This window comes from Lacinutrix sp. 5H-3-7-4, assembly GCF_000211855.2.
Classification (GTDB): domain Bacteria; phylum Bacteroidota; class Bacteroidia; order Flavobacteriales; family Flavobacteriaceae; genus Lacinutrix.
In genome coordinates, this window is the sequence record NC_015638.1 from 3,162,590 (window position 1) to 3,277,932 (window position 115,343).

Sequence of the window (115,343 nt, forward strand, 5' to 3'; positions counted from 1 at the left end):
ATTTAAATGTTATATTGAAAGCATAAACTAAAAAACAAACCCTTCTTTTTAAAAAGAAAATATATGAAAGCTGTTTCTGTAGTTACCATTAGAAAAGAGTTAAAACACAAAAGCAATCAAGAACTTGCCGAGTTATGCCTGCGTTTATCTCGTTTTAAAAAAGAAAATAAAGAGTTATTAACCTATTTGCTTTTTGAAGCAGATAGTGAAGCTGGTTACATAGAAACTGTAAAGCAAGAAATAGATGAACAGTTTGATTTAATTAATACTAATAGTTTTTTCTACATAAAGAAAAGTGTGCGTAAAATTCTACGAAACACTAAAAAATATATTAGATACTCTCTTAATAAGGAAACTGAAGTTGAACTACTACTCTATTTTTGCAAAAAGCTTAAAGCTATGAAACCTTCTATATCAAGGAATACAACACTTACAAATCTTTACGATCGTAATATTGAAGCTATCACTAAAAAGGTTTTAAAACTACATGAAGATTTGCAATATGATTATAATCTTGAGTTAGAAAATATGTAATGCAAATATTTAGTACGTTTAAAATTTGTTGATAATAATTCCCAAGCAACTGCAAAAAAAATGAAAAGAATCCACTTTGCGAATTTGAATAAAAAAGGGCGTTGGATTTTACTACCGCTTATTTTAATTGGATTGTTTCTTATAATAAATGGAGTTTTTGATTTTATTGAATTTAAAAATCCAAAAACCCATAAATATTTGAATACTTTAGGATACGTAATTGTTTTTGGGTTTAGTACGCAAATGTTTTGGTATAAAAATTATATTCAATGGAACAACAGAGGTATGTTAATCAAAATCAAATCGTTTTTGGGAAAAAATATAAAATTTAAAGAAATCATATCATCTGAATTGACAAACAAAAAACTAATTTTAAAAACGGTTTACGGAAATAAAATTGAATTTGACTTGAGCGAGATTGTAGAATCTGACTCGAAAAAATTACATGAGATAATTAGAAAAAAAATGCTTGCCAACAATTTATAAAAACGCTTGTTTTAAAGGTTTTTCCACCATTTAGTGTAGATGTTAGCAGAATCTTTCACCAAAATTTCTTGTCCAATAGTTGGTGTTATAACATCTAGATTTAAAGCTTTGGCTTTTTTTGTAACACGTTCTATTGGGTCTGTCCATTCGTGGAGCGCCAATTTAAAACCAGCCCAATGAATTGGCATAATTTTTTTGGCTTTAACATCTACTCCAGCCTGCGCTGTTTCTTCAGGCATCATGTGTATATCTGGCCACATTTTATTGTATTGACCGCATTCCATTAATGCCAAATCAAAAGGACCATATTTTTCTCCAATAGTTTTAAAGTGAGAAGCATAACCGCTATCTCCACTAAAATAAATGTTTTCAGTTTTAGAGCTTATTACCCATGAACTCCAAAGTGTACTTTGACCATTATTAAGTTTTCTTCCAGAAAAATGTTGAGCTGGTGTGCAAACTAATTTCAAGTTATCTAATTGTTTGCTTTGCCACCAATCTAATTCTGAAATTTTATTATTAGGTATTTTCCATGCTTTTAAATGTTCTCCAACACCAAGTGGTACATAAAAATGTTTTGTTTTATCTTTTAAACTTAGTATTGTTTTATAATCTAAATGATCGTAATGATCATGAGAAAAAATAACAGCATCTATTTCTGGTAGTTTTTCAACTTCTAAAGGAAATTCTTTGTTAAAGCGATTTGCTCCTAAAATTTCTAATGGCGCAGCAACTTTACCAAACATTGGATCTAAAAGAATATTTTTATTATCTATTTGCAATAAAAAAGACGAATGCCCAAACCAAAGCATCCTAGCTTCTCCTTTGTAATTTGCGATAGATGCAGAGTCTATTCTAGTTGCAATTAAATCTGCCTTTGGTCTTCCATTAGGTACTTTTTTTGTAAAAAAAGTATAAGTAAGTTTCATGGTTTCTAAAAAACTTAATTCTTTAGGAACAGGATTTGTATTTTTAAACTTTCCGTTTTTATACTGTTTAGATTTTGCATAAACAATTTGCTGCTCTTTACTAATGTCTCCTCCAAAACTAGGATAAAAATTTGTTAATAACAGATATGTTATTACAAGCAGACTAATAATTACAAGTGTTATTACCATTACATATTTAAGTGTTTTTTTAAACATTCTATTTAAATTGGCTCATTATTATTTTATCAAAAATACAATCTTCCAACCATTTTTTAATAAGCATTGTAACACCATATACTTTATTACTTTAGTTGTGTAATATATTAAGTATCTGTCAATATGGAAATCACTCTTGTAAATAATACTATTTTACTCATAATAATCTACATGTTAAAATTTATTACAAAAAAAAGCAACCTAATGGCTGCTTTTTTATTTCGCTCTTTATATCTATTAAGCTACTTGCTCTTCATGTTTACCTTCGTAAACTTCCTCTACTAATTTAGAGTTAAAAGCAGGTAAATCGTTTGGATTTCTACTAGTTACTAAACCGCTATCGCAAACTACTTCTTCGTCATACCATTTAGCACCTGCATTTTCAATATCGGTTTTTATAGAGTTGTAAGATGTTACTTTTCTACCTTCAAGTACTCCAGCTTCGGCTAAAAGCCATGGCGCGTGGCATATTGCTCCTACTGGTTTATGATTTTCGAAAAATGATTTTATAAAATCTATAGCATCATCATTCTGCCTTAAAGTATCTGGGTTTATTACACCTCCAGGCAACATTAATGCATTATAATCTTTTTGCGAAACTTCGCTTAAAGTTTTATCTACTTTATAATTGTTACTCCAATTGCCATTATCCCAAGCTTTAATTTCTCCTTTTTCAAGAGAAACTATATGTACATCTGCTCCTGCATCTTCTAAGGCTTTTTTTGGTTCTCTTAATTCGCTTTCCTCAAATCCATTAGTTGCTAAAATTGCAACGGTCTTTCTATTTAAATTTTCCATTGTTAGTGTTTTAAGATTAATAATTTGTTTACTCGAAGATACTATGATTAAAGGCTTTTATAAGAATTTGAAGCTTGCTTTAACTTCAATTTAGCACGAGATGTTAACGAAATAATCTCAAGTGTTAATTTAAAAATAAAACGTTAATAAAATTAAGATTAGAAACGAGAAAGGTTAATTTAAAATTCTTACCAACAACTCTTTTAATAAATCTTTTTGCGGCACTGCATTGGCATTTACACCTTTGCTTTTAACATCAAACTCACGTAAAGTAGCAACAATACCACTTACTTTACGCATAGGAAAATTACGTGCAGCATCTAAATATTCGCTTACAAAGTATGGGTTTACACGCAATGCAGAAGCTACGCTTCGTGGAGACTTATCATTCATACCATGTAATTGCAATAATTGAGAAAAGAAATTATAAAGTAGCGAAACAGTTACAACCATTGGGTTGTCTTTTGGGTTATCACCAAAATAGGTTATAATTTTAAATGCTTTTGCATCATTGCGGGCACCAATAGCTTTACGTAGTTCGAAATTATTATAATCTTTACTAATACCTATATTTTCTTCTATATGCGATGGTGTAATTTCTGAACCTTCAGGAAGTACTATTTGAAGTTTTTCTAGTTCATTATTAATTTTAGCAAGATTAGTACCTAAAAATTCAACAAGCATTTGCGAAGCCTTTGGAGTAATTTTATAACCTTTTGTAGATAAGGTTCTTCTAATCCAATCTGGTACTTGATTATCGTAAAGCTTCTTACTCTCGAAAACAATACCCGATTTTTTAATTGCTTTATAAACAGCCTTACGTTTATCTACAGATTTATATTTGTAACACAAAACCAAAACAGTTGATGGCTGTGGATTTTTAGCATAATCTGATAGTTTGTCTATAGTTCTAGATAAATCTTGTGCTTCTTTAACAACAACTACTTGCTTATCTGCCATCATAGGAAACCGTTTAGCATTACCAACAATATCTTCGACTGTTACATCACGACCGTATAATACCATTTGGTTAAAACCACGTTCTTCTTCTGCTAAAACATTGCTTTCAATAAATTCTGAAATTTTATCAATATAATATGCTTCTTCACCCATTAATAAATAAATAGGTGCTAGTTTATTGTTTTTTATGTCTGTTACCAGTTGTTTTACTTCGTCCAAAGTTATAGCAATTCCAAATTAAAAAATAAAAATTCCAAAATAGAAACTAATAAAAAGCGTTTGTTATTTGGTATTTAATTGTTGAAGTTTAACTTTGAAAAAACTATAAAACACTGTATGCAAGAGCTTAACTTTCCAAAGTTTTCGTTCCGTTTCAAAAATAGCGAAAATAAAGTATCTATATTCGATGCAATTCGTAAAAAATTTGTGATTTTACAACCTGAAGAATGGGTTAGGCAACATTGTGTACAGTATTTAATTGATGTAAAAGGCTACCCTAAATCGTTAATTAATGTAGAAAAAGAACTAAAAATCAATGATTTAAAAAAAAGGTATGATATTGTTGTTTTTAATACAAACGGAAGCATACATTTAATTGTAGAGTGTAAAGCACCAAAAATAAAAATTAGCCAGTCTACTTTTGATCAAGTTGCCCGTTATAACTTGGCATTAAACGCAACATATTTAATGGTAACAAACGGTTTAAACCATTATTATTGCATGATGGATTTTGAAGCAGAAAAATATAATTTTCTTCAAGATATCCCAGATTTTAAGCATTAAAATTTAATACATAACAATAAAAATTTGAAAATAGCAGTCGTTATATTAAACTGGAATGGTAAAAAACTTCTTGAAACCTTTTTACCTTCTATTATAGCATATTCAAAAGAAGCAACCATTTATGTTGCAGATAACGCATCAAGTGATGATTCTTTAGCATTTGTTGAAAATAATTTTACCACAGTAAAAATTATAAAAAATAAGGAGAATGGTGGTTATGCTAAAGGTTATAATGACGCACTAAAAGATTTAAAAGAAGACATTTTTTGCCTAATAAATAGCGATATAGAAGTTACGGAGCAGTGGCTAACTCCAATTATACAAACTTTTAAAAACGAAGAAAACACAGCAATTATCCAGCCCAAAATATTAGATTATAAAAATAAATCTTATTTTGAATACGCTGGTGCAGCAGGTGGTTTTATAGATAAATTTGGTTATCCATTTTGCCGAGGTCGTATTTTCAATACTATAGAAAAAGATTTAGGGCAATACAATAACAATACAAAGATTTTATGGGCAACTGGTGCTTGCTTTTTTATTAGAAGAAACGTGTTTAACAGCTTAAATGGTTTTGATGAATCGTTTTTTGCTCACATGGAAGAGATAGATTTATGCTGGCGTGCTTATAACCAAGACTTTGAAACTAAATATATTTGGAATTCTACTGTATATCATGTTGGAGGCGCTACTTTAAATGCTGTAAATCCTAAAAAAACATATTTAAACTTTAGAAATAGTTTAGCAACTTTAACAAAAAATGCTTCAGGTAACTTATTTATACTAATATTAGTACGGTTAACTCTAGATGGGTTTGCTGCAATTAAATTTTTATTAGAACTAAAACCTGCTCATATCTTAGCTATTTTAAAAGCACATTTTGCCTTTTACTCTAGACTTCCTAAGCTTTTAAAAGAACGAAAATCACTACAACAAAAAAGACTTTACTTTAAACAAAAATCTATTGTATGGTCTTATTTTATTGATAATAAGAAGTTATTTTCAGATTTATAATTTTTTAGCAAAAGTTTTGTTAATGCTTCTTTTAACATTTTAAAATTAGCTACTTTTGAAGCGTTATAATTTAATTTTATTACAAAACAACTATGAAAAAACTAATGATATTTGGTGCTGCGGCATTATTAACTTTAAGTTCATGTGTGTCTAAAAAAGACTATATGGCACTTGAAGACAAACACAAAGAAACACAAGATTTATTAAATACTGCAACCGTTAAACTTAATAAATGTCTAGCAGACGAAGCTGCATCTGCTGCTCGTTTACAAGAATTAAAAGACCGTTTAGCAGATATGAAATCAAGCAATCAAGCATTGATTGAAACATCTAAAGATTTAACTGTATTAACTACACAAGGTGCTAAAAATGTAGAAAAATCTCTTGAAAGCTTAAAAGAAAAAGATTTAAAAATTTCAAGACTACAAGATGCTTTAACTAAAAAAGATAGTGTAACTCTAGCTTTAGTAACTAGCTTAAAGAAAGAAGTTGGTTTAAACGATGAAGACATTGAAATTAATGTAGAAAAAAGTGTTGTATTTATCTCATTATCTGATAAGTTATTATTTAAAAGCGGAAGCTATAACATTACAAGCAGAGCTAAAGAAATTTTAGCAAAAGTAGCTACAGTAATTAATGGCAAGCCTAACTTTGAAGCAATGGTAGAAGGTCACACAGATAATGTACCTTACAACAGAGGTGGCGTTTTACAAGACAACTGGGATTTAAGTGTAAAAAGAAGTACATCTATTGTAAGAGCTTTACAAGAATTAGGTGTTAAACCAGAACAATTAATTGCAGCTGGACGTGGAGATCATTTACCATTAGTATCTAACGATACTGCTGAAAATAGAGCCATTAATAGAAGAACAAAAATTTACATTCTTCCTAAAATCGATCAATTTTACGAAATGATTGAAACAGAAATGAAAGAACTTTCTAAAGAAGGATAATAAACAAATTATCTATAAAAAAGCCCAGTCGAAAGATTGGGCTTTTCTTTTTTATTAAAATATCTAAAGCTTCAGTATATCCTGAAAAACATTACTTAGTCGAAAAAAAATTAAAAACTTACAAATAATTATTTTTATTTATATATTGAAACGCTAATTAACCAACAATGTGTTTTCATAAAAATAAAAAAAGCTACAAAAAACTAAGTTTTCTACTTCTACTATCTATAATATGTTCTTGTGCAAATGAAACATATTATGAAGATGCATCTAACTTGGATTCAGAATTAATTTCTTTATTGAATATAAATTCCAACAATCAAGGTGCAGATTTTTTTATTTTACCAAATTCTAACGATTATTTGAGCATTCCACAAGATCCTAACAATCCTCTAAATACAAGCAAAGTAGAATTAGGAAAAATGTTAGTTCATGAAACGGCTACCGGAGGAAATCCTAAAATGGAATTGGCAGGAAATTCATATTCTTGCGCTAGTTGTCATCCAGTAGCAGCAGGTTTTTATTCTGGAAACCTTCAAGGTATTGGTGAAGGCGGAAGCGGTTTTGGTTTTAATGGAAATAATCGCATTATGGATGGAAACATGCCAATAGACTCTATAGACATTTTACCTATTAAAGTACCCAGTTTATTAAATGTTGCCTATCAAGACGTTATGCTCTGGAATGGCTCTTTAGGAGGTTCTGGCATTAACGCTCCTTTTGTAGCGCAAAATGCAAATGCAATTCCAGAAAATCTTTTAGGTTACCAAGGTTTAGAAACACAAGGTATGGCAGGACAAACTGCACACAGATTAAAAATTGATGAAGCATTTGCTATTGAATATGGCTACAAAGATATGTTTGATGCTGCTTTTCCTGACTTTGCAGAAAGTGAACGCTATACTAAAGTTACAGCAGGTTTAGCAATTGCTGCTTTTAACAGAACTCTATTAGCAAACCAATCGCCTTGGCAAAATTGGCTAAAAGGTGATTATTACGAAATGAGTAATCAAGAGAAAAAAGGCGCTATTTTATTTTTTGATAAAGCACAATGTGTTAATTGCCACACAGGACCAGCACTAAAATCTAACAATTTTTATGCTCTAGGTATGGGAGACATTAACCACAGCAATGGTACTGTAATAGACCAACAAGATTTTGAGTTTAAGCGTTTAGGCCGTGGCGGATTTACAAACAACAGTAACGATAATTACAAATTTAAAGTACCTAATTTATATAATTTAAAATCTAACCAGTTTTATGGTCATGGTGGTACTTTTAACTCTATACAAGAAGTAATAACTTATATTGTAAGCGGAGAAAAAGAAAATGAATTAGTTCCAAATAGTCAATTAGCGCCAGAGTTCACTAATTTAAATTTAACAAGTCAAGAAATTATAGATTTAACTGCTTTTGTCGAAAATGCGTTATTTGACCCTAATTTAGAACGCTATGTTCCCACAAGTGTGTTTTCTGGCAATTGTATACCTAACAGTGACGAACAATCACAAATAGATTTAGGTTGCAATTAAAAAATCTCTAAACTACCTTTTCCTTCTCTAACAACTTCTGGCTCATCGTTAGATAAGTCAATAATTGTAGAACCTTGATTACCGCCATAACCACCATCAATCACTAAATCTACCAGGTTATCCCATTTTTCTAAAATAAGTTCTGGATCTGTAGTATATTCTAAAACCTCATCTTCATCTCTAATAGATGTTGACACTAATGGATTGCCTAAGGCCTTTACTATTTCTAATGTTATATTATTGTTTGGAATACGAATTCCTACTTCTTTTTTCTTTTTAAAAACAGAAGGTAAAGACTTAGACCCAGGAAGTATAAATGTATAAGGTCCAGGCAAAGCACGCTTTAAAATTTTAAAAGTGGCTGTATCTATTTGCTTTACATAGTCACTTAAATTGCTTAAATCTTCGCATATAAAAGAAAGGTTTGCTTTTTCTAATTTTACACCTTTAATTCTGGCTATACGCTCTAATGCCTTAGTATTATTAATATCGCAACCTAAACCATAAACAGTATCTGTTGGATATATTACCAATCCGCCATTTTTAAGCACTTCAATAACCTTTTTAATTTCCTTAGGATTAGGGTTTTCTTCGTAAATTCTAATAAATTGAGCCATAATAACTATCTTTCTCTATCGTTTACTAAAGTAAATACTATTTTGATTATGAAAAAAATATCACTTCATTTTTTATTCATCTTATTGATTATTACTTGTTCTTTTTCTTGTTCAAGTGATAATAATATTCCTGAGACTGAACAGCAAACTATTATTGAGCCCATAGAAAGTATTGAATTATTTAATATTTCATACGGTAACAACAGTAATCAAATATATGATATTTACTTACCAGAAAACAGAACTTTAGAAACTAAAATATTAATTTTAGTTCACGGTGGCGGTTGGGTTGGCGGAGACAAAATAGACATGAATACATATAAAGATATTGCTAAAAATGAACTTTCTGAATATGCAATTGTTAATATTAATTATCGTTTAGCCTCACAAGGGATATCTCCTTTTCCAATGCAATTAGATGATATTACCAGTGTAATTAACCATTTAAAATTAAAGCAGAATGAATACATTATTTCTCAAGATTATGGTTTTATTGGTGTAAGTGCTGGTGCTCATTTATCTATGCTTTGGAGCTATAATTACGATACAGATGACAATGTAAATATGGTAGCCAGTATTGTTGGACCTACAAATTTTACAGATCCTGAATATTCAGATCTTATTAATCCTGCATTTTTATATTTTGGTGTAGTACCATCTAGTTCTTTTTTAGAACTTTACAGTCCTTTTCATCAAGCAAATAGCACTTCTCCTCCAACAGTAATGTTTTATGGCGGTGTGGATGAATTGGTGCCAATATCTCAAGGTGTTGATATGGCTGCCAAACTTAATCAATTAGGTGTTACACATGAGTTTACTTTATACCCAAACGAAGGTCATGGATGGGTTGGAGAAAACTTATTAGATACTTGGACAAAAACAAAAGCCTTTGTATTAACACATCATTAATACAAAGGCTTTACTTATTTTAAATAATTGTTTAACCAATTATATTAAGTTTAGCGAAGCGTAATAGTAACTTTTTACTTCCGCCAACATCAAATTTAATTTCAGCTTTAATATCGCTTCCTTTTCCTTCTATTTTAATTACTTCTCCTTTTCCAAATCGTAGGTGACTAACAATATTTCCTACCGCTAATTCGCTATCAAATAAGTTAGTATTATCTGCAACCATAGCCTTTTCTACTTTTTTAAGCTTTTTTGGGACACTTAATTTAAAGTTTTCTGGTTCTTTTTTGGCTGTAGTTTTCTTCTTAAATTTTGGCTGTACCGGTTTTTTAAATCTTATTTTATTAGGTTCTACATCTCCAAATATATCTTGAGAAAGCATTGGGTTTATTCGTCTTTCTTCAATTGGAGTGGTTATATCTAAAAATTTATCGTCTATTTCTTCAATAAATCTACTAGGTTCAGAATCTATTAATTTTCCCCAACGGTATCTTGATAGCGCATAGGTTAAATAGGCTTGTTTTTCGGCTCTTGTTAAAGCCACATAAAACAATCTACGTTCTTCTTCAAGTTCGCTACGTGTATTCATACTCATTGCACTTGGAAACAAATCTTCTTCTAAACCAACTATAAACACATGGTTAAATTCTAGTCCTTTTGCTAAGTGAATTGTCATTAAAGCGACATGGTTTGGATCACCTTTATCACCGTCTAAATCTGTTGCAAGTGCAACATCTTCTAAAAATTCGGCTAAATTACCTGTAGAATCTGCTACTTCTATTTGTCCTTCAACAAAATCTTTAATACCGTTTAAGAGTTCTTCAACATTTTCAAGTCTTAAAACACCTTCTGGAGTACCATCTTTATTAAATTCTCTTATTAAACCACTACTTTTTGTAATATGTTCGGCAAGGTCGAAAGCATTTGCCGTTTGATTCATTACTTGATAGCTTTCAATTAGAGTTACGAAATCTTTTAATTTGTTTCGTGTTCCTCCATTTATATTAATTTTTATAGAATCTATTTCTTTTAAAACTTCAAAAATAGTTTTACCGGTTGCATTTGCAGCAACTATTAACCTATCTATTGTTGTTTGTCCAATACCTCTTGCTGGATAATTAATAACACGTTTTAAAGCTTCCTCATCTGATGTATTTAAAACTAAACGCAGGTAAGCCGTAACATCTTTTATCTCTTTACGTTGGTAAAATGAAAGACCACCGTAAATTCTATATGGTATATCTCTTTTACGTAAGGCATCTTCAATTGCACGAGATTGTGCATTGGTTCTATATAAAACTGCAAAATCACTGTTTTGCAATTGGTTATTCATTTTTTCTTCCCAAATAGTACTTGCTACAAATCGACCTTCATCTCCATCTGTTAGTGAGCGATTTACTTTTACTTTTGGTCCATCATCATTTGCGGTCCAAACAACTTTATCTAATTTTGTTTGGTTGTGATCTATTACTGAGTTTGCTGCTCCAACAATATTTTTTGTTGATCTATAATTTTGCTCTAAACGGTATAGTTTTACATTGTCGTAATCTTTCTGGAAATTTAATATGTTATTAATATTTGCTCCACGGAATGCGTATATACTTTGTGCATCATCACCAACTACACATATATTTTGAAAACGATCTGCTAATGCTCTAACTATTAAATATTGTGAATGGTTTGTATCTTGATACTCATCTACCAATATGTAACGAAACTTATCTTGGTATTTTGCTAAAACAGCTGGAAAACGCGTTAACAACTCGTTAGTTCTTAATAATAAATCATCAAAATCCATTGCTCCTGCTTTAAAACAACGGTTTACATATTCTGCATATATTTCTCCCATTTTTGGTCTTCGTGCCATAGCATCTGCCTCCATTAACTCTGGGTTTTTAAAATATGCTTTTACAGTTATTAAACTGTTTTTGTATGAAGAAATTCTACTATAAACTTGCTTTGTTTTATAAACGTCTTTTTCTAGTCCCATTTCTTTTATAATAGAACCTAAAAGCTTTTGAGAGTCTTGTGTGTCGTAAATTGTAAAATTACTTGGAAATCCTAAATGGTGACCTTCGAAACGCAAAATTTTAGCAAAAACAGAGTGAAATGTTCCCATCCATAAATTTTTAGCTTCACCATCACCAACAATTTCGGCAATTCTGCCTTTCATTTCCTTTGCTGCTTTATTAGTAAATGTTAATGCTAAAATATTAAACGAGTCTACACCTTGATTCATTAAATAAGCAATACGATATGTTAATACTCTCGTCTTACCAGAACCTGCTCCTGCAATAACAATCATAGGGCCATCTTTTTGGATGGTTGGCGCTAATTGCGCTTCGTTTAATTGGCTTAAATACTTTTCCAAATCTCTTTCTTTTTTTAAGGGTATAAAAATAAGTATTGTTGTGCGGTTTACTTCTTGGTTTTATTAATAATTATAAACAATTAGCAATTATTTTGGCTAACAAATTTTTAGATATATTTGTAATGCTATTACAAACTTCAAAAAAACCAACTATTGATTTCGCACATAGAAAAACAATTTCTGTTTGCTCTATTTTTTATTACTTCAGTTTTATTTAATGGACTTTCAGCACAAAACATTTCGTATTATAAAGATTTTAACCAAATACAAACTTTTAAAACAATTAACACTGTAAAGTTTACTACTTATACTAAAACCATTAATGATGGCTTAAACTCCTGTTATTATTGGTTTAAAATCGAAACGCCTTCTAATAAAGACAACTACATACAGTTTAAAAATCAACACCTTACAAATATTACTGCGTTTCAAAACAATAAACCTTTAAAACCATTAAAATTAGAGCGATTTTATACTTTTAAAACCAATGCTACTGCTCCTATTTTTGTTAAAGTAGAGTCTAAAAGAGAATCTTTTATTCCTATTAAAATATACAACGACTTTCAATTTCATTTTCACGAAAAAAAACAAATATTGCTAATTGGTCTATACAATGGTTTTGCAATTGTAATACTACTACTTAACTTATTTTATTTTTTAAATTTTAAAGATTATACATTTCTTTATTACTTTTTCTTTTTACTTTCTATAAGTTTTGGATTATTTATTAGCGATGGTATTTTAAACTTATTTACAATACCTAAGCGCATAATAGATGTTATAGAAACCTTAGATCATTTTTTAGTTGCCGTTACAGGTGTAATTTTTGCAAGTTCGTTTTTACAAGTTGAAAGTTATTATCCTAAACTTAAATACCTTTCATTAAGCTTAGTTGGTATTATTGGTATTCTTTCTGTTTGTTACGTTTCTAGTTTTAACTTTTTTTACTATACTATTTTAGAACTCTTAGTATTTATAGTTTGTGCTGTTTATGTTATAAGTGCAGGATTTCTTTTTAAGAAAAATAATTTTTCTAAAATATTTTTACTTGCATATTTTTTTATACTCATCTTAGGTTTTTGCTATTATGTTGCTAAGTTAATTGGTATATATACGTTTGGCATCTCCTCTAACATTGTTAAAATTGGTGGTATAATAGAAATGCTCGTACTCTCTTTTGCAGTTGTATACAGAACTAAAATTCTAAAAAATGAAAATAATGCAATAAGAGCAGATATAGATTTACATATTGAAGAAATAAAAGAACTTACCGCCACGGTACATAAACAAAAGTCTAATAAAAAAGAAATAGAAACAACACAATTATTAAGCTTTAGAGAAACTGAAATTTTACAACTTATAAGTTTAGGAAAAACCAATAAAGAGATTGCTTTAGAATTACATATCTCTGAAAACACCGTTAAATATCATGTTAAAAACATATACACGAAACTAAATATTAAAAGTCGCAAAGAAGTGCCTCTAGTTATTAACAAAAAAGACAAACTGCAGTAAAACGTGGCTGTTTCACAAGCTCACTACCCAAAAACCACCCATATTAGATTGTTTTAAGACTTAAAATTCCACTAGTTTTACAATGCTATTAATCATCTATTATATATAAGAAAGCCGTTTTCAATTTTATTGGAATCGGTTTTCTTTTTTTCATTTAAAATGTTACAGCTTTAATTCTTATTTTTGAGAAAATTCTTTCTTTAAATATGAATACATTTTTAAATTTTATTTCAAACATATCATGGTGGATGTGGATTTTAATTGTTTTAATAATAATTGCTATTCGAGATATTTTTCAAAAAAAACACACCATAAGTCATAACTTTCCAATTGTTGGACATTTACGCTATTGGTTTGAAAGTATTGGTCCAGAAATTAGACAATATTTTGTTGCTAATAATAGAGAAGAATTACCATTTAATCGTATAGAGCGTAGTTGGATATATGCATCTTCTAAAAACGAAAATAATTACGAAGGATTTGGTACAGACCGTGATATTTATGCTCATCAACATATTTTTGTTAATAATGCCATGATACCTTTTAAGGTGAATGATAACCATATTAATGCTACCAATACAGATTTTTTACCTTGCGCTAAAGTTATTGGAGCCCACAACAAAAGAAGACGACCATATAGGCCTGCATCTATAATTAATGTTTCTGCTATGAGTTTTGGTTCTCTATCTGCAAGAGCTGTAGACTCTTTAAATAAAGGTTGTAAAATTGCTGGTGCTTATCACAATACTGGTGAAGGTGGCTTATCTCCTTACCACAGCAATGGAAGCGATGTTGTTTTTCATTTTGGAACTGGTTATTTTGGTGTTCGCGCAGAAGATGGAAATTTTTCTATGGAGAAAATGAAAAAATTAGTTGAAAACAACCCTTTCATTCGTGCCATAGAGTTAAAACTTTCTCAAGGAGCTAAACCAGGAAAAGGTGGTGTTTTACCTGGTGCAAAAATCACTCAAGAAATTGCAGGTATTCGAGGCGTGGTTGTAGGTAAAGATGTTTTATCTCCTCCAACACATAAAGCATTTGATACTTTACCAGAAATGGTAGATTTTATTGAAGCAATAGCCAAAGAAACAGGTTTACCTGTAGGTATTAAAGCTGCCATTGGAAAATTAGAACAATGGGAAGAACTTACAGACATTATGGTAAAAACAGGTAAAGGACCAGATTTTATTACTGTTGATGGTGGCGAAGGTGGCACTGGTGCTGCACCTCCAAGTTTTGCTGATCATGTTAGTTTACCATGGGTATATGGATTTGGAGACCTTTATAAATTATTTCAAAGAAAAGGACTAGAAAAACAAGTCGTATTTATTGGTAGTGGTAAATTAGGATTCCCAGGAAAAGCAGCAATGGCTTTTTCTATGGGTGTAGACGTTATAAATGTTGCCCGAGAAGCCATGATGAGTATTGGTTGCATACAAGCTCAAGTATGCCATACAAACAAATGTCCTAGCGGTGTTGCGACGCAAAACAAATGGTTACAACGTGGTATAGACGTACCTTTAAAATCTGAACGTGCAGGACAGTATTTTAAATCTTTTAGAAAAGAGTTTTTAGAAATTACTCATGCTGCAGGTTATGAGCATCCATGCCAGTTTAAAATGGATGACATTGAAATGAATATTGACGACCATAATCTATCTGCCCAATTAAGTACTACATATCAATATAATAAAACACCTGTACCTTTTAACGGTATGCAGACTTTAAAAGATTGTGAGCATTTAGGTGGTTATAAAAAACCAACACAATAAACTTTTAAATGTAGTTTCAATTTACTTGTACAACATTTTTAAACATATTAAGTTTGTTTAATAACTAAAATACACTTTAATGGAAGACCAATTATTAAACCTTTTAATGTACGCTGTACCTTCACTTATTGTTGGTTCTGTAGCATTTTTATTTTTTAGAGAACATATACAAAATGAAGATGATAGACGTAAGTTTTTAATTCACAAACAATTACAAAAAGAATCTCTACCACAACGTCTACAAGCTTACGAAAGGTTATCTCTATTCTTAGAGCGTATTAATCCTAACCGATTGATTTTACGAGTTCATCCTGTATCTTCAAATAAAAATGATTACGAAATGTTATTGATAAATAATATAGAACAGGAGTTCGATCACAATTTAGCGCAACAAATATATGTTAGCGATAATTGCTGGAGTGTTATTAATGCATCAAAAAGTGCTACAATTCAACTTATTAGAAAAATAAGTATGAGCGATAAAATTGATTCGGCCGAAAAACTTAGAGAGGCAATTATTACAGAAATGATGGATAAAGCTGCACCAAGTAACGCAGGACTTTCTTATATTAAAAAAGAAGTTAGCGAACTTTGGTAAGTTATAATACTTTGTAAAAAAAGCGATATCTAAATTAGATATCGCTTTTTTTTATTCATCTTCTATAGGTTTTATAGGTACTGTAGAACTATTAGGGTTATTATCACCATGTTTTTCTTGAGCGTAAAGAAAACCTTCCATCCACCATTTTTCCATTAATCCTTTATTAAAAATTAACGAGTTCTCTGTCAATTTTGTTGGTGTGTAGTATAAGTTAAGTGTTACATTTTTATGCAATGCTGCTAGTTTTCCAATTGTAATATCTCCTCGCTCTACTTGATCAAGCAAATGGCCAAAAAGATTAATCATAAGTGAAAAGGGATTTTTACCTAATACTTTATTGTATTCTAGGTTTTCACTTTCAAGAATAATAGCGTCAATTTCTGTTGCACCTCTATTAATAGCTTCTCTTATTGGTACAACACAACCCAAACCACCATCAGCATACTCAAAACCATTTTTCTTTACTAGAGACATAAATGGAATGTAGTTGCATGAAATCCAAATCCAATCGCAAAACTCTTCATATTCAAAATCGTTTATAGATTTATATTCTGTTCGGTTTTTAGATAGGTTAGCTACTGTTACAACAACATCTTCTTTAGTTGCTCTAATTTGATTAAACTCTGCTTCGGTAAAGTTTTTTTTAATATTTCGTCTTAGCGCTTTACTTTCACCAAATGTTCTTCGTTTTTTTATAAACTGAAGCATGGTATTAAAATAATTAATAGACACATATTCTCTACCTTTTTTCTTTTTTACAACAAAAGGGTTGATACTAAAAATAGAATGTTGGTTTACGTGTGTAAAAATATCGTAGAGTTTACCAAGATTTTCTGTGGCCAAATAAGGAATAAGTAAGCTTCCCGTAGAGGTTCCTAAAAACATGTCGTACTCTTTTCCTTCCTGTTCTATAAGATATTGAGCTACGCCACCCGCAAATGCGCCTTTACTTCCGCCACCAGAAATTACTAATGCTTTCAATATTAGTTGTTGAGTTAGTTATTGTTTAGTTGCAATATTAGAATAATTACTTTTCTTTTAATTGCTCCTGCAAATTAACAATTATCTCTTTATATTTTTCATCTTCGCTTAATGATTTCAATAAATCTCTAGCAAAACTCTTAAATCGCCAGTTATGATGCGATGTAGCGTCTATTAAATTTAACAACGAATCAACATTAAATATTTGAAGCTTATTTATATAATTAAATGCATTTTCGCGAGTTTGGAATCCATATTCTGGCGAAGTATAACCTGTTAATTCATTAATATATATTGTGTTTAACCTTGGGTTATATTCTTTTGTTACAAGCGCTAAAGTTAACCACAAGCATCTTACATTTTTATTATTGAAACCAATAACATCTTTAGTTGCTTCTAAATATTTAGACCTATCGTAAGGATAGTTGTTCCATAAATTTATTAAAGCAAGCTCTTTTGTAAGGTAAGAAGCGTCTTGTAATAACGATTCATTTTCTTTTTTAAATCCTTCAGGCATTCTATTTGCTAATAGTTGTCTTACTTTTATTTCGTTAGAGTTAAAAGCCTCTTGAATTAACTCTTTATAAGTAGGATAATCTGGCTTCTTTAGCGCTTCATTTAAAACCGCTATTCTTTCAGTATAATACCCTTTTGGTAATTCCATAACTAGACTTGATGGTATGTAACCGTTTTCGTCTGTTCTGTATTTTAAATAATCTGCATCTTCAATAGTTTCTAAAAAAGCAATACTTTCATTCTTTTTTAGAGTTGTTCTCATTTTAGCAATTGGCAAATCTTTAGACAGTAACCACTCTTTTTTAAAAGCATCTAAATTCTGTCCAGAAACTTTTTCAACTTCAGTTAAAAAATTATCTGTGTTTACATTTTTAAACGCATATTTATTTAAATAGTTTTTTACAGCGGTTTTAAATGCCTTCTCTCCTATTTTCTCTTTTAAAATATGCAAAGCCCAAGCGCCTTTTTTATAAAAGGTAACACTACTTGATTTTGGGTCTAATAAAGGTGTGGCTTCATCTTTTACTTGTTGGTTTATTAACTCTTTTGCGTATTCATAAAGTGTATTGTAGTAATAGTCATCACCAAAAATATCTCGTTCTGCTAATAAGGCATAATAAGTAGCAAAACCTTCTTGAAGCCAATGGTGTTTTCCTTCTGTGGCTGTAATATAATCGCCAAACCATTGGTGTGCAAGCTCGTGAGCATTTACGTTTACGTAGTTTTTATCTACAAACGAAGTTTCATCAATCATAAAATCATCGCTAAAAATAGTAAGTGTTGTGTTTTCCATACCAGAATACAAAAAGTCTTTTACTGGTACTTGTTTGTAGTTTTGCCAAGGATAAGCTACACCAATTTCTTCTTCCAAGAAATCGAACATTTGCTTTGTGTAGCGGTATGTTGGCTCAACTTTAGCCGAATCTTCAGGATAATAATACAGCGCAATCGGCACGCCGCTTTTAGAGGTTATTTCCTTTTTATTGTATTTACCAATAGCTAATGCTACAAGATAACTAGGCATAGGTTTTTGCATGTTGTAATGCCAAGTATTAAAACCTTTAGATTTATCAACCTTTAATAATTTTCCATTAGAAATAACTTTATAAGAAGAATCGACTATAATTGTCAAATCAAATTCTATTTTATCGTTAGTATCGTCTAAACTAGGCAGCCAGTTACTTGTATATTTCCCTTGACCTTGCGTCCAAACCTGTATACCTTCATTCTTTTCAATAAAATATAAAGCCTGTTGTGGCTTTACATGATACTTTAATGTAAGGACATTATCCTTTGAAGGTTCAAAATCTCCTCTAATAGTACCATCAAACTTTTCTGCATTTGGTAAATTAATTAAATATTCTAAATCATTATAATAAACTATATCAAAATCTATATTATTAGAATCTAAAAAAATAGAATCTGTTTTTTTTAAAATATCAAAAGTATAAATTATAGTACCAATAACTTCCTTTTTCTCTAAATCTACATACAAAGAAGCCTTAGCAGTCTTGAAATCTACATATTCTGTTTGTTGCGCTTCCGCGGAAAAAAATATTAACGCAATTATTATGTATAGGAACTGTTTCATGGATAGTATTTTATAAGGATGCGACCAAAATACAATTTTTAGCATTTCTACATAAATTGCAAAACACAATAAAAACTTAAATTTTAAAACATGAGCTTAAATACAGCACATAAATAATACTTTCACTTTAAATAGAAATACCTTAATTTCGTTTTCTAATGGCAACTAACCTACAAACTCCTATAGACTACTTAAAAGGTGTTGGACCAAATCGTGCCGATTTGCTTCGCAAAGAACTTGGCATACACACTTACCAAGATTTAATAAATCTATTTCCAAATCGCTATTTAGACCGTACAAAATACTATAAAATTAACCAGTTAAACCCAAGTACGGCCGAAGTACAAATTATAGGAAAAATTACAAGTTTTAAGGAAGTCGCACAAAAAAGAGGCAAACGATTAGTAGCTACTTTTCAAGACGAAACTGGCACCATGGAATTGGTTTGGTTTCGAGGTCAAAAATGGATTCGTGAATCGCTAAAAAAAAATGTGCCTTACGTGATTTTTGGCAAAACAAATTTGTTTGGAGGCAAGTTTAACATGCCACATCCAGACATAGAATTAAAGACAGAACACGAGCAAAATTTACGCTCTACAATGCAACCCATTTATCCTTCGACAGAGAAACTTTCTAACAAAGGAATCACTAACAGAATGATGATGAAAATCATGCAAAATCTGTTTATAGAAACGGGTGGGAAATTTGTTGAAACGCTCTCGAAAAACATCCTCGAAAATCTTAAAATAATTTCTAAATCTGAAGCCCTTTTTAACATCCATTTCCCTAAGAGTCCAGAGCTACTTTTTAAGGCACAATTTAGACTAAAATTTGAAGAATTATTTTACATACAATTACAATTAATTTTAAAAAATTTAATTCATAAATCTAAAATAAAAGGCTTTCCTTTTGAAAACGTTGGAGCACTTTTTAATACCTTTTTTAAACACCATTTACCGTTTGAATTAACTGGTGCACAAAAACGAGTACTTAAAGAAATTAGGGCAGATTTAGGTAGTAATGCACAAATGAACCGACTTTTACAAGGCGATGTTGGTTCTGGAAAAACAATTGTTGCACTAATGTCAATGTTAATGGCGCTTGACAATGGTTTTCAAGCCTGTTTAATGGCGCCAACTGAAATTTTGTCAGTCCAGCACTATAACGGTTTGGTTGACTTGTGTAAAGAATTGAATATCAGTATAAAATTACTTACAGGTTCAAGTAAAACTTTAGAGCGTCGTGAAATACACGACATGCTAGAAAATGGCGAATTAGACATCTTAATTGGCACACATGCTTTACTAGAAGATAAAGTAAAATTTAAAAATTTAGGACTGGCAATTATAGATGAGCAACATCGATTTGGAGTAAAACAACGTTCTAAATTATGGAAAAAAAACACCTTTCCTCCTCACGTTTTGGTGATGACTGCAACTCCAATTCCGCGAACATTAGCCATGTCGGTTTATGGCGATTTAGACATCTCAATTATAGACGAATTACCACCCGGAAGAAAGACCATAAAAACGGTTCATAGATACGACTCAAATAGGCTAAAAGTTTTTCAGTTTTTACGATCTGAAATCAAGAAAAAAAGACAGGTTTATATTGTCTATCCATTGATACAAGAAAGTGCTCAAATGGACTACAAAGATTTAATGGATGGCTACGAAAGTATTGCTCGAGATTTTCCTGCTCCAGAGTTTCAAATTTCTATTGTTCATGGCAAAATGAAACCTGCAGATAAGGAGTTCGAAATGCAAAGATTTATAAAAGGTCAAACACAAATTATGGTAGCAACAACTGTAATTGAAGTTGGCGTAAATGTGCCAAATGCATCGGTAATGATTATTGAAAGCGCAGAGCGTTTTGGGCTTTCACAATTACACCAATTACGTGGTCGTGTTGGTCGTGGTGCAGAGCAAAGTTATTGCATTTTAATGACGAGCCATAAACTCTCAGAAAACAGTAAAAAACGCATTGAAACCATGGTAAGAACTAATGATGGTTTTGAAATTGCCGAAGTAGATTTAAAACTTCGTGGTCCTGGAGATATTATGGGAACACAACAAAGCGGTATATTAAATCTTAGAATTGCAGATATTGTAAAAGACAACGACATTTTACAACACGCTAGATATTACGCAAAAAAGGTTTTAGAAAAAGATCCATCGCTTGGCCACCCAGAAAATGCTGTAATTCTAGAAACATACAGGCAAATGAGTAAGTACAAGAATATTTGGAATTATATTAGCTAATACAATACCTTTGCCAAAAAACAGTACATTATGAGCATGCTTCACTTAAAACTAGAAACCGATCCACGTTGGGTAACCATTGTAGAAAGTAATATTGAAGAAATTTTAACCGATCATGCTTGGTGCGAACAAAAAGCAGCTACAAACGCTATAACAATAATCACCAACAATAGTGAACATGAAGAGTTGGTAACAGAGCTTATAAAATTAGCTCAAGAAGAATTGGAGCATTTCCAGATGGTTCACGATATTATTAAAAAACGCGGCTACACTTTAGGTCGTGAGCGTAAAGACCATTACGTAAACCAATTGTATAAGTTTATGAATAAAGGCGGAAGCAGACAACAAAGCTTTGTCGATCGCTTATTATTTTCTGCAATGATAGAAGCACGTAGTTGCGAACGTTTTAAACTTTTATCGAAACGTATAAAAGACAAAGAACTATCTAAATTTTACCACGATTTAATGATTAGCGAAGCTGGACATTACACTACATTTATAACCTTTGCAAGAAAATATGGCAAAGGCATTGATGTAGATAAACGCTGGAAAGAGCTTGTAGCATTCGAAGGCGAATTAATTAAAAGCTACGGTAAAAGCGAAACCATTCACGGCTAAACCGCTTTAATTCCTACTAAACCTTTTAACTTTTTTTTGAGATAGAAAAACAATCATAACATGTAAATTTGGTAAAAACACGCTATGAAATTATTAGCTACTATTTTAACCTTATTTACAATAATGAGCACTACTCCTATTTTTACATTTTCTAAAAACGCTAACATTTCTAACTGGCGTATTGTGGACGATATTGTAATGGGCGGAAAATCTAACGGAACCTTTTCATTAAACAATGATGGTTACGGTGAGTTTAGCGGTAAAATATCTTTAGAAAATAATGGTGGCTTTTCTTCTGTACGCTATAACATGAAAACCATAGCGATTAAAGCAACTTCTAAAATTATAGTAAAATTAAAAGGTGATGGCAAAACCTACCAACTTAGAATAAAAGCAAATACTAACGATAGGCATTCGTACATAAAACCATTTACTACCACTGGCGAATGGCAAACTATAAGTATCGATTTAAATGCTATGTATCCCACTTTTCGAGGTAAAACGCTAGATATTCCAAATTTTGATAAACCTTCAATAGAAGAACTTGCATTTTTAATTGGCAATAAAAAAGAAGAACATTTTAAACTACTTATAGAAAGTATTAGTTTACAGTAAATCTTTCAGTGTGAAAATTTTAAAAACTAAAAATGAACCAACCCATACAAACCATTGCTATAATTGGATGTGGACCAAGAGGTCTTTCAGCATTAGAAAATTTAATGATTGCTTTAGCAAAAGCCGAGTTTAAATCACTTCCAAAGGTTATAATTTTCGAAAAATCGTCGCAATTAGGCTGTGGTTCAATTTACAATTTAAACCAACCAGATACTAACTGGTTAAATATTTCGGAACGTGCATTAACTATAGACCAAAGACCTGCATTAGATTTTAAGCATTTTAAAATTGAAGGTTTTCAATCTTACCATGATTGGACAGGAAAAAGTAAAGACGACATTATAAATAACAAACATGAAGTCTTCCCAAAACGATCGGAAATAGGAAAATATTTAAAAGCACGCTACAACTCTATTGCAAAAACGCTAGAAGAGCACGATATTTTATCTGTTTTTAATACTGAAGTTATAGAGGTTGAAAACAACAATCCGTGTTTTACAATTACTGCAAAAAATGGCAATACCTATAATGCAGACGACGTTGTGCTAACTATTGGTCACCAAGAAACTAAATGCTCGCAACAGCTTAAAGACTGGTTAAAATATGCCAAAGGAAATAGTGATGTAAACCTCTTTTTAAAATCGTACCCAATAGAAAATTTACTTGCTATAGATTATAAAACCGAAGCGCATAACGTAGGCCTTAGAGGTTTTGGTCTAGCAACTATAGATGTTATTAGAGCTTTAACTAAAGCAAATGGCGGCCATTTTGAAGTGGTTAATACAGAAACTCATAAAATGAAATATCATCGAGGAGAAAGCGAATTAAAACTTATTCCTTTTTCTTTAGATGGTTTACCAATGGCAAGCAAACCTTTAAACTCTAAAATAGACGCATTATTTACACCAAGTGCTTCTAAAATTTTAAGTTTTAAGTCAGAATTACTTCAAATTAGAGATAATGAATCGTACAGTAATGGTAATACATTTTTAATTGAAGCCATTGCAACGGTTGTTGCACACCAGTATATGCTATTAGGGAACCACGCTTACCAACATAATTTTACAGAAAACGCTTTAAAATCAATAATTGAAGCGTATTTAAAAGACGATAGTTATACACATGAGCTGCTACTATCGCATGATAACGCACCAGAAGTAATTATTCAAGCTTATGTAGACATGGCAACCGCCACAAAACCTATAAGTTTAGATTATTGTCTAGGTCAAGTTTGGCGACACTGCGAACCTACTTTATACGCTATGATGTCGCACTCTAAATTAAAAGACCAAGTTATAGACCAAGTTATTGCGCTAGACGAACGCATGAAACGTTACGCCTTTGGACCGCCAATAGAAAGCTTACAACAACTTTTAGCTTTAACCTATCAAGGCACTCTAAATTTAAACTTTGTAAACAATCCAGAAATTGCTTTAAAAGAAAACGGTTGGAAACTGCAAAAACACAACCAAGAGATTATAGTAGACACTATGATTAATGCGGTTTTAGACAGCCCTAAAATTGAAAAAGTAATCGCTCCAATTGTAACAAATTTATTAAGCGACAATTTAATACAAGCTATACATAGTAAATTAGGTGTAGAAACTAAACCTAACGGATTAGTAATTTCTAAAAACAAAAAACAAACTCTTAATCTAGCCGTTTTAGGTAGGCTTGCAAAAGGTAGTGTTGTTGGTGTAGATGCTATTTTAGAATGTTTTGGACCTAGAATTAAAGATTGGGCAAATGGTGTGGTTGAGCGTATTCACGATAAAAATTAAACTAAAAAGTTGCGATAACCTGCCAAAAATAAAATATATACAAACTTTAATAAAAGTTGGTATATACCACCAAATTTGTTTGCTAACCGGTACAAAAATGATTATGTTTGGTATATATAATAGTTCTAATTAATTTAACAAATAATACGGAATCGTTCGTGATTTAGAAGGAATATAGACGGGATGTATACAAGTTAATTTACTTGCAAGTCTTTAACGATTGGCATCGTAGAAATGCATTTCTAAACGTTGTTAACGTATTAAAGACTTAAGTTAAGATAGCAAAAAAAAATGAGAAAGTCAAATGCTATCTTATATACAGAGCTCTTATGCCTTATAAATCATCACGTGTGCAACTACCCTTATACAAGGTATAAAGGTAATAACACACGATCTCACGAGTGCTTCTATAGCATATCTGGTACTGGATTTGTTAAACTACGTTTTTTTGGTTACAGCTTAAAAGCTGAATGTGCTGTAAAAAACTTATCAGAACGCCGTATACAAGTCATACCTTACATGTCTTTTTATTTTAGATAGTCTAATTTATTTATTTAAACTATCTTTAGTTTTGGATATGAGTCGGTACGACTCGTATACATAAACGTTGTGCGTAAGTTGCTCACTCAAACCTAAAAAAACGAAAATATAAACCGAAAACAAAATGAAGAAAATTTTACTACTGACAGTTATTCTAATTTCTAACCTTTCATTCGGACAGAATTTCCCAGGAAATGATGTCAATTTATTATTAGATAAAGAAATTAAAGTTAAAGAAAAAGATGAAAGTTTACAGAAATATGGATATGACCATTTTTACAAAAACGACAAAATGAAAAAGAAATATGACTGTTGTGAAAGTTATAATTCAAAGTATGCAGGATTAGTCGGAAAAATATTTAAAGTTTTATCTGCTGAACCATATAAAAACATAATCGGAACTGAAAAATATAAACTCAAAATAGAAAATGCTGAAACTGGAATTATCTATTTTGATTATGACCCAAAATATGAACATTCTTTTCCATTTGAGGTAATTGGAGGTTTGGACTTACCCGAAGATTTTTATTGTAAAACAATTAAAACTAAAACCGACAAGTTTGACGGAAAAACTACAAGTATGACTGATTATTCGGAGGGAATTTCATTTATGAAAGTAACCAAAGATGGTTCTTCTAAAATCTATATGTCTGTAAATGAAATTGGTTCGACATTAAACGTTGCTAAAAAAGGTTTAATCTTACTTTTAGAAAACGGAAAAAAAATTGAACGACCAAATGCAAAATTAGACACTAAAGTAAATAAAAGTGGTAGAGGTTATGTTTATTCAGCATTTATTGAACTAACTCAAGCGGAAATTGATTTAATAATTGAAAACAAAATAACAGATAACAGATTATATATTTATGATGGCGAAATTAAAAATGGACAGAAATTGAGCGAATATTTAAAATGCCTAAATAAATAAAACCTACGCACAACACCGTATAAAATTAATTGCTAGTTATAGCCTATTTACGAAAGTCCTCGCGGACTTTCTATCTGTGATTTATTTGCTAACTTTAGTGCTTAAACCACGCAACTAATCTTATACAAACACGTTAGCCACAAGCTAAAACCAACGATGGGAAAAACGAGAAACTTAAATGGAATACCAGGAAATTTAGCGTTGAGTTACTTGAGTACACTCGGATACTATGATGGTGGATATATGGCTGACTGGTTGAATTTCATAGCTCGTGACAAAAATGTAAAAGAAATTAAAATTGACATTCTGAATAGCGGAATTGAACCTGTAGAAACGGATATCAGACCATTAAAAGCGGATTTGAAAAAATTGCGTGGAATACTTGAAAAGGAACTATCGAATAACGGATTTGAAATGGACTTTATTAAAAAGGCTGTTATGAAATTTGAAATACCAATTGACAATCCGAGATTTAAAAATACAGTTTATTGCTATCCATTTATTGAGGACGAAAATGGGAAAATTTATAAACCAAAAAAGCGAATTATTGAAACCGCTTACGAAGTTGACTTTAATCCGATTAAAAAGTTGAGAATGAAAACAGAACAAACTAAAAAAAATTGGATTGACAGAATTAAAGAAATATGGAACTGAATAAAAGCCAGTGGCTAACAATGTATAACCGCAATTACGGCGGATTCGACTACGTCCGAATCCACTCGGAATTGCTAACGCCAGTTCTTAACCGAAAATTAACGCATATTAACCCGTAACTGACGGTTATACGAGACCGTTCTAATTAATTTAACAAATAATACGGAATCGTTCGTGATTTAGAAGGAATATAGACGGGATGTATACAAGTTAATTTACTTGCAAGTCTTTAACGATTGGCATCGTAGAAATGCATTTCTAAACGTTGTTAACGTATTAAAGACTTAAGTTAAGATAGCAAAAAAAAATGAGAAAGTCAAATGCTATCTTATATACAGAGCTCTTATGCCTTATAAATCATCACGTGTGCAACTACCCTTATACAAGGTATAAAGGTAATAACACACGATCTCACGAGTGCTTCTATAGCATATCTGGTACTGGATTTGTTAAACTACGTTTTTTTGGTTACAGCTTAAAAGCTGAATGTGCTGTAAAAAACTTATCAGAACGCCGTATACAAGTCATACCTTACATGTCTTTTTATTTTAGATAGTCTAATTTATTTATTTAAACTATCTTTAGTTTTGGATATGAGTCGGTACGACTCGTATACATAAACGTTACCTGCAATTTGAAAAAAGCAATCTACATATCAATTTTACTGACTTTAGGAATTTGGAACTTTTCATTTTCTCAAAAAACGGAAGTGGAAAAATATTATGTTCGAGTTGATACAGCTTTCGTAACGGAATTGAAAAAAGCGTATGAAACATCGACAGAGGAATTAATGAAAACTTTGGAAGTCAAAAACGAGAGACGCGAAAATTTAGGCTTTGGCTATCAATTAAAACAAAGTGGAAAAGGTCTTGGGAGTATGACAGTTAATTATCAGATTTTGTATTACAAAAACGAAATTGTTTCTTATCAACTAACAACACGCATTCCGAATAAATCAAAGAGACTAAAAAAGCTTTACAAGGAAAAGCTATCTACTCTTTTCAAAGTTAATGACGATTATAAAGTGGAACCAATCTATTTCGGAATTGACAACTCAACCGAACCGTTAACTGGAATAGAAAAACGGAATAATAACAACCTGAACGAAATAATGAGTCCATTTATTGGAATAACTTTTGGTGATTACTGTGGTTATGGAATGAGCTTAATGAACAACAGAAAAGTGTTTGATGGATTAATAAAAAGTGAAAATTGTGAGTATTTACTATACAGCAAAAATCCAGCAACTCGATTAATGGCAATTGAATTTTATTATTGTAATCTGACTGAATTTGGTGATGCTCAAAAGAAATCGATTGAAACTCGAATTGAGGAATTAAAAACAAAACCAATGCTGACTGAAACTTGTTCTGGCTGTATTGTTGGTGGAAATAGAACTGAAAAAATAATAACGGAATTAAAAAACTGCAGGTAACAATGGCTATAATTTATTGCGGTTGAATTCCTAATCGGAATTCAACGCTTATTTGCTATCTTTCGGCTACGGCGGAAAGAATCCTGCGGATTTTTCCGCAACGAAATCATAGCCGAGACCGTTCTAATTAATTTAACAAATAATACGGAATCGTTCGTGATTTAGAAGGAATATAGACGGGATGTATACAAGTTAATTTACTTGCAAGTCTTTAACGATTGGCATCGTAGAAATGCATTTCTAAACGTTGTTAACGTATTAAAGACTTAAGTTAAGATAGCAAAAAAAAATGAGAAAGTCAAATGCTATCTTATATACAGAGCTCTTATGCCTTATAAATCATCACGTGTGCAACTACCCTTATACAAGGTATAAAGGTAATAACACACGATCTCACGAGTGCTTCTATAGCATATCTGGTACTGGATTTGTTAAACTACGTTTTTTTGGTTACAGCTTAAAAGCTGAATGTGCTGTAAAAAACTTATCAGAACGCCGTATACAAGTCATACCTTACATGTCTTTTTATTTTAGATAGTCTAATTTATTTATTTAAACTATCTTTAGTTTTGGATATGAGTCGGTACGACTCGTATACATAAACGTTTGTATGCCATTTAAAAAAACTCTATCTGAAATATGATAATGCCTTCTGACAAAGACTATAAGTCAACCAAAAAAATAAAACAAAATATCTCGAATATTAAAGAGGAATTCGGGCAACTTGCTAAGTGGATTGACATAAAATATAATGTCAAAACATTAAACCTAATTTTCGATTATATAGATAACGACAAATCTAATCCTCGACTTCAAGTTTGTTTAGAATATGCAAAGGACAAAGGAAAGTTTATGGACAATAAGACCTATAAATTTGACGAAAGAAAACAGAACGAAATTGCGAAAAAGTTTGTAGAAATAACTTCAGATTATGAACTAAAAAACAAACCGAATTGGATTCAAATACTGCTTGGACTGACTTATAAATCGAATAATTTATTTGTCTATTTTTCTGACTTTGAAACAATAGCAAAAGATGAGGCAAATGAAAAAATTCCTGACAAAGACATCAAAAAACTGAAATCGGAAATAAATAATCCAGAAATATGGACGATTGATAGAAGATTTAATTGTGCTACAATTTTTTTTTATACAGATAAGCAATTAACGAAATACCAAGATTCTGAATTACATAAAAAATGGAATGAACAATATTTTGACATACTCAAAAAGTATGACGAATTCGGATATTTTAAGAAAGATTTTTATTCAGTTTTTTTAGATAGTAAAGAGAATTTTGACACTAATTATGAAAGTAATTGGTACTACTACTATAAATAAAAAACGGCATACAACAATGTATTATATTAATTAACTCAATTAATCCTTATAAATAAAGGGTTTTAGAAGATTAATTAAAAAAGGGTACAACATAGGTATAACATTTTAACCAATAATTAAAAGTAATCTAAAGGCATAAAAAAACCGCTTCTAAATTAATAGAAACGGTTTATAAAATGTATTTAAACTTAAAGTTATTAAGCAGCCGTACCAGAGCCTAAATACACACTATTTGATACTTGACTACCATCAGCAGAAACAAACGCCATAAATAGCTCTACTGTGTCTCCTGCATAGGTGTTTGGAATTGTTACCGATTGAGAACCTGCTGTTCTGTCTGCACCATCTAAAATATAAACAGATTCTTTTTTACTTGGATTGTAAACTAACAACATCGCTTTATCAGTTGCATTTGCGTTACCCTCTGCCGAGTTATCACCCCAAGCAAAATCAACTTGTCCTGGTGTTGTTAAGTCAGTAGTTCCATTTAACACTCCAGATAAAGAACCTCTACTCAACAAAGCTAAAGAATAATCGATTGTGAAGTTAGGTGCAATCCCTCCTACTGCATTATTTAATACATAAGACATTGCAGCATTAAATTCAGTTTTCTTTGTCGCAAAAGACTTGTAACCGACTTTTAAAAACTCTTTGTTTGGCTGTAAATATTCCAATGTAACCGTAAATTTATTACGTTGATTTACTTGTCCCTCTGTTCGAGGATTCGCCACACTAGATGGCTTAATTCTGATGTAGTCAATACCTTTCCAACTACCACCGATGACATTACCTACTTTTCCAGATAATCCGCCTAAAATTCCTTGAGAAATCTTTCCCATAATATAAAAACAATTTAAAAATTACACGTTTGGATTTGGTACGGACTTTATATTGCTTTAAAACCTTTATTTCACTATAAATATAACCAAAATAATGCCATTTTGTTACTGTTTTAAGGCGGTACGATGCCTTTGCATCAAGCTTCATTTGTTTGCATTAATTTGAAACAATTACGAATGTATGCAACTTTTAAAACTGCCATTTTATCAATGACATTTTGAAGCTCTTTTTCTTTTTTACTGATAACCTCAACCGCTTTAATATGTTTTTGCATCTGGTCGTTTTGATTTAAAGTAGTTTTTAACCCTTTTTTAAGCGTGTTTCTGCAATCATCCACAGAAATAAACGGAATAACACTACCCCTTAAATAATAAGCGTAAAAACCGCCTATTTGCAACATCATAGACAAGTGAAAAAGCGTGTTTTTATCTGTTTCGGTTTTTGTGATTACTACAAAACAGTTAGGACAAGGATTTGAGAGCGGTTTTCCGCTGTTAAGCCCTTTGTTAAGTATAAAAAAATGAGGGTTCGAGTAAGTTTTTCCGATTTTGTGTGTTTTCATTTCAAAATAAGGCATAGCTATCCAATTAAAAGTTCGCTACGCTCACACATATTTTTTTTGAAAATGAAAAAGAAAAAAATTAAAAAAAGAAAGCCATCCGCTTTGTGGCGTGGGTAAGGCTGTCAAGCTTTTTTTAAAAAAGTTTTTTAGGAATTTTAATGAAATAGAAAAAGCTACAAGCAAAACGAAAAGTTGCTTTGAATTAGTAATTAAAAGTTTTTTAAAAAACCGTAGGCTTGAGCTTTATAGACTTAAAGCGTGGGCTGTAGTAAGCCACATATATTTGCTATCTTTTATTAATTTAATGTTATACCTGCCAATATTACTATTATAACAAGCATAATGATTACGAAAAGTTTAGTACCAAAAGAATCATCACTTTCAGGATTTTCGATTTTATTACCGTTTTCATCAATATCGTGAGGAAAGAATAAATCAAATAAATCTTCAATCATTTGTTTCATACTTTAAATATAACTTTTTTGGGGAATTAACACTTAAAAAAATAGGTTTTAGTACCGTATTGAGCTTTGGATGATGCGTTTGTATGGGTAGCGTTTTAAATAGTTGTTTGATAAAACAGCATTTAAACAAGCTACTTATACAGGACTTTTAGACAATAGCTTATTGCTTTTTTGAGGTACGATAAAATGTAATGTGCTATGGCGTATTACTACATTTTATAAACCTATTTTTTTATAACCGCTGACTTGGGTGGTGGGGAAAAGTGGATTTTATAAAAAACTAAAAACATTGTTTACAACTTTGTTTAGAAATTATATAATTAAAAATACAATTTAATTTAATTTTTATATATTTGCAATATAAAAAATATCTCTGCGCCAACAGAGATACTAAATTTTCGGTCGTACCGATAATAAATATTTTTTTTCTATGGTACAAATGTACAAAAATAATTTGAATTTACGCCAAAACAAAAGGCGCATTGCAACGATAAAGGGTGCAAAATTCGATTTAAAAAGCGAACTTCCTTTAATGTTTAAAGCATTTAAGGAAGCGTATGAACTTTACGAAAGTGAAATCATTAAAACACCTCCAGAAGCGAGAGCAAGAGGTTATGAAGCATCATTGTTGAACTCAAAAATGATACAATGTATTCAGAAGTATTTCCCCAATCATTGGAAATTTGGAAAATACAAAAGATTTACACTGCGAACGAATGGCTATATTATACTATTCAAAAAATTAGATAAATATGATAAGCCTATGAATATTAAAACAAAATCAGTGGAAGCTATTTCCAATCAGCTCTCACTACCTTTGTTTAATGGTACTAATTTTGTTGAAGAACCTATATTATTCTTTGGATATAAAAAGAATAGTATAGGAATTATTTCTGAACCTAAATTAGTTTATGTAGATGAAGAACGAGTGAAGTGGGTTGTAACTGTTGATGATATTAATATTGATAATACAATAGATATGACTACGAAACCACAAAAAGCCGCTACCCCTTTAATAAGAGAAGGGAAAAAAGGCAACAAAAAAATTGGCTAATTATTAATCCTATCGAGTACGACCGATTATTTTTTAAAAGAACCTATAAAATAAAGATATGAAAATCAATCACAAACAGTTAACATTTGCGAGAGAATACAGAGGATATTCACAAACAGATTTATCTTCTATGATTGATGGATTGTCACAACCAAACTTATCAAAGTTTGAAAAAGGATTAAGCACATTATCAGATGAATTATTATTAAAAATAGTTTCCTTTTTAGACTTTCCATTTGAATTTTTAAGCAAAAACATATCTAATGAATCAAATACTGCTCATTATAGAAAAAGAACTACCATAACAAAAAAAGATAGAACAGATATTGAGCATAGTTACAAATTAATAGGCTATATAATAGACGAAATGGCTGATTCGTTAATGTGGCCTGATTTTGCTTTTAAAACTTTAGATATAGAAGATGGCTATACACCTGAATATATAGCGAATTATACTAGGAAATTTTTAGGGCTAAAACCTAACGAACCTGTAAAAGATATTTGTAATCTTTTAGAGGTTAATGGAATTATTATAGCAGAACTTGATGCTTTTGATAAATTTGATGGTGTATCCTTTGAAACAGATAATGGATATCCGGTAATCGTTTTGAATAAAAATTTCAGCAATGACCGAAAAAGATTTACACTTGCACACGAGCTTGGACATTTATTAATGCACTCAATAAACAATCCTGCAATACCAAAACATAGGAAAAAAGAATTAGAAAATGAGGCTAATACTTTTGCTTCTGAATTTTTAATGCCCAAAGCAGCTATAAAAAACTCACTCTATGATTTAAGGTTATCAGATTTAGCAGAGTACAAAAGATTTTGGCTTACATCTATGGCATCAATAATAAGAAGAGCAAAAGACCTCGACTGTATAACAAAAGAAACATACACATACTTAAACATAGAGTTTAGCAGAAAAGGTTGGAAGAAGAAAGAACCTTTTGATATTTATATAGACACTCCTGAATTGTACAGAAAAGGATATGCAATGCACAAAACAGATTTGGCTTATTCTGATTTTGAATTGGCTACTGGTTTCACTTTGCCTATTGATATAATTAAAAGATACTGTGAAACAAATAAACATCAAACTAGGTTAAGAGTATTGCCATAGTTTAATAATAACTATTGGTTAACGAAATGAAACAAACAAAGACTTGAGGTAAGGAATACTTGGACTTAACGATGGTTTTGTGCAGCTTGAATGAGATAACGAATATTATTATCAATTAACGTAACCCTTAAAATGTTCAGATGTTTAATGTTTGTTCAAAATGTGGTTTAATGTTCGGAATTGTGCGTTGGAATAGCGGATATTTTACATAATACCAGTTATAGCTACAATATGCATTAACACTGCGATAGCAAACCTTTAAAAAGTGCCGTTTGCTACTATAACTTGTATTATGTAAATATAGCTTTGGGTAGTTTTTGGTATGCGCGCAGGCAACAGCTTTTTACTTTTTTATTGTACCGATTTATCAAAATATAATAGTGCATATAAAACAAGTAATGTGCTGTGTGAGGGTTGGCAACCAAGAACTACAAGCGCGTTGGCGAGCGGAATAAAATAAAAAACAGAGGATTTTGAGGTACGAAAAAACTGGGTTTTATTTTATGAGGAATTACCTTTGTTTTACTAAATTAGAATCTACCTTAATATCTAGTGAGTTATACTTTTTAGATGATTTAGAAAAACTATCTAAAAAGGCATATAGATTCCTCACTTCAATTGATGCAACTTCTTTTTTAAGTGCTCTATCTACCCTATTTTTTTTTTCTTTTTTATTTGGCATTTGTTATAAAATAAATTCATCAAATAATTGACTTAAATATACTAAATTTCTCTTTAATAAAGCAGTTTTAGGTGCTGATTTATGAATAAGTTCATTCGAATCTAGGCTAATAATATATTTAATTTTCTCTTTATCAAAAACAATTGGGGCTGCACAACAAAATTGTACATCACCAATTCTGTTTTTAAGTTCGGATGTTAATTGGTAAGAGTTATCATCATTTGTTATGTTATAATCAACGAAAAAAGATTTTTCAACATAAGTACGACCTACGACTCCTTGTACTTCATTATTTTTCACCTCAAAAACTAAATCCTTTTTCCCATTTATAATTGTAGTAATATTATCTATATAATAAGAATTTAGCTTTATAGTTTTTGAAAAAAAAGGCTTTGTAACTTTAAATACTCTTAACGAAATAGAATCAGTTCTTACATCTAAATCTCTACATATTTGTTCTAATATTACATTAACTTGATTTTTTAATAAGTTTGTTTGTTTTTTTAACTTCTTTTCAGTGATAAAAAGTTTTACAGGAACAATAAGAGCTGCTGTAAATGTTCCTAACAAAAAGAGCCAAAATTTTACTACTTCTTTGTTTTCTATTGTAATTAAAAAATCTTTATTAATAAGATAATCTAGTACGTAATCACTTTTTGATACAAAAAGTAAAAGAGCTGGTATTAAACCTATTAAAATAAGTTTTAAAATAAATTTTAATATATCTAGCAAAATATATGTGAGTAAATATTTAAAAGAAACAACTAATCAATATCTAAAGTATCATTATAAAGTAGGTTTAAATCAGATGGTCTGATTCGGAAACCTGTACCGTGATCGTGAGTCTTACCTTTATTACGCCCACTTTTATAAGAACCTATACGAATATCTACCATTAATTTACCTTCATCAATTAATTTTAGTAAGTTTTCTAAACTAGGGTTTAAATAAATATCAGCTTGAGTATAATGAAATTCTTCTACTCCATTTACTTTACGAGTTTCAGCATTAACATAGAATAATGCTTGTAATTTTTTATGTAATGCTTTCGATAGATCTTCATATGACCAATATACAGACTTATCTGTTATTTCACCGGTAACTAAATCTTTCACCTCTAAACGAACTACAGAATTTTCTTTATCATTAACTATAATAAAGCCTGTTCTTAATTTATAAGTATTAAATTTATTTGAAAAAATTGATGTATGTAACTTTTTTAAGCCAGGATATTCCTCATATTCTTCACCATATTTATCTCGTAAATAAGTATTAGCTTTATTAGGACCAGTTGGACTTTTAGTAAAAAGAGTTAGATAAGAACTAGTTAAAGCTCGTTGACTTTTAACCTCAAAACCATCAAAATCTGGTAGTTTATCATTATTTTCAGTTACACCTAAATAATCTTCAAATGTTTTACCTATACCTGTATTATGTTTTCTTCTACTTGGAATAAAACCTAAACTTTTAATCCTATTAAACTCTTTTTCAATTTTTGTTTTATCTATCATAAATTTTAATTCTTTCTATTAGTAAATCAATAACCTCTCTTTTATTTTTGCTAGCCTCGAGTTCCGACATAAACAATCTTTCAAAAGGAAATGAAAAAAATTGTGTAGCTTTTTGAAGTTGTTCAATTGTATATTTGTGACTAAATTTTGTCGATTCAATATTACCAATCATACCATAACTAACACCTATAATATCTGCAAAACCCGCTTGAGATAAATCATTATCATTTCTTAATTCTCTAATAATATTAATTACACTTAATTGTATTTCAGATTTCATTTTACCAACAATTTGTGAGCAAAAATATATTTATGTTAAAAATTAAACACCCACATATTGTGAGTAATGTGTATTTTATTATATTTGTAAAATGAAAATTAAAGAATACAAAAGGACATATACAGACGAATGGGATTTTAGAACCAGTGATACTAAAGAGTACACGCATTCTTATCATACATATCCTGCTATGATGATACCTCAAATAGCTAGAAAATTAATACAAGATTATAAACCAAAAGGTAAACTTGAAAATATACTTGACCCTTATATGGGGTCTGGAACCACTTTAGTTGAAGCTAAAATACAAGGGATAAATGCAATTGGAACTGATTTGAATCCATTAGCAAGATTTATTTCTTCTGTCAAAACAACAAACTTTAACGAGGGTCTTATTGAAAAATACTTTTCAAAAACAATAAACGCAATAGAAAATTACAAACGCCCTCAAAATGTAGATTTAGACCATATTACAAATGTAGATTTTTGGTATAGTAAAGAAAAAGCTGAAGAGTTATATTATTTAACTAATATTATAAACACATACCCTGAAACAATTAGAGATTTCTTCTTGTTAGCTCTTTCAGAGTGTGTTAGAGAGGTTTCCTATACAAGGAATGGTGAGTTTAAACGATATAGAATAGCAAAAGAAAAACTACACTTACACAACCCTCAAACCTTTAAGTTATTTATAAATAAAATAGAAAGAAATATAAAAGGATTAGAAGACTTCAATAAAATAAACAATAAAAGTAAAGTAGTAATTGCAGATTTTAATACAGTAAATGAAATACCCAAACATTATATTAAAGAAGGTAGTATTGATTTAGTGGTAACATCACCACCTTATGGTGATTCTAAAACTACTGTTGCTTATGGACAATTTTCAAGATGGGCTAACGAATGGTTCAAATTTGAAAATGCAAAAAAAATAGATAATCTCTTAATGGGGGGAACGAAAATAAAAGATTTTACATTAAAAACAGAATCTATCAAGAATGAGTTAAAAGAAATAAAAGCGATAGACGAAAAAAGATATTATGAAGTCCTTTCTTTTTTGGATGATTATTATAAATCTATAACTAATGTTTCTAAAGCGATAAGAAAAGAAGGTAGAATTTGTTATGTTGTTGGAAACAGAAATGTAAAAGGTGTGCAGATACCTTTAGATTATTTTACTATAGAGGCATTTGAAACCAATGGCTTTAAACATATTGATACTTTTGTAAGAAGCATACCAAATAAAAGAATGCCTAATAAGACAAGCCCTAGCAATAAAAAAGGTGCGAATGTTACAACAATGGTAAATGAATTTATTATAATTATGGAAAAAATTTGAGGGAAGAAAAACTAAACAGCCTCAAAACCCTCAAACCCTCACTTTACTTCTTTTGATGGATTGTAGTAATTACCTTGTGATTCTCTTAATAAAAATTTGGATTTACAAAGATTAGTGATATAACGCTCTGCTGTTTTTTGCGTAATATCTAATTTAGATGCATAGCTTATATAATCTTGTGTAGAAAAACGTAATGGTAAACTATCTATGAACTGCTCTTTTTTGTTTTTGTAGTTTATAGCTGTTTTATCAACCGGTAAACTAGAATACACTTTGCTACTATGTTTTATTAAGGCTTTTACGATAGTTAATGTAGATTGAAAATCTTCATCAGAACAATACAAAGGATTTGTAACATCGCCTGTTTCTAATATCCTTAAAACAGTTAAAATCATACTAATTCTAAACGCAATTATACCCATTCTTTTAATAGAAGAATTGTATTCTAAAGGGTTTACATTTAGATAGTATAAATTAATTTTTGAAAAAAATTGATTAAATACTTCTTGCTGTTCTTCTGTATATGAAAACTGAATTTCAGTATTTGTGATTAGTTGTCTGTATAATTCATAAAATACATTTCCTAAATTGTCAAAATACTCATTTAAGCCTTTTTTAGTATCAATAGCAAAAACGTTTTTCCAATTCGTACTTGTTGGCATTTGATAAAACATAAAGCGACTGAATAAACCATTTTCAGCATTAGGCATTAATGCCAAAACTTGTTTTGGTGTACCTGTTAGTGCACAAGACAAACAAGGCTCTTCAATCTCTACATATTCTCTATCTGTTCTACGAAAATATTTTATTGTTTCGTGATGAAAAGCATTTCTAAAACCATCGGAATAATCGCCATAATCTGTTTTAAAGTTTTTGGCTAATGTATCTGCTTCGGTTTCAAAAATTAGCCCCCTACCTTTACTGTCGTGTAATAATTGAAACATACCCGTTGAACTGTTATTTGCAGGAATAAACAACATTCTAATGGGTGGTTTTTGAGGTTTCTTTAAGTTTTCATCTTTCATCTTGTTCTTGTTGTATTGCGCTAATTCTGCATCATATTCGGCTTCCATTAGTTTTGCTTCTTCACGCATTGTTTTGTGAATTTTATTAACTAATCTTTTACAAAATTTTAATTTTCCTTTTCCAGAAGCAGCTGCAGCTGTTACAAATAAATACAAATTAGAATATACTTTATCGCCATCATAAATACCGTATATTTTAGGTAAACAAGCACTTATAGCTGTTATAGCACCTAATATCATTATATCTCTTTCTTGGTCTGTTTTTGCATACTTAATTACTTGTTGAAGGAATTGCGGAAGTTGAGGAATTAAGGAAGTTGAGAATGTTGGACTATCTGAATAATCTTCTGAATTTGTTACTTCATTTGGTATTAATACTTCTTCTTCAATGGGTTCTTTATATGGTTTGATATTATTTTGGTGAGCCATATAATAAAACGTTGAAATATTGATTCCTGTACCTTTCGCTTTTAAACAATTAGTGTATTGTTTATCGCATTCTTGATAATTATACTTAATATAAAATCGGCTAATTCTGTGATAGTATTCTCTTCCTATTTCTCCATATTCTTCTGAAATTGCAAAACCTAAATTTCTCCACGTTTCATAATTTCCAGTAATATCGGTTGCTGTTTTTTCTATTTCAGATATATAGGCTTCAATATCATTACTTATTGAATTATTGTATTTTATTGAAATTGGTTTTTCTTCTTCTAATTTTATACTGACTTCGAAAATATCTGCATTTAAATTAATAAAACAGTCTTCATCATAAGACATAAAACATAAACGACAAATATCACTCCCAGAGGTATCTATATCTATTTTTAATGCTTGTTCATAATAAGCTACAACTTGGTTGTAGGCTTCTTTGTGATGTTCTTTAGTAGAGCTAACTTTTACAATAATTTTTAATCCTTTACCACTAGGACTAATAAATGATGCATAAGTGTAAGGTGCTAAACGTGTGGTTTGTTTAACCTCTTTTAATTGAGATTCTGAAAGTTTATCTATATCCAAAATTACATATTGGCTATATGTATCTATTTTATCTATACTTCTACCTTTACTAAAAGTACCTGATACTGTAAACGCCTGTAATTGCTTTTTTAATTGGTCTGCTTCCTTTTTATTGTCATTGGATAGCAGGTTTCTTATATCGCTTATTTTGGCTTTATAAGTACCTATTTTAATAGCGTTAAGGATTTTTTCTAAAGGCTTATCCTCAACCTTATAAATGAAGTCGTTAAAGACTGATACGGCTACTTGCATAACTTTAAGATTTAAGGATTAGTAATTATTTCTTTTTGTTGTGAATGCTTTACGATAGTTATTGTCTAATAACTTTTGCACGTCACTCATACGATAATAGATTTTAGAGCCTATTTGAGAAAACGAAATAACACCTTCATCACGCCAAGTTTGCGCTGTTCGTTTACTAATATTCATTAGCTGAAGAAATTCTTGATTGTCTAGAAAAGTGTCTTTAGGGTTTTTCTGTTTCTCTTCTAATTTTTTGTTTAGCTCGTCTAAACGGTTTACTAAATCTGCGTACTGTTGGGTGCTTAAAATGATTGCTTCCATTTGAATAAAATTTTATGATTATGGAAACAAATTTTGGCAGAAATAGAGCCTAAAAACACTTTACAAGTAAGGGTTTAGAGTAAGGTGTAGAGTGTAGAGTATTGACAAAAACAGTTAAGCTAAAAGAGGTTAACTGTAATATTTAAATAAAATATTTTAATACTGCGCTTTAAGTGTAGAGTGTTATTTTAGTGTATTTAATGCAGAATCGATGCTTTTTGAAGTAGTCGGAACTTTTTGAGTTCTCAATTTTGTACGGTTATATTGCTCTCCGTTTTCTTGAATAAAACAATTTATAGTTACTGCCCATTGCTGTTGCTTTAAATCTACAACAAGTTTTAATTCATTATGCAATTGTTTTATGAAATATGAAAGTTCGCTAATCTTACCAGTCCAAACAATAGGCTTTTCAATTTCTTCTCCGCTAAAAATTTTTCTAAAGTCTTTTAAATCGGTTGAATTCTCAATAAAATTTTTACGTTTTAAAGCATTCATTAAGTCGGTTAACTGTGTTTGCCCAGTGAGATTATTTATGTAAGTAAATGAATTGTATTTTGATTTTGATATCGATTTTGGCTTTTCTGTAATTTCTTTTTTACCACTTCCAATTAAGCCATTTTTAAAGTCCTGTAATACGTTTTCTGTAGCTTCTTTGTATTTGTTAAAATGTGATTTATAGTGCTTCCATACGTGCATTGCATATTTTGATATATAGGATTCTTCTTTGTATTCCATATAATTCGGAAACCAATAAGTTTCGTAATACAACTTCTTAAATGCTTCTACTCGTTTTTCTGGTGTATGGGTTTTAAATTGATTTACTGATAATGTGAGGTATTTATTAACTTCAAAGTCATTTAATGGCTTGATTCTTTCATATAAGGATTTTAAAAACTCATTGTATAAGTTACCAGAAATAAAGTTATCAAAATACATAGGGTCAAAAGTGTATTTTTCCCATTCATCATCAAGTTTACGTTTGTATTCTACCGCTTCTATCGCTAAACGTTTTTCTAATTCTTCTACAATAAAAACATCTGTAGGTTCATCGTTTTGGTAGTTGGTGTAATTCATTACTGGATTGGTCAACTTCTCTTTTTCTTGTTGCTTTTTTTCTTTTTCTACGGACTCCAATATACTCTTGAAAGTGGTTAGCCTATCTGCAACAACCATATATTTGATAAAATGCGACATAAACTTATCATCAATACCAAAGTGCCCTTCTTCAATCATTTCTTCCCAGTCTAATTCATCAACTTCCTCTATATCCTCCACTTTTTTAAATCTCATTGTTAAGACCTCTAAAACATCATTAAACTCTTGTGATAGAAAATTTCTGATTATTCTTTCTCTGTACTGGTCATAATTATCACCTGACAAATCAAATTCGCTCGGACTTATGTAACATCTTAAAAACTCTGCTATATCTGGACTACATTTAGCAAGTTTCTTCTGCATTTTCTTTATCTCCTTTTTAGTGAATACATCTTTTTCTTCATCATTAATACAAGACCGATAAATTAGTTTATCCTTATCTGTTTGAGAATAAATAGCTGATTGAATTAAGTTATCAATAGCATCTGTGAATTTGTCTAATAACAACAATTCTATTTTTGAATATTCCCCCATATTAATTTATATATTTATCTACCGCGTTATCTAATTCACTACCTATTATTTTTGCATACACTTGCGTAATACCAATATCGGAATGATCCATTAATTTAGATACGTGTTCTATACGCATACCATTATTTAATGCTCTGGTAGCAAATGTGTGTCGGCTAATATGAAAGGATAAATTAAACGGTAGTTCTAATTCTTTTCCTATTCTGCTTAAATACATATTACTTAATGAAATTGCTCTATTGGTTATTAAACTTCTATGTTCTCTATCTTTAAAATATAACTCATCAACTTTTGCAAATGGAAAAATTATATCGTTTTGCTTTTGGTCTTTGGTTTTGTACTTCTCTAAAATATCAACCGCTTTTTGACCTATTTTAATGCTGTGCTGTCTTTTGGTTTTTCTTATCGTTTTTGTGATTCTGTGATTTTTGCTATCGTAGTTTTTCCATTGCAATTCGATAACATCTCCAAAACGTAACCCACCAGAAAAAACAGAAAAGATAAACATATCTTTGATAACTTGTGCTTTATGTTCTTGTGGTACTTCTAAATTCATAAATGCATCAAACTGTTCTTCGTTTAAATAACGCTTTGTAGTCTTGTTTTTCTTTACTTTAAACTTTGTAAAAGGTGCAAGTTCATTAGAAATTAAATCTTCGCTTTTAGCTTCTCTAAACATTAAATTAAGGATTCTAAACGCATAATTTATAGTTGTGTTATTGTTGCCTAATTTAGAACTGCAATGTGAAGCATAATTTTTTAAGGTTGTCGCTGTAATATCATCAAACATTATTTCACGATGCCCTACAAACCTTTCAAACTTTTCGATGTTGTTTTTATAGCTTCTGTAAGTGGATAGTGTTACAGTATCTTTAAGCTTCTCGCATCTATCGTAAGCAAACTCAAAAAAGTTAATTAAGGGTTTACCCTTAATAGCTTCTTTTATTCTTCTTGCTGATGTAGATTGATTTCTTCTTTCAAGGTCTGCAATTTCCCCTTCTGCATCTGCTATCTTTTTAGAGATGTACGCGTTTAATCTTGTAGAGCTTTTATGATTCTTCTTGACTTTTTGTTTATCTTCATCCCATTCATTCGGTTGTAGTTTTACACTTAATGAAATGAATTTAGTTTTTCTGTTTTTGATTACTCGTAAATAAAGCGGTGCAAGTCCTGCTTTATCTATCTTGTTTTTTCTTAAAACTACTTTAATTGAAGACATAAAACTCTGGTTTTTAGGCTGTGCAATTGGGTGCAACGTGTTACTAAGGTACAACAATAGGTACAACAAACCTAACATTTAGTAGCATTTTATTGCATTAATTTGCATTATCTAAAAACACAAAACCCTTTTAAATAAAGGGTTTAAAAGCAATTTGATAAAAATGAGAGACAATACTATATAACAATGTATAACCGCAATTACGGCGGATTCGACTAACTCCGAATCCACTCGCAATTGCTAAAGTCGGTGTTAAACCGAAAAGTATGTGTATATTAACCCGTAACTGACGGTTATACGATACCGTTACCTGCAAGTATGAAAAAACTGTAGGCTAATTGAAAACGGCAGTTCACTCATTTAGAGTTTCTGAATATTTAAACAAACAATAGATTTGAAAATAAACCTAAACTGAATGAAAAAAATTGGATTACTATTTTTAACTCTATTTCTGAATCTCAACTTGAGTTATTCACAAACCAAATCTGAAATTGACTCATTGCTAACTGGAATTGCGGAAACGGAAAATTCTAAAGGAATAATAAAAACTGAGCAAGCCGAAAAAATAAAAGAATTTGGAGAAAAGTCATTGATAGTTCTTGCAGAATTTTTTACTGATTCAACGTTGACTAAAGTTAAATCAGATTGTCACAATCGGAACTTAACAAAAGGAGAAATTGCAATAATCATTGCCGACAGAATTGAGGGAATACCTTATTTTACTGTATTTCGAATTCAAAATTGCACCTTAACTTTTTGTGAAAACAATCCAAATCGAGTGGAATATTATTTAGGTGTAAATAACGAAATAATTCAAGAAAGATATATGGAATGGTTATATAGCAAAGACAGACTAAAAAATGTTAAAGGAAAAGATAGAAAAAAACGTAAGCGAATAATAAATGAATGGAAAAATACCAGCAGGTAACACCGTGTATAATTAATTGCTTGGTTCTAGCCTACTTGCGAAAATTCCTGCGGAATTTTCACGGGTTCGTTAAAGTTTGCTAACTTAGTTGCTTAACCACGCAACTAACCATACACAAACACGTTACCCAACATTTGAAAAAAACACTACAAATAGAAATCGGAAGTGAATTAAGAATCGTAAACGGAATTGGATTCTTCTTGACAATTATCGGAATTCTGGTTTTCCTGATAACTGGTATTGTTCTTTTAGCTGGAACTTATCTTCCGCCAGATGTAAAAGTCATTTACTTTATTGAAGTAATAAGTCGAAATTTTTATCTGACTTTTCTTTCCTCAATTCTTGCGGTAATAATTGGAAACAAATTAATGACATTCCGAAAATATGAATCAACGGAATTAGAACTTAATGAAGATGGAATCGCATTCAATAAGGGAGATGATAGAATTGAATTACTGAATAAAAAAATTCATAAATTTTTGCCTAAAAAAAGTGGTTGGAATGGAAAAAAGCGTCTGAATATAAAGACAATTGGATTAAAAATGTATGAATCACAAATGAACGAACAAACGTACTCCGAATTGACTGAATTGTATGCCGAAAAAGTATTTGAAAGATAAAAACGTTGGGTAACAACGTGTATAACACATTGTTTACTTCTTGCTTACTTGGAAAATCTTGCGGATTTTCCTCTGGTTCGTTTTCTTTTGCTAAATTAGTTACCAAACCTAAAACAACGTGCCATACACAAACACGTTGGCAACAAGCTGAAAAACGAACTCAACGAGAAAAAATGAACTCAAGAACAATCGAGAAAAATATTGGAAAACCGACAAAAATCGATTGGAAAAAACCGAAAGCAATTGGAAGTTCATCATTTTATCTAAAGTCTTTTAAAGCAAAAAATAATTCGACGGAATTTATAAAAGAAAACTCTAAATGTAGTTTTGAAAAATATTCAGGTGGAATTCTTTTAAGGTCAAACTTGTCTAATAAAACAAGTGCGTTGACAATAAAAGAATCGGAAATCAAAAACATAAAATTAATACGTGGAAAAGAAAGTGTTGAACCTCTGACTTTATCACCAATGTGGATTATGTTGAAATTAGGAGTTTCTAAATTAATTGCAAGATATTCTAGAATTGTGCTCGGAGAATATTCAATCGACGAAATGAAATTAAAAATCGAGACCGAAAATCAAATTATGGAATTCACGCAAAACGGATATATATTTGAGAGACAATTGAGTTTCTTTAAAAACCTGAATTACGGAGAAAAATTAATAATTGAAATGAACGAATAAAATAAAAATCAGAACGAAAAAAAGAAAGCCAGTTGCCAACACCGTGTATAATTCATTGCTAGTTATAGCCTACTTACGAAAGTCCTCGCGGACTTTCTATCTGTGATTTATTTGCTAACTTTAGTGCTGAAACACGCAACGAAATCATACACAAAACCGTTGCAAGTAATTTGAGAAATGAATTATAACATCTATATATTAATAGGATTTATTGTTGTACCTATTGGAATAGCAATAGCATACTATAAAGATTATAAACAAGATAAATCGGAATTTAAAAAATCAATCAGAACAGTAGGAAAAGGATTGTTAAATGGAATAATACTACTACTGATAATTGGTGGATTAAAAATACTATCTGAATTTGTTATTCCTTTAAATAAAAATCACGGAATCGAATTTAACACCGAACGAGAAAAACTAGGAATTCCAAAAATTGGAGAAAACTGGAAAATCAGCGATTATGAATCAGGACAATTTGAAATATATTGGTGGAAACCACAACCGAGAAATGGTCATTTTAAAAAAATAATTGAATATGGATTATTAGATTCTAAAACTGAAACTGATTATTATCAAAACGAAAAAATAAAAGGAACTTTTGCTTGGTCAAGGTTTGATTTTCAAGATAAACAATTTGAATATTTCATCGAAAAACCTAACGAAAATAAAATATCAATATCGGAGAAAGGAAAAATTAAATATGAGAAACCAACAGAGACTTTAAAAGTGAGTAAAACTGAATTTGAAAAGTATATTAACGATTAAAAAAAACTACTTGCAACAACGTGTATAATTAATGGCTAGTTCGAGCCTACTTACGAAAATCCTCGCGGATTTTCTATTCGGTTTGTATTTGCTAAATTAGGTGCTTAAAACACGCAACAAACCATATACAAACACGTTGGCAACAAGCTGAAAAACGAAAAATTCATTACCAATTTGGTAACTTTTTATTATATTTGCGACAAACAAGTATAATGTGAGAGTAATAGCGAAAAGAACTTTACGAGACTTTTGGGAAAAACACGCTGACTGTGAAGAACAATTAAAGTCTTGGTTTAGAGAAACTGAAAAATTCGAATGGACAAATATTAATGAATTAAAAAAAGATTATCCAAGCGCAAGTATTTTAAAAGATAACAGAATAGTTTACAACATTAAAGGAAATAATTACCGATTGATTGTAAAATTCAACTTTGAATACCAAATATGTTGGATAAGATTCATCGGAACTCACGCAGAATACGATAAAATAGACGCAAATAATATCTGATTATGAAAATAACACCGATAAGAAACGAAAAAGACTATCAAAAAGCTCTCGACAGACTTGAGGGTATTTTTGATGCAAAAAAAGGAACTGAACATGGAGATGAATTGGAAATTCTTTCAATCTTAATTGACAGATATGAAAATGAGAACTTTCCAATTGGAATGCCTGACCCAATTGAGGCAATCAAATTTCGAATGGAACAAATGGGAATGAAACAAAAAGATTTAGCCGAAGTTGTCGGATTTAAAAGTAGAGTTAGTGAAATTTTAAGTAAAAAACGTAAACTGACTTTAGGAATGATTAGAAAACTGAACTCAACACTTCATATTCCGACTGAAGTTTTAGTTCAAGATTATTAATAAAAAGCCAGTTGCCAACAATGGCTATAAGTAATTGCTTGTTCTCGCCTACTTCTGAAAATCCTCGTGGATTTTCAGTTTGGTGTGTACTTGCAAAGTTAAGTGCTAACCAACGCAACTACTCATAGCCGAGACCGTTAGCAACAAGGCAAAACAAACATTGAGAACATTTATAAACATATTGATTATTCTTTTGCTTGTGATTTCTTGCAAACCAAATAAGGCGGAATTAAATTCAGCTGAATCTCAAACCTACAAACGAATTAGTGGAAATAAAACTTGGGGATTCGTAAATCAAAACGGAGATACAATTATACCTCTTAACAAATATAAATTTCTGAATCCGATTGATGAGGAAGGAATGATACTTGCAGAAAATAATGGAAAAAGAGGCTACATAAATATTACTCAAGATACCTTAATACCTTTTAAATATGACGATTTGAGTGTGTTTTCAAATGGACTTGCACCAGCGGAATTAAATAGGAAACACGGATTTATTGACAGAAAAGGTAAAGTCGTAATACCATTTGAGTATGAAAACGAGAGTCATTTTTATAAGTGTGGTTTAGCTAGAGTGCGTAAAAACAATAAATATGGATTTATTGACAAAACTGGCAAAGTAATAGTTCCAATAGAGTTTGAGAAAGTAAGAGATAATAAAGCGGACGAACTAGTATGCGCAATGAAAAATGGAAAATGGGCATTTTTCTCTTGTGATGGTAAAAGACTTACTGATTTTGAATATGACAAAATCACAGAAGTTTCATATAACGATAGGACTAATACATATTTTAAAAAGGGATTATGTCGAGTTGAAAAAAACGGTCAACTTGGATATATCAATTCAAATTTTGAAACTATAGTTCCTTTTGGGAAATTTGACATTGCAGAACCTTATCAAAACAATTTAGCGATAGTATCTAAAAATGGAAAATATGGAATTATTGATAGTTTAGGAACTTTAATAATTCCTTTAAAATATGACCTAATCGAACATCCTGCGATATACTCAAATATATTTGCCGAATTTTTAACCAATGATTCGGGAAAGTATGGATTACTTGATTCCAATGGAGATATTCTTCTCGAAAACAAATACAAAGAAATTATTTGGGATAGACTCAAACGAGGAGAAAACCAACAAAAATATTTCATCTATAAAGAAAATGGGAAATTTGGAGCTATAAACACAAAAGGAGAAATAATTATACCTTTTGAATATGAGCAATTATCAAATTTTAAATATCGAGATTTTACTATAGCAAAAAAGAATGACAAATTTGGTGTTATTAACTCATTTGCCGAAACCATTATTCCTTTCGAATATAACTCAATAAATTGTAATGAAAGAAAACAATGGTGCAACCTTTTAATACTTGAAAAAGATGGTAATGTAGGTTTAGCAGACTTAAAAGGGCAATTAAAAATCCCTTCCATTTACCAAGAAATATCACCTTGCTTTTACGATGAAACGAATAGATTTATTGTGAAAAAAAACAACTTTTTTGGTATAATAGATATTGATGAAAATATAATTATTCCAATAGAATATAATGAAATATCTAACTGGGTGGAATATGGTCCAGATGAACATTTTGTAACAAAGAACAAAAAGAAAGGATTAATTAGCAGAGAAGGAAAAATAGTAATTCCACCTATTTATGATGAGATTTTAGTAGATAACTCTAAACTAATAAAAGTTAAAAAAAACAGTTTATTTGGAACAATCAATTGGAAAAACGAAATAGTTAATCCAATAGAATACGAACAAATTTTATGGGAATGGCCATATCTGTCATATAAAGAATTGGACACTATTTATTTAAAAAAGAATGGAAAATATTTTACAACTGACACTAAAGGAAAAGTTTTAGAACAAAAGGTAAGCGCAAAATTGATTGATGAGAAATTTGGTTATTTATTAAACTGATAGAAAAAGCCCAGTTGCTAACAACGTGTATAATTAATTGCTTTGGTCGTTGCTTATTTGGAAAATTCCTTCGGAATTTTCTCGCGTTCGTTTTTGTTTACTAAATTAGTTGCTGAAACACGCAACTAACCATACACAAAACCGTTAGCCACAATATGACCACGAATGCAAAATTTGACTAAAGAAATACAATCATTACTCGAATCAAAAGAAACTCAAGATTTCCTAAAAGTTGCTCGTGGATTTATTGAACTGATTGAAAGTAAAGAAATAAAGGAAAAAGAATTTTATCCTGAAATTCACAAAAAACTGACTGAATTATATAACGTTGGAATTTCTCTGAAATCGGTCGAATTAATTCACTCAAGTGAAAAATCGGAATTTGAAACTGTTATAAGAGAGAAACTAAAAGAACAGAACGTAAATCTGATTTCCTCACTTGGAAAAGATTGTTTTTATTGGGAAGTTTTTGACCCAACCTACGAAAAAGAAAACGAACCGACGCAAGGTTGGTTAGTCGATGATGTTGCAGATATTTATGCGGATTTAAAAGAGGAACTTTATAAAATAGACCAAATCGGAACGGACGAGGCAATCGAAGATGGACTGTGGCAATTGAAATTCGGATTTACATCTCATTGGGGCAATCATTGTGTGAATGCAATAAGAGCTTTGCACTACATATATTACGATGGAAAAACAACAATGTAATAAAATACTGTGGCTAACAATGTATAAAAATAATTGCTCAATTTTGGGCTTAATCAAAGGCAGTTGCAAGTTTACTACGTCTGATTTTCCTGCGGAAAATCCTCGCACGTAAACCCGCAACTATTCTTATACGAGACCGTTACCCAACATTTAATGAAACTAATAGAATTCTTACAAAATACAGAGAAAATTGACGAAGAATCTGTTCTTTACGTAAAAAGAATTGATGGTCAGTTTCTTCCCGAATCAGAAATTACAATCCTGAATTTAACTGAAGAAGAGTTAGAATGGAAAACTTATGAAGTAACCGAAAAAAAATGTCCTGGTTTTGAATATTTTATGGAATCTTTCCTAATTAAAGAATTTATGGAAGATATATCATCACAATATCCTACTATTGAAAAAAAATGTAACCGATTAATACATTACGTGGAATTTGATGCTTAAACAATATTAAATGTTCTGGAAAAGAAAGAAAAACAAAACAGGAGAATTTAAATGTTCTGAATGTGGAAAAGTCCATTCGGAATGGCCTGCTCTGACTTTTAAATCACCTGCGAATTACGACTTTCTGTCTGATAAAGAAAAAACAGAACTTGGGAAATTAGAGTCGGATTTTTGCGAAATTCATTATGAAGACCAAATTGACCGTTTTATAAGAGTTACGCTTTCTCAAAAAGTAAAAGACGCTTGTGAAACTCTGGAATATGGACTTTGGGTTTCATTAAGCGAAAAAAGTTATTTAGACTATAAAGAAAATTACAATAATCCGAATCACGAAACTGGATATTTTGGTTGGTTATGTAGCAACGTTCCTGAATATGGAGATACATCTTCAATTCCTTGTGATGTAATGACTAAAAGTGGAAATGACAGACCTGAAATTTTTCCTCACGAAGATTTTGACCATCCATTTGTTCGAGATTATTACGATGGAATTTTAAAAACAGAAGCAGAAAATAGAATAAACGAAATGATAAAAAACGTTGGGTAACACCGTGTATAATTCATTGCTAGTTATAGCCTACATACGAAAGTCCTCGCGGACTTTCTATCTGTGATTTATTTGCTAAATTAGTTGCTTAAACACGCAACGAAATCATACACAAACACGTTAGCTTTAATGCTAGAGCAAGTTTACGAAACTGAAAAAAAGCCTGTTTGTGTTCCGATTTTTTTTGAGTTTTAGGAAAGTAAAAAACGAAAAATAATGTTGCTGAATTTTTAAAAATACGTTGAATTCTCACTCAAACTCTGAATTGAATTGCGTCTGACTTTTTAGCTCGTTTACGGAATCGAAAACTGAATTGAAAAGCGGAATTTAGCAAGTTGCGGAATTGTTTACTCGAAATCTGAATTAAAAATATTGCGGAATTTGAGCAAGTTTGCGGAATGAAAACCGAGCTGAATAAAACATAAAATGCGGAAATAAAAAGCCGACTAAAAAAATAGTATATTAACGAAAAATTAAACGGACAAAAAAGCACTAAAAGCTAACAATGTATAAAAATAATTGCGGTTTAGTGCTTAAACAAAAGTCCTTGCGTGTTTGCTGCGTCTGATTTTCCTTCGGAAAATCCTCGCACACAAACCCGCAACTATTCTTATACGCCAACGTTATTGTTAATGCTGCGCTACGCTTGCATTAACAATAACCCGACGAGGGCTTCGCCCGAGTTATTGCTCACCGCAGTAGCTTCGCTACGCACTGAACAATAACTCTGGTTATAAGTTATTTTAAACTTACAGATATTTGCAATATCTTACAGTTCAAAACAACTCATAACCCTCGTCGGGTTGCCCACAATAGCGGAACGCACTCAAACGCAAGCAGTTCGGAACAAAAAATGGCTGAATATTGCGGAATAAAACATTGAATGAATTGCGCTGAATTCTCATTCATTCGGAATGAAAATCACAACGGATTTTTGAGCAAGTTTGCGGAATCTGAAACTCAAAACTGAATTGCGTGCGGAATTTAGCAAGTTGCGGAATTGCTCACTCAAACGGAATTGAAAAATATTGCGAAAAAAAACGCTGAACGAAAATACTCAAACGCAAAAAATCGGAAAACGAAATTTGATGAAATAATTAAACTCTGAAAAAAAAAATCTACTGTGGGCAACAATGTATAAAATTAATTGCTAAATTAGTGCTTAACAAACACGCAACTAATCTTATACTAACACGTTAGCATACATTTTGACCCGTCCTGAATAAAGGCTACATAATTTAACACAATTATGTACAAAAATGACAAAGTAATTAGACGGTATTCAGAACCTTTTAAATTAAAAATTTTAGCCGAACTTACAACCGGAAAACACACAAAAAGCGAACTTTGTAAACTCTACTCTATTGCACCTACAACTGTAAACGAGTGGATTAAAAAATACAATCGTAAAGACTTAATGAACACCAGAGTAAAAGTGGAAACTAAAGACGAAATATCTAGAATTAAAGCGCTACAAAAAGAGAATGAAAAACTTAAAAAGCTACTACTTAAAAAGGATCTCGATGCTATGGTAGAAGAATCTTACCTGGAAGTAGCTGCTGAAAAATTAGGATATAAAAATGTTCAGCAACTTAAAAAAAAACTCAATATCTAGCCTTTATTAAAACTAGAAATAGAGCTAAGGGATTTGCTTCTTTATCAACTATAGCTAGTTGTTTTGGACTTAAACGTGATGCGTATTACAAATACAAATCTAGAGCTGATAAACGTTTAAAAATAGAACAACAAATTATAGAAATTGTAAGTAAAAGACGTAAATCCCTTCCTAGAGAAGGCGTGCGTAAACTCGAAAAATCACTAAAAGACGATTTTATCAAAGCTAACTTAAAAGTTGGTAGAGATGCTTTGTTTAACGTGCTTAGAAAACACCAAATGCTGACTCTTAGAAAGAAAACTAGTGCCAAAACAACGAATTCTTATCATCGCTTTTACAAATATAATAACCTGATAAAAGATATCGAAATTACAAGGCCAAATCAAGTGTGGGTAAGTGATATAACATACATAAGAACTATTAAAGGTTTTTGTTATCTCGCTTTAATAACAGATATGCACTCTCGAAAAATTGTTGGCTATGATCTTAGCGATAGCTTAGAACTAAAAGGATGTGTAAGAGCGTTAAACAAAGCTATTTATCAAGCTAAAAACATTAATGGGCTTATTCATCATTCAGATAGAGGAATACAGTATTGTAGCAATCAATACACCCAAATACTTAAAAGTAAAAAGATAGATATTAGTATGACCGAAGAAAATCATTGTTATGAAAATGCCATGGCTGAACGCGTAAACGGCATACTTAAAGATGAATTCTATCTCGACCAAACCTTTGATAACGTGACTCACGCTAAAAGAGCTGCAAAAAATGCAATTAATTTATACAACGAAATAAGATTACATTTATCTTTAGACTATAAAACACCTAATATGGTATATAAATTATCAGCGTAAATTCAATTTTAAACTGTAGCCATATTTCAGGACTAGACATTTGAAATGACTCTTTCCGAAGTATATTTTTATATGATAATTATAATTTACCAACTCTTTAGTTTGGTAATAATAACATTTACGGAAGACCTAAAAGAGGATAAATATTATAAACGATATTTGAAAATCACATTCTTACTCGGATTTCTTGGAATTGTAATGGAATTGTTGAATTGGAATTACTTCTGTCGATTTAATTGCACTCTACTGACCTTCTCACCTTTTCTGACTTTATTAATCTCAAAAGGGGGTATTGAATTTTATAAAAAAGTATTCAAAAGAGAAGCTTTTCAAATGTACTATGGAAAATTGTCGGACGGAATTTGGATAAAGAACAACGGAGATTTAAAACACAAAGGATATTATAGTTTGTATACTGTGAATATTGCGAGTTTTCCGATTTTTATTATAACAGCAATATTTTTACTGATAGAAAAAAACGTATGCTAACATTGTATATAAAAAATTGCTATTTTGTGCTTAACCAATGTGAGTTGCTTTGTTTGCTTGCATCTGATTTTCCTTCGGAAAATCCTCGCACACAAACACGCAACATTTCATATACGTAACCGTTGTACCACATATGACCAAAACATTGCGAATTACAAAAATCATATTGACTTTAATCGGAATCTTGACTTTAAATTCCTGTTGGAATAATCCAGGCGAATCTGAATTAATAATCGGAAATTACTTTGTGGAATGGAACGATTTAGTCGCTAATAGAGCATTAGTAGAAAAAACCGAAAAAGATTCGCCATATTCAAGTGGAATTATTTCTAATTATGTTTTCGCGGTTGGAAATAACTCTGATTTTATAATCGCTAAACAACATCCATATTTGAATGACTTAACCATCACTAAATATTTCATAATTGACTTAAAGAAAAGAGAAAAAACAAATGAAGATGGAATTTATGGACCAATGGACAAACAACAATTTGACAAAAAGTCAAAGGGCTTAAATATATCAGAATTGGATTTTGACCAAGTGTATAATGAAAACCCTAATTGAAAAAATACGTGGTACAACAATGTATAACCGCAATTACGGCGGATTCGACTACGTCCGAATCCACTCGGAATTGCTAAAGCCTGTGATAAGCCGAAAAACATTAACTTTAATCCCGTAACTTCGGTTATACCTACCGTTGTGAGCCATATGAGAAAAACATTCGTCATACTAATTTTACTTTCTTTTTTATTTTCTTGTGCAGAGAAAAAAAAGAAACATAATGAAGAAAAATCAATTTCTGAATTACAGGACGAATATGAAAAATTTGACCCAATCGCTTATGTTTCAAATCCTGCGAAAACTGACACACTTTGTATTTCTGAAATCAACAAAGCAAAGTCTGATATAGAAAACGAAGGAATTGTTTTTACTCAAGCTGTTGGCTTTTTATTCGGTCATAATCGATATGAAAAAGAACTTGAAAAACTGTGCGAAGAAAAAGGACTGAAATATGATATTGACTTAATTGGTTGTGTAGTATTTGAAGGGCAAACTCAAGGTTGTTACGGAGCATATATGGACAAAGTATTATCGGAAAAATACGGTTCTGACTTTAAAAAAAATATGCATAGAAAAGCAGACAGTATTTTTTTGGAAAATGCAATTAAAAATAAAATCGCAATCGAATATTGGGATTGTGATGAAAGACCAAGATTACCAAATGAAAAAGAAAGAACTTCAGATTACATTCCTTATTTAAGTGTTTACAATATTGATATTAAAGAAAATAAAAAAGAAAATGGTGGTTGGCCTTTTTTCGATGTTGGTTTTATTGTAGAAAAAGATAGTACTATTTCTGATTTCCATATCAGAAATTATGTTGCTGAATTAGAATCCAACGAAAAATATAAAACTCAACTTTTCGAATTAGCGAAAGAACATTTAAAAGAAAAATATCCTTTATGGATTCCAGGCACTATTAACGGAGTTCAAGTTAGAACTGATAATAATGTGAGAATCTTTTTAAAAAAAGTAATAAGACAATAAATACGGCTCACAACAACGTGTATAATTCATTGCTAGTACAAGCTTACTTACGAAAATCCTCGCGGATTTTCTATTTGGTTTGTGTTTGCTAAATTAGTTGCTGTAATACGCAACGAAATCATACACAAACACGTAGGTGTCATTTAAATGAAACATTTTGCAAACATCATAATACTACTTCTAATTTTAACTTCTTGCCAAAATAAAGAGAAGAATAACGGAATTGCTAAAACTGAACAAAAAGAACAAATCAGCAAACCATATTCGAATTTAATTCTCTATGACAATTTTGACAATGAATTAATTTTGGACACGATTTCAAACAGAAGAGAAGCTCAGTTTTCACCTGTTTATATTGGAAAAATAAAAGACTCAATTAAATTAAAATACAAAACTTCTAAAATTGGACATAGATTAGAAGATATTGATTGGGGAAAATATAGAAGTCCCAAAATAGCTGACCTGAATGTATTCATTGACACTACCAAAACAATTGGATTCCCAATGTGGATTTGGGAATATTATAAAGCGCCTGAACATCGAGTAAATAAAGAATCCTATCCAATTTTTATTAAAAACCAAAGTTCTGACACTTTAAGCATTGGATTTGGAGATGTTTTACCAATAGTTACAGAAGTTCAAGATTCAATTGGAAATTGGAAGCAAATTGAAAGACCTTTTAATTATGGTTGTGGAACTGGATTGACTGAATTTTATCTTCCACCAAATCAGATTGCGATTTCTGCTTTAAGACAAAATTACGGGAAAAAGAAAACAAAATTTAGAGTTAAATTTCGACTTGGAGAAAATGAAATTTACTCGAATGAAATAAACGGAAAAATTAATAATTGAATAAAAAAACAACACCTAACAACGTATAAAAATAATTGCGGTTTAGTACTTAAACAAAGGTCGTTGCGCGTTTGTAACGTCTGATTTTCCTTCGGAAAATCCTCGCATACAAACCCGCAACTATTCTTATACATAAACGTTATTGTTAATGCTGCGCTACGCTTGCATTAACAATAACCCGACGAGGGCTTCGCCCGAGTTATTTTAAACTTACAGATATTTGCAATATCTTACAGTTCAAAACAACTCATAACCCTCGTCGGGTTAGCAAACATATAAATGAACATCTACAAAATTATATTCCTAATCTTATTTTTACTACTATCGACAATTAATTTTGCGCAAAATACGGCGGAATCTGATTGTGAAAACGGATTTAAAAAAATCGAAACTGAACTGAAATCTCAAAAAACTGTTTCTTATAAGATTATTTATTCCCAAAAATTATACACCGAAGAAAGTTTCGAATATAGTGAAGGAATAATAGTATTAAATGACTTAAATGACCAAATTGAACAGAAAGAAATTATTGAAACAATTGCTCGAATTGGTGTTGAAAATAAGTTGACTAAAATTATCGCATTTAGAAATTGTAATTCAATTGGACTTTACTTAAAAAAAACTGAACTGTCAACTGAACAAAGTAATTTATTGAGTAACGACTTAATTGCGGAAATGAATATTGATTTACAAAAATCCTTATCGAAAAAAGAAAGAAAAAAACAAAAAAGGAAACGTGACTTTATTGAATCAGTTTCGAAAGAATCTTGTGAGAAACTGACTGAATTAGGAACTGACAAATTAACTATGGAAAGTTTTAATCAGATAGTTTCCGGTACATCCGCAAAATACGCCGAAAAAACAATGAAAGTTTATGAAATGTCGTTTGAGAAAAGTGTAGATAAATTTTTAAAAGATTTAATGAATCATTTAATGTCTGATTGTCGAGTTGTAAAAGATTTTGCAAGGAATCAAGAATAAAAATACGTTTGCTAACACCGTATATAATTTATTGCTAGTTTTAGCCTACTTACGAAAATCCTCGCGGATTTTCTATTCGGTTATTATTTGCTAAATTAGGTGCTTAAACCACGCAACAAACCATATACAACAACGGTAGCCAATATAAGAAAACGCCTATGGGAACTTGGGGAACAGGAATTTCTTCAAACGACATTTACGAAGACATTAATTATGAATTCTTTGAATTATACAATCAAGGAATGGAAGTTCCTGCAATTACTGAAAAGTTAATTAAGGAGAATATGGAATTGATTGATTCTCACGAAGACCAAAATAATTTCTGGATAACTATTGCAAAATCTCAATGGGAATGTAAATCACTTGACCCAAAAGTTCTTAATCGGATTAAAGTCATTGTCGAGTCAGGAAAGGATATCGAATTGTGGAAAGAACTTGACTCTTCACAATCTGACTTGACTAAAAGGAAAAAAGTTTTAGACGGTTTTTTAAAGAAAATATCAACCGAGAAAAAGACATCTCGAAAACGAAAAGTAAAAAAATCACGAAATGCGATTTTCGAAAAAGGAGATTGTTTGGTTTTTAAATTAAGTGATGGAGATTATTGTGGAGTTTTCGTGTTGGAATCTGAAAAAGAAACGGAATTCGGACTGAATTTAATTGTTGTAACTGACATTAAACAATCGGAAAAACCAACTGAAGATGATTTTGAGAATGCAAAACTATTATTTAGACTTGAACAACAAATAAACAAAGAGTTTAAACCAAAAGAACAGGTTAGTTGGTATTATGCTCAACATTTCAAAAAATCGGAAACGGAATTTGAAAAGATTGGAAAATTAAAAGTTAGTAAAGATTATTATTCAAATAAAGACCATCAAAGTTTTTCGAATTGGGATAATCTGAAATTATTTCAAGATGAATTCTATTCTGACTTTGAAAATAATAAGTGTAAGAACAAAGTTAAATTGAGTAGTTTAAGAAAAAAATACTGGCTACAACACCGTATATAATTTATTGCTGGTTCTAGCCTACTTACGAAAATCCTCGCGGATTTTCTATTCAGTTTTTATTTGCTAGATTTAGTGCTTAAACCACGCAACAAACCATATACAAACACGTTGGCAAACATTTGATAAAAAAACTGATTAACATATTTATTTTGGTTGTTCTTTTTAGTTGCGAACACAAAACAAACAAAGAATATTTTAATGATTCTAATGTGTTTCACTATAAAATAAGAAATGGAATTAACGAACCTGTTCTAAAAGATATAATTGAATATTTTTCAAATGAGAATGATGTTGAATTAATTAAGAAAAATGACACAATACAAGTTCATGGAGTTCACCATACTGATAAAGATAGATTTGGATACTTTGGAGCTTGGGTTAGTACTAAAGAGTATTTTAGCAAGGAAATTCAGTGTGAACAAAAAATTATTTTCAATCAATTTGAATTCCAATATTCTTTCTGTTATAAAGATGTAATTGAATATTTTGACGAACAGATAAAAAAAAGCCAGAAAGATGTGAAATATCTTGTTTACGCTAAACGTAAAGAAAAATTATTAAAATATAATCAAGAAACTGATAGAAGCCTATCTAAAAACAGTGATGATTATATTATATCTGACTTAATAATGAATATTCCATTTTCCATTTATGACAAACACAAAAAGAAAGAAATTCCTTATGTTAGTTCCACTAATTTTCAAACTGGATTATTAGGCTCGATTGGATATGAGCACTTTTTCTTTGATGAAAAGAAAGATACTATAGCTTCGATGTCATTAGTTTATATAATGCATTAAAAAACGATTTGCCAACAATGTATAAAAATAATGCTTAATTTAGTGTTTAATCAAAAGTCCGTGCTCTTTTATACACTCTGATTTTCCTATCGGAAAATCGCCGCGAATAAAATCGCACTATTCTTATACAAAACCGTTACCTACAATTATGAAAAACATCATATTAACAATTTTCTTAACATTAAGTTCAGTCGTATTTGGACAGAATTTACAAGGAAATTATTCTGGATATTGGGCTTCTACAAATTGGAGTTACATTTTTGATGGAAATGGAAATTTTGAATATGTTACAGCAGGACATTTCGGATTTACAAATACAAAAGGAAAATACGAAATTAAAGAAGATACAGTTTATTTGAATGCAAAGAAAACTGGAAAAGGAACTTTGGATGTTAAAAGAAGAATGCTAATTGATAAAGATTCCTGCATAATTGACTTGCGAATGAGATATGATTATTGCAAGTCAAGAAAAAGTGAATTTCTAAATTCAAATAAACGGAACTTCAAATTTCCTCAAACAAAAACTGACAACCCAAAAATTATATCAGATTTAAAAACTGTTTTAGTTTCTGCATTTACTAATCCAAAAGTGATTGATTATTTGCATTTTAATGAAATGCCTGAAAGGAAACTAATATTTAAACCATATTTTGAATTGAATAAATCTAATTTCCCTAAACTCAAAATTGGAGATAAAACAGTAGAATTTAAACATACTGATTTGCTAAAGTTTTATATTGAGTTTATTGAAATAAATCAAAGCAAAGACTATATAGAACTTGATTTTGAAATAAAAGACGAAGGAGTTTCTTTTACAATGGTTTTTGACTTAATAAATGGCGAATGGAAGTTAGATTACGAAAGACATCACGAAAAATAACTGTAGGTAACACCGTATAAAATTAATTGCTGGTTTTAGCCAGTTTACGAAAGTCCTCGCAGACTTTCTATCTGTGATTTATTTGCTAACTTTAGTGCTTAAAAAACGCAACTAATCTTATACAACAACGTTATTGTTAATGCTGCGCTACGCTTGCATTAACAATAACCCGACGAGGGCTTCGCCCGAGTTATTGCTCACCGCAGTAGCTTCGCTACGCACTGAACAATAACTCTGGTTATAAGTTATTTTAAACTTACAGATATTTGCAATATCTTACAGTTCAAAACAACTCATAACCCTCGTCGGGTTAGCACACATTTGAGAAAAGCATTATACATATCGACTATTTTATTGATTTTAAGTTGTGAAAACGAAACGACTGAAATTCAATACTATCCATCTACACCTGATTTCTCTACCGAAAGAGCTGTATTATTTGGATTGGATACTACTGATTTAAATTTTCGTCAAATCACAAATAAAGTAGCAAGCTATTATGGAAAATGGGAATATCTAACAATTGAATTTAATGATGGTCGAATTAAAAAACGAATTACGCCATTCGTTTATGATGGAGGATTAATAAAATATCGGAATGTACTTCCAATAACATCTGACTCGATTTTAAAAGAAAAAGGTTTTCCAATATCCGAATTGAAACAAATTCTTAAAAAACACTATCTGAATAAAGATGAGAATTTCCGATATGCAAAATCACCTAATAAAGCATTAGTCGAAGTTACAATAGATACAAGTAAAACTGGAAAAGAACTTGAAAAGGTATTAGTGAATTTGACAAGAGTTTTTGATGAAATAAAGGAAGAAGTTAATGATTCCATTGAATTAAAGGTTTTCTTTGACTATTTCAGGCAAATTCCGCCACCACCAATGCCGAAAATGCAATCTAAAAATGAATGAAAAACGTGTGCTAACACCGTGTATAATTAATTGCTTCATTGAGCGTACTTGCGAATATTCCTTCGGAATATTCACAGGTTCGTAAAAGTTTGCTAACTTAGTTGCTAAACCACGCAACTAACCATACACTAGAACGTTGCCAAACATATTGACCCGTCCTGAATAAAGGCTACATAATTTAACACAATTATGTACAAAAATGACAAAGTAATTAGACGGTATTCAGAACCTTTTAAATTAAAAATTTTAGCCGAACTTACAACCGGAAAACACACAAAAAGCGAACTTTGTAAACTCTACTCTATTGCACCTACAACTGTAAACGAGTGGATTAAAAAATACAATCGTAAAGACTTAATGAACACCAGAGTAAAAGTGGAAACTAAAGACGAAATATCTAGAATTAAAGCGCTACAAAAAGAGAATGAAAAACTTAAAAAGCTACTACTTAAAAAGGATCTCGATGCTATGGTAGAAGAATCTTACCTGGAAGTAGCTGCTGAAAAATTAGGATATAAAAATGTTCAGCAACTTAAAAAAAAACTCAATATCTAGCCTTTATTAAAACTAGAAATAGAGCTAAGGGATTTGCTTCTTTATCAACTATAGCTAGTTGTTTTGGACTTAAACGTGATGCGTATTACAAATACAAATCTAGAGCTGATAAACGTTTAAAAATAGAACAACAAATTATAGAAATTGTAAGTAAAAGACGTAAATCCCTTCCTAGAGAAGGCGTGCGTAAACTCGAAAAATCACTAAAAGACGATTTTATCAAAGCTAACTTAAAAGTTGGTAGAGATGCTTTGTTTAACGTGCTTAGAAAACACCAAATGCTGACTCTTAGAAAGAAAACTAGTGCCAAAACAACGAATTCTTATCATCGCTTTTACAAATATAATAACCTGATAAAAGATATCGAAATTACAAGGCCAAATCAAGTGTGGGTAAGTGATATAACATACATAAGAACTATTAAAGGTTTTTGTTATCTCGCTTTAATAACAGATATGCACTCTCGAAAAATTGTTGGCTATGATCTTAGCGATAGCTTAGAACTAAAAGGATGTGTAAGAGCGTTAAACAAAGCTATTTATCAAGCTAAAAACATTAATGGGCTTATTCATCATTCAGATAGAGGAATACAGTATTGTAGCAATCAATACACCCAAATACTTAAAAGTAAAAAGATAGATATTAGTATGACCGAAGAAAATCATTGTTATGAAAATGCCATGGCTGAACGCGTAAACGGCATACTTAAAGATGAATTCTATCTCGACCAAACCTTTGATAACGTGACTCACGCTAAAAGAGCTGCAAAAAATGCAATTAATTTATACAACGAAATAAGATTACATTTATCTTTAGACTATAAAACACCTAATATGGTATATAAATTATCAGCGTAAATTCAATTTTAAACTGTAGCCATATTTCAGGACTAGACATTAAAAACGAAACGTAAACGAGAATCAAAACTGAAAGAAAAACTAAATTGGAAATAGAGAAAAATAGAATTATTTACAATGATATTAAAGGATTCCTTGACAAACATTTCCCTGAAAATTATAATGAATCAAAAGAATATGAAGACTGTTTTCATATTACTGTTTACTCACAAGAAAAAGAAGATTCATCAGTTTGGTTTGAATTTGACATTGGAAACTCTGAATTAATAGTTGGATATGGAATTAGTCATATCCATTACGGAAAACAATACGGAATAAAAATATCAGAAGGACTAAATCGACTTTTAGATTTTTTTACTACAAAAATGAAAAGGACTGATTATTATAAAGACAAAGTGAATTTTAAAAATGTTTATGAAATAAAAAGAGAAAATGGAACTTATGAAAATTTAGGGACAAGTTCTATGTTGTTTCTCTATCCTTTTTGGAAAAAAACTACTAAAAAAGTGACTGAACATTCTGAATTAATAAAAGATGAAAATATTAAAACTGAGCTTGAAAAAATAAGAGAACGAATAAATAACGTATGCTAACACCGTATAAAATTAATTGCTAGTTCTAGCTTACTTACGAAAGTCCTCGCGGACTTTCTATCTGTGATTTATTTGCTAACTTTAGTGCTTAAAACACGCAACGAAATCATACACAAAACCGTTGTGTGCAATTTGGCCATGTTACCAATATTTGGTACATTTGAGTAAAATTGTAGTCAAAATGGGAAAAAACACATCAATATCACTCGGAAATCATTTTGAGGATTTTATCAGAGAAGAAGTAAATTCTGGTAGATATGGTTCGGTTAGCGAAGTAATTCGTTCAGCATTACGCTTGTTAGAGCGCGAAGAAAAAAAGGAAAGAGAACTGATTAAAGCTCTCGAAGTTGGAGAAAATAGTGGATTTGTTGAAAATTTTGACCCAAAACAACATCTGGAAGAATTACATCGTAAACACTTATGAGTAAAAACAAATATCGCATAAGCCAACAAGCGATTGAAGATTTAAATAAAATTTGGATTTATACTTTTCACAAATGGTCTAAAGAACAAGCAGACAGATATTACGATTTAATAATAGCGGAAATTGAATTTATTGCAGAGAACTATCTGATTGGAAAATCAGCTGAACAAACTCGAAAAAATTATCGAGTAACGAAAATCAAATCACATCTGATTTTTTATAGAAAAGTTGAAAATGATATTGTAGAAATCGTTAGAATTTTACATCAGAGAATGGATATTAAAAAACGACTGAAATAAAAAAACTACACACTTAAGGCGTGTAATAATAATGCGTAGTTTAGTGCTTAATCCAGGATTAGTGCATTTTTGCTACGTCTGAATTTCCTTCAGAAATTCCTCGCACACAAAACCGCTACTATTCTTATACATAATCCGTTGCCAGTAATATGAGAAAAACTCTGCTAATATTAATAATTCTGTTTTCATTTAAACTTTATTCACAAGAAATAGTAAAGTTTTCAGATGCTGAATTTGAATTTTGTCTGACAAAAAAATGTGAAGAAACCAACTGTGAAATAACTAAAATTGAGGTTCTGAAAAATGGAATCTTAATGCAAACTATAAAACCAAGCAAAAACTATTTCAGTCAAACTTTTCCAAACGACCAACTTTTTGCAATTGAGGATATGAATTTTGATGGGAAAGCGGATTTTAGGCTAATGGAATTTCTTCCTGCTGGACCGAATGTTCCTTTTCTATTTTGGATTTATAATCCAACAAATGAACTCTTTGAAAAAAATACAGAATACGGAGAAATAACTTCACCTGAATTCGATTGCGAAAAAAAACAAATTAATTCGACTTGGCGAAATGGCTGTTGCGAACACGGACGAGATGTTTATGAATTGACAAACGGAATTCCAAAATTGACCGAACGATTTGTTATTGGACACAATTCAGAAGACAAAGAATATTACGAATATTGGAAAGATGAAAACGGAGAATTAAAACTGATTGAAAAGAAAGTGGAATAAAATACTACTGGGAACAACGTGTAAAATTTATTACTAGTTCTCGCCTACTTACACAAATCCTCGCGGATTTTCTATTCTATTTTTATTTGCTAAATTATTTACATACCTTATTAGTAATTGAATAAAAGGTAAAAACTATAATTTAAAACATAAATACAATGGAAAATAACAATAAAAAGAAATATAGTAAATTTTTAATAATGATTGCTATTTCAATGATAGCAATGTTTTTATTAATGTATACACACTCATATCAAATAATCGATCATTTTTGGTTTAGTGAAACGCGATTATTTATGACGCTTATTATGGGTGGCTCTATGGTAATTATCATGCTATTATTTATGCTTAATATGTATAAAAGTAAAAAAAACAATATAGCATTATTAGCCTTAGGCATAGTAATGATATTTGGTGGTATTAGTCTTGTAAGAAGCCAAATAACAGTTACAGGCACTGACTATATGGAAGGTATGATTCCGCATCACTCTATAGCTATTTTAACAAGCAAGAGAGCAGATATTAAAGATCCCAGAGTTAGAAAACTTGCAGACCAAATTATAAAAACTCAGCGTAAAGAAATAATGGAAATGGAATGGCTAATTAAGGATATTAAAAAAACGGTGTTTTAAAAACAGACGCTAATCAAAATGAAAGAGCTGTTCCAGATTTTAAAGGTGAATTAGATAAAGAAACTAAAAATATTGAAATTAAATAGTTTTTAATTATTCTTCCAGTAATTTATTAACAAACTCATTAAATTCGGTTTTAAACTCTACAAACTTTTCACCAGTTGCCGGACCATTAAAACCTGTGTGTATTTTGCGTACTTTACCTTGCTTATCTACAAACACTGTAGTTGGGTAACTTAGTACATGGTTTAACATTGGTAACTTTTTTTGTGCTTCTTGCTTACTTGTGCTTCCTGTTTGTGCCAATAATATTGGGTAAGTAATACTTATTCTTTCTTGTAAACGCTTAATACCTGCAAAGGCTTTAGCTTCAGTTTTTGCATACTCGAAAGCTAAGGCTACAATTTCTAAACCTTTATCTTTATTTTGCTTGTAAAATTCTGTATAATATTTGCTTTCATCTAAACAATTAGGACACCAAGTTCCCATAATTTGTACTAAAACTACTTTGTTTTTAAAACGTTCATCATTTAAAGACACCATGTTGCCATTAGCATCTGGAAATGTAAATGCTAAGCTATCGTAACCTTCATTTAAATAGGTTAAATTATTAGCATTTGGTAAATTGTAATTTTCGTTTCTTTTTGCTGTAAAAGGTTCTTTCCAGTGGTTTCCAGAGAAAAATGTACCGTTTATGGTAGAATCTGTTACTTTACCTGTAAATAAAAACGCATGCGCACCATCGAAAGTAGATAGTTTTAAATCGTTACCTGTAATAATTCCTTCTAAAAAGCGATAATCTCCAGTTTCGGTTAAAAAAGTACCTGTTACTATATTACCTTCTTGTTTAAAAACACCTTTTGCTATATAACTATCGGCTTCTGTATTTGGACTAAAAACAGTTTCCCAATTTCCAGCAATATTAGCTTCAGCTTTTGTATTAACATTAAATCTTGATTTGCTTTTTTTTGCTGTAAATGGCACTACTCTATTTTTGCCTTCAACTATAAAGTTTCCTTTTAGTCTTTCATCTTCAATTTTAGCCGCTAAAAGTGCTTCAAAAACAGGCATTTTTATAAATACAGAATCGTTGCGGTATTCTATTTCATCAACTTCTATTTCTTCTTCTGCATTAAAAACAGTTAAATTATTTGCGTCTTTTACTTTAAAAGTAAATGGTAGTATATCTGTCTCACTTACTTTTAATTCGGCTCTATAATCTCCAGATAATAAAACTGGCTGAGTTGATTTTTCTTCACAAGAAAATATAAAAAATAAAGTTAAAAGTAATAGTGTATATCGCATGATTAAGGTCTTTAATTATTATTCGAAGTAACAACAAAATCCTAACAAATAAAAGCTACTTTATTTTAGCATAAAATTCTGTTTTAAAATGCAAATATAAAAAAAGCACCACTTTCATGATGCTTCAATATTTTTTTATAGATTAATTTTACTATTCATCTACGCGTTTGCCAATAATTTTTTGGCTACCGTCATCATCATCTTCTAAATCTTCTTCTTCAATAATTTCAACTTCTTTTTTGTTGGTTCCTTCACCATTAACTCTGTTGGGCTGCGATTCTATTTTAGCATCAACTGGTTTCTCTTTAATGGTTTTAACTTCAACCTCTTTTTTAATCTCCATTTCCATGGCATCATCGGCATCCATTTCAATTTCTGTTTCTACTTTTTCAACTTTCTTTTTATCTTCCTGAGCTACAACAAACTGTGTTCCTGCAAATAGTAAACCTATTACAAACAACAATATTATTTTATTTTTTTTCATGACTAATGTGTTTTTAAATTAGTTGTTAATATTTAATTAATTTACGATTTATTTAACGGTTTAGACGTTTTCTCTATATTATTTAACAGTGTTATGCAATTTATACTATAATTTATAGCATAAAAGCCTTTTCTAAAATTTAAAGTACACTTAAGTATTACTATATTTGCGGTTTCTAATTATGTTAAAATGAAGATTTCTTACAACTGGATTAAACAGTTTTTAAAAATAGATTGGCCTACAGAACAAACAAGTGAATTACTTACAGATTTAGGTCTTGAAGTTGAAGGCTTAGATACTTACCAAAGTGTTAAAGGCGGACTTGAAGGCGTTATTGTTGGTGAGGTTTTAACTTGCGAACAACATAGTAATGCAGATAAGTTAAAAGTTACTACTGTTAATATTGGTACTGGCGATACTTTACAAATTGTTTGTGGTGCACCTAATGTTGCTGCCGGACAAAAAGTTCCTGTGGCTACTATTGGCACTACACTTTATACTCCAGAAGGAGAAGCTTGGACTATTAAAAAAGGTAAAATTAGAGGAGAAGAAAGTCATGGTATGATTTGTGCCGAAGACGAATTAGGCTTAGGAAAATCTCATGATGGTATTATGGTTTTACCAGAAGACACGGTTGTTGGTACACCATGTGCAGATCTTTTTAAAATTGAAAACGATCATGTTTTTGAAATTGGTTTAACACCAAACCGCGCAGATGCTATGAGTCATTTTGGTGTTGCCAGAGATTTAAAAGCAGGATTACAACACAAGGATATTAATATTGAATTAATAACACCATCTGTAAGTTCTTTTTACGTAGATAGTAGAACTTTAAAAATAGATGTTGAAGTCGCTAATAAAGAATTAGCACCACGTTATTGCGGTGTAACTATTTCGGGTGTAAAAGTAGCAGAGTCTCCAGATTGGATTAAACACCGTTTAAAAGCAATAGGTTTATCTCCAATAAACAATATTGTAGATATTACTAATTATGTATTACACGAATTAGGGCAGCCACTTCATGCTTTTGATGCTAATAAAATTTCTGGAAACAAAATTGAAGTTAAAACATTAGAAAAAGGTACTAAATTTACAACCTTAGATGGTGTTGAGCGTGAATTACACGAAGATGATTTAATGATTTGTGATACAGAAAAACCATTATGTATTGCTGGCGTTTTTGGAGGTATAGACTCTGGTGTTACAGACGGTACTACAAATATATTTTTAGAGAGTGCATATTTTAATCCTGTAAGTGTTAGAAAAACAGCAAAACGCCATGCTTTAAATACCGATGCATCTTTTAGATTTGAACGTGGTATAGATCCAAACATAACAGAATATGCATTAAAACGTGCTGCTTTATTAATACAAGATATTGCAGGTGGAGAAATTACAAGTGACGCATCTGATGCTTACCCAAATAAAATTGAAGACTTCCAGGTACATTTAACTTTCGATAAGGTTACAAAACTTATTGGACAGGAAATACCAAAAGAAACAATAAAAAGTATTTTATCTTCACTAGAAATTAAAGTTAATAATGTGACTGAAACTGGTTTAGGTTTAACAATTCCAGCTTATAGAAACGATGTTCAACGAGAAGCAGATGTTATAGAAGAAATTTTACGTGTGTACGGTTATAACAACATTATAACTACAACAAAATTAAACGCATCTATCTCTAATGCTTCTAAATTTGAAGACTATAAATTACAAAATGTTGTTGGCAACCAGTTAGTATCTCAAGGTTTTTACGAGATTATGGCTAACTCTTTAACCAATCCAAACTATATTGAGTTAAGTGAACAATTAAAAGAAGAGCATAATATTACTATGCTAAATCCATTAAGTAAAGATTTATCTGTTTTAAGACAATCACTACTATTTTCTGGATTAGAAGCTGTTTCACATAATATAAACCGAAGACAAAACAATATTAAGTTTTTTGAATTTGGAAAAACTTATCACAATTATAATGGCACAAGAGAAGAACCTAAGCATTTAACATTACTAATCACAGGAAATAAAACCGAAGAAAATTGGTCTACTCCAAGTGAGAAAAGTACATTTTTTCACCTAAAAGGTAATGTAGATGCTATTTTAAGTCGCTTAGGTATTTCTAGATATCGTGCAACAAGTGTTAAAAGCGATTTATTTTCTGAAGGCATACAGTACAGTCAAGGTAAAACAGTATTAGTAGATTTTGGAATTGTAAAATCTAAAATCAATAAGCATTTTGATATTTCTCAGGAAGTATTATTCGCTAATTTTAATTGGGATAATATAATTGAAGTTGCAAAACGTAACAAAATAAAATTTACACCAATACCTAAGTATCCAGAGGTTCGTCGTGATTTTGCTTTACTTTTAGATAACAATGTCACTTTTGATGATATAAATACTATTGCCAGACAAACTGAAAAAAAATTACTAAAAAATGTAAATTTATTCGATGTTTATCAAGGTAAAAACTTACCAAACGGTAAAAAAAGTTACGCCGTAAGCTTTACCTTTCTTGACGAGAATAAAACTTTAACAGATAAAGTAATAGACAAAATAATGAATAAATTACAATCTAACTTTGAAAACAAACTTAGTGCTGAGTTAAGATAGATTATTTAAAATTTCCTAACATGACTAATTATTACAAGAGCATAATATGTGTTTTTATTTTATTAATAACAATAAAAACAAATGCTCAATCTAAAGATTTAAATGTTAAAGATAAAGACACAACATCTATAGGTAAATTATTTATTGAAGATGGTAAAAATGCTGTTTTAAGTGCAAAACATGCTTTTTTAAGACCGTTAAGCTGGGATAAAAAAGATTTTACAACTCTAGGCACTGTAGCTGTTAGCGCATTTGCATTAGCAACAGTAGACGATGAAACTAGTGCATATTTTACTAGACAAAAACCACCTAAAATTTTTCAAGAAGTTGGAACACGTTTTGGTAGTCCGCAAGTTTATTTTATAGCTAATGCAGGACTATATGGTTTTGGTCTTTTTACAAAAAACGAAAAAATTAGAAAAACTAGTGTATTAATTATATCATCGTCATTTACAACTGGGGTTATACAAAGCTTAAGTAAAACTGTTTTTGGTAGAGCAAGACCTGGAAACGGTCTTAAAAGTAATGAGTTTCATTTATGGTCTAACGAGCCTGCACACCACTCTTTTCCATCTGGACACACTGTATTGTCCATTACAATGGCACACTCTATAGCAAAACAATTTAATAACACTTGGTCTAAAGTAGGTGTTTATACTCTTGGTTCTATTGCTCCTATTTCTAGGTTATTTGCTGGTGCACACTGGTTAACAGATGTTGGAATTGGTGCTGTTTTAAGTATTGTAGTTGTAGATAGTATTGATAAATTTCTTTACAACTCTAACGCGTATGATTATGGCGACAATTATAAAAAGAAAAACAGAATCTCTTGGAACGTTAGCTTTACGGGAAATCAAATAGGACTTATAGGTACTTTTTAAGTAAAGTTTATAAATACACGCTTGTTTTAATCTGTTAATATTACAGTATCTACAACATGAATAAAACCTTTATCCAATTTCGAAGAATACTCGATTAAACACAATTCGCTTTTTTCAACTTTAACAGTAAGAATACCTTCTTTTATATTAAAAATTATTTTTTTATTCTCTAAAGTTTCAAAATCTATTTTTTTATTAGATTTAAGTATAGATTGTAAAATTAAGTCCTTTGATGCGTGTTTTGGTATTATATGATTTTTAATAATAGATTTAAGTTTACTAGTATTCTCCTCAAGAAACAATGAATCTAGCTTAGACTTTCCTAATTTTTCAAAAGCAGCATCTGTAGGCGCCAATAATGTATATATATCTTCTTTAGTAAATAGTGACTGTATTTCCGTATGCTCTAAAACCCTTAGCAAAGTATAATGTTCTCCAGTATTTTTTAAATAACCTTCTATAGATCCTGAAGTTTTTTGTACTAATACTTTACAATTTGAATTACTAAAATTCACTCTACTATTGTAAAATGTTAAACAGATTACAAAAACTGAAACAACAAATGGTAGTATTATCCTTATCATAATATAAAAATTTAAATGACTTAGGGTTAATATATATAACGTAATTAATTGATTTTAGGATGTTTAATTACAAAAATTTAACATTTAACAGACTTTAACGCTAAGTAAATAACTTATCAGTCTAAAAATTTTGTAACTTATATTAGATTTTAAAACAAAATATTATGGATTCAAACTATGTAAAAATATATACAGGAAATACGATTGTTGTTCAACTTATGAAACAAAGACTAGAAGATGTAGGTATTAATCCTGTTATTAAAGACGAAACAGAATCTGGACGTTTAGCTGGTTTTGGTACTAGCTTACCAGGACAACCCGAAGTTTATGTGCACGAAAGTGAATTAGGAAAAGCTGTACAAATTGTAGAAACCGTAAGAAATGAAATGGAAGCTTAATTAGAGTATAAACTATTAAAACAAAAGCCTCAAAATAAAATTTTGAGGCTTTTGTTTTATTTAATAATTGTAGTGGTATGCTATTTTTTATACATTTTTTCACGTAACTCTTTTACGTTAGCATCCTGCATATACTCATCAAAAGTAGTATATCTATCTATAACACCATTTGGAGTAAGCTCTACTACCCTATTAGCTACAGTTTGTGCAAACTCATGGTCATGAGTTGTAAACAATACTGTGCCTTTAAAGTTTTTTAGCGAATTGTTAAAAGCTGTAATACTTTCTAAATCTAGGTGATTTGTTGGTTCGTCTAATTGTAAAACATTTGCTCTTGTCATCATCATTCTAGATAACATACAACGCACTTTTTCTCCTCCAGATAATACAGAAGATTTTTTAAACGCTTCTTCTCCACTAAAAATCATTTTACCTAAAAAGCCACGAATATTTACTTCCTCACGCTCTTCTTCGGTTTGAGCCCACTGGCGCAACCAATCTATTAAAGTTAAATCGTTGTCAAAAAAATCACTATTATCTAATGGCAAATAAGATTGTGTAGTTGTCACTCCCCAAGCAAATTTACCAGAATCGGCTTTAGCATTTCCATTTATTATTTCGTAAAATGCAGTAGTTGCTCTTGAGTCTCTCGAGAAAACAACAACTTTATCACCTTTAGCAAGATTTAAATCTATGTCTTTAAATAATATTTCGCCATCTAAAGATGCAGATAGTCCTTCAATATTCAAAATTTGATCTCCTGCTTCTCTATCACGTTCAAAAATAATTGCTGGATAACGACGGCTGGTACGTTTAATATCTTCAATATTAAGTTTATCAATCATCTTTTTTCTACTTGTTGCCTGTTTACTTTTGGCTACATTGGCAGAAAAACGACGAATAAATTCTTCAAGTTCCTTTTTCTTCTCTTCGGCTTTCTTATTTTGTTGTGCATGCTGTCTTGCTGCTAGTTGTGAAGATTCATACCAAAATGTATAATTTCCAGAGAAGTGATTAATTTTTCCAAAGTCAATATCACTAATATGCGTACAAACAGCATCTAAAAAGTGTCTATCGTGAGATACTACAATTACACAATTATCGTAATTTGCTAAAAAGTTTTCCAACCAAGCGATTGTTTCATAATCTAAATCGTTGGTAGGCTCATCCATAATAAGTACATCTGGATTTCCAAATAATGCCTGTGCTAATAATACACGTACTTTTTGTTTACCATCTAGATCTCCCATTACGGTATAATGCAGGTCTTCTTTTATACCTAAATTTGAAAGCATAGCTGCCGCATCACTATCTGCATTCCACCCATTCATTTCTTCAAATTGCACTTGAAGTTCTCCTATTTTTTCAGCATTTTCATCTGTATAATCTGCGTATAACGCATCTATTTCTGTTTTAAGCTTATATAATGGCTTATTACCTTGTAAAACGGTATCTAAAACAGTGTCTTCATCGTGCTTATTGTGATCTTGAGTTAGAACAGACATACGTTTTCCAGGTTCTAAATGCACATGGCCAGATGTAGGTTCCTGTTGACCAGAAATAATTTTTAAAAATGTTGATTTCCCGGCACCATTTGCACCAATAATACCATAACAATTTCCGTTATTAAAAACTGTACTTACCTCGTCGAAAAGAACGCGCTTTCCAAATTGTACTGAAAGATTTGAAACTGATAACATGTCTTACTATTTATTAATTTAACCTTATGCAAAGTGCTATAAAGTTTAAGGCTGCAAAAGTAATTAATATCTTTGGTTTCATAAAACAATTGACTTATTAGTATCTAAAATTTACTATTATTGTGAGTTTAACGAAAGTTTGCATCAATTTAACAACGCATTAACACCATTGCAATAATTCAAAACATACTTTTGTTTGATTCGCAATTTTTGGAAAATTTTTAAATGAAAATAAAATTACTCTACATATTATGCTGCTTTACAACAGTTTTCACCTCTTGTAAAAATGATAAGGATACCAATGGTACTTCGGCTTTTTTTGGTGGCAAAATTGTAAACCCTTATTCTAACTACATTGTACTTTCTAAATCCCGAAAAGTTTTAGATACAATTAAACTAGATGAGAAAAACCGTTTTGCTTATAAAATTGACAAAGCCGAGCCTGGTTTATATACTTTTTATGATGGTAAAGAATTACAAACAGTACTTATACAACCTAATGACAGCTTACTTTTAAGGCTAAATACTTACGATTTTGATGAGTCTTTAGTTTACTCTGGAATTGGTGCAAAAGAAAATAATTTTTTAATGGAATTATTTTTACTTAATGAAGAAGATGAAAAAAACACCTTAGCATTAAGCCAGCTTATGCCAGAAGCTTTTGAACAAAGATTAAATGCTTTACGAGATGATAAATTAAAAAAGCTTGCTAAGTTTAAATCTAAATATGAAACCTCTACTTTGTTTGATAAATTAGTTCAAGGCAATATAAATTATAAATATTATTCTTCTAAAGAAGTATATCCAATTGCAAATTATAGCAAGACCGAAAAACACATGCTTGAAATTTTACCAGAAGATTTTTATAGCTACAGAAGTGACATTAATTATAATGATGATGTTTTAAAAGATTATCCTGCATACAGTTCCTTTTTAGGTTTTCACTTTAATACTTTAGCATTACAAGAGCATTTTAAGGAAAGTGATGATAGTATTTATAATGAATTATCTCTAGACTATAATTTGAAGAAGCTTAAAATTATAGACGAAAAAGTTAAAAATAAGTCTATAAAAAACAGATTATTATATGCTGCAACTATGCGTTTTATTAATAATTCTCATAAAACTGAAGAATATTGCAGTATTTTAAATTCGTTTATAGAAAAAAGCTCTAATAAAAAGCAAATTACAAGAGCACAAAATGTTGTAAGATCTTATCAACGCTTAAAACCTGGTAATAAAATACCTAATATTACGCTTTTAAATACTAATAATAAAGAACTTGGTTTAAGTAGTATAATTACAAAACCTACAGTTATTTATTTTTGGACTAAAACAAATAAAAATCATATTACTACGTCTCACAAGCGTATTAAAGAGTTAAATGCAAAATATCCAGAGGTTGAATATATTGCTATAAATATAGATTCTATTTCTTATGCTAACCAAAAGAAAGTTTTAAATCATTTTGATTTAAGAGTGCATAATGAATATAGGCTTAAATCACCTTCTCATGCCGTAGATTCTTTATCTATTAAACCTATAAACAATGTTTTTATAGTTAATAAGAAAAGTGAGATTGTAAATCCTAAAGCAAATATATTTACAATACAGTTTGAACAAGAATTACTTGAAGTAATAAATCATTAATTATTAGATTAAATATAAAGAAAAAGCCTCAACATGCAGTTGAGGCTTTTTTTATAAATGAAAAGAAAATTAATTTCCTTTTTTATAATCTTCTAAAAATTTAGCTAAACCAATATCTGTTAATGGATGCTTTAGTAAACCTTCAATAGAACTTAATGGACCAGTCATGACATCTGCACCTAATTTAGCACAATCAATAACATGCATTGTGTGACGTACAGATGCTGCAAGAATTTGAGTTTCAAAAGCATAATTATCATAAATATGTCTAATTTCTGCAATAAGATTTAAACCATCTGTAGAGATATCATCTAAACGACCAATAAAAGGAGATACATACGTTGCTCCTGCTTTTGCTGCTAATAAAGCTTGACCTGGAGAAAACACTAAAGTTACGTTAGTTTTAATTCCTTTATCACTAAAGTATTTACATGCTTTAATGCCATCTTTAATCATTGGTAATTTAATTACAATTTGCTCATGTAATTCTGCTAAAGCTTCTCCTTCTCTAACCATACCTTCAAAATCTGTAGAGATAACTTCTGCACTTACATCACCAGACACTAAGTTACAAATGTCGACATAATGTTTTAAAATATTATCTGTACCAGTAATACCTTCTTTAGCCATTAATGATGGGTTTGTAGTTACTCCATCTAAAATTCCTAAATCTTCGGCTTCTTTAATTTGAGCAAGATTTGCTGTGTCTATAAAAAATTTCATATTAAATATTTAGTTGTGTTTGTAATAATGGTACGAAGTTACAACTTCTTACTATTTCTAAATAGAAAATAATATGAAATGATATTAACAAAGATATTAATCTAAAATGTGAAGCGTTTTAGTACATTCTAAATTGGTTTGGTAATAATCCATTTTAAAATTATCATGATCCCAACCTAAGCTCCAATCTATAGCATAAAAAAAAATAATGTAAAAAACAGCGAGTAGCAAACAGTTAAAAAAGCAAGAATGTTTTTTGCCAATACAAATTTACCTTTTGTAATTTTAGATATAATAAAAAGAAGCAAATAAAAGAATATAGACCATATTATAATGTTACCAAAAAGACCTTTTAAATAAAGTATTCCAGACATTGAAAATATCCAAGTAGTATCTGTACTTTGAACAAACGGAAAGCCTAAAAAACTAGGCCATTTTTCATCTGTTACACAAGTATATTTAAAATATATAATATCACTAGATATCATTCCTAAAGAAAGGATAATAGATAGTAATATTTTTTTCATTTATAACTTATAATGGTTAATTAGCATCTTTTCGTAAACACTATCTGGAAGAATAAATTTTAAAACAATAGAAAACTTCTGCATAAATGCGCCAACCTTGTAATGTATTTTAGGTTTTTTGGTTTCAATCACCTTTAAAACTTGTTTTGCTACAGCAATAGGATCGCTACTATTATCTACATGTTCATCTATATCATTTAAAACACTACCATACTTTTTATATGGCGATGTATCTTTTAATGGCGCGTGATAACGTCCTGCAGCAATATTAGTTGCAAAATCTCCAGGCGCAATATTTGCCATATTAATATTAAAGTCTTTTAATTCTATTCTAAATGCTTCGGTTAAAAGCTCTAAAGCACCTTTACTAGCACTATAAATCCCTCTGTAAGGCAAGCCCATAAAGCCAGCAATTGATGTTATATTAATTATTAGTCCGCTATTATGTTTTCTCATTTCTGGTAAAACAGCTTTTATTACATTAATAGGACCAAAAAAATTTGTATCAAAATTGTGTTGTATTTCTTCTGCTGGAATTTCTTCAATTGGACCTGTAATACCAACACCTGCATTATTAATTAACACATCTATTTTTCCTTCAGCTAAAACCACTTGAGCTACAGCTTTTTTTATTGAGTCTACATTTTTAACATCTAAAGCAATAATTTTAAAAGGATGATTTACATACTTTTCTGCACTTCGGCTTGTACCATAAACAGTATAACTATTTTGAGTTAAATACTCACCAATAGATTTTCCTATTCCTGAAGATCCTCCTGTTATTAAAACGACTTTAGACATATATAATTTAGTGTTTAAATATTATGAGTTTTATATTGAAAAGAATACAATAAACAAAAAAATCCTGATTCGCAAAAGCTTTCAAGATTTGAGTTTAGTGTACAAAAAAAGGCAAGCTACCTACATCACACCGCTACGACCGCTTACCTTTGCTTCGTTCCCGACCTGGAGGATTCAACAGGAGCTGGTTGTGTAGGACTTGCCGCGGCAAATATACAATGTTTTAATTTTATCACAATGATTTTTTATACTGAATTTTAATAAATATCTTGCTTAAAATTAATTACTAAAAATGAAACTACATAATTACCTTACAATCATAATTTTAGCAATAACTCTTATTAGTTGCGGTGATTCTAAACAAGAAAAAAACTTTAACATCACAACAAATGCAACAAATAATACAATAGCATTAAATGAAACACTAGAATTATCTATTGCTAACCCTAAAAATATTGAAATAGAATCTATTACCTATGAAATAGGTGGTAAAACAGTAGATAAATCTGTACTTTTAAGCGATTTTAAATTAGGATCTCAAACTATTACTGCCACTATTAATTTTGATGGAGAAACAGAAATTGCTACCAGAAACATCGCTATTGTAAATAATGCATCTCCAAAAGTTTATAGTTACGAGATTGTAAACACCTATCCTCATGATATTACATCTTATACTCAAGGATTAGAATTTTTTAACGGCGAATTATATGAAAGTACAGGACAAAAAGGAGAGAGTAAATTACGTAAAGTAAACTATAAAACTGGAGAAGTACTTAAAAACATAAATCTTGCAGATCAATATTTTGGTGAAGGTTTAACCATATTAAATAATAAAATATACCAATTAACCTGGTTAAGCGGCAAAGGCTTTGTATACAATCTTGATACTTTTAAACGCTCTAGTACTTTTAAATTTGGAGAAAGTAAAGAAGGTTGGGGAATTTGTAATGATGGTAAAATGCTTTATAAAAGTGATGGAACCGAAAAAATTTGGCTGTTAAATCCTGAAAATCTTGTTGAAGAAAATAATATTCAAGTCTATACCAATAAAGGAAAAATTGGTAAACTTAACGAACTTGAATGGATTAACGGAAAAATTTACGCCAACATATACCAACGAAATGGTGTTGCGATTATAAACCCAAAAAATGGTGCAACTGAAGCTGTAATAGATTTTTCTCCTTTAAAAAAAGAAGTAAAACAACATAAAGGTTTAGATGTACTTAATGGTATTGCTTACAACCCAGAAACACAAACCATATTTGTTACAGGAAAACGTTGGGATAAGTTATTTGAAGTGAGAATTATTGAAAAATAACATGCAGGTTTATAGCGAAACAATAGTAGTTACAGAAAATGATATAGATGAATTACAGCACGTTAATAATGTACGCTATGTACAATGGGTTAATGATATTGCAAAAGCACATTGGCATAAAAACGCTTCTACTTCTATTTTAAAAAACTATTTTTGGGTACTACTATCACATACTATAGACTATAAAGCATCTGCAGTTTTAAATGAAACACTTTTAATTAAAACGTATGTTACAGAAGCTAAAGGTGTAAAATCAACTAGAATTATAGAAATTTTTAACAAAAAGAGCAATACTTTATTAGCAAAATCTACAACCAATTGGTGTTTTATGAGTACGTCTTCAAAAAAACCAACACGTATAACTCAAGAAATTGCAGATTTATTTACTTAATAAAAGAATATTAATACTAAAATAGTTTTTCAAAAGTTATATTTTAGTCCCTTAAAGTTAATTATCTCATGGCTATAAAACGCATAACATATTTTATTTTTTGTATCGCACTTTTAATTCTATCTAACGCTTGTCGTAAAGATTTTGACTTTGCTCCTAGTACTGGTAATTTAGAGTTTTCTAAAGATACTGTTTACCTTGATACTATTTTTGCCAATATAGGCTCAAGTACTTATAACCTTAAAGTTTACAACCGTAGTGATGATGATATTAGCATTCCAACTGTAAAGCTTAATAGAGGTGAAAACTCTGGTTTCAGGCTAAATGTAGATGGTGTTGCTGGTAAATCTTTTAATAATGTAGAAATTCAAGCAAAAGACAGTTTATTTATATTTATTGAAACTACTTTTAATACAGACAACCCAAATAACGATCCGTTTTTTAATAACGAAATTTTATATACAGACAAAATTGAATTTGATACAGGAAGCAATTACCAAGATGTAGAATTAGTAACTTTAGTTAAAGACGCTGTTTTTATATTTCCAGAACGTGATGATGCAACCGGTATTATAGAAACACTAACTTTTGATGTTAATGGAGAACAATTTGAAACCGAAATTCAAGGTCGAGAACTTATGCCTGACGAATTAACGTTTACAAACGAAAAACCATATGTAATTTACGGTTACGCTGCCGTACCAAACGGAGAAACCTTAACAGTTAATGCTGGAGCGAGAATTCATTTTCATGCAGATTCTGGTTTAATAGTTTCAGAAAATGCGACACTAAATGTAAATGGAGCATTAAGTACAGATCCAGATTTATTAGAAAACGAAGTCATTTTTGAAAGTGATCGTTTAGAGCCAAATTTTGAAAACGTACCTGGACAATGGGGAACCATTTGGCTTTTTGAAAACAGTATAAATAATACTATTAATTACGCTACTATTAAAAACGGAACTGTTGGTTTATTAGTTGATGCAAATCCAGATGCTGTTAATGATAAATTGACAATAACAAATTCGCAATTATACAACTTTGGTAATTATGGTATTTTAGCCATAAATACATCTATAACTGCAGAAAATCTTGTGGTTAATAACTCAGGTCAATCTTCTGTTGCTTTAACTTTTGGAGGAAAATATAATTTTACACATAGTACAATTGCTAATTATTGGAATAATAGTTTTAGGCAATTTCCTGCCTTATTAATTAATAACTTTTTAGAAACGGAAGATGCAGTTACTATAACCAATTTAACCGAAGCTAATTTTAACAACTGTATTATATATGGTAATGATAATCCTGAATTTATATTAGATGAAATTGAAGACGATTCAGTTATATTCAATTTTAAATTCACCAATAGCTTACTGCGTTTTAGTGATAACTTAAATGAATTTACTGGAGATAATTACAATTTTGAAAACACCGTGAATTACGAGAATAATATATTTAATCAAGAACCAGACTTTAAAAACACAAGCCTAAATAAATTAATTATTGGAGACAATTCTAATGCCAATGGTATTGGTGCTTCATCTTTTGCTTCACAAGTACCAAATGATATATTAGGAGTTAACAGAACAAGTGCTCCAGATGCTGGTGCATACCAACATACTGTTTTCGAATAAAAAATTAAAACATCTTATAAAAAAAGCCTGCAAATTGCAGGCTTTTTTTATGTAAATAATATAATAATAAAACTATGCAGAGAATAACGGTAAATCGCTCATCATTGCATTTACTCTAACAGCAATAGCATCTAATTTATCTTCATCTTCATAATTAGTAATAACCTCATCAATTAAATCTACAATAGTAGCCATTTCACTTTCTCTTAAACCACGAGTTGTAATTGCAGCTGTACCTACTCTAATTCCAGATGTTACAAATGGTGATTTATCATCAAAAGGCACCATGTTTTTATTAACTGTAATATCTGCTTTTACAAGTGCTTGTTCTGCATCTTTACCTGTAATGTTTTTATTTCTTAAATCAATAAGCATCATGTGGTTATCTGTACCACCAGAAATAATATTATAATCTTTAGCAACAAAAGCTTCAGCCATAGCTTTAGCATTTCGTTTTACTTGTAACATATAATGCATAAACTCATCTGTTAAAGCTTCTCCAAAAGCAATTGCTTTTGCTGCAATAATATGTTCTAATGGTCCACCTTGATTTCCTGGAAATACACCAGAATCTAATAACGATGACATTTTACGTAAATTTCCATTTTTAAGTTTTATACCAAATGGGTTTTCAAAATCTTTGCCCATTAAAATCATACCACCACGAGGTCCACGTAATGTTTTATGAGTTGTAGTGGTAACAATATGACAATGTGGAATAGGATCGTTTAAAATACCTTTTGCTATTAAACCGGCTGGGTGAGAAACATCGGCTAATAAAATAGCATCAACGCTATCTGCAATTTTACGAAAACGTTCAAAATCTATATCACGAGAATAAGCAGAAGCTCCAGCAATTATTAATTGTGGTTTTTCACGCTTTGCTATTTCTTCAATTTTATCATAATTTAAAACACCAGTTTCTTTATCTACACCATAAAAAACTGGGTTATATAATTTACCAGAAAAGTTTACTGGCGATCCATGAGTTAAATGTCCACCGTGAGATAAATCGAAACCTAAAATTTTATCTCCTATTTTTAAACAGGCATGGTAAACTGCTGTATTTGCCTGGCTACCAGAGTGTGGTTGTACGTTTGCATATTCTGCTCCAAATAATGCTTTTGCACGATCTATTGCTATTTGCTCTACCTCATCTACTACTTCACATCCACCATAATAACGTTTTCCTGGGTAACCTTCGGCATATTTATTGGTTAAAACAGAACCTGCAGCTTCCATAACTTGGTCACTTACAAAGTTTTCTGAGGCGATTAATTCTAAGCCATGTAACTGGCGTTCTTTTTCAGCTTGAATTAACTCAAATATTTGTTCATCACGTTGCATAAATATGTCTTTTTTTAGATTGCCGCTAAAATACTAAAAAGGATGCTTTTTTTTGCTTAAAAACAGTAGATTCTAATAGATTGTTATTATCTTTTACATTATGTTTATAACTCAATATATTTCATGGAATTTTAAGCATTTTTTAATAGCAAAAGTATTTCAAACTAAAAAAAATTATGTAGGTTTGAATAGATTTAAAAACAAAAAACACAAGATATAGTTATGCCAATTACTGCTAACAATCCAGATAGAAAATCGTGGCTACACGTTGATAAAAATTCAGATTTTCCAATTCAAAATATTCCTTTTGGAGTCTTTTTAACCAGAGACGATATTATTACTATTGGAACTCGTATTGGCGATACAGCCATAGATTTAGGTGCTTTACACCAACTAGGTTATTTTGAAGGTATCCCATTAACTGATGATATTTTTCTTCAAGATACATTAAATGATTTTATAGCAGATGGCCGTAAAACCTGGCGTTTAGTAAGAAATCGTATTGCAGAGATTTTTGATGCAGAAAATGATGAGTTAAAAGACAATAAAAAAAATAAAGAAACTGTATTATTTCGTTTAGATGAAATTGAAATGCAATTACCAGTTCAAATTGGTGATTACACAGATTTTTACTCGAGTATAGAACATGCTACTAATGTAGGTACTATGTTTAGAGATCCAGATAATGCTTTATTACCAAACTGGTTACATATTCCTGTTGGATATCATGGTAGAAGTTCATCTATTATTCCTTCTGGAATTCCTGTACATAGACCACAAGGTCAAACTTTACCAGCTGGTGAAACAGAACCTGTTTATGGTCCAAGTAAATTAGTAGATTTCGAATTAGAAATGGCATTTATAACCACAGATGCTAACGATTTAGGTGAGCCTATTCCTATTGAAGAGGCCGAAGAGTATATTTTTGGTTTAGTATTATTTAACGATTGGAGTGCAAGAGATATTCAAAAATGGGAATACGTACCGTTAGGTCCATTTTTAGCAAAAAGCTTTGCTTCTTCTATTTCTCCATGGATTGTAACTTTAGATGCCTTAGAGCCTTACAGAGTTGCAGGACCAAAACCATTAAAAAAACAATTATCTTATTTACAGCAAAAAGGTAAAAAGAGTTTTGATATTAACTTAGAAGTTGCAATACAACCAGAAAAAGCCAAAGAAACAGTTGTAAGCCGTTCTAACTTTAAACATATGTATTGGAGTATGGCACAACAATTAACACACCATACTGTAAATGGTTGCCCGTTAAACTCTGGAGACATGATGGGAAGTGGTACTATTTCTGGACCAACACCAGATTCTTATGGCTCTATGTTAGAGTTATCATGGCGTGGTGAAAAACCGTTAAAAATGGCAGATGGCACAGAACGTAAATTTATTAATGATAACGATACAGTTATTATGCGTGGCTTTTGTGAGAAAGATGGTACACGAATTGGGTTTGGAGAAGTATCAACCAAATTATTACCAATATATAAAGCAAAAAAATAGTTTTTTAAAAATAACAAACTTTTAAAAAGCCTTGAAACCTATAGCGTTTTAAGGCTTTTTTGCGTTTGGCATGGCATTTGATTTTATACTTATAGTATAAACCCGTAAAACGTAAGAAGATGAAAAAAATTACACTATTTTTAGTAGGTCTTCTAATACTAACATCTTGTGTTGGAAGAAAGCAAATTGAAAAACAACTAAACTCTGGAAATTATGACCAGGCAATTAGTAATGCGCTTAAAAAATTAGAACATAACAAAGATAAAAAACGAAAGCAGGATTTTATTGTTATGTTACAAGATGCTTTTTACAAAGTGGTTACCGAAAACCATAACTCTATTTCTCATTTAAAAAAAGATGGAAATCCAGAGCAGTTTGAGACTATTTATAATTTGTATTTAGACCTTGAAGATAGACAACGTGCTATTAAAGCTGTAATGCCACTGTATATTGATGGTAAACTAGTAGAGTTAAAATTTAATGACTATAGTAATGCTATAGTTAACTATAAACAAAAGCTTTCTAATTATAAATACAACGAAGCTTTAACCTTGTTAAACACTAATGATAAGCTTAAAAACAGGATAGCTTACCAATTGTTTAATGAAGTTGAAACTATAAATCCTAATTATAAAGATACAAGACAACTTATAGAGGTTGCAAAACACCAAGGTACAGACTATGTTATTGTTGGTATTGTTAATAATACAAACCAGTTAATACCTAATCGTTTACAAAACGAATTACTAAATTTTGATACGTATGGTTTAAATGATTTTTGGACTGTATATCATGTAAGTCCAGCAAATAACATAGATTATAAATACGAAATGCTATTACAGTTACAACGTATAAATATTTCTCCTGAGCGTATTACAGAAACACAGCTACTAAGAAAAAAGAATATTGTTGATGGTTGGGAATACGTTTTAGACACTAACGGAAATGTTGTAAAAGACAGCCTTGGTAATGATATAAAGCAGGATAAAATAATAACTGCTAAAGCTAGATTTTTTGAATATAATCAATTAAAATCTACACAAATTATAGCTAGAGTTGTATATAATAATTTAAAGCAAAATCAAGTAATAAGAAGTTTCCCTATTAATAGCGAATTTATTTTCGATAATATATATGCCAATGTAAAAGGAGACGAAAGAGCCTTAACAGCAGAAGACATAAATTTACTTAAAAACAGAAGATTAAGATTTCCAAGTAACGAACAAATGGTTTATGACACTGGCGAAGACCTTAAACTTCAACTAAAAAGTATTATACGTAGATATAATTTTAGAAGTTAAATAAAAAAACTCCCAAATAACAGCATCGTTATTTGGGAGTTTTAAGCTTTATATATTTTAAATAAACTTTTCTAATTCTAATTCATTAATTGCACCATGACTTGCATGAGCTACTACTACTCCATTTTTTATAATAAGTAATTGTGGAGATTGATGCATGACCTGAAACTTATAGCCAACTTCGTTTGAGGTTTCCCTATAGTTTAATAAATCTAAATAATATAAATCTACATTTAAATCTAAATTATATGCATCTATAAATTGGTTCATTACCATGCGGCTAATACCACAACGTGTAGAATGCTTAAATATAATTTGTGTTTTAGATTTCGATTTTTCTGCTATAGTTTCCAGTTGGGAAATAGCTGTTAAAGGAATCCATGGTAATACCTTTTCTTCTTTTGGTTGTGATGAGTCACCAAATATTTTATTAAAAATTCCCATATAATTTTTTAGTTTTTAAAATGAAAAAAATATGCCGTTAAGCATATTTTAAATATTATTTTTTTGCAAAAAATTAAATTTTTCCTTCTTGGCGAAGACTACTAATTATTGCTTTTAATTCACCACGTTTAATTGGCTTAATAATATAGTCGGAAATTTCACTAATACCTTTCGCTTTTTGCAAATCCATAGGATCTACAGATGATGACACCATATAAATTGTAATTTTCTTACCTACTCTTGGTTTAATTTTAATGTATTCTTCCATAAACTGGAAGCCATCCATAACAGGCATATTTATATCTAATAAAATAACATCTGGTAATGCTTTTGGTTGATCTATATTATCAAGTAAAAAAGAAAATGCTTCTTCTCCATCTGAAAAGACTTCAATTTTTTTATTAAAATCTATAGATTCTAAAATTTTTACAACGGTAAACTTGTAAATTTCATCATCATCAACAATGCAAATGTTTAAAGAGTTACTCATGGTTATTTATTAAATTTAATGATAAATTTAGAGCCTTTATCTACAACGCTATCAATAGTAATTTCTCCACCCAAAGATTCTATTTGTAACTTGGTCATGAATAAACCAACTCCTTTAGCATCTGGACGCCTATGAAAAACTTTGTTTAAACCAAATAATTTATGCTTGTGTCTGGCTAAATTTATGCCTAACCCATTGTCTTCAATTTCAAAAACTATGGTACCGTCTACTTTTTTGGTGCTTAAATGTATTTTTGGGGCTCTATCTTTTGATTTATACTTTATGGCATTCTCTACTAAATTAAGAAAAATACTTTCAAAATAAATTTTATTGTAATTTATTTTATTTATTTCAGTAAAATCACTAGTAATTTCTGCCTTGGTATCAGTTATTTGAGCTGTAAGTAGCTCTTTAGTTTTATTAAGTGTAACATCAAAATAAACAGTTTCTATACTTACTTTTTCTTTTTTCACTTTTAAAGCATCAACCAATGTGTTTAATGTATCTGTTAAATGAGATATTACTGTTTTAAATTTATCAAAAACTTCTTCTTTTTCTTTTTCATCCTGAGATAAATAATACATATCTATTAGCGAATTTAAATTACTAACTGGAGCTCTTAAATTATGCGATGTTATGTGTGCAAAATCTGCTAATTGTATGTTTTTTGTTTTTAGCTTTTTTGCTAATAGTTCTAAATGCTCTTTAGAATTACGTATGTTTTGTTCTACTTGTTTTTGTTTAGAAATATCTCTAATGGCAGACGATACTAACAAGCCTTCATCTGTTTCTAACGGACTTAAACTTACTTGAACCGGAAATTCTTTACCACTTTTATTTAAACCTATTAGCTCTCTATTCTCGCCCATTGCAATAGATTTTGGATCTGCAAAATAAGCATCTCTATATACTTTGAATTTTTCTATTATACGTTCTGGCAATAAGGTTTCAATTCGCTCTCCTTTTAATTCTGCTGCAGTATAACCAAATAAACTTTCGGCTTGCTTATTTATTAAATGAACCCGCTTTTTATTGTTTAGAATAATCATTGCATCTGGTGCAGATTCTAAAAGACCTCTAAACTTAATTTCGGCTAATCTTTGTTTAGTTATATCTTGACATGTTCCAATTATTTCAATAATTTCACCATTCTCATCTGTAAAAACTTTAGCGAGTACTTGTACTGTTTTTACAACACCTTTTCCTGAAATTATTCTGTGTACTAATCCCTTATCATATTTTTTATTTTCAAAAACTGCATCCATGTGAGATTTTACTTTTTTCAAATCTTCTGGATGTGTTAAACCTAAAATGGTTTTTGATGTAATTTCAACCGAATCTTCATCTAAATCCATTATTAAATATAAATTTGATGACCAGTCTATAGTATCGTCTTTTATATTCCATTGCCAGTGACCTATTGAAGAAATTTCCTCGGCAAAATTTAATAATTCGTTTTTGCGCAATAAGGCTTGTTCTGTGTTTTTTATGTGTGTAATATCTTGAAAAACACCAAAAAGCCTAACACATTTTCCTTCAACAATTTCTGCTTGACCAATATCTCTTATCCAAATAACCTCATCTTCTCCAGTAACAACTTCTAACTCCAAATCAAAAGGCTCTCCTTTGTTTACTAATTTATGAAATGCACTTATAATTTTTACTCTACTTAAACCTTCTTTATAAAGGTGTAAACTATTTTTGCTTAAAACTTTATAGTCTTTAGGAACTTTTAAAATTTCTTTAGAAATGTCACTAAAGGTTAACAAATCTGTTTCTAAATCTAACTCCCAAGTACCAATACGTGCCACGCTACTGGTTCTTTTTAAAATTTCTTCTATACGTTGTTTTGCTAAGGCTTGTTCTTTTATTTTAGTTATATCACCGGTATGCATTAATAAACCTCCTATTGTATTATCTTCTAAATACCAAGGTCTAACATCCCAAAAAATCCATTGTATTGTACCATCGTCTCTAACAAATGGCGCTTCGTCACAGGTATCAATAAAACCATTTAAGCATTTTTGATGTTGTGCTTTCCAGTCGTCTCCAATTTCTGGAAAAACCTCATAATGAGATTTCCCTATAATATCTTGACCTTCTTTTTTGTAGTCTTTTTTCCATTTTTCTGAAACAGCAATATATTTCATATCATTATCCAACATAGCTATTGATGGTGCTGCTTGTTCTATAAAAATTCTATTATAACGTTCTTTACTCTCTATATCCTCTTTTAACTGTTCTAATTCTATTAAATTTTTCCTTATTTCTTCTTTAGATTGCTCTAAAGCTTTATTGCTAGCCTGTAATGATTCGTTTTTTGATATTAAGGATTTTACTGTCGGCACTAAAAGGTAAAAAAAACCAAGCGCTAATAAGAGTAAAGTAATTGTAATTAGTTTATAAAAACTATTTTGTAGTTTTTCTATATTTTGTTCTGCTATTACTTGATACTCCAATACAATAGCATCCATTGTATTTAAAAACCTATCTTCAACTACAATTAGTGATTTAATTTCGTTTTTTAAACTAGCCGTATCTGTATTATTTATTATAGTATTACTTGAGCTTACAATTTTATTTATTTCTATTTCCGCTACAGCGAATAAAGAATCTAAATTACTATATTTTGTAGCTTTATAATTCTTTTTAAGGTAATCATGAGAGGCTTTAAACTCATTTAAAAGTGCTTTAACTAGAGAGTCATTTTTCTTTACATCTAAAAAACTTAAATCATTATTATATGCTAAAACTTGCTTTACTATATTTTGACTTATCATGCGTTGCTTTCCAGATTTATTAATCTTAAAGGCATCATCTTGTTGTACTGCAACATGTCTTTCTACAACAAAAAATAGAAAAGAAAACAATAAAATTGTAGCTGAAGAGAATAAAATGTAACGGTGTTTAATTTTCTTTTTTAGGGTATCCATTAAATATTATAAATAGAAATGTAATTGATTTAGCAATAGATTTATAAATATAATAATTAATACTATTACTTAACTATAGTTCGTTTAAAAACCAAACTAAAACCTTTGCAACCTACTCATTAGCAAGACAAAAAGTCACTTTAAATAGAGTTAAACAAGTCATTTTGTCTTGTTTTTTAGGTGTTTTTATTGTGGTAAGGTAATTGACTATAAACAAGAAAATTAAAGAAATTAATAATTAAAACACATATAGATGAATTTTAATAATTATACAATAAAATCCCAGGAAGCTATCCAGCAAGCACAACAGCTTGTTCAAAGCTTAGGACACCAACAAATAGAAAACGAACATATATTTAAAGCTATTTTTGAAGTAGATGAAAACGTATTACCATTTATTTTAAAAAAGATGAATATTAACGTTCCCATGCTAAAACAAATTCTAGACAAGCAATTAGAAAGTTTCCCTAAAGTTAGCGGTGGCGAATTAGCGCTTTCAAGAGAGACTTCAAAAACACTTAATGAAGCTTCTATAATTGCGAAAAGCATGAATGATGAGTTTGTATCTATAGAACATTTAATATTAGCTATTTTTAAATCTAAAAGTAAAATTGCTCAAGTCTTAAAAGATCAAGGCGTTACCGAAAAAACTATAAAAGCAACAATAAATGAACTTAGACAAGGCGACCGTGTAACATCACAAAGTCAGGAAGATACTTACAACTCACTAAATAAGTTTGCTAAAAACTTAAACCAATTAGCTAAAGACGGAAAATTAGATCCTGTTATTGGGCGTGATGAAGAAATTAGAAGAATACTTCAAATTTTATCTAGACGAACAAAAAACAATCCAATACTTGTTGGTGAACCAGGCACTGGTAAAACAGCAATTGCCGAAGGTTTAGCACATAGAATTGTTGATGGAGATGTACCAGAAAACTTAGTAGATAAGCAAATATACGCACTAGACATGGGCGCTCTTATTGCTGGTGCAAAATTTAAAGGTGAGTTTGAAGAACGCCTTAAAGCTGTAATAAAAGAGGTTACTAACAGCGAAGGCGATATTGTTTTATTTATAGACGAAATTCACACGCTTGTTGGTGCTGGTGGCGGACAAGGCGCAATGGATGCTGCTAATATTTTAAAACCTGCTTTAGCACGAGGAGAACTTAGGTCTATTGGTGCAACTACTTTAGATGAATATCAAAAATATTTTGAAAAAGATAAAGCATTAGAGCGTCGTTTTCAAAAAGTAATGGTTGACGAGCCAGATACAGAAAGTGCTATTTCAATTTTACGAGGCATTAAGGAAAAATACGAAACACACCATAAAGTTCGTATTAAAGACGAAGCTATAATTGGAGCTGTAGAATTATCTACAAGATACATCACCAATCGTTTTTTACCAGATAAAGCTATTGACTTAATGGATGAAGCTGCATCAAAATTACGTATGGAAATAAACTCTAAACCAGAAGAGTTAGATGTCTTAGATCGTAAAATAATGCAATTAGAGATTGAAATTGAAGCAATAAAACGTGAAAAAGACGAAGTAAAATTAAAATCTTTACGTAGTGATTTAGCTAATTTAAAAGAAGAACGCAATGAAATTAACGCCAAATGGAAAAGCGAAAAAGAAGTTGTAGACACAATCCAGAACACAAAACAGGATATTGAAAACTTTAAAATTGAAGCAGAAAAGGCTGAGCGAGAAGGTAATTATGGTAAAGTAGCAGAGCTTCGTTATGGTAAAATAAAAGAAGCACAAGAAGCACTTGAAAAATTACAAACCGAATTAAAATCACAAGCAGAAACATCTTTAATTAAAGAAGAAGTTACTTACGATGATATTGCAGAAGTTGTAGCAAAATGGACAGGTATTCCGGTTACCAAAATGTTACAGAGTGAACGCGAAAAACTTTTAAAATTAGAAGATCAATTACATAAACGCGTTGTTGGCCAAGAAGAAGCTATAGTTGCCGTAAGTGATGCAGTACGCCGCTCTAGAGCAGGTTTACAAAACCCGCAAAAACCAATAGGAACCTTTTTATTTTTAGGAACTACTGGTGTTGGTAAAACAGAACTTGCAAAAGCATTAGCAGAGTATTTGTTTGATGATGAAAGCGCAATGACAAGAATAGACATGAGTGAATATCAAGAACGCCACGCTGTAAGTCGTTTAGTTGGTGCACCTCCAGGATATGTAGGTTACGATGAAGGTGGACAATTAACAGAAGCGGTTAGAAGAAAACCTTACTCGGTAGTACTTTTAGATGAGATTGAAAAAGCACACCCAGATACTTTTAATATCTTATTACAGGTTTTAGATGAAGGTCACTTAACAGATAATAAAGGTCGTACTGCAGATTTTAAAAACACCATAATTATAATGACCTCTAATATGGGAAGTCAAATAATTCAAGAGCGTTTTGAGGCTACTAAAGATATTGAAACTGCTATGGAAACAGCAAAAGTAGATGTCTTAGGTTTATTAAAACAAACAGTAAGACCAGAGTTTTTAAACCGTATAGATGATACTATTTTATTTACACCTTTAACAAAAGAAAATATTACAGAAATTGTAAGCTTACAATTAAAAAGTGTAAATAAAATGATTGCGCAACAAGGCATTACTTTTGACGCTACTCCAGAAGCTATAGATTATTTAGCAAATAAAGGTTATGAGCCAGAATTTGGAGCTAGACCTGTAAAACGAGTAATTCAAAAAGAAGTATTAAATGCTTTAAGTAAAGAAATTTTATCTGGTAAAGTCACTACAGATAGTGTAATTTTATTAGATGCTTTCGATAAAGAATTAGTATTTAGAAATCAAAGTGATTTGGTTACTCAAGACTTATAAAAACATTATATATTTTTAAGATTAATCACAAAAGAATGTTAATTATAAAAACGCATAAAATAAACTAAATTTAAGTGCGTTGTGATGGTAATGGTTAGTTAGTTAGTTTGAAAAAGCGACACAAAACGTTAAGTTGAGTGTCGCTTTTTTATTTATTTTTTTTATCTTTAGTAAACTAACCTATTACAATTAATAGCATAATTATGGGCATGTTCCACTATTACGATTTAAATGATACAGAAGCTTTTGTTTTTGATGATTATTTAATTAGCCAAATGCATGAAGGAGAATGTCTAGATCATGACCATACAGTAATACTTCGCGAAATAATAAAAATTCATTTTGAAAATAAAAGTCTTGTTTACATCTCTAACAGAGTAAAATCTTACACAGTAGATCCTTTAGTTTACAAAGAAGTTGAAAAAATGAAAAATTTATTAGCTATTATTATAGTCACTAATAATCAAACTTTTTTTAAAGAAGCTAAAGAAGAATTAAAATATTTTAATAAGCCTTCTTTAGTTTGTAATAATTTGACAGACGCTATAATTTGGGCCAGTAAACTTGTTAAAGATTCAAAAAAAGAAAAAGCTAATGGGAATGTTTAAATATTACAATCAACCACATGCCGAAATATTTATTTTTGACGACTTTTTAATAAAACAAGTAAAAGAAGGCCAACTCATTTCGTATGAAGAAACCGAAAAACTAAAGGAGCTTTTAGATAAACATTTTAAAAATAAAAAAGTTGCTTACATCGCTAATAGAGTACACTCCTTTTCAATTAACCCAATGGTTTATAAAGAAGCAGAAAAAATACCAAACCTTATTGCTGTTGCCATAATTCCTGGTAGTGAAAGCATGAGAGCTAACGCAGAGTTTGAAAAAAAATTCTATAGCAAACCTTATGGTATTTTCGACTCTTTAACAGATGCTGTTAAATGGGTTAAAGGTATTTTAGACAAAGAAAACAGCAACAATAAATAAATAAGTAATTTAACCTACAATTCTAAAGCTTTTTGTGAATGTTCAACTGTTTTCTTAAATAATTCTGCAGTCACTTCTGCTTTCCAAATTGGAACAATTTCATCTAACTTTTGCTTACCTACTTTAGAGTTTACAATTTCTGGAAATGCAGTTTCAAAAACTTCTAACATTACATAAGTTGCTGTAGAAGCTCCTGGTGAAGCACCTAACAAGCAGGTTATACTACCATCTTTACTTTTTACCACTTCGGTACCAAATTGTAATTTACCACCTTCATATTCATCTTTTTTTATAATTTGAACACGTTGTCCTGCGACCAAAAGTTCCCAATCTTCACTTTTTGCATCTTTAACAAAAGTTCTTAAATCATTCATTCTATCTTCATGAGACATTGAAACTTGCTCAATTAAATATTTAGTTAATGGTAAATTATCCCAAAATGCACCAAGCATAGGTTTTATATTATCTAGCTTAATAGATTTAAACAAATCTAAATTAGAACCTTCTTTTAAAAATTTTGGGCTAAAGCCAGCAAATGGTCCAAATAATAATTCTCGTTTTCCATTAATAAAACGCGTGTCTAAATGCGGTGTAGACATTGGTGGATCATTAGGTCCTGCTTTACTATACACCTTACCCAAGTGTTGCTTGATAATAGCTTCGTTTTTACAAACCAGCCATTCGCCACTTACAGGAAAACCTCCATAACCATCTTTTTCTTTAATTTCTACTTTTTGTAATAATAATAAACTGCCGCCACCAGCACCAATAAATACATGCTTTGCATCTAAATATTGCTTTCTTTTTGTTTTAGTGTTTTTTACAACTACAGACCACTCTATGTCTTTATCTGGGTCTATATCTAAAACCTCTTCGTTACAATGTACCGGAGTATTAAACTCTTTTTCAAGTATATAAAATAGTTTTTTAGTTAAAGCACCAAAATTCATTTCTGCACCGCGCTCAATACGTGTTGCAGCCATAATTTCATTTTCACTCCTACTTGCTGTTATTAAAGGAAACCAAGTTTTCATTTTACTTAAAGCTGTGGTAAACTCCATGCCTTCAAACATAAAATGATTTTTTAAAGCATTAAATCTTTTTTCTAAAAATGCTACATTTTCTTCTCCTGTAACCCAACTATGATGTGGTACTGGATTAATAAAATCTTTAGGATTATTAATTAATTTATTATTAACTAAATAACTCCAAAACTGTTTAGATAATTCAAATTGAGTACAAATATTATAAGCCTTAGAACAATCTACACTATCGCCTTTTTGCGGTGTATAGTTTAATTCACATAAGGCAGAATGTCCTGTTCCTGCATTATTCCAGGCAGCAGTACTTTCTTGTGCAACACCATCTAATCTTTCAAGAATTAAAATATTTAGTTCTGGCTTTACCAGTTTTACCAAAAGCGCTAAAGTGGCACTCATAATTCCTGCTCCTACACAAATTAAATCGTAATCTGTATTGACATCTATATTTTTAGTACTCATTTCGTTAATTTTAGCCTAAATATAAAACAATAAAATAGTATTGTAGACTGAATTTAATATCTTTAGATTTCGCAACTCCATGAATAAATTGGCAATGAAACATTTAATTATAATAGCATTAGTATTTACAACATTTTCTTGCGCAAAAGCACAAAATAAAAAAAACACTAAAAGCACTAAACAAGAAACTACCACCTTCTATTTTGTTAGGCATGCCGAAAAAGATACCAAACCTAAAAACAATCCTAAATTATTACCAAGCGGAAAAGCCCGTGCAAATACACTTGCTAATTTTTTTAAAAACATAAAACTTGATGCTATATATTCTACAGATTTTACCAGAACTTTAAACACAGTTTTACCAACAGCAAAATCTCAAAAATTAAATACAAAAATCTACGATCCAGTAGCTATGAACTACAATACATTTAAGAGTAATAATATTGGTAAAAATGTATTTATCGTTGGACATAGCAATACAATACCTAATTTTGTAAATGCTATAATTGGAGAAAAAATATATCCAGAAATAGATGAAACCAATTACAATAATTTATATATAGTTACAATAACAAACACAGGAATAAAACACGAGCTAAGAACTAAATATTAATACTATTTTTTTAGCTTTGCCATAACATGCAAAAAACGATAAACATACTTAATAAAAAAGCTAAATTTCAATACGAAATATTAGATAAATATACTGCTGGAATTGTTTTAACAGGAACAGAAATTAAATCTATTAGAGACAGTAAAGCCTCAATTGCTGAAGCTTTTTGTGAATTTAATGAACAAAACGAACTGTTTGTTATAAACATGACCATTCAAGAATATGTGTATGGAAACTACTATAACCATGCACCAAAAGCAGAACGTAAATTACTTTTAAACCGGAGAGAGTTAAAAAAACTTGAAAAAGAAGTTAATACTTCTGGTTTAACCATTATTCCTTTACGATTATTTATTAATGATAAAGGTTATGCTAAACTTGTAATAGCACTAGCAAAAGGTAAAAAATTGTACGATAAACGCGAAACAATTAAAGACCGAGATAATAAACGTAATTTAGATAGAATTAAAAAAAACTTTTAGTCATCTAATTTTCAAAAAATTATGATTGCTATAACAATTATAAATTCTTTTTATTTTTAAGTTTGAAAAAACCAAGGCAACCTTTTTGTAAAAAAAAGCGTCTTAGTAATAAAACGTTAATCTTTTTTTATGAAAAAAATTCTACTCTCTCTTTTATTATTTTTTGCTTTCAACTTTACATTTTCTCAAATTTCTGGCACTGTAACTTCTAGTAAAAATGAACCTCTATCTGCTGTTAACGTATATATAGACAATACATACATTGGTACTTCTAGTAATGATGATGGTATATACACTCTAAAATATAATACAAAAGGCAAGCACACAGTAGTATTTAAATATTTAGGTTATAAAACACTAAAAAAAAATGTAAATATTACTAGTTTCCCATTTACAATAAATGTTACGCTAGAACCAGAAGATATTTCTTTAGCAGAAGTTGAAATTAATACAGAAGAAGATCCTGCTATTGAAATAATAAAAAAAGCTATTAAAAACCGAAAAACAACACTTGAAAAATTAAAAACCTATCGCGCTAATTTTTACTCTAAAGGATTATTAAGAATTAAAAACGCTCCAGAAAATTTTATGGGTCAAGATATTGGTGATCTTGGCGGTGGTTTAGATTCTACTAGAAGTGGCATTATTTATTTATCTGAAACCATATCTGAATTAAAATACCAACGTCCAAAACCTTTAAAAGAAACTATAATTGCTTCAAAAATTAGTGGTGATGATAATGGTTTTAGCTTTAATAATGCAGCAAATGTAAACTTTGATTTTTATGAAAACACTGTAGAATTAGCCGATGCCAAAATAGTATCTCCAATTGCAGATTATGCCTTTAATTATTACCAATATAAACTTGAAGGTGTATTTTTTGATGAACGAGGTAATTTAATCAATAAAATTAAAGCCACTGCTAAAAGACCTAATGATAAAGCTTTTTCTGGCTATGTATATATTGTTGAAGACGATTGGCATTTATATGCTGTAGATTTAAACATAACAGGTTTACAAGTAGAAATTCCTCCAGTAGATTTCTTTTTTATCCAACAAAATTATTCCTATTCAGAGAAAGATAATATTTGGGTAAAACTATCACTTACATTCGATTTAGAGTTTGGCATGCTTGGTATAAAAGGAGATGGTAGATTTGTTGCTGGATATAGTGATTGGGATTTCTCTCCACAATTTGATAAAAAAACATTTTCAAGAGAATTACTTTCTTTTAAAGAAAATTCTAATAAAAAAGATTCTACCTATTGGAACCAAAAAAGAGCAGTACCATTAACTAATGCAGAAGCTAAAGATTATATTAAAAAAGACAGTTTACAAATATTACGTGAGTCTAAACCATATTTAGATTCTATAGACAGAAAAAACAACAGTTTTAAACCTCTAAACAGTTTGCTTAGTGGTTACACATACCAAAATTCTTATAAAAAATACAACTTTGATATTACATCTCCACTTACAGGACTTAGCTTTAATACAGTTCAAGGCTGGAATGCTAATATGGATTTAACGTTTACTAAAAACTTTAATGAATTTAGACGCTATCTTTTTATAAAAACCACTTTAAATTATGGCGAAGCAGATGACCGTTTAAGAGCCAATGCCTTAATAAGAATGAGGTTTAACGCTACTAAAAACCAATTTTTAACAATTTCTGGAGGTGTTGAAGCTAAACAGTTTAATAATGCTCAACCTATTTCAAGATTAGAAAATGCAGTTAGCTCTTTATTTTTTGAAGATAACTATGCTAAATTTTACGATCTTACTTTTGCTAAAGTCGCTTACTCCCAAGAAGTTTTTAATGGGTTTAGACTGTTTACAGATATTGCATACGAAAGACGAAAATCACTGTTTAATAGTACCGATTATTCTATTATAAACGAAAGTGATGATATTTACACTAGTAACAATCCTTTAAACGAAACTGCTTTTAATAGCGCACCATTTAACACCCATAATATTATAAAATTTAATGCTGTTGCAAGAATAAATTTTGGACAATATTATTTAAGCTATCCAGATGGAAAGTTTAATATTCCTGGTAACAAATATCCAACATTGGATATTGGATATGAAAAAGGCTTTAGCGCTAACAATTCTAACTATAATTTTGATGAGTATAAAGTTAGACTGTTTCAAAATGTAGACTTAGGAACTTTTGGAGATTTTAAATACAACTTAAAAGGAGGCTTTTTTAATAACGCAAATAATATAGCTTTTGTAGACTACAAACATTTTAATGGTAATCAAATTCATTTTACCAGAAACAGTAATTACACTAACAGTTTTAAAAACCTACCATATTATACTTTAAGTACTAATAATAATTATGGCGAATTTCATTTCGAGCATAATTTTAAAGGCTATATAATGAACAAATTACCATTATTACGAGCCTTAAAAACAAACTTAATTATTGGTAGCAATATTGCTTCAACTAAAAACAACAAACCATATAGCGAATTTTCTGTAGGATTAGAAAATTTAGGATTTGGCAAATTTAGAATACTTAGAGTAGATTACGTACGCTCATACCAAAATGGCTTTTTAAACGATGCAGTAATGTTTGGTATAGGCTTATAAATATATTACATTTAAACAAGCAGCATGTTATGTTTAACGACTATAGACCAAAAATAAAACTTAAAAAAAATCAAACTCAAAAAATGTTAGAGATAATAACATTTTTATGCGTTGCTTTCTGTTTTGTTTATCCAGCAATATATTATTCGGTTTTACCAGAACAAGTACCAATGCATTTTAATTACAAAGGAGAAGTAGATAATTACGGTAGTAAAAACTCTGTATTTGTTTTAGGTATAATAGGAGCAATAACAGCTTTTGGTTTGTATAAGCTTAATCAATATCCTCATATTTTTAATTATCCAGTAAAAATAACTCCAGAAAATATAGAAAAACAGTACAAAGATGCTGTAAAAATGCTTAGCTATGTAAATTTATTAATTGCTATACTATTTGCTATTATTAGTTACCAAGTAGTAAATATTGCTTTAGAAAATGGAAACCAATTTGGAGTATGGAGCGAATATTTAATATATGCTATAATTGCAGTTTTAACTTTTGCACCAATAGTTTTAGTAATAATTAATGTATTTAAAAAACCTTAGTTTTTATCTTCTAAAAGTGGTACAAACCTAAACTCACCAAACTCGGTTTTATCAAAATCCATTGGACCTTTTCTAACAAAAAGTGTCATCGTCTGTACTTTATCACCAACAGGTATTACAAGTCGCCCACCAATTTCTAATTGTGCCAATAATGGTTTTGGCACAAAAGGTGCACCAGCTGTTACAATAATACTTTTAAAAGGTGCTTGCTCTACCAAACCTTTATAACCGTCACCAAAAATTAGTTTTTTAGCTCTATATCCCAATTTTGGTAAAAATTTGCTGGTTTTTTTAAAAAGCTCTTGTTGCCTTTCAATACTATAAACTTTTGCACCTATTTCGCATAATACTGCAGTTTGATAACCACTACCAGTACCAATTTCTAAAATTTTATCACCGCGATTTACTTGCATTAATTCGGTTTGAAAAGCTACTGTGTAAGGTTGAGAAATAGTTTGGTCTGCAGCAATAGGAAACGCTTTATCTTGATAAGCATGTTCTAAAAAACTAGAATCCATAAATAAATGGCGTGGTATTTTACCAATAGCAGCTAATACAGAAGCATCTGTAATACCTTTGTTTTTTAACACATTAACAAGTTGTTGTCTTAAGCCTTGATGTTTAAAAGTATCTCTCAAAATAGGAAGCAGTTAGGAACGATAAAATTAGCAAAACATCTTTCGGTTTAAAAGTAATTTCTTAATTTAATTTTAAACTAAAAAACAGTGAAAAATTCACTCAATTTTGTGAAATTCGTAGCTAAATATCTTATTTTTGAAAAAAACGTAAACAGAATGCTAAACGCTGGAGTTTTAGGTGCTGGACACCTTGGGAAAATTCATTTAAGACTTCTTAATGAGTCTACTAAATACAACCTTGTTGGTTTCTATGATGCTAACGAAGAAAATGGCAAAAAGGTTGAAGCCGAATTTGGTTATAAATTTTTTAATACTATAGATGCATTAATAGATGCTGTAGATATGGTAGATATTGTAACACCTACTTTATCTCACTACGATTGCGCAAGGCAAGCTATTGCTAAAGGCAAACACATATTTATAGAGAAACCAATTACTAATACTGTTGAGGAAGCCGAAACACTAAGAACCTTAGTGGCAGAATATGGCGTAAAAGGTCAAGTTGGTCACGTAGAGCGTTTTAATCCAGCATTTATTGCAATAAAAGACCAACTAGAAAACCCTATGTTTATAGAAACTCATCGCTTGGCAGAATTTAACCCAAGAGGCACAGACGTTCCTGTAGTTTTAGATTTAATGATTCATGATATCGATGTCATTTTAAGTGTAGTAAACTCTAAAGTTAAACATGTATCTGCAAGTGGCGTTTCGGTAATAAGCGACACACCAGATATTGCAAATGCAAGAATTGAATTTGTAAACGGCTGCGTTGCTAATTTAACAGCCAGTAGAATTTCATTAAAAAACATGCGTAAAACACGTTTCTTTCAAAAAGATGCTTACATCTCTGTAGACTTTTTAGAAAAAAAATGCGAAGTTGTAAAAATGAAAGACGCACCAACACAACCTGGAGATTTTGATATGATTCTTCAAAATGCCGAAGGTGTAAAAAAGCAAATCTATTTTGACAACCCTCAAATATCAACCAATAATGCCATTTTAGACGAGTTAGAAACTTTTGCAGATGCTATTAACAACAACACAAAACCAATAGTAACATTACATGATGGTACCGAGGCTTTACGTGTTGCTACTATGATAATCGATCAATTTTAATTAGCACAAAATAAAAATCAAAAATCATTTATACTTAAATGATGTATTATAACAATTTAATAATAACACATTCCTTATCTCTTAGGAATTAAAATAATATTTTTTTATATGAAAAACGTAGCAGTAATTGGAGCAGGAACTATGGGAAATGGTATTGCTCATACCTTTGCACAATCAGGCTTTAAAGTTCAATTAATAGATATAAGTGAAGAATCACTAAAAAGAGGTATTGCAACTATCACCAAAAACTTAGATAGAATGGTTGCTAAAGAAAAAATTTCTGAAGCAGACAAAGCAAATACTTTAGCAAACATAACAACATACACTAACGTAAATGAAGGTGTTGAATATGCAGGATTAGTGGTTGAAGCAGCTACAGAAAATTTAGATTTAAAACTTAAAATTTTTAAGCAATTAGACGAGGCTTGCCCAGAAGACACCATTTTAGCAACAAACACATCGTCTATTTCTATTACACAAATAGCTGCTGTAACATCAAGACCAGAAATGGTAATTGGTATGCATTTTATGAATCCTGTACCTATTATGAAACTGGTAGAAATTATTCGTGGTTACAATACTAGCGACGAAGTTACAAATACCATAATGGAGTTATCTAAAACTTTAGGTAAAACACCAACAGAAGTTAACGATTATCCTGGTTTTGTTGCCAACCGCATATTAATGCCAATGCTTAACGAGTCTATAGAAACATTATATAATGGCGTTGCTGGAGTTGAAGAAATTGATACGGTAATGAAATTAGGTATGGCACACCCAATGGGACCATTACAGTTAGCAGATTTTATTGGCTTAGATGTTTGTTTATCTATATTAAATGTAATGTATGACGGTTTTAAAAACCCTAAATACGCACCATGTCCTTTATTAGTAAATATGGTTCAAGCTGGAAAATTAGGCGTTAAATCTGGTGAAGGTTTTTACGATTATTCAGAAAGTAGAAAAGCAGAAAAAGTATCATCTCAGTTTATTAAGTAAACTGAGGTTTTTACAGTAATTGATAGTTTTTCCGTTTAAAAAATAAAAAGAAGTAATAAAAATTAATGGCAAAAATCCTTCCGTTTAAAGCAGTAAAACCAACACGAGATAAAGTTAGCTTAGTTGCCTCACGCTCGTACCAAAGTTATACACAAGCAGAACGTGAAGCGCGATTAGATTATAACCCATTTTCGTTTTTACACATTGTAAATCCTGGTTATAAATATGCAAAAGAAATTTCTGGAGAAGCACGTTATCAATTAGTAAAAAACCGCTACTTGGAATTTAAAGAAGATGCTGTATTTAAAAAAGATGATGCTTCTAGTTTTTACATTTACAAAGTTGTAGACAGAGATAAACAGGTTTTTAATGGTATTGTTGCCGCCGCAAGTGTTGAAGATTATCAAAACGATATTATTAAAAAACACGAAGACACTATTGTTAGTCGCGAAGTCATTTTTAAAGACTACTTAAAAACAGTAGGTTTTAATGCAGAACCTGTACTACTCACCTATCCAGATAATAAAGCCATTAATACAATTATTAATGAGATACAAGAGCAACGTGCAGAGTTTGAGTTTACCACAACTTACCGCGATACGCATTATTTATGGCAAATAGACAACCAAAAGCACATTAAAACTATTAGTAACGCTTTTGCAAATATGCCTACACTTTATATAGCAGATGGTCACCACCGCTCGGCATCATCACAGTTACTTTGTAAAGAGTTAAAAACCGAAAATAAAAACCATAAAGGCAACGAAGCTTATAATTTTTTTATGAGTTTTTTAATTCCTGAATCTCAATTACGAATTCATGAGTTTAATAGATTGGTAAAAGATTTAAACGGCTATACTAAAGAAGAATTTTTAATACAACTAGACACTATTTATCGTATAGAAAATCGAGGAATAATGCCCTATAAACCATCAAAATCACATCATTTTAGTATGTATTTAGATGGTGAATTTTACTCACTATATTTACGTAAAACACACTATAAATTTAAAACCTCGCTAGAAGAATTAGATGCACAACTTCTTTACCAAACCGTTTTAAAACCTATTCTTGGTATTACCGATTTACGTAATGATAATAGAATAGATTATTTAAGCGGAAAAAAAGATATTGTAAATTTAAAAAGCAAAATAGATAGTGGCGAGTTTAAAGTTGGTTTTGGTATGGTTCCTGCAACAATAGAACAAATGAAACAAATTGCAGACGATGGCCTTAAAATGCCACCAAAAAGCACATATATTGAACCTAAGCTACGTAGCGGTGTAACTATATATGAATTTTAAGAAATTCCTGCGAAGGCAGAAGTCCTTTGAAGATATTATTTAAAAATAATGAAAAATTTATTAACTATTGTTTTATTAGTGCTTTTAAGCTGTTCAAGCAAAAAAACATTTATATCAAAAGATGTAAGTTCCAAAGTAGACTGCTCATCCTATAATGTTAAAAATGAAAATCAAATAAGTTGGTCAAAAAGGTTAGTTGATTTTAAATTTATAAACACCTATAATGAAATTAAGTTTTGCACACATCATCCAACTATAACAGCAAAAATAGTTTATGATGAATTTGGTAAATGGTCAACTATCGCCATGAGTAAAAAAAACAAATCTCATCTTTTAATCTGGAATGATATTAATATTGAAGGTATTGATTATGTTGTAAATTTAGCTGCATCTTCCTATGATGATAAATACTCTTCCCTAATTGCTTTTGATAATCAAGGAAATGATTTATTAATTGATAAATCAATCTCCAATAATAAAATAATTGCATTTATTATAAATAAAATTAATCAGCGTATTACACCAAAAAAAACAAGCTTTTGGAAAAATTACTTAAAAGAAGTAAGACCAGATATTTACAAATTTTATTATAATTAATATGAACATACAAAACAACCTCAACATAATTAAACAATCACTACCAGAACAAGTTACATTAGTAGCTGTTTCTAAAACAAAACCGGTGAGTGATTTAATGGAAGCTTACAATGCTGGACAACGCATTTTTGGAGAAAATAAAATCCAAGAAATGGCAGAAAAGCATGAACAAATGCCTAAAGATATTACTTGGCACATGATTGGACATGTACAACGCAATAAGGTAAAATACATGGCTCCTTTTGTTAGTTTAATTCATGGTGTTGAGAGTTTTAAGCTTTTAAAAGAAATTAATAAACAAGCTATTAAACACGATAGAGTTATAGATTGTTTACTTCAAATTAAAATTGCCGAAGAAGATTCTAAATTTGGTATGTCTACACAAGAAGCTTCAGATATTTTACAATCGGAGGACTTTTCAACATTAAAAAACATAAATATTACAGGTGTTATGGGAATGGCAACATTTACAGACAACCAACTTCAAATAAAAAAAGAATTTAAACTTTTAAAAACGGTTTTTGAAGAATTAAAACTTCTAAATAGTAAAAACTGTAACCTAAAAACTATAAGTATGGGAATGAGTGGCGATTATAAACTAGCAATAGATTGTGGGAGCACAATGGTTAGAATAGGAAGTAGTATATTTGGAGCTAGAAATTATAATTAAAAACTTAGCCTATTTACGCAATTTTAGACATAGAAACTACTGGTGGTAAGTATAATGAAGAAGGCATAACAGAAATTGCAATCTATAAATTTGATGGCCACGAAGTTGTAGATCAATTTATAAGTTTAGTAAATCCAGAACGTGAAATACAACCTTTTGTAGTAAACCTAACAGGTATAAATAGCAATATGTTACGCAATGCTCCAAAATTCTATGAGGTTGCAAAACGTATAGTTGAAATAACCGAAGGCTGTATTATAGTTGCTCACAATGCACAATTTGATAATAGAATTTTACGTACAGAATTTAAGCGTTTAGGTTTTGAGTTTGAACGCGAGACACTTTGTACTGTAGAGTTATCTAAAACGCTTATTCCAGATTTACCATCATATAGCTTAGGTAAATTAGTGCGTTCACTTGGAATACCCGTGACAGATAGACATCGTGCATCTGGAGACGCATTAGCTACAGTTAAACTTTTTAAACTTTTACTTAGTAAAGATATTGAGAAAACTATAATTCAAACATTTTTACGCAAACAGCCAAAGCTTCAACTAGAACCAAAACTTGTAGATATTATAGCACAAATGCCAAGTATTACTGGCGTTTATTATATACATAATAAAGATGGTGATATTATATATATAGGAAAAAGTAAAAATATAAAAAGACGTATAAACCAACATTTTACGGGTACAGATAGTAAGTCTAAAAAAATCCAGTTAAAAGTCACCACAGTAACTTACGAAGCAACAGGAAACGAACTTATTGCTTTATTAAAAGAAAATGAAGAAATTAAGCGTAATAAACCTATTTTAAATAGAGCACTAAAAAAAAGTTTATTCTCTCACGGCCTTTATAAATCTATTGACACCAATGGTTATATAAATTTAAATATAGAACCTGTTGATGGTAGAAAAAAAGCAATAACCACTTTTACAAACAAACAAAGTGGCAAAGCTTTTTTAAATCATGCAGCCGAAAAACATAAGCTATGCTTAAAACTTACAGGTTTAGAAAAAACCTTAAGCAGTTGTTTTAAATACGAAATTAAAGAATGTGAAGGCGCTTGTATAAATGAAGAAAATACAGAAGCTTATAATTCTAAAGTTCAAAAAATTATAAAAAAATATAGCTACAGCAATCAAAACATGATTATAATTGATCGCGGAAGAAATGTAAACGAACGAAGCGCCATTTTAATTGAAAATGGTGTTTATAAAGGCTATAGTTTTTACGATTTAAACTATCAATTAAACAATATAGAAATCTTAAAATCTATATTAACACCAATGGATAATAATAGAGATACGCAACATATTATTCAAACATACATGCGTAAAAAAAAGCGTTTAAAAATTCTTAAATTTAATACTGAAAATTAAACGTAATCTTTTTAGTACTTTTGATTCTATGAGTAAAAAGAAAAACACATATTGGAAAGATAGACTATATGAGATTATCTACGAAGCAGATACTCCTGCAGGAAAGCTTTTTGATGTTGTTTTACTTGTTTTTATTTTAGCAAGTATTATACTTGTTATGCTTGAAAGTGTAAGGTGGATTGATGATAAATATCACAACCTGCTAAATATTGGCGAATGGATAGTTACCATACTCTTTACCGTAGAATATATTGCAAGAATAATAACTGTAAAAAAACCTTTAAAGTATATATTTAGCTTTTATGGTATTATAGATTTCCTATCAACAATACCTAAATATTTATCTATAATTTTTGCAGGAACTCATGCTCTAGTTGCTTTAAGAGCATTACGTCTATTAAGAGTATTTAGAATTCTAAAACTAGCACGGTATCTTGGTGCATCAAACCAATTGGCTTCTGCTATAAAGGCTAGTCGTGCAAAAATCTCTGTATTTTTATTTGCTGTAATAATAGCTTCAATAATTTTTGGAACGTTAATGTACCTCATAGAAGGTGAAGAAAATGGGTTTACCAATATTCCTAAAAGTGTGTATTGGTGTATTGTAACGTTAACTACAGTTGGTTTTGGTGATATTGCACCACAAACTCCATTAGGCCAATTTTTAGCCACATTAATAATGATTATGGGTTATGGTATTATTGCAGTACCAACAGGAATAGTATCTGCAGAATATACTAAAAGTGCAAATAAAACAGGTAATAAAAACAATGGCAATCATGACGATATACAATTAAACTCGCAAAGATGCCAAAACTGTTTATCTACAAAACATAAAGACGATGCAGAGTATTGCTATAGCTGTGGTCACAACCTTCATATTCAATAATTAAATTGAGCTTAAATAACAAATACCTAATTGCCATAGTTGGACCAACCGCTATAGGAAAAACAAGTTTAAGCATTAAACTTGCTAAACATTTTAATACCGAAATACTTTCGGCAGACTCAAGACAGTTTTTTAAAGAAATGCAAATTGGTACTGCAGCTCCAACTCATGAAGAACGCTCTCAAGCTAAACACCATTTTATTCATAATAAATCTATAATTGATGACTATAGTGTTGGCACATTTGAAAAGGAAGCAATTAATACATTAAACACTTTATTTAAAGATAAAAATGTCGTTATAATGGTTGGTGGTTCTGGTCTTTATGTTGATGCTGTAACTAAAGGGTTAGATTATTTTCCAGACGTAGATAAAAGTATTAGAACACAGTTAAACAAGGATTTAGAAACACTTGGTTTAGAGTCGCTTCAGTTAAAACTAAAAACTTTAGATCCTAAATCTTACAATACAATAGCTATAGATAATCCGCAACGTGTAATACGTGCATTAGAAATATGTATTGGAACTAAAAAACCATATTCTTCATTTTTAAATAAAGATAAAAACAACCGTAACTTTAAAACTATAACAATTGGTTTAACTGCAGATCGTGACATTATTTATAACCGCATTAATAAGCGTGTAGATATCATGATTGATAACGGACAAATTGAAGAAGCAAAAGCCTTAATTAGCAAACAACATTTAAATGCATTAAATACTGTTGGATATAAAGAGCTTTTTAAATACTTTAATAACGAATGGAATTTAGAATTTGCTATTGAAGAAATTAAAAAAAATTCTCGCCGTTTTGCAAAAAGACAACTTACTTGGTTTAAGAGAAACAAATCTACTTTCTGGTTTGATTATAATACCAGCGTTACAGAGATTATTGCTTGTATAAAAACTAATATGCAAAGCCACTAAATATTCTATTTACAAACATTATATTAGTAGTTACAACTAATATTATGAAAGATAAAATAAATCAACTTTTTAGAACAATATATAAACTAAAAGACAAAATAGCTTTCTATCCTTCTATAATAGGTCTTGCTGGTTGCCTTTTTGCTTATTTAATGTTTTTTTTAGAAAATCTTGGCATATCTAAATACCTGCTAGATATTGTTCCAGAATTAGTTATAAATAACAGTGAAACTGCAAGAGCTTTACTTACAACCTTTATTGCTGGTTTAATTTCTATAATGGTTTTTAGTTTCTCTATGGTAATGATTTTATTAAATCAAGCCTCAAGTAATTTTTCTCCAAGATTATTACCAGGACTAATATCTAATAGAAGACACCAAACTGTTTTAGGTTTTTATTTAGCAACCATATTGTATTGTATTTTTATTTTAGTTTCTATAGAACCAGACGGAAACAAATATCAACTACCAGGTTTTTCGGTTTTATTTTCAATAATATTTATGGTGAATTGCTTAGCTGCATTTATCTATTTTATACACTCTATTTCTCAAGAAATACAGATAAGTAACATTATGTCTAAAATATTTAAAGTCTCTAAATCTAGATTAGAAAAATTAATTAATCTTGAAAAAGAACTAGAAACTGAAGCTTTTAAAGACACTAGTAACTGGACAACTTACACACCAAAAAACAATGGTTACCTACAAGATATTTCTATAGAGAATATAGGAAGAATAGCCCATGAACTTAAAACTAAAATTGAAGTACTACCTATAAAAGGAACTTTTATTTTAAAAGAAGACAGTTTATTTAAATCTGAAAAAGAACTTGATAACGATAAAGTAGAGCTTCTTTTAAAACATTTTGATTTTGCCAAAAGTGAGCTTATAGAAGATAATTATATACTTGCTTTTAAGCAGTTAACAGAAATTGCTTTAAAAGCCATGTCTCCTGGAATTAATGATCCTGGAACAGCTTTAAATGCTATAGATTACTTAACACAATTATTTGTTTTACGATGTAAAAAAAGTGACACGAGTTTATATAAATATGAAGACATTACTAATGTTGCTTTAGCTACAGTTAGTTTTAAAGATTTATTATATTATGTCATGGCCGCATTGAGAACGTATTGCAAACACGATGTAATTTTAGTTACTAAACTACATAAAATGTTAACCGATTTAAAAAAGGTTTGTACAAATTCTAATTATAACACATGTATAGCTAACGAAATTGACGCTTTAGTAGAAGATGCTAAAAGTGCAGTTGATAATGAAAGAGATGTAAAATTTATTAATGCTTTATAAAACAAAAAAGCACGACAATTAAAACTGTCGTGCTTTTTTTATTGTAAAAATACTTGATTAAGGATTTACAACTAATCTAAATCCTTCGCCATGAATATTTAATATTTCAACTTTCTCATCTACTTTTAAGTACTTACGAAGTTTTGCGATGTAAACATCCATACTTCTAGAGGTAAAGTAGTTATCATCTCTCCATATTTTTGTTAATGCTAATTCTCTTGGCATTAAATCATTTTCATGAAGCGCTAATAAACGTAATAACTCGTTTTCTTTTGGAGATAATTTTGTTGGTTCTCCGCCTTTATAAGTTAAAAAACGAAGTTTTGAGTTTAAATCGAAACCTCCAATTTTAAATTCAAATTGTTTACTATCTGCAACTGTTTCTGTTGCTTTACGTTGCATGATAGCTTTTATTTTCATTAATAAAACTTCACTATCAAAAGGTTTGTTTAAATAGTCGTCTGCTCCTACTTTATAACCTTTTAGCACATCTTCTTTCATTGCCTTAGCAGTAAGGAAAATAATTGGCACATCGGCATTTTTTTCTCTTATTTCTTTTGCTAAGGTAAATCCATCTTTGTAGGGCATCATAACATCTAAAATACAAAGATCAAAATCATCTTTTTTAAATTTCTCGAAACCTTCCATACCATTTTTGGCATGTACTACTTCGTAGTCATTCATCATTAAATAATCTCTTAAAACGGTTCCAAAGTTTGGATCGTCTTCTACTAATAATATTTTTTTTTGCTGTTCATCCATAATGTTATGATATTAATGGAAGTTTTATTGTAAATGTACTTCCTTTGTCTTTTTCACTTTCTACTGATATGTGACCATGATGGTCATCTACTATTCTTTTTACATAGGCCAAGCCTAAGCCATGACCTTTTACGTTATGTACGTTTCCTGTGTGCTCTCTATAAAACTTTTCGAAAACACGTTTTGCAACGGCTTTACTCATACCGCTACCATGATCTTTTATATTTACCAAAACGTTATTACCTACGTTAATGGTTTCTACTTGTATTATTGGTGCTTCTGGAGAATATTTTATTGCATTATCCAGAATATTAACTAACACATTTGTAAAGTGAGTTTCGTTTGCTAAAACAGTAGATGTTGCTGCTTTTAAACTAGTTTCTATGTGCCCGCCACGATCTTCGACTATTAACTCTACATGAGAAATAGCGTCTTCTATTAAATCGTGTAAACGCACTCTATCTTTACTTATGTTTAGTTCGTTTTTTTCTAGTTTAGATATTCGTAAAACATTTTCTACTTGTGCATGCATACGTTTATTTTCTTCACGTATCATGTGTAAATAGCGTTGTACTTTTTCTTTATCATCTATTATTTTTGGATTTTTAATAGAATCTAAAGCTAAGTTTATTGTTGCTATTGGTGTTTTAAACTCATGAGTCATATTATTTATGAAATCTGTTTTGATTTCAGAAATTTGCCTTTGTTTTATTAATTGAAATAAAGCACTTGAGTATGCTACAATAATTATTGTTGTAAAAATTATTGATAGTATAATCATTCCAATTATAGACGACCAAATAAATTCTTTTCTATCTGGAAATTCTACTAGTAATCTATAATTATTTTCATTTTTATTATCAAAAAAAGGCACGCTCATAAAAGCATTTTCATAGTTAAAGTTTTCGGTTTTAACTTTTGTTGCCAAATCGTTATTATATACTGCAAATTCGTAATCTATATCTATATCATCTTGCAGTAACTGTAGTTTAATTAATCTATCGATTTTTTCTACATTAATTCGTTTATGTATTGGTCTTCTGCTAGAATATTTAAGATATAATGGTTCAAAATCTATATCTTCTGTTCTATTGGTTTCTCCACTTTTAAACAAGGTTGTTTCGGTCCCGTCTAATGAGCTTGACTTATAAACTTTGGTCTCGTTTTTACTTATAATTTTTTTAATGCTAACACTATCTAAACCTATGTCAAAGATCGCAGAAGATAACTTATAGTTTTCTTCTAAAATTCCATTTCTATAAATAAGTGTTTCGTCTGTATTAGAGATATCTTGTTTTATATAAAGGTCTATAAATGCTGTAGTATCTACATTTACTGCTACACCTTGTCTTAATAAATCTCGTATTTTAGTAACAACATCTCTGTATTCTTCATCTCCAATTTCTTTAGACACAGAACTTAGTCCTTTTTTAACATTAAAGGTAAATTGGTCTTGTTTATTAGCAACAGAGTTTGATATGTAATAGCCTTGTACAAATATTATTCCTATAAGCGATAGGGTCATTAAAATGACTAATACAAGAAACACTTTCTTCTTCATCAATCAAAATTAACATTTTAACATTTAGATGTCATAGCATTTAACCTAACGTTAACAAAAATGTTAAATTTTACTTTTTTAAAGATTCTCTATTAAGATGTTATGGATTTTTGCTACTTGGGTTTTTGTTGCTTTTAAGTCTATATTTTCTATTACAAAATGAGATTTCTCTATTTTTTTAGCATCTGGCCATTGGTTTTTAATTATAGCTTCTACTTTTTCTTTATTAGAATTATCTCTGTTTATAACCCTTTTTATTCTTACTTCTTTAGGTGCTGTTACTGTTATTATAGCGTCGCAGTTTTTATAGCTTCCGTTTTCAAAAAGAATTGCTACTTCTTTTATTACATAGTGTGCATTTTGCTTTGCTACCCATCGTTTAAAATGTCTTGCAACTTTAGGATGTACAATAGCATTCATTTTTTCTAACAGTGTTTTATCGTTAAAAATAGCATTAGCTAAAAATGCTCTATTTAACTCATTTCCAATGTATGCTTCTTCCCCAAATAATGCTTTTAATTGTCTTATTAAAACTTTAGAGCGCTTCATTAATGCCTTAGCTTCATCATCTGCTATATAAATTGGTACATTTAATGCTTTAAACATTTTTGCTACAGTGGTTTTACCACTTCCTATGCCACCTGTAAGTCCTACTATTTTCATTCTGAAATTATAAATTCTACACTTTGCTGCTGGAGTCTTGCTGATTTTATTGTTGAAGGTTCGCTTACTAATTTTGGTGTTAAGAAATTACTATTTTCATCTATTTTCTTAAAATCACAAATAATTTTAAAATCTTGTGTTTTAACATTTTTAAAAAGACTTAAACTAGTATAATATGAAACTTTAATAGTTTTTGGAAAGTAATTAACCGATGTGTTGTTTGGTACATTTATTAATGTTACCGGAACATCTATTGTACCTTCAGTAAATTTCTCTACATCTGCTTTGATAGTAACAGTTTTAGTTTTTATATTAATTATTGGGTTTATTGAATCTAATTTTAAGGCTACATCTTGTATTACTGGCTTATTTACAGATTCTAATTCTAATTTCTGAGTGTTTATTATATGTAGTTTAGATACTAAAGATTCTGGCCCAATAATTTTAACAGAATCTGGTATAGCTTTAACTTTATCCATAATATCGTAACCCAATTTAAAATTTAATGTTACATCTGGTTTCACTGGCACCAATTTAACTGCGTTAACATCAAAATTAAAGAATAATGAGTCTGGTGAAATATCCTGGATTATTATTTCTTTACCAATTTGTTTATTAATATTTGAAAAAGCCTTTTTTGAAGTCCATAAATAAGTATTATTTTTTTTAATAACATCTTTTTTAAAATCTACTGTAATTTTTGGAGGTCTTAAATAATAACTTAACCAGTTAAAGCCATAAGTTGTTAAGGTTATATTTACTTTTTTTGAAGTATCATTTAATAGTACAACTTCATCTGGTAGGTTTTTTGCTTTAATCTCTAAATTAATAGTATTTGTATAATCTTTAGAGAGTTTTGTGAGTACTAAAATTCCAAAAGCCATACCTAAAAATAATAGAAAACTATTAATTTTTCTGCTTCTTAATACATTTCTAATTTTAGTTTTTAGTGTGGACATTATTTCGATTTAAAGAATAATTCTGGAAATAAGACTTCTGGTTTTTTATTTGATTTTGTAAGATAAAGAGTAGATTTTAAAAAACCGACTCCATAACCAAAAAACTGAATTGTTATCGCAATAATAGATTGTGAAGCTACAATTATACTTTTTGTTGAAATTATTGCAGAAATAAATGCTGTTAAATAGTATATTAAATAAAATATTAAAGCCCAAAATATATTAAAAACACATAGTATTATTGATAATATTAAACCTATTGTAAATATAGTAGGAAACCAATAGGTAAGTTTTTTTGTTTTTGGATGCCAAGTATTTAAAATAGGACGAACTTTACCAAATTTATTAACTTGCTTATAAAATTTACTCCAAGAGATTCGTCTTTTATGGTAAACATAAGCGTTAGTAAATAATTTAGTTTTAAAACCTAATTGCCACAATCTTATTGATAAATCAGGATCTTCTCCAGGATGTATATTTCCAAAGCCTTTTGTGGCTAAAAATGCTTTTTTAGACAAACCCATATTAAAACTTCTAGGCTGAAATTTATTTACACTACTTTTTTTTCCTCTAATACCTCCTGTAGTAATAAAAGCAGTCATACTAAAGTTTATAGCTTTTTGAAGGTTTGTAAAAGAATTATCAGCAGTATCTGGACCGCCAAAGCAATCTACATATTCATTATTTAGTTCTTTTTCAACAGCATCTAAATAATGTGCAGGTAAAATACAGTCACTATCTAAAATAATAAAATAATTGCCTTTAGCTTTTTGCATTCCATAGTTTCTAGAATCTCCTGGACCAGAATTTTCTTTAAAATAATATGAAATATTTAGTTGCCTATTAAACTTATCTACTATTGTTTTTGATGAGATAGTAGAGCCATCTTCAATTATAACTATTTCATATTTAGCTTTAGTAGTAAGCTTAGTAAAGCTTACCAAAAGCTCCTCAATTTCATTTGGTCTATTAAATACAGGAATTATAAAAGAAAATTCATTTTGCATCTCACAAATGTACATACAGAAAACCAATAAAAAAAGCCACTCAAAAATTTGAGTGGCTTTTATATTTATATAAAATGTTTATTACATTTTAAAATTAGTTTTTAATAATCTTAACTGTTTCCACAGCATTACCAACAGTTACTTGTACAAAGTAAGCACCAGATTTTAAACTAGACATATCTAACTCATTAGAAACTGCATTTGGTGTAGTTTTTAAAACTGTTTGACCTAGCATGTTAACCACATTTACACTAGAAATCTCTTTTTGAGCATTTAAAGTTAGCGTGTTTTTAACTGGGTTAGGGTAATAAGAGAATAATGTGTTATTCTCAAATTCATCTACAGATAAAGATGCATTTGTAATATCTAAAGTATAAGTAGTTGCTTGTGGTGATGCCCAAGTAGAAATAACAATATAATATGTTTCTCCAGAGACCGCATCAAAATCAAATGATAAATCTGCAGTTGATGACAAGTTAGTAGCTCCATCTAAACAAGTTGTACCAATATCTGCACAATCTGCGTATACAAATACTCCTGCATAAGTAGAACCAATATTTGTTAAATCTACAGCTATTACTGCATCTTCAGTAGCAGTATAAGAATATACTACATCATCTCCATTAAGATAACCACTAGTACTAGAACAAGATGCTCCTGGGCTTCCTGAATAATCATCAAAATAGTTTGCTGTATCATCTGTAGTAGAAAATGGTAATGTAGAAGCATCTATAGCTGTTTCACATAATTGACCTGCTATTGGTGCTGGTTTAGGGTATACACATAAATCAAATTCTACGTAATTAGTTGTAGAACTACTTCTTACACTTATAAAATAAGTTTGTCCAGCTACAGTAGCAATTGTTAAATCACCAGTATTAAAGCAACTTGTAGAAGATCCTACTTGAACTAAAGCATCACAAGCACCTTCGTAAGCAGAAAAATAAGTACTTGCAAAACCAGATTCAAAGGTCTCAGTAACACTTGCAATATATTCTCCATCCTCAGCAGCTACAAAAGAATACCAAACATCTTTACCGCCAGTACATGCTGGAGATGAACTGGCTGCTGCGCTCTGTGTCGAACCAGAAACTGCGTTTGCACACGTATCATCTGCTGAAGGCGTAATAGCAATTGCACCATCACAATCATCATTTTCTGGTGGAGCTGGAGGAGTACCAACACAGATATCAAAGTTATTATACTGTACAGTGGTTGACCAACCGTAAACTCTTACATAATATGTATTACCAACTATAAGTCCTGATAATTGTAGAGTATTAGGATCACTTTCTCCTACTTCATTAGTAGCTGTCATGTTACATCCGGCTGCGTCATCAAAAACACTCATACCCATATCTGTACTAGTAGATGTTCCTCCACCTTGATTTACAACATTTGATATTTCAATATTATTATTTGTTGCTGTTGCTACAAAAGTAAACCATACGTCTGTATTTGGTGTTCCTGTGGCGTCATCTGGTTGCGGTGATGCTGTCGCATATTGTGTAGTGGCAGATGTTACTGTACCACAAGATGTATCTTCATTAACTGTTAAAGCAATGGCATTTTCACACTCATCGTTTGCTGGAGGTACAAAAGTTGTAAAAGACTGCTCTGTACAACCTGTAGCACTACCGTTATCGTTATAAGGTGTAATGGTAACATAATAAGTAGTACCTGCCATTAAAGCTCCTAAACTATACGACGTTGAATTCATGTTATCAACATTATCTGCTAAATCTGTTCCTCCCATTGTAGAACCTGCAGTTATAAAATAACCTGTAGGCACTCCAGTTCCTACACTCCAAGAGATATCTCCATTTACAGACACATTTGTAGTTTCTGTTAATAGTGCATCACAGTTTGGAGGATTAGCAACAACTTGAGAAGCATCAAAGTTATCTACATAAAAATAATAGTCTCCTGCGTTCCAGGTATTCGCTATTTGTATTTTAACATCAGAGCCAGAAGGTAATGATGCCGCAGGAATAACTGCCATCATAGTAGCACATGTATTAGCAACTACGTGATTAGTATCATCAATTGTTAAAACTGTTGTCCAAGTTGTTCCGTCGTCTAATGAATATTGTAATTCTGCAGTTCCAAAATCTGCTGCAGTTGCAACCGTTGCTGCAGACCAATTTACTACTTTATAATCAAAGGAAACAGTTAAATCTGTTCCGTTTGATTGCCCGACATAATTAGGGCTTGTTAGATTTCCTGAAGCTGAGCCACTATATAAGTTATCTCTTTCTGAAGAACCTGAACATGTTTCTGATCCAGTATTGGCATATGAATCTGTCCAACCTGCAGGAGTTCCAGAGTCAAAATCTTCACTAAATCCAACTTGTGCGAAAGCTAGACTTACTGAAAACATAAGTAAAGTAAATAAAGTAATTTTTTTCATATGTGATTGTTTTAGTTAAAATTTATTATAGGTTCGCCTAAAATATTGATAATAATTCAGCTATTTTAAGTATTCTTTAACAAATCGACCACACGCTATATAATATCGTTTAAAGGTGTTTGAGTTTTTTTAATTCGATATTAATTAACATTATTAGCACCTTATTTATATAAAAAAGCCATATAGTTTAAACTATATGGCTTTAAAATTAATATATCTTATGTTTTTACTTTTGGCCTTCTACAAAAGCATCCATTACTGCATCACTAACTCCCATGTTGCTAAATCCTCCATCGTTATAAAGGTTTTGTAAGGTAACACGTTTTGTTAAATCACTAAATAATGAAACGGTATAATTTGCACAGTCCATTGCTGTTGCGTTTCCTAATGGAGACATTTTTTCTGCATAAGCTATAAAACCATCAAATCCTTTAACTCCACTTCCTGCTGTTGTTGGTGTTGGTGATTGTGAAATGGTATTAACTCTAACTTTTTTATCTTTTCCAAAGAAATATCCAAAGCTACGTGCTATACTTTCTAAATAAGCTTTGTTATCTGCCATATCATTATAGTCTGGAAAAACACGTTGTGCTGCCATATATGTTAGCGCTACTATACTTCCCCACTCGTTCATTGCATCTTGCTTATAAAGTGTTTGCATAGTTTTATGAAAAGACATTGCAGAAACGTCTGTTCCTTTTTGTGTCCATGCATAGTTTTGATTTGTATAGTGATTGCCTTTTCTTACATTAATAGACATGCCTATTGAATGTAATACAAAATCTAATTTACCTCCTAAAATCTCAGTTGCTTGAGATACTAAATTCTCAAGGTCTTCAATAGATGTTGCATCTGCAGGAATTATTTGTGAGCCTGTTTTTTCTGCAAGTTCATTTATTTGACCCATTCTCATTGCTACAGGCGCATTTGTAAGAACAAATGTTCCTCCTTCTTCATGAACACGTTCGGCTGTTTTCCAAGCAATTGAATTAGAATCTAATGCTCCAAATATGATTCCTCTTTTTCCTTTTAGTAAGTTATATGACATTTTTTTAGTTGTTATATAGTTAGTTCTACTATTATGTTTTTATTTTTTAATCAAAGATAATGTTTATAATAGAAATAATTTTAATTCAGTAATTCTTTTGCATGTGCTAATGCAGAATTTGATACTTCTACGCCGCCTAACATTTGAGCTATTTCTATAATACGATCGTCATGATTTAGCTTTACAAGGTTTGTAGTTGTTACCTCATTAACATCTTGTTTATATACTTTAAAATGTGAGTTACCTTTAGCTGCTATTTGAGGTAAATGCGTTATACTAAATACTTGCATTGTTGTACTCATTTGAGACATAATATCTGCCATTTTATTAGATACTTCTC

115 protein-coding genes and 1 other RNA gene (1 of these 116 cut by a window edge) are annotated in these 115,343 nt (G+C 30.2%); 76 read left to right on the forward strand and 40 right to left on the reverse strand.

Features of this window, described 5'->3' with window-relative positions; genetic code table 11:
• The first annotated feature begins 63 nt into the window (after nt 1–63).
• Together LACAL_RS14230 and LACAL_RS14235 are read left to right on the forward strand one after the other, a co-directional pair.
• Nucleotides 64–534: a hypothetical protein gene (locus LACAL_RS14230; protein ID WP_013871461.1), complete on the forward strand. Its 471-nt coding sequence runs from the start codon at nt 64–66 to the stop codon at nt 532–534.
• Nucleotides 535–594: 60 nt separating this feature from the next.
• Entirely contained in the window at nt 595–1,020 is a 426-nt protein-coding gene (locus tag LACAL_RS14235) for a hypothetical protein (RefSeq protein ID WP_013871462.1), read from the forward strand.
• Nucleotides 1,021–1,031: 11 nt separating this feature from the next.
• On the opposite strand, the gene LACAL_RS14240 is transcribed toward LACAL_RS14235, so the two are convergent.
• The 3 genes from LACAL_RS14240 to holA all read right to left on the reverse strand — a co-directional run bounded on the left by LACAL_RS14240 (nt 1,032) and on the right by holA (nt 4,142).
• Nucleotides 1,032–2,165 (reverse strand): MBL fold metallo-hydrolase, encoded by a 1,134-nt coding sequence (locus LACAL_RS14240; RefSeq protein WP_148256145.1) that lies wholly within the window; start codon nt 2,163–2,165, stop codon nt 1,032–1,034.
• A 237-nt stretch (nt 2,166–2,402) separates the two neighbouring features.
• Nucleotides 2,403–2,963 (reverse strand): type 1 glutamine amidotransferase domain-containing protein, encoded by a 561-nt coding sequence (locus LACAL_RS14245; RefSeq protein ID WP_013871464.1) that lies wholly within the window; start codon nt 2,961–2,963, stop codon nt 2,403–2,405.
• 174 nt (nt 2,964–3,137) lie between these two features.
• Entirely contained in the window at nt 3,138–4,142 is a 1,005-nt protein-coding gene (gene holA, locus LACAL_RS14250) for a DNA polymerase III subunit delta (RefSeq protein WP_013871465.1), read from the reverse strand.
• 117 nt (nt 4,143–4,259) lie between these two features.
• Here holA and LACAL_RS14255 point away from each other — a divergent pair, with 117 nt between their 5' ends.
• The 4 genes from LACAL_RS14255 to LACAL_RS14270 all read left to right on the forward strand — a co-directional run bounded on the left by LACAL_RS14255 (nt 4,260) and on the right by LACAL_RS14270 (nt 8,205).
• Nucleotides 4,260–4,706, forward strand: coding sequence for a type I restriction enzyme HsdR N-terminal domain-containing protein (locus tag LACAL_RS14255; RefSeq protein ID WP_013871466.1), 447 nt, complete (start codon nt 4,260–4,262; stop codon nt 4,704–4,706).
• 24 nt (nt 4,707–4,730) lie between these two features.
• Nucleotides 4,731–5,720: a glycosyltransferase family 2 protein gene (locus LACAL_RS14260; RefSeq protein ID WP_013871467.1), complete on the forward strand. Its 990-nt coding sequence runs from the start codon at nt 4,731–4,733 to the stop codon at nt 5,718–5,720.
• Between the two features lie 92 nt (nt 5,721–5,812).
• A complete protein-coding gene (locus LACAL_RS14265; protein ID WP_041301586.1) occupies nt 5,813–6,673 on the forward strand; it encodes an OmpA family protein in 861 nt (286 codons plus the stop codon).
• A gap of 167 nt (nt 6,674–6,840) precedes the next feature.
• Nucleotides 6,841–8,205: a cytochrome-c peroxidase gene (locus LACAL_RS14270; protein ID WP_013871469.1), complete on the forward strand. Its 1,365-nt coding sequence runs from the start codon at nt 6,841–6,843 to the stop codon at nt 8,203–8,205.
• Here the strand turns inward: LACAL_RS14270 and LACAL_RS14275 are convergent.
• Entirely contained in the window at nt 8,202–8,822 is a 621-nt protein-coding gene (locus LACAL_RS14275) for an L-threonylcarbamoyladenylate synthase (RefSeq protein ID WP_013871470.1), read from the reverse strand. The genes LACAL_RS14270 and LACAL_RS14275 overlap by 4 nt on opposite strands.
• 48 nt (nt 8,823–8,870) lie before the next feature.
• Between LACAL_RS14275 and LACAL_RS14280 the strand changes: the two genes are divergently transcribed.
• Nucleotides 8,871–9,731: an alpha/beta hydrolase gene (locus tag LACAL_RS14280; RefSeq protein ID WP_013871471.1), complete on the forward strand. Its 861-nt coding sequence runs from the start codon at nt 8,871–8,873 to the stop codon at nt 9,729–9,731.
• Between the two features lie 31 nt (nt 9,732–9,762).
• On the opposite strand, the gene LACAL_RS14285 is transcribed toward LACAL_RS14280, so the two are convergent.
• Nucleotides 9,763–12,102, reverse strand: a complete 2,340-nt coding sequence (locus LACAL_RS14285; protein WP_013871472.1) for an ATP-dependent helicase — start codon at nt 12,100–12,102, stop codon at nt 9,763–9,765.
• A 153-nt stretch (nt 12,103–12,255) separates the two neighbouring features.
• On the opposite strand from LACAL_RS14285, the gene LACAL_RS14290 reads away from it, so the two are divergent.
• The 3 genes from LACAL_RS14290 to LACAL_RS14300 all read left to right on the forward strand — a co-directional run bounded on the left by LACAL_RS14290 (nt 12,256) and on the right by LACAL_RS14300 (nt 15,987).
• Nucleotides 12,256–13,617, forward strand: a complete 1,362-nt coding sequence (locus LACAL_RS14290) for a LuxR C-terminal-related transcriptional regulator (protein WP_013871473.1) — start codon at nt 12,256–12,258, stop codon at nt 13,615–13,617.
• A 206-nt stretch (nt 13,618–13,823) separates the two neighbouring features.
• A complete protein-coding gene (locus tag LACAL_RS14295) occupies nt 13,824–15,389 on the forward strand; it encodes an FMN-binding glutamate synthase family protein (RefSeq protein ID WP_013871474.1) in 1,566 nt (521 codons plus the stop codon).
• A 79-nt stretch (nt 15,390–15,468) separates the two neighbouring features.
• Complete coding sequence (locus tag LACAL_RS14300) at nt 15,469–15,987, forward strand: hypothetical protein (protein ID WP_013871475.1); 519 nt, start codon at nt 15,469–15,471, stop codon at nt 15,985–15,987.
• 51 nt (nt 15,988–16,038) lie between these two features.
• Here the strand turns inward: LACAL_RS14300 and LACAL_RS14305 are convergent, their stop codons facing one another.
• The gene (locus LACAL_RS14305; protein WP_013871476.1) at nt 16,039–16,971 is read right to left on the reverse strand and encodes a patatin family protein; all 933 of its coding nucleotides are present in this window, start codon (nt 16,969–16,971) and stop codon (nt 16,039–16,041) included.
• Between the two features lie 46 nt (nt 16,972–17,017).
• A complete protein-coding gene (locus LACAL_RS14310; RefSeq protein WP_013871477.1) occupies nt 17,018–19,078 on the reverse strand; it encodes a M1 family metallopeptidase in 2,061 nt (686 codons plus the stop codon).
• Between the two features lie 158 nt (nt 19,079–19,236).
• Here LACAL_RS14310 and recG point away from each other — a divergent pair, with 158 nt between their 5' ends.
• From recG to LACAL_RS14350, 11 genes are all read left to right on the forward strand, one after another.
• The gene (recG, locus tag LACAL_RS14315) at nt 19,237–21,339 is read left to right on the forward strand and encodes an ATP-dependent DNA helicase RecG (RefSeq protein ID WP_013871478.1); all 2,103 of its coding nucleotides are present in this window, start codon (nt 19,237–19,239) and stop codon (nt 21,337–21,339) included.
• A gap of 36 nt (nt 21,340–21,375) precedes the next feature.
• Nucleotides 21,376–21,957: a tRNA-(ms[2]io[6]A)-hydroxylase gene (locus LACAL_RS14320; protein WP_041302059.1), complete on the forward strand. Its 582-nt coding sequence runs from the start codon at nt 21,376–21,378 to the stop codon at nt 21,955–21,957.
• 84 nt (nt 21,958–22,041) lie between these two features.
• Nucleotides 22,042–22,572 (forward strand): CIA30 family protein, encoded by a 531-nt coding sequence (locus LACAL_RS14325; protein WP_013871480.1) that lies wholly within the window; start codon nt 22,042–22,044, stop codon nt 22,570–22,572.
• Between the two features lie 32 nt (nt 22,573–22,604).
• Nucleotides 22,605–24,353, forward strand: a complete 1,749-nt coding sequence (locus tag LACAL_RS14330) for an FAD/NAD(P)-binding protein (protein ID WP_013871481.1) — start codon at nt 22,605–22,607, stop codon at nt 24,351–24,353.
• Nucleotides 24,354–24,644: 291 nt separating this feature from the next.
• On the forward strand, nt 24,645–24,893 hold the full coding sequence (locus LACAL_RS15250) for a hypothetical protein (protein WP_013871438.1): 249 nt from the start codon (nt 24,645–24,647) through the stop codon (nt 24,891–24,893).
• 124 nt (nt 24,894–25,017) lie between these two features.
• Nucleotides 25,018–25,821, forward strand: a complete 804-nt coding sequence (locus LACAL_RS14335) for a hypothetical protein (protein WP_013871482.1) — start codon at nt 25,018–25,020, stop codon at nt 25,819–25,821.
• Nucleotides 25,822–25,977: 156 nt separating this feature from the next.
• Nucleotides 25,978–26,475: a hypothetical protein gene (locus tag LACAL_RS14340; RefSeq protein WP_013871483.1), complete on the forward strand. Its 498-nt coding sequence runs from the start codon at nt 25,978–25,980 to the stop codon at nt 26,473–26,475.
• A 307-nt stretch (nt 26,476–26,782) separates the two neighbouring features.
• Nucleotides 26,783–27,031 carry a hypothetical protein gene (locus LACAL_RS15255; RefSeq protein WP_013871438.1) on the forward strand — a complete coding sequence of 83 codons (249 nt, stop codon included), beginning with the start codon at nt 26,783–26,785 and terminating at the stop codon, nt 27,029–27,031.
• A gap of 78 nt (nt 27,032–27,109) precedes the next feature.
• On the forward strand, nt 27,110–27,910 hold the full coding sequence (locus LACAL_RS14345; protein ID WP_237700994.1) for a hypothetical protein: 801 nt from the start codon (nt 27,110–27,112) through the stop codon (nt 27,908–27,910).
• 289 nt (nt 27,911–28,199) lie between these two features.
• Nucleotides 28,200–28,448 (forward strand): hypothetical protein, encoded by a 249-nt coding sequence (locus LACAL_RS15260; protein ID WP_013871438.1) that lies wholly within the window; start codon nt 28,200–28,202, stop codon nt 28,446–28,448.
• Between the two features lie 101 nt (nt 28,449–28,549).
• Nucleotides 28,550–29,251: a hypothetical protein gene (locus LACAL_RS14350; protein ID WP_013871485.1), complete on the forward strand. Its 702-nt coding sequence runs from the start codon at nt 28,550–28,552 to the stop codon at nt 29,249–29,251.
• Between the two features lie 197 nt (nt 29,252–29,448).
• On the opposite strand, the gene LACAL_RS14355 is transcribed toward LACAL_RS14350, so the two are convergent.
• The 3 genes from LACAL_RS14355 to LACAL_RS15425 form a co-directional block, all read right to left on the reverse strand.
• On the reverse strand, nt 29,449–30,090 hold the full coding sequence (locus LACAL_RS14355; protein ID WP_013871486.1) for a DUF6266 family protein: 642 nt from the start codon (nt 30,088–30,090) through the stop codon (nt 29,449–29,451).
• A 137-nt stretch (nt 30,091–30,227) separates the two neighbouring features.
• Complete coding sequence (locus tag LACAL_RS14360; protein ID WP_237700995.1) at nt 30,228–30,653, reverse strand: hypothetical protein; 426 nt, start codon at nt 30,651–30,653, stop codon at nt 30,228–30,230.
• Nucleotides 30,654–30,949: 296 nt separating this feature from the next.
• The gene (locus tag LACAL_RS15425; RefSeq protein WP_158306399.1) at nt 30,950–31,108 is read right to left on the reverse strand and encodes a hypothetical protein; all 159 of its coding nucleotides are present in this window, start codon (nt 31,106–31,108) and stop codon (nt 30,950–30,952) included.
• Nucleotides 31,109–31,571: 463 nt separating this feature from the next.
• On the opposite strand from LACAL_RS15425, the gene LACAL_RS14365 reads away from it, so the two are divergent.
• Both LACAL_RS14365 and LACAL_RS14370 read left to right on the forward strand, forming a co-directional pair.
• On the forward strand, nt 31,572–32,171 hold the full coding sequence (locus LACAL_RS14365; protein WP_148256146.1) for a hypothetical protein: 600 nt from the start codon (nt 31,572–31,574) through the stop codon (nt 32,169–32,171).
• A 58-nt stretch (nt 32,172–32,229) separates the two neighbouring features.
• Nucleotides 32,230–33,297, forward strand: a complete 1,068-nt coding sequence (locus LACAL_RS14370; RefSeq protein ID WP_013871490.1) for an ImmA/IrrE family metallo-endopeptidase — start codon at nt 32,230–32,232, stop codon at nt 33,295–33,297.
• Between the two features lie 511 nt (nt 33,298–33,808).
• Here the strand turns inward: LACAL_RS14370 and LACAL_RS15430 are convergent.
• The 4 genes from LACAL_RS15430 to LACAL_RS14385 are packed head-to-tail and all read right to left on the reverse strand — an operon-like array spanning nt 33,809 to nt 35,770.
• Nucleotides 33,809–33,979: a hypothetical protein gene (locus LACAL_RS15430; RefSeq protein ID WP_013871491.1), complete on the reverse strand. Its 171-nt coding sequence runs from the start codon at nt 33,977–33,979 to the stop codon at nt 33,809–33,811.
• A 3-nt stretch (nt 33,980–33,982) separates the two neighbouring features.
• Nucleotides 33,983–34,711 (reverse strand): hypothetical protein, encoded by a 729-nt coding sequence (locus LACAL_RS14375; protein WP_013871492.1) that lies wholly within the window; start codon nt 34,709–34,711, stop codon nt 33,983–33,985.
• Between the two features lie 32 nt (nt 34,712–34,743).
• The gene (locus tag LACAL_RS14380; RefSeq protein ID WP_013871493.1) at nt 34,744–35,490 is read right to left on the reverse strand and encodes an MvaI/BcnI restriction endonuclease family protein; all 747 of its coding nucleotides are present in this window, start codon (nt 35,488–35,490) and stop codon (nt 34,744–34,746) included.
• Entirely contained in the window at nt 35,480–35,770 is a 291-nt protein-coding gene (locus tag LACAL_RS14385; RefSeq protein ID WP_013871494.1) for a helix-turn-helix transcriptional regulator, read from the reverse strand. The genes LACAL_RS14380 and LACAL_RS14385 overlap by 11 nt, the downstream gene beginning before the upstream one ends.
• Nucleotides 35,771–35,861: 91 nt before the next feature.
• On the opposite strand from LACAL_RS14385, the gene LACAL_RS14390 reads away from it, so the two are divergent.
• Nucleotides 35,862–37,109: a DNA methyltransferase gene (locus tag LACAL_RS14390; RefSeq protein ID WP_013871495.1), complete on the forward strand. Its 1,248-nt coding sequence runs from the start codon at nt 35,862–35,864 to the stop codon at nt 37,107–37,109.
• A 38-nt stretch (nt 37,110–37,147) separates the two neighbouring features.
• On the opposite strand, the gene LACAL_RS14395 is transcribed toward LACAL_RS14390, so the two are convergent.
• The 4 genes from LACAL_RS14395 to LACAL_RS14410 all read right to left on the reverse strand — a co-directional run bounded on the left by LACAL_RS14395 (nt 37,148) and on the right by LACAL_RS14410 (nt 42,566).
• On the reverse strand, nt 37,148–39,406 hold the full coding sequence (locus LACAL_RS14395; protein ID WP_013871496.1) for a DUF3987 domain-containing protein: 2,259 nt from the start codon (nt 39,404–39,406) through the stop codon (nt 37,148–37,150).
• Nucleotides 39,407–39,424: 18 nt separating this feature from the next.
• Nucleotides 39,425–39,718 carry a helix-turn-helix domain-containing protein gene (locus tag LACAL_RS14400; RefSeq protein ID WP_013871497.1) on the reverse strand — a complete coding sequence of 98 codons (294 nt, stop codon included), beginning with the start codon at nt 39,716–39,718 and terminating at the stop codon, nt 39,425–39,427.
• Nucleotides 39,719–39,901: 183 nt separating this feature from the next.
• On the reverse strand, nt 39,902–41,176 hold the full coding sequence (locus tag LACAL_RS14405; RefSeq protein WP_148256147.1) for a hypothetical protein: 1,275 nt from the start codon (nt 41,174–41,176) through the stop codon (nt 39,902–39,904).
• A 172-nt stretch (nt 41,177–41,348) separates the two neighbouring features.
• Nucleotides 41,349–42,566, reverse strand: a complete 1,218-nt coding sequence (locus LACAL_RS14410) for a site-specific integrase (protein WP_041302074.1) — start codon at nt 42,564–42,566, stop codon at nt 41,349–41,351.
• Nucleotides 42,567–42,981: 415 nt separating this feature from the next.
• On the opposite strand from LACAL_RS14410, the gene LACAL_RS14415 reads away from it, so the two are divergent.
• The 27 genes from LACAL_RS14415 to LACAL_RS14550 all read left to right on the forward strand — a co-directional run bounded on the left by LACAL_RS14415 (nt 42,982) and on the right by LACAL_RS14550 (nt 64,127).
• Nucleotides 42,982–43,494 (forward strand): hypothetical protein, encoded by a 513-nt coding sequence (locus LACAL_RS14415; protein WP_013871500.1) that lies wholly within the window; start codon nt 42,982–42,984, stop codon nt 43,492–43,494.
• A gap of 134 nt (nt 43,495–43,628) precedes the next feature.
• A complete protein-coding gene (locus LACAL_RS14420) occupies nt 43,629–44,114 on the forward strand; it encodes a hypothetical protein (protein WP_041301591.1) in 486 nt (161 codons plus the stop codon).
• A 17-nt stretch (nt 44,115–44,131) separates the two neighbouring features.
• Nucleotides 44,132–44,797, forward strand: coding sequence for a hypothetical protein (locus LACAL_RS14425; protein WP_202796754.1), 666 nt, complete (start codon nt 44,132–44,134; stop codon nt 44,795–44,797).
• A gap of 177 nt (nt 44,798–44,974) precedes the next feature.
• Nucleotides 44,975–45,565, forward strand: coding sequence for a hypothetical protein (locus tag LACAL_RS14430; RefSeq protein WP_013871503.1), 591 nt, complete (start codon nt 44,975–44,977; stop codon nt 45,563–45,565).
• 214 nt (nt 45,566–45,779) lie between these two features.
• Nucleotides 45,780–46,073, forward strand: coding sequence for a type II toxin-antitoxin system HigB family toxin (locus LACAL_RS14435; protein WP_013871504.1), 294 nt, complete (start codon nt 45,780–45,782; stop codon nt 46,071–46,073).
• A gap of 2 nt (nt 46,074–46,075) precedes the next feature.
• On the forward strand, nt 46,076–46,432 hold the full coding sequence (locus LACAL_RS14440) for a type II toxin-antitoxin system HigA family antitoxin (RefSeq protein WP_013871505.1): 357 nt from the start codon (nt 46,076–46,078) through the stop codon (nt 46,430–46,432).
• A gap of 160 nt (nt 46,433–46,592) precedes the next feature.
• Nucleotides 46,593–48,365: a WG repeat-containing protein gene (locus tag LACAL_RS14445; protein ID WP_083817727.1), complete on the forward strand. Its 1,773-nt coding sequence runs from the start codon at nt 46,593–46,595 to the stop codon at nt 48,363–48,365.
• Between the two features lie 165 nt (nt 48,366–48,530).
• A complete protein-coding gene (locus LACAL_RS14450; protein ID WP_013871507.1) occupies nt 48,531–49,076 on the forward strand; it encodes a DUF5063 domain-containing protein in 546 nt (181 codons plus the stop codon).
• Nucleotides 49,077–49,229: 153 nt separating this feature from the next.
• Nucleotides 49,230–49,523, forward strand: coding sequence for a hypothetical protein (locus LACAL_RS14455; protein WP_013871508.1), 294 nt, complete (start codon nt 49,230–49,232; stop codon nt 49,521–49,523).
• Nucleotides 49,524–49,533: 10 nt separating this feature from the next.
• A complete protein-coding gene (locus LACAL_RS14460) occupies nt 49,534–50,070 on the forward strand; it encodes a DUF2199 domain-containing protein (RefSeq protein ID WP_013871509.1) in 537 nt (178 codons plus the stop codon).
• A gap of 1,249 nt (nt 50,071–51,319) precedes the next feature.
• Entirely contained in the window at nt 51,320–51,685 is a 366-nt protein-coding gene (locus LACAL_RS14465) for a transposase (RefSeq protein WP_013869214.1), read from the forward strand.
• A gap of 5 nt (nt 51,686–51,690) precedes the next feature.
• Nucleotides 51,691–52,542 (forward strand): IS3 family transposase, encoded by an 852-nt coding sequence (locus LACAL_RS14470; protein ID WP_013871510.1) that lies wholly within the window; start codon nt 51,691–51,693, stop codon nt 52,540–52,542.
• A gap of 622 nt (nt 52,543–53,164) precedes the next feature.
• On the forward strand, nt 53,165–53,596 hold the full coding sequence (locus tag LACAL_RS14480; RefSeq protein WP_013871512.1) for a DUF3997 domain-containing protein: 432 nt from the start codon (nt 53,165–53,167) through the stop codon (nt 53,594–53,596).
• 147 nt (nt 53,597–53,743) lie between these two features.
• Nucleotides 53,744–54,583: a hypothetical protein gene (locus LACAL_RS14485; protein ID WP_013871513.1), complete on the forward strand. Its 840-nt coding sequence runs from the start codon at nt 53,744–53,746 to the stop codon at nt 54,581–54,583.
• Between the two features lie 147 nt (nt 54,584–54,730).
• Nucleotides 54,731–55,435: a hypothetical protein gene (locus tag LACAL_RS14490; RefSeq protein WP_013871514.1), complete on the forward strand. Its 705-nt coding sequence runs from the start codon at nt 54,731–54,733 to the stop codon at nt 55,433–55,435.
• A gap of 279 nt (nt 55,436–55,714) precedes the next feature.
• On the forward strand, nt 55,715–56,416 hold the full coding sequence (locus LACAL_RS14495) for a hypothetical protein (protein ID WP_013871515.1): 702 nt from the start codon (nt 55,715–55,717) through the stop codon (nt 56,414–56,416).
• A 158-nt stretch (nt 56,417–56,574) separates the two neighbouring features.
• Nucleotides 56,575–57,429, forward strand: coding sequence for a hypothetical protein (locus tag LACAL_RS14500; protein ID WP_013871516.1), 855 nt, complete (start codon nt 56,575–56,577; stop codon nt 57,427–57,429).
• A gap of 119 nt (nt 57,430–57,548) precedes the next feature.
• Nucleotides 57,549–58,229 carry a hypothetical protein gene (locus tag LACAL_RS14505; protein WP_013871517.1) on the forward strand — a complete coding sequence of 227 codons (681 nt, stop codon included), beginning with the start codon at nt 57,549–57,551 and terminating at the stop codon, nt 58,227–58,229.
• A gap of 148 nt (nt 58,230–58,377) precedes the next feature.
• Nucleotides 58,378–59,109: a hypothetical protein gene (locus LACAL_RS14510; protein ID WP_013871518.1), complete on the forward strand. Its 732-nt coding sequence runs from the start codon at nt 58,378–58,380 to the stop codon at nt 59,107–59,109.
• 321 nt (nt 59,110–59,430) lie between these two features.
• On the forward strand, nt 59,431–60,030 hold the full coding sequence (locus LACAL_RS14515) for a hypothetical protein (RefSeq protein WP_148256148.1): 600 nt from the start codon (nt 59,431–59,433) through the stop codon (nt 60,028–60,030).
• A gap of 189 nt (nt 60,031–60,219) precedes the next feature.
• Complete coding sequence (locus tag LACAL_RS14520) at nt 60,220–60,585, forward strand: transposase (RefSeq protein ID WP_013869214.1); 366 nt, start codon at nt 60,220–60,222, stop codon at nt 60,583–60,585.
• Between the two features lie 5 nt (nt 60,586–60,590).
• Nucleotides 60,591–61,442, forward strand: a complete 852-nt coding sequence (locus LACAL_RS14525) for an IS3 family transposase (protein ID WP_013871510.1) — start codon at nt 60,591–60,593, stop codon at nt 61,440–61,442.
• Between the two features lie 86 nt (nt 61,443–61,528).
• Entirely contained in the window at nt 61,529–62,035 is a 507-nt protein-coding gene (locus LACAL_RS14530) for a hypothetical protein (protein WP_013871520.1), read from the forward strand.
• A 181-nt stretch (nt 62,036–62,216) separates the two neighbouring features.
• On the forward strand, nt 62,217–62,459 hold the full coding sequence (locus tag LACAL_RS14535) for a type II toxin-antitoxin system ParD family antitoxin (RefSeq protein WP_013871521.1): 243 nt from the start codon (nt 62,217–62,219) through the stop codon (nt 62,457–62,459).
• Complete coding sequence (locus LACAL_RS14540; protein WP_013871522.1) at nt 62,456–62,758, forward strand: type II toxin-antitoxin system RelE/ParE family toxin; 303 nt, start codon at nt 62,456–62,458, stop codon at nt 62,756–62,758. The genes LACAL_RS14535 and LACAL_RS14540 overlap by 4 nt, the downstream gene beginning before the upstream one ends.
• Nucleotides 62,759–62,907: 149 nt before the next feature.
• Nucleotides 62,908–63,495 (forward strand): hypothetical protein, encoded by a 588-nt coding sequence (locus LACAL_RS14545; RefSeq protein WP_013871523.1) that lies wholly within the window; start codon nt 62,908–62,910, stop codon nt 63,493–63,495.
• A gap of 158 nt (nt 63,496–63,653) precedes the next feature.
• A complete protein-coding gene (locus tag LACAL_RS14550) occupies nt 63,654–64,127 on the forward strand; it encodes a DUF305 domain-containing protein (protein ID WP_013871524.1) in 474 nt (157 codons plus the stop codon).
• A gap of 93 nt (nt 64,128–64,220) precedes the next feature.
• On the opposite strand, the gene LACAL_RS14555 is transcribed toward LACAL_RS14550, so the two are convergent.
• Nucleotides 64,221–65,432, reverse strand: a complete 1,212-nt coding sequence (locus LACAL_RS14555; RefSeq protein WP_013871525.1) for a peroxiredoxin — start codon at nt 65,430–65,432, stop codon at nt 64,221–64,223.
• Nucleotides 65,433–65,583: 151 nt separating this feature from the next.
• Nucleotides 65,584–65,916, reverse strand: a complete 333-nt coding sequence (locus tag LACAL_RS14560; RefSeq protein WP_013871526.1) for a hypothetical protein — start codon at nt 65,914–65,916, stop codon at nt 65,584–65,586.
• 189 nt (nt 65,917–66,105) lie between these two features.
• Between LACAL_RS14560 and pheT the strand changes: the two genes are divergently transcribed.
• On the forward strand, nt 66,106–68,532 hold the full coding sequence (gene pheT / locus LACAL_RS14565; RefSeq protein WP_013871527.1) for a phenylalanine--tRNA ligase subunit beta: 2,427 nt from the start codon (nt 66,106–66,108) through the stop codon (nt 68,530–68,532).
• Between the two features lie 20 nt (nt 68,533–68,552).
• A complete protein-coding gene (locus tag LACAL_RS14570) occupies nt 68,553–69,413 on the forward strand; it encodes a phosphatase PAP2 family protein (protein ID WP_013871528.1) in 861 nt (286 codons plus the stop codon).
• 26 nt (nt 69,414–69,439) lie between these two features.
• Here LACAL_RS14570 and LACAL_RS14575 read toward each other — a convergent pair whose 3' ends face one another.
• The gene (locus tag LACAL_RS14575; protein WP_013871529.1) at nt 69,440–69,997 is read right to left on the reverse strand and encodes a fasciclin domain-containing protein; all 558 of its coding nucleotides are present in this window, start codon (nt 69,995–69,997) and stop codon (nt 69,440–69,442) included.
• 164 nt (nt 69,998–70,161) lie between these two features.
• Between LACAL_RS14575 and LACAL_RS14580 the strand changes: the two genes are divergently transcribed.
• Nucleotides 70,162–70,395: a putative signal transducing protein gene (locus LACAL_RS14580; protein WP_013871530.1), complete on the forward strand. Its 234-nt coding sequence runs from the start codon at nt 70,162–70,164 to the stop codon at nt 70,393–70,395.
• Between the two features lie 80 nt (nt 70,396–70,475).
• On the opposite strand, the gene LACAL_RS14585 is transcribed toward LACAL_RS14580, so the two are convergent.
• On the reverse strand, nt 70,476–72,095 hold the full coding sequence (locus LACAL_RS14585) for an ABC-F family ATP-binding cassette domain-containing protein (protein WP_013871531.1): 1,620 nt from the start codon (nt 72,093–72,095) through the stop codon (nt 70,476–70,478).
• 225 nt (nt 72,096–72,320) lie between these two features.
• Between LACAL_RS14585 and LACAL_RS14590 the strand changes: the two genes are divergently transcribed.
• A complete protein-coding gene (locus LACAL_RS14590) occupies nt 72,321–73,745 on the forward strand; it encodes a redoxin domain-containing protein (protein WP_013871532.1) in 1,425 nt (474 codons plus the stop codon).
• 69 nt (nt 73,746–73,814) lie between these two features.
• Here LACAL_RS14590 and fsa read toward each other — a convergent pair whose 3' ends face one another.
• The 4 genes from fsa to ffs form a co-directional block, all read right to left on the reverse strand.
• Nucleotides 73,815–74,468: a fructose-6-phosphate aldolase gene (fsa, locus tag LACAL_RS14595; RefSeq protein ID WP_013871533.1), complete on the reverse strand. Its 654-nt coding sequence runs from the start codon at nt 74,466–74,468 to the stop codon at nt 73,815–73,817.
• A 188-nt stretch (nt 74,469–74,656) separates the two neighbouring features.
• Nucleotides 74,657–74,995, reverse strand: coding sequence for a hypothetical protein (locus tag LACAL_RS14600; RefSeq protein WP_013871534.1), 339 nt, complete (start codon nt 74,993–74,995; stop codon nt 74,657–74,659).
• The gene (locus tag LACAL_RS14605) at nt 74,996–75,796 is read right to left on the reverse strand and encodes an SDR family oxidoreductase (protein ID WP_013871535.1); all 801 of its coding nucleotides are present in this window, start codon (nt 75,794–75,796) and stop codon (nt 74,996–74,998) included.
• A 106-nt stretch (nt 75,797–75,902) separates the two neighbouring features.
• An RNA gene (gene ffs, locus LACAL_RS15265) (signal recognition particle sRNA small type) lies at nt 75,903–76,001 on the reverse strand.
• A gap of 87 nt (nt 76,002–76,088) precedes the next feature.
• Here ffs and LACAL_RS14610 point away from each other — a divergent pair.
• The 3 genes from LACAL_RS14610 (at nt 76,089) to LACAL_RS14620 (ending at nt 79,145) form a co-directional block, all read left to right on the forward strand.
• Nucleotides 76,089–77,117, forward strand: a complete 1,029-nt coding sequence (locus LACAL_RS14610) for a glutaminyl-peptide cyclotransferase (protein WP_013871536.1) — start codon at nt 76,089–76,091, stop codon at nt 77,115–77,117.
• A 1-nt stretch (nt 77,118) separates the two neighbouring features.
• Nucleotides 77,119–77,508, forward strand: a complete 390-nt coding sequence (locus LACAL_RS14615; protein WP_013871537.1) for a thioesterase family protein — start codon at nt 77,119–77,121, stop codon at nt 77,506–77,508.
• 68 nt (nt 77,509–77,576) lie between these two features.
• A complete protein-coding gene (locus LACAL_RS14620; protein ID WP_013871538.1) occupies nt 77,577–79,145 on the forward strand; it encodes a hypothetical protein in 1,569 nt (522 codons plus the stop codon).
• Between the two features lie 72 nt (nt 79,146–79,217).
• Here LACAL_RS14620 and glyA read toward each other — a convergent pair whose 3' ends face one another.
• Nucleotides 79,218–80,492 (reverse strand): serine hydroxymethyltransferase, encoded by a 1,275-nt coding sequence (glyA, locus tag LACAL_RS14625; protein ID WP_013871539.1) that lies wholly within the window; start codon nt 80,490–80,492, stop codon nt 79,218–79,220.
• 222 nt (nt 80,493–80,714) lie between these two features.
• Here glyA and fahA point away from each other — a divergent pair, with 222 nt between their 5' ends.
• Nucleotides 80,715–82,001: a fumarylacetoacetase gene (fahA, locus tag LACAL_RS14630; protein WP_013871540.1), complete on the forward strand. Its 1,287-nt coding sequence runs from the start codon at nt 80,715–80,717 to the stop codon at nt 81,999–82,001.
• Between the two features lie 119 nt (nt 82,002–82,120).
• A complete protein-coding gene (locus tag LACAL_RS14635; protein WP_013871541.1) occupies nt 82,121–83,302 on the forward strand; it encodes a hypothetical protein in 1,182 nt (393 codons plus the stop codon).
• A gap of 57 nt (nt 83,303–83,359) precedes the next feature.
• Here the strand turns inward: LACAL_RS14635 and ytxJ are convergent, their stop codons facing one another.
• The 3 genes from ytxJ to LACAL_RS15135 all read right to left on the reverse strand — a co-directional run bounded on the left by ytxJ (nt 83,360) and on the right by LACAL_RS15135 (nt 87,169).
• The gene (gene ytxJ / locus LACAL_RS14640) at nt 83,360–83,746 is read right to left on the reverse strand and encodes a bacillithiol system redox-active protein YtxJ (protein ID WP_013871542.1); all 387 of its coding nucleotides are present in this window, start codon (nt 83,744–83,746) and stop codon (nt 83,360–83,362) included.
• A 73-nt stretch (nt 83,747–83,819) separates the two neighbouring features.
• Nucleotides 83,820–84,236: a response regulator gene (locus LACAL_RS14645; protein WP_013871543.1), complete on the reverse strand. Its 417-nt coding sequence runs from the start codon at nt 84,234–84,236 to the stop codon at nt 83,820–83,822.
• Nucleotides 84,237–84,238: 2 nt separating this feature from the next.
• Nucleotides 84,239–87,169 (reverse strand): PAS domain-containing sensor histidine kinase, encoded by a 2,931-nt coding sequence (locus tag LACAL_RS15135; RefSeq protein WP_013871544.1) that lies wholly within the window; start codon nt 87,167–87,169, stop codon nt 84,239–84,241.
• A gap of 253 nt (nt 87,170–87,422) precedes the next feature.
• Between LACAL_RS15135 and clpB the strand changes: the two genes are divergently transcribed.
• The 3 genes from clpB to LACAL_RS14665 all read left to right on the forward strand — a co-directional run bounded on the left by clpB (nt 87,423) and on the right by LACAL_RS14665 (nt 91,016).
• Nucleotides 87,423–90,029, forward strand: coding sequence for an ATP-dependent chaperone ClpB (clpB, locus tag LACAL_RS14655; RefSeq protein ID WP_013871545.1), 2,607 nt, complete (start codon nt 87,423–87,425; stop codon nt 90,027–90,029).
• A gap of 203 nt (nt 90,030–90,232) precedes the next feature.
• On the forward strand, nt 90,233–90,637 hold the full coding sequence (locus LACAL_RS14660; RefSeq protein WP_013871546.1) for a hypothetical protein: 405 nt from the start codon (nt 90,233–90,235) through the stop codon (nt 90,635–90,637).
• Nucleotides 90,624–91,016 (forward strand): hypothetical protein, encoded by a 393-nt coding sequence (locus LACAL_RS14665; protein ID WP_013871547.1) that lies wholly within the window; start codon nt 90,624–90,626, stop codon nt 91,014–91,016. The genes LACAL_RS14660 and LACAL_RS14665 overlap by 14 nt, the downstream gene beginning before the upstream one ends.
• Nucleotides 91,017–91,030: 14 nt before the next feature.
• Here LACAL_RS14665 and mqo read toward each other — a convergent pair whose 3' ends face one another.
• Entirely contained in the window at nt 91,031–92,518 is a 1,488-nt protein-coding gene (mqo, locus tag LACAL_RS14670) for a malate dehydrogenase (quinone) (RefSeq protein ID WP_013871548.1), read from the reverse strand.
• Between the two features lie 94 nt (nt 92,519–92,612).
• On the opposite strand from mqo, the gene LACAL_RS14675 reads away from it, so the two are divergent.
• The 4 genes from LACAL_RS14675 (at nt 92,613) to LACAL_RS14690 (ending at nt 96,759) form a co-directional block, all read left to right on the forward strand.
• Nucleotides 92,613–93,131 carry a histidine phosphatase family protein gene (locus tag LACAL_RS14675; protein WP_013871549.1) on the forward strand — a complete coding sequence of 173 codons (519 nt, stop codon included), beginning with the start codon at nt 92,613–92,615 and terminating at the stop codon, nt 93,129–93,131.
• 26 nt (nt 93,132–93,157) lie between these two features.
• Nucleotides 93,158–93,613, forward strand: coding sequence for an SsrA-binding protein SmpB (smpB, locus tag LACAL_RS14680; RefSeq protein WP_013871550.1), 456 nt, complete (start codon nt 93,158–93,160; stop codon nt 93,611–93,613).
• 129 nt (nt 93,614–93,742) lie between these two features.
• Nucleotides 93,743–96,214, forward strand: a complete 2,472-nt coding sequence (locus tag LACAL_RS14685) for a DUF5686 and carboxypeptidase regulatory-like domain-containing protein (RefSeq protein ID WP_013871551.1) — start codon at nt 93,743–93,745, stop codon at nt 96,212–96,214.
• An 83-nt stretch (nt 96,215–96,297) separates the two neighbouring features.
• Nucleotides 96,298–96,759: a DUF1648 domain-containing protein gene (locus tag LACAL_RS14690; RefSeq protein WP_158306400.1), complete on the forward strand. Its 462-nt coding sequence runs from the start codon at nt 96,298–96,300 to the stop codon at nt 96,757–96,759.
• Here the strand turns inward: LACAL_RS14690 and LACAL_RS14695 are convergent.
• A complete protein-coding gene (locus tag LACAL_RS14695; RefSeq protein ID WP_013871553.1) occupies nt 96,756–97,397 on the reverse strand; it encodes a protein-L-isoaspartate(D-aspartate) O-methyltransferase in 642 nt (213 codons plus the stop codon). The two genes, LACAL_RS14690 and LACAL_RS14695, sit on opposite strands and share 4 nt — an antisense overlap.
• A 156-nt stretch (nt 97,398–97,553) precedes the next feature.
• Between LACAL_RS14695 and LACAL_RS14700 the strand changes: the two genes are divergently transcribed.
• The 9 genes from LACAL_RS14700 to LACAL_RS14740 all read left to right on the forward strand — a co-directional run bounded on the left by LACAL_RS14700 (nt 97,554) and on the right by LACAL_RS14740 (nt 106,593).
• Nucleotides 97,554–98,513 carry a Gfo/Idh/MocA family protein gene (locus LACAL_RS14700; RefSeq protein WP_013871554.1) on the forward strand — a complete coding sequence of 320 codons (960 nt, stop codon included), beginning with the start codon at nt 97,554–97,556 and terminating at the stop codon, nt 98,511–98,513.
• A gap of 108 nt (nt 98,514–98,621) precedes the next feature.
• A complete protein-coding gene (locus LACAL_RS14705) occupies nt 98,622–99,512 on the forward strand; it encodes a 3-hydroxybutyryl-CoA dehydrogenase (RefSeq protein ID WP_013871555.1) in 891 nt (296 codons plus the stop codon).
• 65 nt (nt 99,513–99,577) lie between these two features.
• Nucleotides 99,578–100,816, forward strand: coding sequence for a DUF1015 domain-containing protein (locus LACAL_RS14710; protein WP_013871556.1), 1,239 nt, complete (start codon nt 99,578–99,580; stop codon nt 100,814–100,816).
• Nucleotides 100,817–100,864: 48 nt separating this feature from the next.
• A complete protein-coding gene (locus LACAL_RS14715) occupies nt 100,865–101,413 on the forward strand; it encodes a hypothetical protein (RefSeq protein WP_013871557.1) in 549 nt (182 codons plus the stop codon).
• 1 nt (nt 101,414) lies between these two features.
• A complete protein-coding gene (locus tag LACAL_RS14720) occupies nt 101,415–102,083 on the forward strand; it encodes a YggS family pyridoxal phosphate-dependent enzyme (protein WP_013871558.1) in 669 nt (222 codons plus the stop codon).
• Between the two features lie 11 nt (nt 102,084–102,094).
• Complete coding sequence (locus tag LACAL_RS14725) at nt 102,095–103,468, forward strand: exonuclease domain-containing protein (RefSeq protein ID WP_013871559.1); 1,374 nt, start codon at nt 102,095–102,097, stop codon at nt 103,466–103,468.
• A 28-nt stretch (nt 103,469–103,496) separates the two neighbouring features.
• A complete protein-coding gene (locus LACAL_RS14730) occupies nt 103,497–104,357 on the forward strand; it encodes an ion transporter (RefSeq protein ID WP_013871560.1) in 861 nt (286 codons plus the stop codon).
• A gap of 5 nt (nt 104,358–104,362) precedes the next feature.
• Nucleotides 104,363–105,283 carry a tRNA (adenosine(37)-N6)-dimethylallyltransferase MiaA gene (miaA, locus tag LACAL_RS14735; protein ID WP_013871561.1) on the forward strand — a complete coding sequence of 307 codons (921 nt, stop codon included), beginning with the start codon at nt 104,363–104,365 and terminating at the stop codon, nt 105,281–105,283.
• A 44-nt stretch (nt 105,284–105,327) separates the two neighbouring features.
• Complete coding sequence (locus tag LACAL_RS14740; RefSeq protein ID WP_013871562.1) at nt 105,328–106,593, forward strand: DUF2254 domain-containing protein; 1,266 nt, start codon at nt 105,328–105,330, stop codon at nt 106,591–106,593.
• Nucleotides 106,594–106,650: 57 nt separating this feature from the next.
• On the opposite strand, the gene LACAL_RS14745 is transcribed toward LACAL_RS14740, so the two are convergent.
• The 8 genes from LACAL_RS14745 to recN all read right to left on the reverse strand — a co-directional run.
• Complete coding sequence (locus LACAL_RS14745) at nt 106,651–107,355, reverse strand: response regulator transcription factor (RefSeq protein WP_013871563.1); 705 nt, start codon at nt 107,353–107,355, stop codon at nt 106,651–106,653.
• Nucleotides 107,356–107,359: 4 nt separating this feature from the next.
• Entirely contained in the window at nt 107,360–108,916 is a 1,557-nt protein-coding gene (locus LACAL_RS14750) for a sensor histidine kinase KdpD (RefSeq protein WP_013871564.1), read from the reverse strand.
• A gap of 78 nt (nt 108,917–108,994) precedes the next feature.
• Nucleotides 108,995–109,579, reverse strand: a complete 585-nt coding sequence (gene coaE / locus LACAL_RS14755) for a dephospho-CoA kinase (RefSeq protein WP_013871565.1) — start codon at nt 109,577–109,579, stop codon at nt 108,995–108,997.
• Nucleotides 109,576–110,538 (reverse strand): hypothetical protein, encoded by a 963-nt coding sequence (locus tag LACAL_RS14760; protein ID WP_013871566.1) that lies wholly within the window; start codon nt 110,536–110,538, stop codon nt 109,576–109,578. The genes coaE and LACAL_RS14760 overlap by 4 nt, the downstream gene beginning before the upstream one ends.
• Nucleotides 110,538–111,545: a glycosyltransferase family 2 protein gene (locus tag LACAL_RS14765; protein ID WP_013871567.1), complete on the reverse strand. Its 1,008-nt coding sequence runs from the start codon at nt 111,543–111,545 to the stop codon at nt 110,538–110,540. The genes LACAL_RS14760 and LACAL_RS14765 overlap by 1 nt, the downstream gene beginning before the upstream one ends.
• 94 nt (nt 111,546–111,639) lie before the next feature.
• Nucleotides 111,640–113,955: a T9SS type A sorting domain-containing protein gene (locus tag LACAL_RS14770; RefSeq protein WP_013871568.1), complete on the reverse strand. Its 2,316-nt coding sequence runs from the start codon at nt 113,953–113,955 to the stop codon at nt 111,640–111,642.
• A 226-nt stretch (nt 113,956–114,181) separates the two neighbouring features.
• Nucleotides 114,182–115,003: an enoyl-ACP reductase gene (locus LACAL_RS14775; protein ID WP_013871569.1), complete on the reverse strand. Its 822-nt coding sequence runs from the start codon at nt 115,001–115,003 to the stop codon at nt 114,182–114,184.
• Between the two features lie 80 nt (nt 115,004–115,083).
• On the reverse strand, nt 115,084–115,343 hold the 3' portion of the coding sequence (gene recN, locus LACAL_RS14780; protein WP_013871570.1) for a DNA repair protein RecN. The gene runs 1,393 nt beyond the window's last position; 260 of the gene's 1,653 nt are visible here — the last part of the coding sequence; its start codon lies beyond the right edge, outside the window; it ends in the stop codon at nt 115,084–115,086.

What these genes read in the sequence shown, in the direction of transcription:
- LACAL_RS14690 (WP_158306400.1), top strand. Translation starts at nt 96,298, where the DNA reads ATGTTAGAGATAATAACATTTTTATGCGTTGCTTTCTGTTTTGTTTAT.
- LACAL_RS14745 (WP_013871563.1), bottom strand. Translation starts at nt 107,355, where the DNA reads ATGGATGAACAGCAAAAAAAAATATTATTAGTAGAAGACGATCCAAAC.
- LACAL_RS14500 (WP_013871516.1), top strand. Translation starts at nt 56,575, where the DNA reads ATGGGAACTTGGGGAACAGGAATTTCTTCAAACGACATTTACGAAGAC.
- LACAL_RS14450 (WP_013871507.1), top strand. Translation starts at nt 48,531, where the DNA reads ATGCAAAATTTGACTAAAGAAATACAATCATTACTCGAATCAAAAGAA.
- pheT (WP_013871527.1), top strand. Translation starts at nt 66,106, where the DNA reads ATGAAGATTTCTTACAACTGGATTAAACAGTTTTTAAAAATAGATTGG.
- LACAL_RS14635 (WP_013871541.1), top strand. Translation starts at nt 82,121, where the DNA reads ATGAAAAAAATTACACTATTTTTAGTAGGTCTTCTAATACTAACATCT.
- LACAL_RS14360 (WP_237700995.1), bottom strand. Translation starts at nt 30,653, where the DNA reads ATGAAAACACACAAAATCGGAAAAACTTACTCGAACCCTCATTTTTTT.
- LACAL_RS14430 (WP_013871503.1), top strand. Translation starts at nt 44,975, where the DNA reads ATGAATTATAACATCTATATATTAATAGGATTTATTGTTGTACCTATT.
- LACAL_RS14520 (WP_013869214.1), top strand. Translation starts at nt 60,220, where the DNA reads ATGTACAAAAATGACAAAGTAATTAGACGGTATTCAGAACCTTTTAAA.
- LACAL_RS14510 (WP_013871518.1), top strand. Translation starts at nt 58,378, where the DNA reads ATGAAAAACATCATATTAACAATTTTCTTAACATTAAGTTCAGTCGTA.
- LACAL_RS14460 (WP_013871509.1), top strand. Translation starts at nt 49,534, where the DNA reads ATGTTCTGGAAAAGAAAGAAAAACAAAACAGGAGAATTTAAATGTTCT.
- LACAL_RS14310 (WP_013871477.1), bottom strand. Translation starts at nt 19,078, where the DNA reads ATGAAACAGTTCCTATACATAATAATTGCGTTAATATTTTTTTCCGCG.
- fsa (WP_013871533.1), bottom strand. Translation starts at nt 74,468, where the DNA reads ATGAAATTTTTTATAGACACAGCAAATCTTGCTCAAATTAAAGAAGCC.
- LACAL_RS14715 (WP_013871557.1), top strand. Translation starts at nt 100,865, where the DNA reads ATGAAAAATTTATTAACTATTGTTTTATTAGTGCTTTTAAGCTGTTCA.
- LACAL_RS14600 (WP_013871534.1), bottom strand. Translation starts at nt 74,995, where the DNA reads ATGAAAAAAATATTACTATCTATTATCCTTTCTTTAGGAATGATATCT.
- LACAL_RS14280 (WP_013871471.1), top strand. Translation starts at nt 8,871, where the DNA reads ATGAAAAAAATATCACTTCATTTTTTATTCATCTTATTGATTATTACT.
- LACAL_RS15430 (WP_013871491.1), bottom strand. Translation starts at nt 33,979, where the DNA reads ATGCCAAATAAAAAAGAAAAAAAAAATAGGGTAGATAGAGCACTTAAA.
- LACAL_RS14575 (WP_013871529.1), bottom strand. Translation starts at nt 69,997, where the DNA reads ATGATAAGGATAATACTACCATTTGTTGTTTCAGTTTTTGTAATCTGT.
- LACAL_RS14740 (WP_013871562.1), top strand. Translation starts at nt 105,328, where the DNA reads ATGAAAGATAAAATAAATCAACTTTTTAGAACAATATATAAACTAAAA.
- LACAL_RS14620 (WP_013871538.1), top strand. Translation starts at nt 77,577, where the DNA reads ATGGCTATAAAACGCATAACATATTTTATTTTTTGTATCGCACTTTTA.
- LACAL_RS14440 (WP_013871505.1), top strand. Translation starts at nt 46,076, where the DNA reads ATGAAAATAACACCGATAAGAAACGAAAAAGACTATCAAAAAGCTCTC.
- LACAL_RS14255 (WP_013871466.1), top strand. Translation starts at nt 4,260, where the DNA reads ATGCAAGAGCTTAACTTTCCAAAGTTTTCGTTCCGTTTCAAAAATAGC.
- LACAL_RS14730 (WP_013871560.1), top strand. Translation starts at nt 103,497, where the DNA reads ATGAGTAAAAAGAAAAACACATATTGGAAAGATAGACTATATGAGATT.
- LACAL_RS15255 (WP_013871438.1), top strand. Translation starts at nt 26,783, where the DNA reads ATGAGAAAGTCAAATGCTATCTTATATACAGAGCTCTTATGCCTTATA.
- LACAL_RS15250 (WP_013871438.1), top strand. Translation starts at nt 24,645, where the DNA reads ATGAGAAAGTCAAATGCTATCTTATATACAGAGCTCTTATGCCTTATA.
- LACAL_RS14300 (WP_013871475.1), top strand. Translation starts at nt 15,469, where the DNA reads ATGGAAGACCAATTATTAAACCTTTTAATGTACGCTGTACCTTCACTT.
- LACAL_RS15425 (WP_158306399.1), bottom strand. Translation starts at nt 31,108, where the DNA reads ATGATTGAAGATTTATTTGATTTATTCTTTCCTCACGATATTGATGAA.
- LACAL_RS14385 (WP_013871494.1), bottom strand. Translation starts at nt 35,770, where the DNA reads ATGAAATCTGAAATACAATTAAGTGTAATTAATATTATTAGAGAATTA.
- LACAL_RS15260 (WP_013871438.1), top strand. Translation starts at nt 28,200, where the DNA reads ATGAGAAAGTCAAATGCTATCTTATATACAGAGCTCTTATGCCTTATA.
- LACAL_RS14560 (WP_013871526.1), bottom strand. Translation starts at nt 65,916, where the DNA reads ATGAAAAAAAATAAAATAATATTGTTGTTTGTAATAGGTTTACTATTT.
- LACAL_RS14395 (WP_013871496.1), bottom strand. Translation starts at nt 39,406, where the DNA reads ATGCAAGTAGCCGTATCAGTCTTTAACGACTTCATTTATAAGGTTGAG.
- LACAL_RS14350 (WP_013871485.1), top strand. Translation starts at nt 28,550, where the DNA reads ATGATAATGCCTTCTGACAAAGACTATAAGTCAACCAAAAAAATAAAA.
- LACAL_RS14700 (WP_013871554.1), top strand. Translation starts at nt 97,554, where the DNA reads ATGCTAAACGCTGGAGTTTTAGGTGCTGGACACCTTGGGAAAATTCAT.
- LACAL_RS14490 (WP_013871514.1), top strand. Translation starts at nt 54,731, where the DNA reads ATGAAACATTTTGCAAACATCATAATACTACTTCTAATTTTAACTTCT.
- LACAL_RS14235 (WP_013871462.1), top strand. Translation starts at nt 595, where the DNA reads ATGAAAAGAATCCACTTTGCGAATTTGAATAAAAAAGGGCGTTGGATT.
- LACAL_RS14710 (WP_013871556.1), top strand. Translation starts at nt 99,578, where the DNA reads ATGGCAAAAATCCTTCCGTTTAAAGCAGTAAAACCAACACGAGATAAA.
- LACAL_RS14240 (WP_148256145.1), bottom strand. Translation starts at nt 2,165, where the DNA reads ATGTTTAAAAAAACACTTAAATATGTAATGGTAATAACACTTGTAATT.
- LACAL_RS14705 (WP_013871555.1), top strand. Translation starts at nt 98,622, where the DNA reads ATGAAAAACGTAGCAGTAATTGGAGCAGGAACTATGGGAAATGGTATT.
- LACAL_RS14750 (WP_013871564.1), bottom strand. Translation starts at nt 108,916, where the DNA reads ATGAAGAAGAAAGTGTTTCTTGTATTAGTCATTTTAATGACCCTATCG.
- LACAL_RS14720 (WP_013871558.1), top strand. Translation starts at nt 101,415, where the DNA reads ATGAACATACAAAACAACCTCAACATAATTAAACAATCACTACCAGAA.
- LACAL_RS14485 (WP_013871513.1), top strand. Translation starts at nt 53,744, where the DNA reads ATGAGAAAAACATTCGTCATACTAATTTTACTTTCTTTTTTATTTTCT.
- LACAL_RS14270 (WP_013871469.1), top strand. Translation starts at nt 6,841, where the DNA reads ATGTGTTTTCATAAAAATAAAAAAAGCTACAAAAAACTAAGTTTTCTA.
- LACAL_RS14415 (WP_013871500.1), top strand. Translation starts at nt 42,982, where the DNA reads ATGAAAAAAATTGGATTACTATTTTTAACTCTATTTCTGAATCTCAAC.
- LACAL_RS14590 (WP_013871532.1), top strand. Translation starts at nt 72,321, where the DNA reads ATGAAAATAAAATTACTCTACATATTATGCTGCTTTACAACAGTTTTC.
- clpB (WP_013871545.1), top strand. Translation starts at nt 87,423, where the DNA reads ATGAATTTTAATAATTATACAATAAAATCCCAGGAAGCTATCCAGCAA.
- LACAL_RS14390 (WP_013871495.1), top strand. Translation starts at nt 35,862, where the DNA reads ATGAAAATTAAAGAATACAAAAGGACATATACAGACGAATGGGATTTT.
- LACAL_RS14665 (WP_013871547.1), top strand. Translation starts at nt 90,624, where the DNA reads ATGGGAATGTTTAAATATTACAATCAACCACATGCCGAAATATTTATT.
- LACAL_RS14295 (WP_013871474.1), top strand. Translation starts at nt 13,824, where the DNA reads ATGAATACATTTTTAAATTTTATTTCAAACATATCATGGTGGATGTGG.
- LACAL_RS14555 (WP_013871525.1), bottom strand. Translation starts at nt 65,432, where the DNA reads ATGCGATATACACTATTACTTTTAACTTTATTTTTTATATTTTCTTGT.
- LACAL_RS14685 (WP_013871551.1), top strand. Translation starts at nt 93,743, where the DNA reads ATGAAAAAAATTCTACTCTCTCTTTTATTATTTTTTGCTTTCAACTTT.
- LACAL_RS14765 (WP_013871567.1), bottom strand. Translation starts at nt 111,545, where the DNA reads ATGCAAAATGAATTTTCTTTTATAATTCCTGTATTTAATAGACCAAAT.
- LACAL_RS14355 (WP_013871486.1), bottom strand. Translation starts at nt 30,090, where the DNA reads ATGGGAAAGATTTCTCAAGGAATTTTAGGCGGATTATCTGGAAAAGTA.
- LACAL_RS14400 (WP_013871497.1), bottom strand. Translation starts at nt 39,718, where the DNA reads ATGGAAGCAATCATTTTAAGCACCCAACAGTACGCAGATTTAGTAAAC.
- LACAL_RS14550 (WP_013871524.1), top strand. Translation starts at nt 63,654, where the DNA reads ATGGAAAATAACAATAAAAAGAAATATAGTAAATTTTTAATAATGATT.
- LACAL_RS14245 (WP_013871464.1), bottom strand. Translation starts at nt 2,963, where the DNA reads ATGGAAAATTTAAATAGAAAGACCGTTGCAATTTTAGCAACTAATGGA.
- recG (WP_013871478.1), top strand. Translation starts at nt 19,237, where the DNA reads ATGGCAACTAACCTACAAACTCCTATAGACTACTTAAAAGGTGTTGGA.
- LACAL_RS14570 (WP_013871528.1), top strand. Translation starts at nt 68,553, where the DNA reads ATGACTAATTATTACAAGAGCATAATATGTGTTTTTATTTTATTAATA.
- LACAL_RS14615 (WP_013871537.1), top strand. Translation starts at nt 77,119, where the DNA reads ATGCAGGTTTATAGCGAAACAATAGTAGTTACAGAAAATGATATAGAT.
- LACAL_RS14335 (WP_013871482.1), top strand. Translation starts at nt 25,018, where the DNA reads ATGAAGAAAATTTTACTACTGACAGTTATTCTAATTTCTAACCTTTCA.
- fahA (WP_013871540.1), top strand. Translation starts at nt 80,715, where the DNA reads ATGCCAATTACTGCTAACAATCCAGATAGAAAATCGTGGCTACACGTT.
- ytxJ (WP_013871542.1), bottom strand. Translation starts at nt 83,746, where the DNA reads ATGGGAATTTTTAATAAAATATTTGGTGACTCATCACAACCAAAAGAA.
- LACAL_RS14580 (WP_013871530.1), top strand. Translation starts at nt 70,162, where the DNA reads ATGGATTCAAACTATGTAAAAATATATACAGGAAATACGATTGTTGTT.
- LACAL_RS14330 (WP_013871481.1), top strand. Translation starts at nt 22,605, where the DNA reads ATGAACCAACCCATACAAACCATTGCTATAATTGGATGTGGACCAAGA.
- LACAL_RS14535 (WP_013871521.1), top strand. Translation starts at nt 62,217, where the DNA reads ATGGGAAAAAACACATCAATATCACTCGGAAATCATTTTGAGGATTTT.
- LACAL_RS15135 (WP_013871544.1), bottom strand. Translation starts at nt 87,169, where the DNA reads ATGGATACCCTAAAAAAGAAAATTAAACACCGTTACATTTTATTCTCT.
- smpB (WP_013871550.1), top strand. Translation starts at nt 93,158, where the DNA reads ATGCAAAAAACGATAAACATACTTAATAAAAAAGCTAAATTTCAATAC.
- LACAL_RS14410 (WP_041302074.1), bottom strand. Translation starts at nt 42,566, where the DNA reads ATGTCTTCAATTAAAGTAGTTTTAAGAAAAAACAAGATAGATAAAGCA.
- LACAL_RS14455 (WP_013871508.1), top strand. Translation starts at nt 49,230, where the DNA reads ATGAAACTAATAGAATTCTTACAAAATACAGAGAAAATTGACGAAGAA.
- LACAL_RS14660 (WP_013871546.1), top strand. Translation starts at nt 90,233, where the DNA reads ATGGGCATGTTCCACTATTACGATTTAAATGATACAGAAGCTTTTGTT.
- LACAL_RS14320 (WP_041302059.1), top strand. Translation starts at nt 21,376, where the DNA reads ATGCTTCACTTAAAACTAGAAACCGATCCACGTTGGGTAACCATTGTA.
- LACAL_RS14545 (WP_013871523.1), top strand. Translation starts at nt 62,908, where the DNA reads ATGAGAAAAACTCTGCTAATATTAATAATTCTGTTTTCATTTAAACTT.
- LACAL_RS14405 (WP_148256147.1), bottom strand. Translation starts at nt 41,176, where the DNA reads ATGCAGAAGAAACTTGCTAAATGTAGTCCAGATATAGCAGAGTTTTTA.
- coaE (WP_013871565.1), bottom strand. Translation starts at nt 109,579, where the DNA reads ATGAAAATAGTAGGACTTACAGGTGGCATAGGAAGTGGTAAAACCACT.
- LACAL_RS14370 (WP_013871490.1), top strand. Translation starts at nt 32,230, where the DNA reads ATGAAAATCAATCACAAACAGTTAACATTTGCGAGAGAATACAGAGGA.
- LACAL_RS14380 (WP_013871493.1), bottom strand. Translation starts at nt 35,490, where the DNA reads ATGATAGATAAAACAAAAATTGAAAAAGAGTTTAATAGGATTAAAAGT.
- LACAL_RS14495 (WP_013871515.1), top strand. Translation starts at nt 55,715, where the DNA reads ATGAACATCTACAAAATTATATTCCTAATCTTATTTTTACTACTATCG.
- LACAL_RS14645 (WP_013871543.1), bottom strand. Translation starts at nt 84,236, where the DNA reads ATGAGTAACTCTTTAAACATTTGCATTGTTGATGATGATGAAATTTAC.
- LACAL_RS14275 (WP_013871470.1), bottom strand. Translation starts at nt 8,822, where the DNA reads ATGGCTCAATTTATTAGAATTTACGAAGAAAACCCTAATCCTAAGGAA.
- LACAL_RS14480 (WP_013871512.1), top strand. Translation starts at nt 53,165, where the DNA reads ATGACCAAAACATTGCGAATTACAAAAATCATATTGACTTTAATCGGA.
- LACAL_RS14540 (WP_013871522.1), top strand. Translation starts at nt 62,456, where the DNA reads ATGAGTAAAAACAAATATCGCATAAGCCAACAAGCGATTGAAGATTTA.
- glyA (WP_013871539.1), bottom strand. Translation starts at nt 80,492, where the DNA reads ATGCAACGTGATGAACAAATATTTGAGTTAATTCAAGCTGAAAAAGAA.
- LACAL_RS14340 (WP_013871483.1), top strand. Translation starts at nt 25,978, where the DNA reads ATGGGAAAAACGAGAAACTTAAATGGAATACCAGGAAATTTAGCGTTG.
- LACAL_RS14605 (WP_013871535.1), bottom strand. Translation starts at nt 75,796, where the DNA reads ATGTCTAAAGTCGTTTTAATAACAGGAGGATCTTCAGGAATAGGAAAA.
- LACAL_RS14585 (WP_013871531.1), bottom strand. Translation starts at nt 72,095, where the DNA reads ATGTTATCAGTTTCAAATCTTTCAGTACAATTTGGAAAGCGCGTTCTT.
- LACAL_RS14610 (WP_013871536.1), top strand. Translation starts at nt 76,089, where the DNA reads ATGAAACTACATAATTACCTTACAATCATAATTTTAGCAATAACTCTT.
- LACAL_RS14760 (WP_013871566.1), bottom strand. Translation starts at nt 110,538, where the DNA reads ATGTCCACACTAAAAACTAAAATTAGAAATGTATTAAGAAGCAGAAAA.
- LACAL_RS14775 (WP_013871569.1), bottom strand. Translation starts at nt 115,003, where the DNA reads ATGTCATATAACTTACTAAAAGGAAAAAGAGGAATCATATTTGGAGCA.
- LACAL_RS14465 (WP_013869214.1), top strand. Translation starts at nt 51,320, where the DNA reads ATGTACAAAAATGACAAAGTAATTAGACGGTATTCAGAACCTTTTAAA.
- mqo (WP_013871548.1), bottom strand. Translation starts at nt 92,518, where the DNA reads ATGAGTACTAAAAATATAGATGTCAATACAGATTACGATTTAATTTGT.
- LACAL_RS14675 (WP_013871549.1), top strand. Translation starts at nt 92,613, where the DNA reads ATGAAACATTTAATTATAATAGCATTAGTATTTACAACATTTTCTTGC.
- LACAL_RS14325 (WP_013871480.1), top strand. Translation starts at nt 22,042, where the DNA reads ATGAAATTATTAGCTACTATTTTAACCTTATTTACAATAATGAGCACT.
- LACAL_RS14770 (WP_013871568.1), bottom strand. Translation starts at nt 113,955, where the DNA reads ATGAAAAAAATTACTTTATTTACTTTACTTATGTTTTCAGTAAGTCTA.
- LACAL_RS14230 (WP_013871461.1), top strand. Translation starts at nt 64, where the DNA reads ATGAAAGCTGTTTCTGTAGTTACCATTAGAAAAGAGTTAAAACACAAA.
- LACAL_RS14265 (WP_041301586.1), top strand. Translation starts at nt 5,813, where the DNA reads ATGAAAAAACTAATGATATTTGGTGCTGCGGCATTATTAACTTTAAGT.